Consider the following 114,153-nt stretch of genomic DNA (forward strand, 5'->3'; position numbering starts at 1 on the left):
TAAGTGAGAGCGTGGCAGTGAGACTGCGGGGGATAAGCTCCGTGGTCGAGAGGGAAACAGCCCAGACCACCGACTAAGGCCCCTAAGGGTGTGCTAAGTGGGAAAGGATGTGGAGTCGCAGTGACAACCAGGAGGTTGGCTTAGAAGCAGCCACCCTTGAAAGAGTGCGTAATAGCTCACTGGTCAAGTGATTCCGCGCCGACAATGTAGCGGGGCTCAAGTACGCCGCCGAAGTCGTGGCACTCACACGTGTAGCCCGGTGCGTTTTGCGCATCCAGGTGTGTGGGTGGGTAGGGGAGCGTCGTGTGGAGGGTGAAGCGGCCGTGTGAACGAGTCGTGGACTCCACGCGAGTGAGAATGCAGGCATGAGTAGCGAATCAGAAGTGAGAAACTTCTGCGCCGGATGACCAAGGGTTCCTGGGCTAGGTTAATCCGCCCAGGGTAAGTCGGGACCTAAGGCGAGGCCGACAGGCGTAGTCGATGGACAACGGGTTGATATTCCCGTACCCGCGGGCACGCGCCCATATCGAATCCAGTGATACTAAGGGTCCTTAACCCCCTGGTTCCTTCGGGAGCCGGGTGAGGGTGAACGCCTGGCCTGATCTGGTAGTAGGTAAGCGATGGGGTGACGCAGGAGGGTAGCCCATCCCAGGCGATGGTTGTTCCTGGGGTAAGCATGTAGGGAGGAGCGTAGGCAAATCCGCGCTCTATTATCCTGAGATGTGATGCCGAGCCGATTGTGGTGAAGTGGGTGATCCCATGCTGCCGAGAAAAGCCTCTAGTGAGTGTGCCGGCGGCCCGTACCCTAAACCGACTCAGGTGGTCAGGTAGAGAATACCGAGGCGATCGGGTGAACTGTGGTTAAGGAACTCGGCAAATTGCCCCCGTAACTTCGGGAGAAGGGGGGCCTTCGCTGGTGATGGACCGTGCGTCCGGAGCTGGTGGGGGTCGCAGTGGCCAGGGGGAAGCGACTGTTTACTAAAAACACAGGTCCGTGCGAAGTCGTAAGACGATGTATACGGACTGACGCCTGCCCGGTGCCGGAACGTTAAGGGGACCGCTTAGCTTGTGGTAACGCAGGCGAAGGTGAGAACTTAAGCGCCGGTAAACGGCGGTGGTAACTATAACCATCCTAAGGTAGCGAAATTCCTTGTCGGGTAAGTTCCGACCTGCACGAATGGCGTAACGACTTCCCCGCTGTCTCAACCGCAGACCCGGCGAAATTGCACTACGAGTAAAGATGCTCGTTACGCGCAGCAGGACGGAAAGACCCCGGGACCTTCACTACAGCTTGACATTGGTGTTTGGGACGGCTTGTGTAGGATAGGTGGGAGACGGTGAAGCTCGGACGCTAGTTCGGGTGGAGTCATTGGTGAAATACCACTCTGGTCGTTTTGGATGTCTAACCCGCGCCCGTGGATCCGGGTGGGGGACAGTGTCTGGTGGGTAGTTTAACTGGGGCGGTTGCCTCCTAAAGGGTAACGGAGGCGCCCAAAGGTTCCCTCAGCCTGGTTGGCAATCAGGTGGCGAGTGTAAGTGCACAAGGGAGCTTGACTGTGAGACCGACGGGTCGAGCAGGAGCGAAAGCTGGGACTAGTGATCCGGCGGTGGCTTGTGGAAGCGCCGTCGCTCAACGGCTAAAAGGTACCCCGGGGATAACAGGCTGATCTTCCCCAAGAGTCCATATCGACGGGATGGTTTGGCACCTCGATGTCGGCTCGTCGCATCCTGGGGCTGGAGTAGGTCCCAAGGGTTGGGCTGTTCGCCCATTAAAGCGGTACGCGAGCTGGGTTTAGAACGTCGCGAGACAGTTCGGTCCCTATCCGCTGCGCGCGCAGGAGACTTGAAGGGGGCTGTCCCTAGTACGAGAGGACCGGGACGGACGAACCTCTGGTGTGCCAGTTGTTCTGCCAAGGGCATGGCTGGTTGGCTACGTTCGGGAGGGATAACCGCTGAAGGCATCTAAGCGGGAAGCCTGCCTTGAGATGAGGTCTCCCACCCCTGTGAGGGGGGTAAGGCTCCCAGGTGACGACTGGGTTGATAGGCCGGGTGTGGAAGCATCGTAAGGTGTGGAGCTGACCGGTACTAATAGGCCGAGGACTTGACCACAAAGCAACAACACCCGCTGCGCGGGTGGTGCTCGCGTCCACTGTGTGATCTCAGAGACATCAAACCTGAGACCCACACCGATACCAATGTCCTATCGCGAGGTGGGTGTGTTGGTGGGTGGTGTGCTCGGTTGGTTGTTTCACGGGGTTACGGCGGTTTTAGCGGAAGGGAAACACCCGGTTACATTCCGAACCCGGAAGTTAAGCTTTCCAGCGCCGATGGTACTGCACCGGGGACGGTGTGGGAGAGTAGGACACCGCCGGACAATTTTTCGAATAGCAGGAAGGGCCACCCCGGAGCCGCAGGGCTCCGGGGTGGCCCTTCCTGCATTTCCAGGACTCTATTCCCCCGCCGGCTTCCGTAGCGGCACGGCCATGCCGAGACGGCGCCCAGTGCCGGGCCCCGCGGAGAAAACGACCGCGGAGCTGCGCCGGGGATGCGGGGCTGCGCCAGGATATGGGCCTCGCCTCCGGCTCGGGCTGTGTTCTCTGGGCGCTACCGCGCACCCTGATCGACCCGTGACGCCTGACAACAACTCCAGGGGACCTTCGCGCATCCCTGCCACGACCTCCGGAACCTCTCGCTCCGCCACGATGAGACCCATCAAGGGCGCCGCGACGGCGGGACGCAGGTCGGTATATCCCGGCGCCTATCACGGCGGCCCACCCCTCCCTGCTGGCGTAGGAAGCCGACCGCCGCGAAGGCGAGAACGCTGAAGCGCGTCACGGAAATGGGCCTCGCCTTCGGCTCGGGCTGTGTTCCCGGCGCTGACGCGTATTTCTCTCGCACCGCGTACGACAGGAGACCGGACGGCTGGCCGCCGTTGTGGGCGCCGGGCTCCGCCGACCTGCGTCCCGCCGACGCGGCGCCAAGAAGAGCGCGCACCAGGAACGGGAGAGACCAACGGGAGAGCCATGCGAGGGCTGGGGAAGCGTGCCAGGGGTGGGTGATCAGGGCGCGGGGTGGAATGAGCGTGGACCATGAAGCGGTAGTGGACGCGAAGCTTCAGGAGAGATGCGTCGAGCTGCGCCGGGGAAGGCAGGAGGCGGACCTTCAAGAGGCGCGGGGGCTGTGCCCGGGAGCGCGGCTGTCCGGGAGCGCGGCTGTGCCCGGGAGCGCGGCTGTGCCGGGGTATGGGCCTCGCCTTCGGCTCGGGCTGTGTTTCCCCATGCGCTGACGCGCATTCCATGCCCGGCGCGTACTGCGGAAGACCGGTCGGCTGGCCGCCGTTGTGGGGCGCCGGGCTCTGCCTATCTGCATCCCTGCGACGCGGTGCCAAGAAGCGCGCGCACCAGGAATAGGGAAGGGCGCGTCAGAGCCGGGGCAGCGTGAGCGCGGACCATGAACGGGAAGAGCGCGTCAGAGCCGGGGCAGGGTGAGCGCGGGGGCCGTGAAGGGAAAGGCGCGTCAGTGCTGGGGCAGGGTGAGCGCGGACCATGAACGGGAAGGCGCGTCAGTGCTGGGGCAGGGGGAGGGCGGACTGTGAGGCGGTGGGGGGTACGGGGCTTCTGGGGAGATGTGCCCCGGGGTGCGGTGGTGATCCTTGGGGAGGGGCATGTGCGGGTCTGCGTTATACGAGTTACAACGAAGATCGTGCTGGTAGTGGCGCTTGTGTGGGCTTGTGGTTGGGGACGCTGGCGGGCGGGGATGGCCCGCTGGCGTCGTCCGGGGGGTGGGTACTGAAGGGGTGCAAGGGGCGAGTGGTCGGGGGGTTGAGGGGTGGGCGCCTGTTTGGGCGGTGGGGGGGTTAGGGGACGATTAGGAGGGAGTCGCCTACGGGGCGTTCTACGCCGTCGCTGGGGTGGTTTACCAGTTTGTTGTTGACGATCATGGCGGTGGAGCCGCCGCCGTCCAGGTTGATGGCCTGGCGGGCGCCTAGCCAGAGCATCAGGCGGGCGGCTTCGATCATGGAGGCGCCGACGGTGACGCCGGGCTTGCGGCCGTCGACGACGGCGAGGATCAGGGTGCCGGACTTGGTGACGCCGGCGAGCGTGCGCGGGTGGCGGCGGAGGATCATGTTGACGTTGGCGTGGCCGTCGGCCTGGGCGGTGACGTGTTCGCGGCCGTTGCGGACCAGGCCGACGCCTCCGCCGATGATGCTGGTCTGCGGGGTGAGGGGGACGGACTTGCCGGAGCGCAGGTCCTTGACCTTGGTGGTGACGGTCAGTTTCCACTGCTCGGGGGTGTGGGAGGAGATCCAGTCGGCCATGGTGCCGGTGCCGTGCAGCACGCGGGTTCCGGCCTTGACGGCTCCGCCGGCGGGGCGCACCTCCAGGACCTGGCCGGTCGCGTCGAGGACGGCGTCGGTGCCGTCGTCGGCGGGGGTCTTGGCGCCGAACTGCTCGGTGTACAGGATGAGCTCGTCGGCGCCGGCCGCGCGGTTGACGCCGTTCACGACGGTGCGCTCGCCGTCGGCGGAGACGGCGGTGACGGTGGTGCTGAGCTCGGTGATCCGGGCCGTGCGGTTCTTGAGGATGAGGGCGCTGCGGCCGGGGACGGCCTCGCTGAGCAGAGTGCCGTCGACCACGGAGATTCCGACGGGCTCGCCGCGCAGCTCCTTGGCGGTGTGGATGTTGAAGAACCCGCCGTTCACGGCGGCGAGCGCCTTGGCGTGCTTGGCCATCGCGGACGTCTTCTCGCGCTTGGCGACGCTGACGCCCAGGCTGGAGTGGTAGCTGCCGCGGAAGACGCCGGGGTTGACGGTGAGGACGCGGAGCTGCCACGGCCCGGTGGTCTGCATCCCGTCATCGCCCAGGAAATCGGCCTTTGCCGGGATGTCTACCTCTTTGAGCTGCTTTACAACTTTGTCCGCCTCTTTGCGGTCTTTCAGGGACCACGAACCCAGACGCACCATGTAGCCGGCGCCCTCCGGGTAGTCGGCGACCGCCGGCCGGATGACCTCCTGGATCGTCGCCGGGAAGCCCGCGGCCTCACACGCGGCCGCCGCCGCTTCGGCGTCGGCGCGCTTGCCGACGTCCTTGCCGTTCATCAAGACCGACACCGTGTAGCCGTCCGTGGCGCTGCCATGGGTGAGCGTGAACAGGTCGACTCCGGGGGCGACGGCCTTGCTCGTCTGCTTGGCGGCCGCGCGGGGACCCAGCGGGAACGCCGTCGTCGGCAGCCCGGCCTGGGAGGAGGGAGCCGCCGCGGCGGCCGACGACTCCGCGGACGCGGCCACGGGCGCGCCTGTCGCTAGAAGGGACAGGGCGGCGAGGCCGGTGGTGAGGCGGCGCGGCGTCGGCATTCGAAGGCTCCCGGGGGTGATCACATCTTTGCCGCACCATGGTCTTGGCTACGGCGGCCCGGGCGCCGGGGAACACGCCAACGTCTATGAGAATGTAACCCGGCGTCATCCGTAATCAGGGAAATATCGCCTCAGTGTCCTATCTCGCCGCTATATGCGTACCGTTATGTCACGCCCGGTAAGCGCGTCGTACGGCCGAAAAGGGGAAAGCGAACGGGGCCGAACCGGTTTTGGCCCGATGACGTGCGGCGGCGCGTTCCGCAACATCCCGGAATGGCGGACCCGGCGCGTTGTCCGAATACCGCTACACGTCCGCCCGGCCGGCTCCCCGGCGGCGGTCAGGCCAGGAGGGCGGCGAGGCGCCGGGGGTCCAGGCCGTGCGCGGTGACGCCGTCGGCGCCGGTCATGGTGTCGGCGGCGACCAGGACGTTGACGATGGCCTCCTCGACGGCCTCGATGGTCGCCCAGAACAGCGGGTCGATGTACTCGTCGGCGAGGACCGTGACCGGGAACGTGCGCGGCGGGTGGCTGTCGATGGCGTTGGAGGGCAGGTTGCGGTTGTGCGTGGCGAAGCACAGGAAGCCGTCGCCGCTGCCGTTCTCCCCGGCCCCGCCGGTGCGGGCGACGCCGAGCGCGGCCCGCCGGGCGAGCCTGCGGCACTGGTGGGGGAGCAGCGGGGCGTCGGTGGCGACGATGCCGATGATGGAACCCGCCCCCTCGTGCGTGAGGGGGCGGGGCCGGGGAACGTCGGCCATGGCGCGTCCGACGGGCACGCCGTTGACGGTGAGGCGGTCGCGCATGCCGTGGTTGGCCTGGACCAGCACGCCGACGGTGTAGCCGCCGTCCGCCTCGGGCAGGACGCGCGAGGCGGTGCCGATGCCGCCCTTGAAGCCGTGGCAGATCATGCCGGTGCCGCCGCCGACCGCGCCCTCGGCGACCGGGCCGCCGCTCGCCGCGGCGTAGGCGGCCCTGACGTGCTCAGGCCTGACGTGCTGCCCGTCGATGTCGTTGAGCCTGCCGTCCCAGGTCTCGCCCACGACGGGCAGGGACCACGCCTGGCGTCCCCTGCCGAGGGAGGAGACCTCGAGTTCGACGATGGTGTCGCGGACGACGCCCACGGACGCGGTGTTGGTGAGCCCGATCGGCGAGCCGAGCAGGCCGAACTCGTCGAGGTAGGCCATGCCGGTGATCTCGCCGTTGCCGTTCAGCCAGTGGTAGCCCGCGTACACGGGCTCGTCGAAGGCCGACCCCCCGTGCGGAAGGATCATCGTGACGCCGGTGCGCACCGGGCCCTGGCCGCGCACGCGCGGCCCGTCGCCGTGGATGAGGGTGGTGTGGCCGACCCTGACGTCCGCGACGTCGGTGATCGCGTTGTACGGGCCGGGAGTGCCGGCGCCGATGACGATTCCGTGGTCACGTGCCCGCGTGGCGGTGGCGCTCACCGGGTCTCCCTTCTGAATGATTCCAGCGCCAGCAGGGCGACATGGAGCGACAAGCAGGAGTCGACGTCGTCGAGGTCGGTGTCGAGGATGCGTTCGAGGCGGCGGAGCCGGTCGTAGAAGGCCGGGCGCGACAGGTGGGCGCGCTGGGCGGCGACGGCCTTGTTGCGTCCGGCGTCGAGGTAGGTGCGCAGGATGCCGGTGAGGTCGCCGCCGCGGTGGGCGTCGTGGGCGAGCAGGGGGCCGAGCTCGCGCTCGGCGAAGGTCTGCAGCCGGGCGTCGTCGCGCAGGAGGTGGAGCAGGCCGCGCAGCCGCAGGTCGGGCAGGCGGTAGAAGGGGCGGCGGTCGGGCTGGCGCGCGGCGGCCTCGGCGACCTGCTCGGCCTCCAGGAAGCTGCGGCGGACGTCCCTGATCGACTCGACGACCGAGCCGGCGGCGAGGACGAAGGGCGTGGCGAACGCCGTGCGTAACCGCTCGGCCAGCGAGGTGAGCGCGGCCTCGGCGGGGGTGCGGGGCGGCAGGGGGAGCAGGACGCCGACGCGGTTCTGGTCCAGGGCGCCGACCAGGGCGGGCAGGCGGGCGTCTCTGCAGGCGGCGGCCGCCGCCTCGGCCAGCTCGCCGAGCTGGGCCTGGAGGTTGAGCGCGGTGTCGGCGGCGTCGGTGAGCCGCAGCACGACGCTGATGAGCTTCCTGCCGGTGAGCGGGACGCCCACCGCGCGGGCGCGGGCGGCGGCCTCGTCGGGGTCGGCGTAGGCGTGCGTGAGGATGCCGGTGATGATCGTGCCGTGCGCCTGGCGCTCCAGGCTTTCCTGGTGGCGTTCCAGCAGGCGGCCGAGGGCGAGGGTGGTGGCGGCGCGCTCGGCGAGGACGACGTCGCGGGGGCCGGGCGGCTCCTCGCAGATGATGATGAGCCGCCCCCAGTCGTGGCCGCGCGCCCCGACCATGGTGACCAGCCAGCCGGAGGAGGGGTCGTAGGCGGTGCGCTCGTGGGGGCTGACGGCGCGGGAGCGGGCCTCCCAGTTGGCGAGCAGGACGCCGGTGTCGCGGCCGGCGGTCTCGCAGGCGAGCACCTGGTGGGCGAGGTTCTCCAGCAAGGCGGGCCGCGCGGACAGGCGCGAGACCTGGGCGAGGACCTCGGCCGGCGAGGCGCCCTCGACCGACAGCTCGGTGAACACCTCGTGCAGTTGCTCGGAGGCGCGCAGCTCCTCGAGCTGGATGTCGATGATGCGGGCGTGCACCGACTCGGTGATCTGGACGAACGGGGTCTCGCGGGTGAGCGTGACGAGCGGGAGGCCGTGCAGCTCGGCCGACTCGACGACCGCGCGGGGCAGCTCGCGGATGAACCTGCGGCCGAGTTCGACGATGAGGCCGGAGGCGCCGACGGCGGCGAGGTCGGCGATGTAGTCGGCCAGCTTGTCGGGCTCCTCGGGCAGCGCGACCCCTGTGGTGAGGATCAGCTCCCCGCCGCGCAGGAGGTGGGCGATGTCGCTGACCTCGCCGACGTGCACCCAGCGGACGCGGGTGTCCAACCGGTCGGCGCCGGCGACGACGCGCGGGCTGCCTCGGCGGACGGCGTCCAGCGCGAGAACGTCGGCCAGGGTCGGTAGCATATGTCCGAGCGTAGCCGATCAGGATGTAAGACTGACGGTGCACTACCTGACACAATGCCCTCCACCTGGTATGTCAGAGGGCGTTCCGCCGGTGACGGTGCGTGGGGAGGGCCCCGCGGAGGCTCGTGACGGTCACGCGGAGTGATCGGCCGGGGTCGCCGTTCCGTTCCCGGCGGCCTTCTCGCCGATCTCCCGGCCGTCCTCGTCGCGGCGCAGCCGGACCTCCAGGCCGTCGAGCATGGACGTCAGCCCGAAATCGAAGTTGAACGCCCTGGTGGCCGCCACCTCGCTGGCGGCGTAGCCGGCGTAACGGCACCGCAGCTCGGGAAAGTCGGCCGCCGCCACCTGGACCTGCTCCTGCATGGCGTCGTACCACTCCCGTTCGGCGGCCTCGGTGCCGCCCACCTTGGTGAGCAGGCCGACCTCGGGCGTGGTGGCGCCCAGCGTGTAGGCGACCACGGCGCTGACGGCGTAGTCCAGGGTTCTGCCGGTGAAGCCGCCCTTGCCGAAGGCGCTCATCAGGTTGTCCATGGCCTTCAGGGCGTTCGGCCCGATGCTCGGCATCGCGGGGACGAGCTGGGCCGCCCAGGGGTGCTGGAACAGCGCCTGGCGCAGGCCGTAGGCGAACCTCGTGGCCGCCTCGCGCCAGGTCGGGCACGCGACCGCCTGGGGAAAGCCGTCTTCGGCGTAGACCTCGTCGAGGACCAGCTCCAGCAGGTCGTCCTTGGTGGCGACGTGCCAGTAGATGCTGGTCGCGCCCGCGCCGAGCCGGGCGCCGAGCCTGCGCATGCTGAGCGCGTCCAGGCCCTCGGCGTCGAGCAGTTCGACCGCCGCGCGGACGATCTGGGCGCGGCTGAGCGCGGGCTGCTCGCGGCCTCGCCTGGGCGCGGTGTCGCGTGCCCAGACCGACCTGTAGGGCTTGGCCGCCACGTGACCTCCTTCGTTCCCTCCAGGATAAAACGGCTCGCACACCGTTCGAGTCTTATCGTACGCTGTGCGAGTGACATCGAACACTGTACGAGACCTCGGGTCCGGGGACGTGCCCGAGAAGAACCCGCGCCGCTGGTGGATCCTCGGCGTGCTGTGCGTCAGCCTGCTGGTGCTCGTCGTCGACAACACCGTGCTCAACCTGGCGATCCCGTCCCTCATCCGCGACCTCGGCGCGACCCCCGCGGACGTTCAGTGGATCATCGACGCCTACATCCTGGTGTTCGCCGGCCTGTTGCTGACCGCGGGGAGCCTGTCGGACCGGTTCGGACGGCGGCGCTTCCTCATCATCGGGCTCGCCGTCTTCGGCGGCGCCTCGCTGGTGGCGACGCTGGCGCAGGAGCCGTGGCAGCTCATCGGCGCGCGGGCCCTGATGGGCGTCGGCGGCTGTCTCCTCATGCCGAGCACCCTGTCGATCATGATCACGGTCTTCGACGACAGCGAGCGGCGCAAGGCGTTCGCCGCGTGGAGCGCCGTCGCCATGGTCGGCGTGATCGCCGGGCCCACCCTCGGCGGCTTCCTGCTCGAACACTACTGGTGGGGCTCGGTGTTCCTGCTCAACGTGCCGATCGCGATCGTCGCCATCGTCGCCGCGCTGCTGCTGATGCCCGAGTCCCGCGCCCCCGCGCGCCCCACGGACCCGGTCGGCGCGCTGCTGTCGATCGTCGGGATGACCGGTGTGATCTACGCGGTGATCGCCGCGCCCCGGTCGGGATGGACCTCGGCCGGCACCCTCGCCGGGTTCGCGGTCGGCGTGGTCGCCCTGGCGGTCTTCGTGCTCTGGGAACGGCGCTCGGCGCATCCCATGATCCCGCTCGACCTGTTCCGCAACCCCGCCTTCCGCGGCTCCTCGTTCTCCGTCGTGCTGCTGTCCTTCGGCACCGGGGCGCTGCTGCTGATGCTCACCCAGTACCTGCAGTTCGTCCTCGGCTACGGGCCCATGCGGGCCGGTCTGGCGCTGCTGCCCTACGCGGTCGCGGCGGCGGTGTTCAACGCGGTCGGCGCGGGGCTCGGGCAGCGGGTCAGCAACCGCGCGCTGATCGCGGCCGGCATGGTGGTCATGGCGGGCGGGTTCGTGGTCCTCGGCCTCATGGGGCCGTCCGACGGGTACGGCAAGCTGATCACGGGGCTGCTCATCATGGGGGTCGGCGGCGGCCTCGCCGGGCCGGCCGCGTACGCGACCCTGCTCGGCGCGGTGCCGCCCGAGCACGCGGGGGTCGGCTCCGCGCTCAACGACACCGTCCAGCAGGTCGGCATGGCGCTCAGCGTGGCCGTCCTCGGCAGTGTGCTCGCCGGCGTCTACACCGCCCGGATGCCCGAGGACGCCCCGGCCGCGGCCAGGCACTCGATCGACGGCGCGCTGGCGACGGGCGTCCCCGACCTCGTGCGCATGGGCAAGGAGGCCTTCGTGGCCGCGATGTCCTTCGGCGCGTGGGTGGGCGCCGCGCTCGGCGTCGCCGCGGGCGTGCTCGCCTACGTGATGCTCCGCCCCCGCACGGCGGGTGACGCCGCCGCGCGCGAGCCCGAGCCCGTCGCCTGACGGGCCGCCGTCCGGAGCCCTCGCGGCTCGCCGCGCCGCGGGACGGGCGCGGCGGGGGCGCGGGCCGCGAGGATGTCCGGAACGGCTTGACGGATATGTCAGGACATCTTGCCGTCATGGAAAGAGGACATCAGAAGTTGGGGGTTGCCACCATGTAAGGTGTTTTCGCGGTACGCCGACACCTTGGGGGTAGGGCTGATGACCGTGAATCGACATAATCAGGTTATGTCCGACCTTTTCGCCCGGCACCGGGCGGTCATGCCCAACTGGTTGTCCATCTACTATGACGAGCCCATCGAGATCGTGCGGGGGAAGGGCAACCGCGTCGTCGACGCAGAGGGCCATACCTACCTGGACTTCTTCGCGGGCATCCTCACCAACATGATCGGGTACGACGTGCCCGAGGTGCGCGAGGCCGTGGAGCGCCAGCTCGCCACCGGCGTGGTCCACACCAGCACCGTCTACCTGCTGCGCGGCCAGATCGAGCTGGCCGAGAAGATCGCCAGGCTGTCGGGCATCGAGAACGCCAAGGTCTTCTTCACCAACTCCGGCACCGAGGCCAACGAGACGGCCCTGCTGCTCGCCACCTACGCCCGCGGGTCCGACCAGGTGCTCGCCATGCGGCAGAGCTACCACGGCCGCAGCTTCGGCGCGCTGTCGGTCACCAGCAACCGGAGCTGGAAGAACAATTCGCTCTCGCCGCTGAACGTCCACTTCCTGCACGGCGCCGACCGCCACCTGCCGCAGTTCCGCGGCCTGTCCGACGCCGAGTACATCGACGTCTGCGTCGCCGACCTGCGCCACGTGCTCGCCACCGCCGTGTCCAACGACGTGGCCGCGCTGATCGCCGAGCCGATCCAGGGCGTGGGCGGCTTCACGATGGCCCCCGACGGCCTGTTCAAGGCGTACAAGGAGGTCCTGGACGAGGAGGGCGTCCTCTTCATCTCCGACGAGGTGCAGACCGGATGGGGCCGCACCGGCTCGGCCTTCTTCGGCATCCAGAACCACGGCATGACGCCCGACATGATGACCTTCGCCAAGGGCCTCGGCAACGGCTTCGCGGTCGGCGGCGTGGTGGCCCGCGGCGACCTCATGGACGGCCCGCACGCCGTCGGCCTGGCGACCTTCGGCGGCAACCCGATCTCGATGGCCGCCGCCAACGCCACCCTCGACTACGTCCTCGACCACGACCTGCAGTCCCGCGCCGCCGTCACCGGCGAGATCCTCCTCGGCGGGCTGCGCGAGGCCAAGGACCGGCTGCCGATCCTCGGCGACGTCCGGGGCAAGGGGCTGATGTTCGCCCTCGAACTCGTGGACCCCGCCACCGGCGCCCCCGCGCCCGCGCTGGCCGGCCGGTTCATGGAGGAGACCAAGAAGCTCGGCCTGCTCGCCGGCAAGGGCGGCCTGTACGGCAACGTGCTGCGCATGGCGCCCCCGCTGACGCTCACCGACGACGAGGCGCGCGAGGGCCTCGGCATCATCGTCACCGCGCTGGAGACGATCGACGAGGAGGTCGGCAGGTGACCGGGCTCAAGCGGGCCGGCCACTGGATCGGCGGCGGCGAGGCGCCGGGCGGCTCCGGCAGGCGGTCGGAGATCTTCGACCCGGCGACGGGCGAGGTCGCCGGGCACGTCGACCTGGCCTCGGCCGAGGAGGTGGACGCGGCCGTCGCCGCGGCGGCGGCGGCGTTCCCCGCCTGGCGGGACGCCTCGCTGACCAAGCGCACGCAGGTGCTGTTCCGGTTCCGCGAGCTGATGCACGCCCACCGGGGCGAGGTGGCCGAGCTGATCAGCTCCGAGCACGGCAAGGTGCGCTCGGACGCGCTCGGCGAGGTCGCGCGCGGCCTCGAGGTCGTGGAGTTCGCCTGCGGCATCCCGCACCTGCTCAAGGGCGGCTTCTCGGAGAACGTCTCGACCGGCGTCGACTCCTTCTCGATCCGCCAGCCGCTGGGGGTCGTGGCCGGGATCACACCGTTCAACTTCCCGGCCATGGTCCCGATGTGGATGTACCCGGTCGCGATCGCCTGCGGCAACGCGTTCGTCCTCAAGCCCTCCGAGCGCGACCCGTCGGCGTCGCTGCTGATGGCCCGGCTGTGGAAGGAGGCGGGGCTGCCCGACGGCGTGTTCAACGTCGTGCAGGGCGACAAGGTGGCCGTGGACCGGCTGCTGGAGCACCCGGACGTGCGGGCGGTGTCGTTCGTCGGCTCCACCCCGATCGCCCGGTACGTCTACGAGACCGGCACCCGGCACGGCAAGCGGGTGCAGGCGCTCGGCGGCGCCAAGAACCACATGCTCGTGCTGCCCGACGCCGACCTGGACCTGGTGGCCGACGCCGCCGTCAACGCCGGCTTCGGGTCGGCGGGCGAGCGGTGCATGGCGATCTCCGTCGTGCTCGCGGTGGACCCGGTCGGCGACGAGCTGGTCGGCAAGATCGTCGAACGGGTCGGCGCGCTGACCGTCGGTCCGGGGGACGACCCCGAGTCGCAGATGGGGCCGCTGGTCACCGGCGTCCACCGCGACAAGGTGGCGTCCTACCTGGACACGGCCGTCACCGAGGGCGCCAAGCTCGTGGTGGACGGGCGCGACACCCCGGTCAAGGGCGGGGCGACGGCGGCCGAGACCCCCGGCTTCTGGCTCGGCCCCACGGTGATCGACCACGTGCGCCCGGGGTCGGCCGTCCACCGGGACGAGATCTTCGGCCCGGTGCTGTCGATCGTGCGCGTCTCCTCCTACGACGAGGGGCTGGAGATCATCAACGAGGTCGAGTACGGCAACGGCACCGCGGTGTTCACCAACGACGGCGGGGCGGCCCGGCGGTTCCAGAACGAGGTCGAGGTCGGCATGGTGGGCGTCAACGTGCCGATCCCCGTGCCGATGGCGTTCTACAGCTTCGGCGGGTGGAAGTCCTCGCTGTTCGGCGACACCCACGTCCACGGCACCGAGGGCGTCCACTTCTACACGCGCGGCAAGGTCGTCACCTCGCGCTGGCCGGATCCGAGCCACGGCGGCGTGAACCTCGGGTTCCCCACCAACAAGTAGCCCCCGCGCGGTCCTCCGTCCTCCGCGGAGGGCCGCGCCACGGGACCCGCCCGGCGGCGGGCGGCTAGGCTGCTCGCAAGGTGACGACGAGGGGGCCCGGGTGTCGAAGGTGAGACGACGTCGCAGCGCCGGCGCGGCGTCGCTGGCGGCGGCCGCGGCGCTGCTCGCCGCGTGCGGCGCCGGGACCGGGGCCCACGAGCAGCGCGCCCAGGTGGTCGCCGCGCGCGCCACGCCACGCCCGCCCTCCGCCACCCCGCCGGTCACCCCGTCGGCCTCCGTGTCGGGTACGGCCTCGCCGTCGCCGTCCCGCACGGCGCCCGGGCGCGGCGAGGGCACGGTGACCGTGGTCGCCTATCGGGGGTACGCCGAGTACGGCGGCAGCGACTCGGCGGTCAACTGGGTGGGGGAGTTCGAGAGGAACACCGGCTGCCGGGTGAACCTGCGTTACGCGCAGAACGCCGACGAGCTGGACAAGCTGGTCTCCGGGGGCGACTACGACGCGGTCGCGGCGCCGCCGCAGGTGGCGGGCCGGCTGATCGCGGAGAAGAAGGCCGCCGCCCTCACCACCTCCCTCATCCCGCGCTACCAGCAGATCCCCGAGTGGCTGCGCACCCAGCCCGCGATCACCGCCGAAGGCCGGGTGTACGGCGTGCCGTACCTGTGGGGGTACTACCGGACCTTCTACGACGACAGCCGGTCGCCGCGCCCGAAGGCGGACGCGCTCTACTCCGGCGCCGTCCCGGCCGTGCTCAGGGACGGCCCGCTGAGCATCGCCGACGCCGCGCTGCGGCTGAAGGAGAGCAAGCCCTCGCTGGGCGTGAAGAACCCCTTCAAGCTCACCCGGCAGCAGTTCGACGCCGCGCTCGCGCTGCTCGGCGCGCATGCCGCCGGCGGGCGGTCGTACTGGACGAACCCGGTCGAGGCGGTGCAGGCCCTCTCCGGCGGCGAGGCGCGCGTCGTGCGCGCCCTGCCCTACACCGGGTACGTGGCGCGCGCGGCCGGGCGTCCGGTCAAGGCGCTGGACGAGCGGGGGCCGACCACCGGCTGGGTGGACTCCTGGATGATCTCCGCGCAGGCGGCGGCGCCCAACTGCGCCTACCGCTGGATCGACTGGGCCGTCTCCGCCAAGCCCGAGCAGCAGGCGGCCGTCTGGAACGGGCTCGCGCCCGCCAACCCGCGCGGCTGCACCTGGGATCCCGGCGACGACGCCGCCAAGGCGGCGCGGGCCGCCCTGGCCGCACGGGTCTGCGACGCCTACCAGGTGGACGGCGAGCGTCCCCGTGACGTCGCCTTTGCCGTCCGCCCATCGAAGGATTGCGGCGGCCGGGACGGGGAATGCACCGACTATGCCGAGTGGGCCGCCGCGTGGCAGCGGCTCGTCCGGCCCACGGGGTGATCGTGACCATCGCGTGAGAGGGCCGCGGGCTCGCCTGTTCCCCCGCCGGGCGAGGTCCGCCCAGGGCGCTCCGGAACATTCCCCCGACTCCGGAGCGCCTTCTCGCGGCGCGGGCCGCCGCCCGGCGCCGGCGTGGCCCAAGAGGTCCTAGACCGTCCTTTCCGGCGGTGTGAAGCGGGCGAGGCGCTGGAATCCGCAGGCTTTCCGGCACTTCCCCACGCCCTCATATTGAATGGTCGACCAGTCAGTTGGTACCGTCTTCGGCATGCGCATTCTGCTGGTAGGCGCGGGGGGAGTCGGGTCCGCCGTGGTCCCGATCGCCGCGCGCCGGGACTTCTTCGACCACATCGTCGTCGCCGACTACGACCGCGCACGCGCCGAGGCCGTCGCCGGGAGATCGGCTTCAGGACAAGGCGCGGCACAGATCCATGAACAGACCTCCGGGCCGGGGGATCCGCGCTTCAGCGCCATCGGCCTGGACGCCTCCGACCAGGCCGCGGTGGAGGCCGCGCTGCGCGAGCACCGCTGCGACGTGCTCGTCAACGCCGTGGACCCGCGGTTCGACATGCCGTTGTTCCGGGCCGCGCTGAACGCGGGGGCCCACTACCTGGACATGGCGATGTCCCTGTCCCGGCCGCACCCGAGCCGGCCGTACGAGCTGCCCGGCGTCAAGCTCGGCGACGAGCAGTTCGCGATGTCGGCGGAATGGGAGGCCAAGGGACTGCTCGCCCTGGTCGGCATGGGCGTCGAGCCCGGCCTGGCCGACGTCTTCGCCCGCTACGCCGCCGACCACCTGTTCGAGAGCATCGACGAGATCGGCATCCGCGACGGCGCGAACCTCGTCGTCAGGGGCGAGGACGGGCAGGAGGCCTTCGCGCCCACCTTCTCCATCTGGACCACGATCGAGGAGTGCCTCAACCCGCCGGTGATCTGGGAGGACGGCGGCTGGCACACCACCGAGCCGTTCAGCGAGCCCGAGGTCTTCGACTTCCCCGAGGGCATCGGCCCCGTCGAGTGCGTGAACGTGGAGCACGAGGAGGTGCTGCTGATCCCGCGCTGGGTGAAGGCCCGCAAGGTGACGTTCAAGTACGGCCTCGGGGACGAGTTCATCGACGTGCTACGGACGCTGCACAAGCTCGGGCTGGACTCCACCGAGCCGGTGCGGGTGCGCGGCCACGAGGTGTCGCCCCGGGACGTGGTCGCCGCGTCGCTGCCCGACCCGGCGACGCTCGGCGAGCGGATGCGCGGCAAGACCTGCGCCGGGACCTGGATCAAGGGCGTCGGCAAGGACGGCGCGCCGCGCGAGGTCTACCTGTACCACGTCGTGGACAACGCGTGGTCGATGCGCGAGTACGGCGCGCAGGCCGTGGTGTGGCAGACGGCGGTGCATCCCGTCGTCGCGCTGGAGCTGCTGGCGCGCGGGGCGTGGAAGGGCCAAGGGGTGCTCGGGCCGGAGGCGTTCGAGCCGGAGCCGTTCCTCGCCCTGCTGAACGAGTACGGCTCGCCGTGGGGGATGCGCGAGAGCTGACGTCCCCGCTCAGGGCAGCGCGGCCCTCTTGTGGGGGGAGGGCTTGTGGCGTCGCGGGGCGGGCGTCGCGGGGAGCAGGACCTTGGCGCACTCCTCGCAGGCCATCACCGGCGTGCCCGAGGGCAGCCTGCCGACGCGGACCCGGGGACGCGGCCACTTCTTGTGGCACACCACGCAGGCGTCGCCGTCGCGCTGCGGTCCGGTCAGGTCGCCGGGGTCGAACGTCAAGGAACGCCGTGATGCTCCGGCCGGATCCCAGCTACTCATCCCGCTCCTGCTGATCGAATGTCTTGTACCCGAACCGTTATAACTCCATTACCCTCAGTGATCGACTAGTGCGATGTCAAGGATGGGTTAAATCACGCGCATCGCACGCGCCGGACAACAACAAAAGGGGCACCCGGCAGCAAGCCGGGTGCCCCTTCGGTGGTCCTCCTAAACGGCGGACACGGCCTTCTCCAGGATGGACAGCCCCTCGTCCAGCAGCGCGTCGGAGATGGCCAGCGGCGGCAGGAAACGCAGCACGTTGCCGTAGGTGCCGGCGGTGAGCACCACCAGTCCCTCGGCGTGGCAGCGCTGGGCGATCTCGCCGGTCAGGGCCGGGTCCGGCTCCTTGGTGCCCGGCTTGACCAGCTCGATCGCGATCATCGCGCCGCGCCCGCGCACGTCGCCCACGACCGGGCAGCGCTCGGCCAGCGCGGCGAGCCGGGGCAGCATCAGGTCGCCGATCTGGCGCGCCCGCGCCACGAGGCCGTCCGCCTCGATCGTCTCCAGCACGGCCAGCGCCGCCTCACAGGCCAGCGGGTTGCCGCCGTAGGTGCCGCCGAGGCCGCCGACGTGGACGGCGTCCAGCAGCTCGGCCCTGCCGGTGACCGCGGCGAGCGGCAGGCCGCCGGCGATGCCCTTGGCCGTGCAGATGATGTCGGGGACGATGCCCTCGTCCTCACAGGCGAACAGGTGGCCGGTGCGGGCGAAGCCGGTCTGCACCTCGTCGGCGACGAACACGATGCCGTTGGCCTTGGCGAACTCGGCCAGCCTGGGCAGGAAGCCGCGGGCCGGCACGACGAAGCCGCCCTCGCCCTGGATCGGCTCGATCACGATCGCGGCGACGTTCGACGCGCCGATCTGCTTCTCGATCGCGTCGATCGCCTGGGCCGCGGCCTCCTCGGCGCAGTCGTCCGGGCCGGTGGGCCAGCGGAACGGGTACGCCATCGGCATCCGGTACACCTCAGGGGCGTACGGGCCGAACCGGTGCTTGTAGGGCATGTTCTTGGCGGTCAGCGTCATCGTCAGCAGCGTGCGGCCGTGGTAGCCGTGGTCGAACACCACGACGGCCTGGCGGCCGGTCGCGTGCCGGGCCACCTTCACCGCGTTCTCCACGGCCTCGGCGCCGGAGTTGACGAGGAACGTGCGCTTCTCGTGGTCACCGGGCGTGAGGTGGTTGAGCTTCTCGCACACCTCCACGTACGACTCGTACGGCGTGACCATGAAGCAGGTGTGGGTGAAGTCGGCGACCTGGCGCTGGACCCGCTCGACCACGCGCGGAGCGGCGTTGCCGACGGTGGTCACCGCGATGCCGGAGCCGAAGTCGATCAGGGAGTTGCCGTCCGCGTCCACCAGCACGCCGCCGCCCGCGTGGGTGACGAAGACCGGCAGCGTGGTGCCGATGCCCGGCGGCACGGCGGACTGCTTGCGGGCGAACATCTCCCGCGACCGCGGTCCGGGGATCTCGGTGAGGAGGCGGCGCTCCTGCGGGAGCGTGGGGCCGCCGTGTGCGATGGGCCCGTCCGGCCGGTGTGCGTCACGCTCGGTGCTCATGCCTTCGACCGTACGGCCACCGGGCCGCGCTGCCGACCTGGCGACATGGCACAATAAGGCCGAGCCGCTTGTCCATCTTGTACAAGCGCGTACGGTTTTCGAGGGTCCTTCTGGGGGCGGGATGGCTCCGAGCCTGCGGCGCGTGGCGGCGATGCCACCGCTGCGCCTTCGCGTCCGCGCGGGAGCCGGCGTGCTGGACCGGCCGGTGCGGTGGGTCGCCGTGAGCGAGCTGGAGGATCCGACGCCGTTCCTGGAAGGGGACGAGCTCGTGCTGACCACCGGCATGCGGCTCGGCCCCGGCGACGCGGCGGCCTACGTCGCCAGGCTGGTCGCCCGCGGGGTGGCCGGGCTCGGTTTCGGCGTGGGCCTCGGCCACGAGGACGTGCCGCCCGCGTTCGTCGAGGCGGCGGAGCGGGCCGCGCTGCCGCTGGTCGAGGTGCCCAGGGAGACGCCGTTCATCGCGATCGGCAAGGCGGTCAGCGAACTGCTCGCCGCCGAGCGGTACGAGGAGCTCAGCGCCGCCTTCACGGCGCAGGGCCGTCTCACCCGGGCCGCGCTGCGGGAGGAGGGCACCGCCGCGGTGGTGGAGCGCCTCGCCCTGGAGATCCACGGCTGGGCCGCCCTGTTCGACGACACGGGCACGCTGCTCAGCGCCGCCGGGGCGGGCGCGGACGAGGGCGCCGCGATGGCCGGGCACGAGATCGGACGGCTGCGGGCCCCGGGCGCGCCCGCCAGCCTGGCCGTCTCCGGGCCGTCCTGGCACGTCGTCGTGCAGCCCCTCGGCGACCAGCCGCGGGTGCGCGGGTTCCTCGCCGTCGGCGCCGCGCGCCCGTTCTCGCCGGTCGGCCACACCGTCGTCAACACCGCGGGCTCGCTGCTCACGCTGGCGCTCGAACAGGGACGGGCGCGGCTGGCCGTCCAGCGCCGCGTGCGCACCGCCGCGCTGCGGCTGCTGCTGGCCGGGGACGCCGCCTCCGCCGGCGAGGTCCTGGAGGCCGCCGGGCCACAAGGAGCCGTCCGGGTCTCCGAGGCGGACGAGATCCCGGCCGGGCCCGTGGTCGTGCTGGCCTGCGAGCCCCGGGACGCCGAGGCGCTGCTGGACGCGCTCCCGGTGTTCGCCGCGCCCTGGGGGCCGCTGGTGGTGGCGCTGGCCCCTGAGGGCGACGCCGAGCGGGTGATCGGCCTGGCCGCCGCGCACGGCCGGGTCGGCGTGGGCGGCCCCGCAGGGCCCCGGGAGCTCGCCACGGGGCTCGACCAGGGCCGGCGCGCGCTGGCCTCCGCCGCGCCCGTGATGCGCTTCGCCGACCTCGCCGGGCAGGGGCTGCTGTCGCTGGTGGACCCCGGCCTGCTGGAGGGCTTCGCCTCCTCGCTGCTGGCGCCGCTGCGCGAGTACGGCTCCCGCGCCGACCTGGTGGAGTCGCTGCGGGCCTACCTGGAGTGCAACGGCCACTGGGACGCGGCGGCGCAGCGGCTCGGCGTCCACCGGCACACCCTTCGCTACCGCATGCGCCGCGTCGGCGAACTGCTCGGGCGCGACCCGGACGACCCCGCCGCCCGCGCCGAGCTGTGGATCGCCCTGTCCGCGCCGGAGCGCGCCTCGGGGAGCCCGAGAGGCCGGTGAGCGCGGCCGTCAGAGCGGGACGGGCAGGCTGTCCTTGTGGACCAGGTAGCGGCTGATCGCGGCCAGGGTCACCGAGGCGTACACCCGGTCGTCGCGCAGGTGGCCCGCCCGCTCCAGGCTGACGGCGCCCTGCGCCGCCGCCCACAGGCAGTCGGCGATCTTGCGCGGCTGGGTGGGGACGAGGTAGCCCGCCGAGATGCAGTCGGCGATGGCCCGGTCCAGGACGTTCACCGCCGCCCTGGCCAGCGTGCGCGCCCGCTCGCTCGGCTCGAACCCCGGGATCGCCTTCTCGAACATCACGCTGTAGTAGCCGGGCTCGGCCAGGCACGCCTCGCGGTAGGCCGGGCCGAGCGAGGTGAGGTACTCGAGCGGGTCGGGGTGGCGCGGCACCGCGGCGAGCCGGCGGCGGAACCGCTCGAAACCCTCCAGGTACAGCGCCTCGGCCAGGCCCTCCTTGTTACCGAACATCGTGTACACGACGGTGGTGGAGCACCCGGCCTCGCTGGCGATGCGCCGCACGGTGAGGCTCTCGGGCCCGTGGCTGAGCAGAAGGTCGCCCGCGACCTGGATGAGACGTTTTCGTAGCTCGTCGTGGGACGTCTGGTTGCCCAGCGCGTACGCCCCTTGGAGACCGAGCGGCGCCGGCGAAACCATGAGCGACCCAGACCCTTCTCAGCAAGGACCCCCGCACGGGCCCGCATCTGGACTTAACCACGTGCCAGAGGCTTCAAACCGACATGCAGTAGAAAACATTCTTAAATTGCGGCATGTCCGTTACGGAAAGGGGAAGTACCGTTTCTTATGCGGATTGTAGCGCTCGATGGCGCCTCTTGTCCGCAGTGGAGTAGGCATCGCGCCACCTTCGTGACATACCGTCGTCACATGGACGTACGCCCCTTCTGGCTCGCCGGTTCGCCCGCCCGGGGCGAGGCGGAGCTCACGGTGACCAACCCTCACGACGGCCGAGTCGTCGGCATCGCATCCGTGCCCGACCCCGACCAGGCCGAACAGGCCGTCGCCGCCGCGCACGCGGTGCGCAAGGAGGCCGCGGCCCTGCCCATCCACGTGCGCGCCGAGGCCCTGGCCCACGTCTCGCGGCGCCTGTCGGAGCGCGCCGAGGAGATCGCCCGGCTGATCAGCGCCGAGAACGGCAAGCCCATCTTCTGGGCCCGCGGCGAGGTCGGCCGCGCCATCTCCACCTTCCGCTTCGCCGCCGAGGAGACCCGGCGCTTCAGCGGGGAGGTCCAGCGCCTGGACACCGAGCCCGCCGCGGCCGGCCGCCTGGCCTACGTCTCGCGCCAGCCGCACGGCCCGGTGCTCGCGATCACGCCGTTCAACTTCCCGCTGAACCTCGTCGCCCACAAGGTCGCCCCCGCCATCGCGGTCGGCGCGCCGGTGGTCGTCAAGCCCGCGCCCGCCACCCCGCTGTCGTCGCTGCTGCTCGGCGAGCTGCTCGCCGAGACCGACCTGCCCGCGGGCATGTTCTCGGTGCTGCCCGTGCCCAACGACCGCGCCGCCGCCCTGGTCGAGGACCCCCGCCTGCCCGTGGTCTCCTTCACCGGCTCCGGGCCCGTCGGGTACGCCATCAAGGAGCAGGTGCCGCAGAAGCACGTGACGCTGGAGCTCGGCGGCAACGCCGCGGCCGTGGTGCTCGCCGACGCCGACCTGGACTGGGCCGCCGGGCGCATCGCCCTGTTCTCCAACTACCAGGCCGGGCAGAGCTGCATCGCCGTCCAGCGGGTCATCGTCGACGAGTCCGTGCTGGACGCCTTCACGCCGAAGCTGCTCGCCGCCGTGGACGCCCTGGTCGTCGGCGACCCCGCGGACGACAAGACGCAGGTCGGGCCGCTGGTCTCCGAGCAGGCCGCCGAGCGGGTCGAGCAGTGGATCGCCGAGGCCGTCGAGGCGGGCGCCCGCGTGCTCGCCGGCGGCGACAGGGACGGCGCCACCGTCGCCCCCACCGTGCTCGCCGGCGTCCCGGCTAGCGCCAAGGTGATCTGCGAGGAGATCTTCGGTCCCGTGCTGGTGATCCAGCCGGTGGCCTCGGCGGACGAGGCGTTCGCCGCCGTCAACGACTCCAAGTACGGCCTGCAGGCGGGGGTGTTCACCCGCGACCTCGGCCTGGCGTTCCGCGCCGGCAAGGAGCTGGAGGTCGGCGGCGTGATCATCGGCGACGTGCCGTCCTACCGCGCCGACCAGATGCCCTACGGCGGCATCAAGGAGTCCGGCGTGGGCCGGGAGGGCCTGCGCTCGGCCATGGAGGACTTCACCTACGAGAAGGTGATGGTGCTCACCGGGCTCACGCTCTAGCCCGGACCAGTGCCTGAGGGCCGCTCCCGAGCCGGGGCGGCCCTCAGGCGCGCTCCGCGGTCTCGAACAGGCGCCTGGCCTCGTCGCCGAAGTAGGGGCCGTACATCGTGCCGGGGTCGTCGCTGTACTTGAAGCTGCTCACCGAGGTGATCACCCCCTGTCCGGTGGCGGGGTCGAACGCGCTCAGCCACGGGCCGCCACTGGAGCCCGCCGTCAGATCGCAGCGCATTCCCTGGTCGGAGGTCTGGTCGTGCGGGTCGCCGTGCGGGGCGCCCGCGCAGTACACCAGGTGCTCGCCGTCGTAGGGCGGGTCGGCCGGGAAGCCGAACCCGTACGCGCGCAGGCCGCGCGGCCGGTTGAACCCGATGTCCTGGCCGCCGACCACCTCGGTCAGGTGGCCGCGCGCCGAGGGGTTCACCACCACCATGGCCAGGTCGTGGCTGTCGTCGCCGCGCCGTGACCAGCGCTCGGGCACCAGCACGCGCCGGGCCGTGAACGCCCCGTACGGCCGCCGCCCCGCGTCGTAGCCCGGCACGAACGTCCAGTTCTCCGCCCAGGCGCCCGCGCCGTCCTTCGCGCAGTGCCCGGCCGTGACCACCACGTCCATGTTGTGGCTGCGCACCGCGCCCGCCGAGCAGACGAAGTCGACGCCGCGCATGGTCAGGAAGACCCGGCCGACGGTGCGCGTCACCGCGCCGCCCGCCGCCCAGCGCGCCCCGGTGGTGCCCACCCGCGCCCCGCTCGCGCGGCGCCGGGCGGGAGGCCCTGCCGCGCCCGGCCAGGGCGGGACGGGCAGCCGGACGGGCGTGGCGGACGCCGGCGGCGGGACCGCGCCGGAGGCCAGGGCGCCGAGCGCGGACATCTGGCCGAGCAGGTCGGCGGGCAGGGCGCGCGCCATGCGCCGGTGGGTCCAGTAGCCGAGCACGCGCCGCCGCTCGCTCCGGGTGCGCGCGGCGGCGTGGGCGATGACGCCCGCGGGCCCGGGCCGGGTCACCGGGGCGGAGGCGGGGAGGGGACGGGCCGGGCCGCGGGACGGGGCGCCCAGGAGCCCGGCCAGCAGGGAGAGGGCGGCGACCAGGGGGAGGATCGGCGTCATGGCTCCCGAGTGTGAACGACGCTGCGTGCCCTCGCGGATACTTTCGGTAAATCAGGTGGCGTTCTCGTTCTGGGCCGCCGTGTAGACCGCCTGGGCCTCCTGGCCGAAGTACGGCCCGAACATCCAGTACGGGGCGAAGTTGTACTTGAAGCTGTTCACCGAGTTCAGCGAGCCCGTCCCGGTGCGCGCGTCGAAGCCGGTGAACCAGCCGCCGCCGCTGGAGCCCCCGGTCATGTCGCAGGACAGTCCCTGGTCGGTGGAGACCAGGTAGTCGTCGAACACCCGGCCGGAGCAGTAGATCAGCCGGGACCCGTTGTACGGGCTCGCGGCCGGGTAGCCGAAGGCGTGCATCTGGCGGCCCCGCGGCTGGTTGAACGCCACCGCGGCCCCGCCGACCACGTCGGTGAGGCGCTGCCCGTTCAGGGGCGCGACGACGGCGGCGGCCACGTCGAAGTTCATGTCCTCGCCGGAGCTCCACTGCGGGGTGGTGAGCAGGTCGGTGGCCACCCACGTCCCGTACGGGCGGGCGCCGTTGTCGTAGCCGGGGACGAACACCCAGTTGGTGTGGAAGGCGCCGCCGAGCTTCACGCAGTGCCCCGCGGTGATGACGACGCTCTTGTTCGCGCTGCTGACGGCGGTGCCCGAGCAGGAGGCGCCGCGGCCCTGGTAGGTGAAGAAGACCCTGCCCTCGGCCTTGGTGATCGCGCCGCCCCACGTCCACGGCAGGCCGGAGGAGCGGAAGGGCGGGGGCGTGACCGGCGTGGGGGAGGGGGACCCCGAGGGCGACGGCGTCGCGGAGGAAGAGGGAGAGGGAGTGGGGGTGGGCGCGTCGGACGGCTCGGCCGCCGCGCGGCTCACCCCGGTCGGGCCGCCGGGCGCGACGGTCGTCCTGCCGCCACGGGTGCGGACCAGGTCCAGCGGCCTGGCCGCGGCCATCTTCGCCGGGGTCCAGTACCGCTTGACGCCGCGCTGCTCGCCGGAGGTGTCCGCCGCGTCGTGGACGATGGGCCGGGGAGCGCGCGCCGGCGCGGGCGGCTTGGCGGCGTCCGCGGCGGGGGCGGTGAGCACGATGCCCGCGGCGGCGAGGGGCGCCAGGGCGAGTACGGGGACGAGACGTCGTGCGGTGCGGTGCATGCGGGGGTCCTCCTGAGGGGCGTGCGCCGGGCGGAGGGCGCGCCCGCGGGGGGAACGCGCGGCGCGTCCCGCCGTGCCCGGCTCGTGCTGTCGGTGCCGTGTCTGACGCGCGACCGTAGTGCGACAGATCGCCGCATTTCTCGTGATTCGCCGAGACGGGTATGGCGGGATTCGGGCATTGAGCTGCTGCTTTCCCACCCGTCGCTGTGGTGTCACGCGGGTCGGCCGTGGGCGGGGACCGGCCCCGCGATAATGGAGGGCATGCAGACGTCACTCGCCGTCCCCGCCGGCATCGGGGCGGCCGCGCCAGAGCCGCGCGAGCCCCGGTCGATCGTCGTGCTCGGCTCGACGGGCTCGGTGGGCACCCAGGCGCTGGACGTCATCGCCCGCGAGCCCGGCCGTTTCCGCGTCGCCGGGCTGGTCGCGGGCGGCGGCCAGGCCGACCTGCTCGCGCGCCAGGTCGAGCGGTTCGCGCCCGAGGTCGTCGCGGTCGCCGACGAACGCGCCGTCCCCGCCCTGCGCGAGGCGGTGGGGAACGTCCCGGTGCTCGCCGGTCCCGAGGGCGTCGCCGAGGTCGCCGCCTGGCCGTGCGACATCGTGCTGAACGGCATCACCGGCGCGGTGGGGCTCACCTCCACGCTGGCGGCGCTGTCGGCGGGGCGGGTGCTCGCGCTGGCCAACAAGGAGTCGCTGATCATCGGAGGGCCGCTGGTCAAGCGCGCCGCCGGGCCGGGACGCATCCTGCCCGTGGACTCCGAGCACTCGGCGATCGCCCAGTGCCTGTGGGCCGCCGGGCCGGAGGGCCACGACCCCGCGGCGGTGCGGCGGCTGGTCGTCACGGCCAGCGGCGGCCCGTTCCGGGGCCGGTCCCGCGCCGACCTGCGGGACGTCACGCCCGAGCAGGCCCTCAAGCACCCCACCTGGGACATGGGCCCCGTCATCACGCTGAACTCCGCCACGCTGGTCAACAAGGGGCTGGAGGTCATCGAGGCGAACCTGCTGTTCGACATCCCCTTCGACCGCATCACCGTCGTGGTCCACCCGCAGTCCGTGATCCACTCGATGGTGGAGTTCGTCGACGGCTCGACGATCGCGCAGGCCAGCCCGCCCGACATGCGGCTGCCCATCTCCCTCACGCTCGGCTGGCCCGCCCGCGTCCCCGGTGCCGCGCGACCCGTCGACTGGACCAAGGCCCACACCTGGACCTTCGAGCCGCTGGACGACGAGGCGTTCCCCGCCGTGGCGCTGGCCCGGCACGTCGGCGTCCTCGGGGGCACGGCGCCGGCCGTCTACAACGCGGCCAACGAGGTCTGCGTGGACGCCTTCCTGGCCGGACGGCTGCCGTTCCCGGGCATCGTCGACACGATCGAGGCGGTCGTCGGCGCGCACACCGTGTCCCCGGCCGGCTCGGTCGAGGAGGTCCTGGCCGCCGACTCCTGGGCCCGCGCGCGGGCGCGCGAGCTGACGGGGGTTTAGGCCCGCCCGGGTGTGAGATCGGCCATAGGGCCGTGGCGCCCGCGGCGGGCGCGCCAAGGTGGGACGCCGCACGTGTATGCCGACCAAGGCCGCTTAATGGGTATCTCTGTGTCCGTAACCCTGAGGTGCGCGGGGTTACCTAGACTGGATCCGTCTGAGCGCGCTGCCGAACCGACCAAGGTGCTGGAACATATGACATCTGTTGATCTGGGCATTCCCTCCGTGCGGAGCAAGCCGATCGCCGAGCGGCGGGTGTCTCGGCGGATCATGGTGGGGTCCGTGCCGGTCGGCGGCGACGCCCCGGTTTCGGTGCAGTCCATGACCACCACGCTGACCGCCGACATCAACGCCACGCTGCAGCAGATCGCCGAGCTCACCGCCGCGGGCTGCCAGATCGTCCGCGTGGCCGTGCCCTCGCAGGACGACGCCGACGCGCTGCCCGCCATCGCGCGCAAGTCGCAGATCCCCGTGATCGCCGACATCCACTTCCAGCCCAAGTACGTCTTCGCCGCGATCGACGCCGGCTGCGCGGCCGTCCGCGTGAACCCCGGCAACATCAAGAAGTTCGACGACAAGGTCGGCGAGATCGCCAAGGCCGCCGCCGACGCCGGCGTCTCCATCCGCATCGGCGTGAACGCCGGCTCGCTCGACCCGCGCCTGCTGGCCAAGTACGGCAAGGCGACGCCCGAGGCGCTGGTGGAGTCCGCGCTGTGGGAGTGCTCGCTGTTCGAGGAGCACGGGTTCCGCGACCTGAAGATCTCCGTCAAGCACCACGACCCGGTCGTGATGATCCAGGCATACCGCCTGCTCGCCGCCAAGTGCGACTACCCCCTGCACCTCGGCGTCACCGAGGCGGGCCCCGCCTTCCAGGGCACGATCAAGTCGGCCGTGGCGTTCGGCGCGCTGCTCGCCGAGGGCATCGGCGACACCATCCGCGTCTCCCTGTCGGCCCCTCCCGTCGAGGAGGTCAAGGTCGGCATCGGCATCCTCGAGTCGCTCAACCTGCGCGAGCGCGGACTCGAGATCGTCTCCTGCCCCTCCTGCGGGCGCGCCCAGGTCGACGTGTACACCCTGGCCGAGCAGGTCCACGCCGGGCTCGACGGGCTGAAGGTCCCGCTGCGGGTCGCGGTCATGGGCTGCGTCGTCAACGGCCCCGGCGAGGCCCGCGAGGCCGACCTCGGGGTGGCCTCCGGCAACGGCAAGGGCCAGATCTTCGTCAAGGGCGAGGTCGTCAAGACCGTGCCGGAGTCCCAGATCGTCGAGACCCTCATCGAGGAGGCTCTGCGCCTGGCGGAGGAGATGGGCGTCGAGGTCGACCTGGAGGACGAGGACGCCCCGGGCCCGCAGGTCGTCGTGGGCTGACCCGCGCCCGTTCGTGGCCCCGCCGCAGGTCGGCGGGGCCAGACCCTTCCTGGCCCCCGCTCGGTGGGTGTATCCAGGAAGGGTGCGGCTCCGCAGGCGGGAGACGGGCGCCCGCCGGGTCTGGCAGTCCGGTCAGGCCGTGGTGGCGGTCTCGCTCGCGCTGATCGCGATGATCACGATCGCCGACCTCATCACCCCGGCGACCATCCAGTTCAGCCCTTTTCTGATCGTCGCGCCCGCGGTCGCCGCCTCCGCCGCCGGCCCCGGGCGCACCGCGCTGATCGCCGCCGTCGCCGTCGCCGACCTGATCCTGCTCGACGTCCGCTCCTCCCTCCTCGGCATGCCGGCCGCGCGGGCGCAGTTCGCGGCGCTCGTGCTGGTCTCGACGTTCCTCGTGGTGTTCGCCGCCGTGCGCGAGCGACACAAGGAGGAACTGGTGCGCGTCCGCTCGATCGCCGAGGCCGCGCAGCAGGCGCTGCTCCGCCCGCTCCCCGCGCGGCTCGGGCCGCTGCGGGTCGCCTCGGCGTACCTGGCCGCCGAGCGGGAGGCGCAGATCGGCGGCGACCTGTACGCCGCCGCGCCCGCGAACGCCGGGGCGCGGCTGCTGATCGGCGACGTCCGGGGCAAGGGGTTGCCCTCGGTGTCGGACGCGGCGCTGCTGCTCGGCGCGTTCCGCGAGGCGGCCCGCCGCCACGCGGCCCTGCCGGAGGTGGCCCGCCACCTGGACGAGAGCGTCCGCGTCGACCTGGAGGAGAACTCCGAGCACTCCGGGGAGGTCTCGGAGAACTTCATCACCGCGGCCGTCCTGGAGGTGCCGGGGGACCGGCAGGTGCTCCACCTGATCGACTGCGGGCATCCTCCGCCCCTGCTGGTCCGCGACGGCCGGGTCTCCACCCTGCACGTGGCCGCCCCCTCGCCGCCGCTCGGCCTCGGGGAGCTGGGGGACGGCGCCTACCGGGTCGCGACGTTCGACTTCCGGCCGGGCGACACCCTCCTGCTCTACACCGACGGCGTCGTGGAGGCCCGATGCCCGTCGGGAAGTTTCTATCCGCTGGAGGAACGCCTCGGCTCCTGGCCCGGCGACGGCCCCGAGGCCCTGATCGCGCACGTGCGCGCCGACCTGCTCGCCCACGTCGGCGGACGGCTGGAGGACGACGCCGCCATGGTCGCCATCCGCCGCCTGTGAACCGGCGCCCGCGCCGGGAACCCGTCGATAGTGACTGCCGAAGGTAATCACATGACTACGGAATGGTAAACATTGCTCGTCCGGGCGCTTGCCCGACCGCACCATCCGGCAGCATCGCCTCTGGTCCCAGCAGGCGGAGGAGAGTGACGGGTGAGACGGGTTCTCGGAGTGGTCGCGAGCGCGGCGGTGCCGATCGCGCTGGTCGCCGGCCTCACGACCGGGGCACGGGACGCGGCCGCCGCGCCCCGCGACACGGTGCAGTGGGGGGCGTGCCCCGGGCCGAAGACGGCCGCGAAGGTCGAGTGCGGCACCGTCAGGGTCCCTCTCGACCACGCCAAGCCCGACGGCCCGGCCATCTCCCTGGCCCTCAACCGCGTCAGGGGCTCGGCCTCGCACGACCAGAACGGCGAAGGGGTGCTGCTGGTCAACCCGGGCGGCCCCGGAGCCTCCGGCATCACGCTCGCCCGGTACGTCGCGGCCGCGCTGCCCAGGGACGTCGCCGCCCGCTACGACGTGATCGGCTTCGACCCGCGCGGCGTCGGGGCCAGCGAGCCCGCCCTGAGCTGCGTGGACCCGAGGAAGCACTTCGCCGCCCCGCGCCTCGACCAGGTGCCGGGCGACCGCGCCGCCGAGGCGGCCCTGCTGGCCAAGGCGCAGGAGTACGCGCAGGCGTGCGCCACGCGCTGGCCGTTGGTGCTGCCGCACATGGCCACCGAGAACTCGGCCCGCGACATGGACGCGATCCGCCAGGCGCTCGGCGAGCAGAAGATCAGCTACCTCGGCTACTCCTACGGCACCTACCTCGGCGCGGTCTACGCCACCCTGTTCCCGAGCCGGGTCAGGCGGCTCGTACTGGACAGCGTGGTCGACCCCGAGGGGGTGTGGTACGACGCGAACATCGCCCAGGACTACGCCTTCGACCGGCGCCACCACGACTTCCTCGCCTGGGTGGCCCGCCACCACGACGTCTACCGCCTCGGCCGCACCGAGTCCGACGTCGCCGCCGCCTACGCCGGCATGCGCCGTGGCCTCGCCGCGAGGCCGTCCGGCCCGATCGGCCCGAGCGAGCTGGACGACATCTTCACCGTCGGCGGTTACACCGACCTCGTGTGGCCGCAGCTCGCCGGCGCGTTCGCCGCCTACGTCCGCAAGGGGCAGGGCGACCTGCTGGTCAGCGCCTACCGCCAGCACGTCGACCACGACGCCGCCGCGGAGAACAACTACGCCGTGTACCTGGCGGTGCAGTGCCGCGACGCCGACTGGCCGCGCGACTGGGGCCGCTGGGTGGCGGACACCGTCAAGGTCAACGCCAAGGCGCCGTTCATGGCCTGGCAGAACGCCTGGTACAACGCGCCGTGCGCCTTCTGGCCGGTGAAGGGCGGGCCGCCGCTCCGCGTCGGCGGGTCCGCCGGCCTGCCGCCGATCCTGCTGGTGCAGTCCCGCTACGACGCCGCCACCCCGTACGCGGGGGCGCTGCGGGTGCGCGCCCGGTTCCCGAGCGCCCGGCTGCTGCGGGAGGGCGGCGGCAACCACGGGGTGTCCTTCGGCGGCAACCCCTGCGTCGACCGCCACCTGGCCGCCTACCTGCGCGACGGCAGCCTCCCCGGCGGCGCGGACCGGCACGCGGGGCGCCGCCCCGACGCCACGTGCGCCGCGGGACCCGAGCCGAAACCGCTCCCGCCGCCGACCCGCGGGCACGGACACCTGCGGCTCAGAAAGGTGATCGCGGCTCCGTAGGGCCGGTTCGTTCCAAAATCGGCCCGGTCGCGTAGGCTAAGCCCGTGATGCTGCGAACATCGGCGTCGCGCGTGCTCGACGACCAGGACCGCGACGAGGTGCTCACGATCCTCGACGCCGATCCGGTGGCCAACGTCTTCGTCGCCTCCCGGGTACGGTCCGTCGGGCTCAGCCCGGCGCGCCTCGGCGGGCAGATGTGGGGCTTCGGCCCCCGTGGCGGGATGACCGCCCTCTGCTACTCGGGGGCCAACCTGGTCCCGGTCAACGCCGGTCCCGAAGCCGTCCAGGCGTTCGCCGACCGCGCGCGCAGGCAGGGCCGCCGGTGCTCGTCGATCGTGGGTCCCGCGGACGCCGTCGAGAAGATCTGGGAGCGCCTGGAGCCGTACTGGGGGCCCGCGCGGGCGATCCGCTGGGCCCAGCCGGTCATGGCCACCTCCGCGCCGTCGCCGGTGCCGCCCGATCCGCTCGTCCGCCAGGTGCGCCCCGAGGAGTTCGCCACGCTGCTTCCCGCGTGCGTGGCGATGTTCACCGAGGAGGTCGGCATCTCACCCGACCTCGGGGACGGCGGCGCGCTGTACCGCTCGCGGGTGGCCGAGCTGATCCGCATCGGCCGCTCCTTCGCCCGCATCGAGGACGGTCTCGTCGTCTTCAAGGCCGAGGTGGGGGCGGTGACGCCGCAGGTCTGCCAGATCCAGGGCGTGTGGGTCCACCCGGACCGGCGCGGCCGGGGGCACGCCGTGGCGGGCATGGCCGCGGTCGTGGAGCAGACGCTGCGGCACTTCGCGCCCGTGGTGTCGCTGTACGTCAACGACTTCAACGTGGCCGCGCGGGCCGCGTACCGCAGGGTGGGCTTCAAAGAGGTGGACACCTTCATGTCCGTCCTCTTCTGACCTCTGCTGGCTGGTTCTGCCGGGGGTTCGCCGCCACCGCGCGGGTTCCGCGGCGCCGGTACTCTTGGCGGGTGCTCGAACTGGTGACCGCGACGCGGTACGTGACCCCGCTGCGGGAGGGCGGGTCGCTGCCGGGCGTCGTCGAGGCGGACGATCTCGGCACCTACGTCGTGAAGTTCCGCGGCGCCGGCCAGGGGCGGCGGGTGCTCGTCGCCGAGATCATCTGCGCGGAGCTGGCGCGGCGGTTCGGCCTGCGCACCCCCGACCTCCGGATCGTGGACCTGGACCCGCGGATCGGCGCGCGTGAGCCCGACCCGGAGATCCAGGAACTGCTCAAGGCCAGCGAGGGCCACAACCTCGGCGTCGACTTCCTGCCCGGCGCGCTCGGCTTCGACCCCCTGGCCTGGTCGCCCGACCGTGCCTTCGCCTCCCGGCTGCTGTGGTTCGACGCGCTGATCCACAACGTGGACCGGAGCTGGCGTAACCCCAACCTGCTGGTCTGGCACGGTGACACCTGGCTGATCGACCACGGCGCGGCGCTGTGGTTCCACCACAACTGGCGCACCGCCGACCCGCAGCGTCCCTTCGACGCCCGCGACCACATCATGGCGCCGTACGCCGAGCGCATCGAGGAGGCCGACGCCGAGCTGCCGGGCCTGGTCACCGAGGACGTGCTGCGCGAGGTGACCGCGCTCGTCCCCGACGAGTGGCTGGAGGACGAGCCCGGCTTCGCCGGCCCCGCGGCCGTGCGTGACGCCTACATCGAGCACCTTCTCGCCCGTGCCCACGGCCCGCGCGCCTGGCTGCCGGAGGTCGCGCGATGAGCGGCGCGCCCGAGGTCTACGAGTACGCGGTGATCCGGGTGGTGCCCTGCCTGGTGCGCGGCGAGCTGATCAACGCCGGGGTGATCCTGTACTGCCAGCCCCGCGACTACCTGTGCGCGCGCACCGAGCTGGACGAGCCGCGGCTGCGCGCCATCGACGAGGACGCCGACGCCGCGCAGGTCCGCCTGGCGCTGCTGGCCTACGAGCGGGCCTGCGCGGGGGAGTCCGAGTCGTTGCGCGCCCAGTCCCTGGGCAGCAGGTTCCGGTGGCTGACCGCGCCGCGCAGCACGATCGTGCAGGCCGGCCCCGTGCACGCCGGGCTCACCCGCGACCCCGCCGCCGCGCTGGAGGGCCTGATGGACCGTCTGGTGCGCAGGCCCTAAGCTGGCCGAAGATCCGTCCCCGGCCCATCGCCTGGCCCGGCGCGGCGCGCCACGGCCCGTGAAGGAGAGGAACGGCCTCATGCGGCTCGGCGTCACCATGTTCGCCACCGACAGGTCCATGCCGATCACCGATCTGGCCCGCGCGGCCGAGGAACGCGGCCTCGTCTCGCTGTGGGTTCCCGAGCACACCCATATCCCCGTCTCGCGCCGGACGCCGCACCCCTCGGGGCAGCCGCTGCCCGAGATGTACAAGCGCACCCTCGACCCGCTGGTCGCCCTGTCCTACGCCGCCGCCGTGACCGAGCGCCTCACCGTCGGCACCGGCATCATGCTCCTCGCCCAGCGCGACCCCATCGCCACGGCCAAGGCCGTGGCCACGCTCGACCTGCTGTCCGGCGGCCGGTTCGCGCTCGGCGTCGGCTTCGGGTGGAACGCCGAGGAGATGGAGACCCACCACGTGCCCTACGACCGGCGCCGCGAGGTCGTCCGCGAGCACGTCCTGGCGATGAAGGGGCTGTGGACCGAGGAGGCCGCGGGGTTCGCGGGCGAGCACGTCGCGTTCGAGCCGTCGTGGTCGTGGCCCAAGCCCGCGCGCGTGCCCCCGGTGTACCTCGGCGGCGGCGCGGGGCCGAAGATGTTCGCGCACATCGCCGAGTACGCCGACGGGTGGCTGCCCCTGGGCGGCGGCGGGCTCAGGGACGCGCTGCCCGCGCTGCGCGAGGCGGCGGAGAGGGCCGGGCGCGACCCGGCGACGATCGAGGTCATCCCCTTCGGCGTGGACCCCGACCGGGGCAAGCTGGAGCACCTCGCCGGGCTCGGCGTCGGCCACGTCGTGTGCTCCGTGCCGAGCGGTCCCGCCGACGCCGTGCTGCCCGTCCTGGACGCCTACGCGTCGCTGCTCTGAGCCCGGTTCCGGTCCGGCACCCACCACACCCGGCCCCCGGCGATCTCCTGGTACACGTCCAGCAGGTCCTCGCCGGAGGTCACGCTGCGCGACTCGGCGGCGGCCCAGGTGTAGACGCCGCGCGCCATGATCGAGGTCTCCTGCCGCGCGCGCAGCGTGTAGACCCGGGCCCTGATCTCGTGCAGCTTGTGGTCGCCGGGGCCGGCCTGCACGGCCAGCTCGGCGAGCTGGCAGGCGAGCCGCGGGTCCCCTTCCGCCGCGGCGGTCGCCGCGCGGGCCGCGAGCGCGGGCGCGCCGCCGGCCAGGTCCGCCAGCGCGCGGGCCAGCACCTCGTCGGGCGCGGGCTTGAGGTGGGCGGGGTTGCCGTCGTGCCAGCCGCCGTACAGCCGCCAGACGTTGCGCACGACGAACTCCGGCTCGTCGTGGTAGGGCCGCAGGAACGGCCTGCGGGCCAGCGCCTCGGGAGGCCGCACGGCGTGGACGATCTCGTCCAGGCGCGCCCCGGCGTTCATGAGCTCCAGGGTGCGCTCGACCAGGTGGTCCAGGTAGTCGGCCGTCTCGGTGAGCGCCTGGCGCACCCGCGCGGCCCCGGCGACGGGCAGGCCGTGGCCGGGCAGCAGCACCTCCGCGCCCAGGGCCGCCATCGCGCGCAGCGCGACCGCCCACTCGTCCGGGTAGCGCTGGGCCTTCTGCGGGTTGCCCGCGTTCGGCGTCACCCAGGCGAACAGGTCGCCGGTCAGCAGCACGCCGCGCTCGGGCAGGAACGCCCAGGTCGCGTCGTCGGTCTCGCCGCGCGCGTGCCGCATCTCGAAGGTCACCTCGCCCAGCGAGACGTTGATCTCGTCGCGGTAGGTGAGGTCGGGCTGCCGGTAGGAGGCCGGCCAGGTCAGCCGGGAGAAGCCGTACTGCCGCTGGTTGACCATCGTGTTGTAGCCGGCGGTCCTGGCGTAGCGGGCGAACCGGCGGGTGACGGCCTCGTGCGCGATCACGACCGGCCGGGGGCCGTCCTCCGCCTCGAACGGGCCGAGGCCCGCGACGTGGTCGAGGTGACCGTGGGAGAAGACCGCGTAGCGGACCGGCTCGTCCGACCAGGCCCGCATGGCCGCGTGCATGGCCGGCGCGTCCACGTCGTTGCCGGTGTCGAACAGAGCCAGGCCGCCATCGCCCCTGATGCCGTAGACGTTGCCGAAGGCGGGCCACATCACCACGCCCTCGGCGACCTCCTGCGCCCCCCTCGAGCGCAGGTCCCCCAGCGGCACCTCTCCGGGCGTCACCGCCCCTCGCCAGACGCTGTCGGCGTGGTCGAGGATCGGTGACGTCATGCGCCCAGCCTCGCCCGGAGCCCCGCGCCGTCGCAGTAGGGAGTTCCCTACACCTCCCGCCCTCGTCTGACACGGGCGCACGCGCGCCGCGCGGGACGCGTGTCAGATGTCGCCGCGCTCGTAGGCGAGCGCCAGCTCGACGCGGGAGCGCAGCCCCGTCTTGGCGTACACGCGCGACAGGTAGACCTCCACGGTCTTGCGGCTGTAGTGCAGCTCCTCGGCGATCCGCGGGTTGGACAGCCCGCCCGCGACCAGCTCCGCCACGCGGCGCTCCGCGGTGGTGAGCACGGCCGAGGGCGCGGGGGCCAGGCCCGCCTCGCGCAGGCGGTGGGCGGCGCGGTCGCGCCAGGGCGCGGCGCCGAGCTCGCCGAAGACGGCGTGCGCGCGGACGAGCTGGCGGGCGTCCCCGAGGACGCCGAGGACCAGCCGGGCGTGCGCCTCCTCGAACTTCAGCCCGTCGGCCCGCGCGGTCTCCAGCGCGGCCCCGGCCCGTTCGGCGTCCTGGAAGGCGGCCGCGGTGGCGAGCAGCGCCGTCAGCCGGGCCCGCGGCGTGCCGCCGTGCGCCATCTCGTCCAGCGCGAGCGCGGCGGCGCGGGCGCCGTCGGCGTCGCCTGTGATGATGAGCATGGCGGTGCGGAAGCCGAGCGCCCGGTGGGCGACGTCGGTAGGGCCGGTGCGCACGGCCTCGTCCACCAGCCGCAGCGCCGACGCGCGGTCGCCCACGCCGAACGCCCGCCTGGCGGCGAACAGGGCGCGCAGCGACACCTGGAGGACGCAGGTGAGCGGCGGGCCGGCGAGCAGCGGCTCGGCCTCGTCGTAACGCCCCTGGTCGAGCAGGATGTCCAGCTCGATGTTGCGCAGCAGCGCCGCGTTCTCGCGCAGCCCGGCCTCGGTCAGCGCGACGGCGTCGGAGCGCAGGTCGCGCAGCGCCCGCTCCCACTCGCCGCCGAGCCTGCGCACCACGGCCAGCGTGCGCACGTGCTGTCCGGCGATGTCGTGCCAGCCGAGCCCCCGGTAGATCTGCTCCGCCTCGGCGAGCAGGCCGAGCGTGCGGGTGCGGAGCCCGGCGCTGGCCATGATGTGCGCCGCGGACTCCAGCGCGGCCAGCCGGGCTCCGGGCGGCAGCGCCGCGGACGCGGACAGCAGGGCGCCCAGCGCGCGCTCGGCCTCGGCCCAGTCGCCCTTGATCAGAGAGTCGCCCGCCAGGGCGCTGAGCGTGATGACCAGGTCCTCGGGCGGGCAGGTGGGCAGCGCCGCCCACGCCTCGCGGACCAGCGCGCCGCAGTCCTCGCCGAGCTGGGTGCGCACCACCGCCTGCTGGGCGAGCAGCGCGGCCCGGTGGTCGGCGTGCGGCAGGTGCTCGGCCGCGATCGACACCGCCAGCTCGTACCGGCCCATGGAGTGCGCGGCGTTCACCATCGTCTGGGCGGTCCGGGTGTGGCGGCGTCCCGGCTCCAGCACCGCGAGCGCCTGGCGGCCGGCCCGCAGCGCGTCGACCGGGCGCGACCCCTTCCAGTACGACAGCGCCTCGCGGGCCAGCAGGACGCCGCGCTCGTGCGCCGGGGCCAGCTCGGCCGCCCGGCCGTACCAGTGTCCGGCCGAGAGCGGCGCCGTCCAGCGGGTCGCCTCGGCGGCGCGCAGCATGGCGGGCAGGGCCTCGGCGCTCGTGCCGCCCTCGGCGAGGTGGGAGGCCCATTCCAGGACGCTGCGCGCGCCGGCCAGGCCCTGGCGGTGCAGCAGGCCGGCGATGCGGGCGTGCACCCGGCGGCGCTCGGCCGGGCCGAGGTCGGCGTACAGGGCCTCGGCGACCAGCGGGTGGGCGAACTCGTAGGCGTCGTCGTCGGCGGGCACGAGCAGGCCGTCCCCGACCAGCCCGTCGAAGGCGCGCTCCGCCTCGGCCGCGTCCAGGCCGGCGATCTCCGCCAGGGCGGGCAGGTCGGCCGTGCGGGCGGGCCGGGTGCGGCGCAGCGCGGCCAGCACGCGGGCCAGCCCGCGCCCGCCGCGGTCGCGCTGGAAGAGGCGGCCGAGGATCGCGCCCCGGCGCGGGCCCGGGTAGGCCGACTGCACCGCGCCGCCCTGCACGAGCGTCAGCACGGCCTCGCGGACGAACCACGGGTTGCCGCGGCTCTCCTCGTGGACGTGCCGCACGAGCGAGGCGCTCGGGGCGCGGCCGAGCAGGCCGGTCACCACCTCGGCGACCTCCTCCGGCGCCAGGGGGCGCAGCCCGGCGACGACGTCGGCGTCCATCGCGGGCAGCCGCCGGGCGGTGCCGGCCACCACGAGGCCGGGGACGCGCCGGGGGAGCACCGACAGCACGCCGATGGTGTCGGCGTCGGCCAGGTGCAGGTCGTCGATGGCGAGCAGCGTGCGGCCCGGCAGGCGGCGCAGCAGGTTGGCGGTGTGCACGGCGGGCGCGGCGCCGAGGACGCCGAGCGCGGCCTGGTCGATGGCCTCCATGAGCCTGGCCAGCGGCTCGCGCGCGACCGGGTCGTCCTGGAGCGGGCCGAGGGCCTCGGTGAGGGCGGCGTAGGCGAGGCCGCTGCCGAAGTCGCGGGCCTGCCCGTGCAGCACCCGCAGCCCGATGGACCTGGCCATCTCGCGGGTCTCCGCCAGCAGGTGCGTCTTGCCGATGCCGGCCTCGCCGTGGACGAGCAGCGTCACGGGCGGGACGCGCAGCGCGGCCTCGAAGCGGCGCAGGATCTCGCTCCTGCCGGCGAGGTGTTCGGTCACCTCTCACCGCGGGGCGGGGCGTGGGGGCGGGCGCCGGGGGGCTGCCGGGTGGGTATGGTCATCGTCACCATTTTCGCGCGATCGGCTCGTGAAGCCATTCGCGCGGGAGACGGCCGTGGATGACGCGGGCCGCCCCGAAGTCTCACCCGGCGGTCGGCCGCTCCGCGCGGGGGCGCCGTACGGAGTGCCGGACGGTGCCGAGCAGGGCGGCGAGGACGAGGACGGCCAGCAGTACGGGGAGCAGTACTCCGGCCAGGCCGGCGGAGGTCGTCGCGGTGAGGGGGGTCTCGGCCGCGGCGAGCGTCACCGAGGCGGTGCCGGTGAGGGAGGTCGGCGATGTCTTGGCGCTCGCGTCCATGGCGAGCTTGACCTTCTCGGGGTAGCCGTAGCCGACGACGTAGGTCTGCTCGCGGGTCTTCTCGCGGACGTGCCCGCCGTCGACGTTGCCCTCGATGGTGCGGATGGTGCCGCCGTCCACGGCGACGACCATGCCCACGTGGTCGATGCCGTCCACGGTGCCCGAGCCGCTCCAGTCGTAGAACACCACGGCGCCGACCTCGGGGGTGTCGCCCCAGGCGTCGTGGTCGACGAACCACTGGGCGTGGTTCGGGGTGTAGGCGAACTGGCCGAACCACTTGTCGTAGCCGAGCCGGTGCGCCGCCCAGGACAGGAGCATGTCGCACCAGGGCTGGGCCGAGTAGTCGGAGTCGAACTCGACGGTCTTGCCGTACCAGTCTCCGTACTTGGTGTAGCCGCCGCCCTGCTCGCCGTAGCCCAGCTGGGACTTGAGCAGGCTGATCATGTTCTTCAGTTCCGAGGACAGCTCGGAGGACGGTTCGGACGTCATGGAAGCGAGGGACCTTCCTGTGCCTACCGGCGCCGGGGCACGCCGGACTGGGTGTGAGGCAGGACGTTAGCCAGGAAAAGCGCAGGTCAAAAGACGGCCAAGTCCTGGTGTCCACCGGTCAGGAAGATCGTTTTCTGGGCCGGGAGGCTCGGTGGCGCAGGGGTTTCCGGCTCCGTGCCGGTCTCGCGCGGGTCATGCATGGAATGGGATTTCTTTACCCAAAGCTTACTAAACCGGTCAAAGTAGAACGGTGTTCGGGAGGCTCGTCGCCCATCGGCGGCATGATCCCCGATCTCGCCACGTCCCAGGGCTCCAGGCGCTCGGCCCGCGCCTCACGACGACGGGCTCGGCGCGGGCTCGATGGGGACGTCCTGGGCCGGCGTGCGGAGCTGCCGCGCCAGCCAGGGGAGGGCCTGCGGCACCTCGCGGCTCCAGGTGTTGAAGTTGTGGCCCCCGCTCGGCAGGATCAGCGACGAGGCCCGCATCGGCGGCCGGACGGCGGCGAGGAAGTCCAGCGTCATCTTGTAGTTGGACTCGCCCTTCTGGCTGCTGGTGAGCAGCACCGAGATCGGCGGGTGCGGCAGGTGGATCAGGCGCCACATCATGTCGTTCTCGCGCATGAGCCTGCGGCTGCCGCCGAACAGGTCGCCCGTGGTGGCGTCGATCGGCGGCCTCAGGTAGCCCGACAGCGAGACGGCCGCGGAGTACGCCTCGGGGTGGCGCATGCTGATCTTGAGCGCGCAGTAACCCCCCGTGGAGGCGCCGAGGATGCCCCAGCTCGCGGCGTCGGTGCCCACGCGGAAGCCGCTCGCCATCGCGTCCTTCAGATCCTTGGTGAAGTACGTCTCGGCCTGGGGGCCGCGCGGCACGTCCACGCACTCGGTGTCGCGGGGCGGCGCGACGGTCGGGCGCATCAGCACCATGATCGAGGGGGCCATCTCGTTCCCCGCGATGGCCTTGGCGGCCACGAACGGCATGTTCATGCGGGTCACCAGGTTGCGCGCGTCACCGGGGTAGCCGGTCAGCGCGACGATCACCGGGAAGCGCGTGTTCGCGTACCTCTCCTCGAAGTACTGCGGCGGCAGGTACACGAACGCCGGCGAGCTGAGCCGGGACGTCGCGCCCGAGATGACGACCTCCTGGAGCCGGCCCCCGGCGTCGCTCCTGCCGCCGGAGGCCAGGGGGACGTGGGTGGTGCCGATCACCTGGACGCCGCCGGCCGGTCGCAGGGCGGGGGCCTGGGCGCCGGGTGCCGCCGGGTCGGCCACGATCGGGGCGGAGGTCTGCCCGCCGCCGGTACCGAGCAGATCCTCCCAAGTGCCATAAAAGCCGAAATAGTTATTCAGCACGAGCCCGAGCGTGGCCAAGGTCAGCATCTGGTTTCCCACCAGGACGACCAGCCGCCCGGCGACCGCCGGCCAGGTGCGCGCGCTCAGCCGCGGCCATATCCACCACACCGAGGCCACGAGCCCCACCACGGCGAGCAGGCCCACCAGAAGCTCCAGCTTTATCGAGGTGAGTCCCAATGTAACGTCTCCCGGTCTTGGTCTCACTCCACGGCGTATTTTATGGTAGTGCCAGCAAAAGTGGCTGAGGCGATATAGGGCCAGGTTAAGGATGTATCACTTCTCGGACGCCCGAAGCACGGACCGCACCCTCTAGTGTGTCCTGATGTGAAGGGCCGGACACGCCTTCCGCGATTTATGGTGTCTCGTACGTGGATGCCGTCCGCGGCTGGATATGCGGTGCTGTTCGTCGGGATAATCGACATCATTCGCGGCGTGTTCCCGCATTTCCGGCGCAGCCGGGTCGGCGTCATCGCGGCCGTGCTGCCCGGCACGGTCACCACCCTGGCCGCCGCCGCGTCCCTGCTGGTCGGCGTTCTGCTCGTGATGCTCGCCCACGCGCTGCGCCGCCGCAAGGCGCGCGCCTGGCGCGCCGTGGTCGTGCTGCTGCCCCTCGGCGCGATGGTCGAGGCGCTGCGCTGGAGGCACTCCGCCACGGCGGTGATCGGCCTGGTCCTGTTCGTCGTGCTCCTGGTCGACCGGCGGGAGTTCCACGCCCTGTCCGACCCCAGGTCACGCTGGCGGGCGCTCGGCGCCTTCCTGGCCCTCGGCTCCCTCGACCTGGCCGTCGGCTGGGTGATCGTCAACGTGCACCCCTCCACCCTCGTCGGCGACCCGTCCCCGGGGGAGCGGCTCCGGCACGTCCTGCTCGGCCTGGTCGGCATGGAGGGCTCGGTGCGCTACTCGCTGGACCGCACGGCCGACCTGGTCTACTTCTCGCTGGCCGGGCTCGGCGCGCTGACCGCCGTCACCACGCTCTACCTGGCCCTGCGCCCGGAACGCCCGGTGTCCGCGCTGAGCGGCGAGGACGAACGCCGCCTGCGCGCGCTGCTCGACCGGCACGGCGCGCAGGACTCCCTCGGGTACTTCGCGCTGCGGCGCGACAAGAGCGCGATCTTCTCCCCGAGCGGCAAGGCGGTCGTCGCCTACCGCGTGGTCGCGGGCGTCGCGCTGGCCAGCGGCGATCCCATCGGCGACGTGGAGGCGTGGCCGGGGGCCATCAGGCGCTTCATGGAGGAGGTCGGACGGCACGCCTGGGTGCCCGCGGTCATCGGCTGCAGCGAGACCGGCGGCGAGGTCTGGACGCGCGAGGCGGGCCTGTCGGCGCTGGAGATCGGCGACGAGGCCGTCGTCGAGGCCGCCCGCTTCACGCTGGAGGGCCGCGCCATGCGCAACGTCCGCCAGATGGTCAACCGCACCGAGCGCGCGGGCTACACCTGCCGGGTGCGGCGGGCCCGCGACCTGTGCGCGCACGACGCGCGGCGCGTCCGCGCGGCGGCCGAGTCCTGGCGGGGCGCCGAGACCGAGCGCGGCTTCTCCATGGCCCTCGGCCGTCTCGGCGACCCGTCGGACGGCGACTGCGTCATCGTCACCGCGCACAAGGCGGGCCGGGCCGGTCCGCACGGCGACGCGATCCGGGCGATGCTGCACTTCGTGCCCTGGGGCGCGGGTGGCATCTCGCTCGACCTCATGCGCCGCGACCGGGACGCCGACCCCGGGCTCAACGAGTTCCTCATCGCGAAGACGTTGCAGGCCGCCCCGCTCCTCGGCGTCACCCGCGTCTCGCTGAACTTCGCCATGTTCCGCTCTGCGCTGGCGCGGGGGGAACGGCTCGGCGCCGGGCCGGTGCTGCGCGCCTGGCGCGGCATTCTGCTGTTCCTGTCGCGCTGGTTCCAGATCGAGTCGCTGTACCGGTTCAACGCCAAGTTCCAGCCGTCCTGGGAGCCGAGATTCCTTTTGTACCCGACGGCGCGCGACCTGCCCCGGATCGGGCTCGCGGCGTTGCAGGCCGAGGCGTTTCTCACGGTCGGCAGGCCCGTGCCGCCATGGCGTCGCGGCACGGGATCCACGCCGCCGGGAAAGACATCCCATCGGGGTTACTGGCCCATAGGTCCGTTAACGGATGAAGGGCGGGAAATGACGTGATCAACGGCTATTTCGGAGTTGCCGTCGGCCCATTCCGGCGTTTCCGTGCATTATCCCGGAAGATAGCGAACCATCCGTCTCGGAAATCTGGCGGATTCAGGCGATGAGCCGCGCGGCGTGCAGGCGTTCGTCCAGCGCCGCGACGCTGCGCGTGCGCTGCCATGGGCCGAGCTTCTCGCGGGTCTCCACGACCGACCGCGCCAGCCGGGGTGAGGTGTTGCGCCGCGCCAGCCCCGCGGCCTGGCCGAGCTCCTCGCACGCCTGCTCGATGTCGCGCAGGTCGAGGTGCGCCTGCGCGGTCTTCAGGCGGATGTAGGCGACGTTGCGGACGAAGGTCGGGTCGATGCCGGCCGCCGCGCCCGCCGCGACCTCCAGCGCCTTGACGGGGTCGCCGGTGTCCAGCAGGCAGCCGGTCTTGGTGGACAGGTACTGGCCCTGGCCGTAGAAGGGGACCAGACGCGCCCCCGGATCTCCGGCGTCGGCGCCGTGCAGCTCGCGCTCGGCCTGGTCCACCGAGCGGAAGCAGCGGGTGTGGTCCTTGCGGCGCTCGGCCTTGGCCGACCGCCTGACCACCGCCGCGTACGCCCGCGCCCCGACGTCGCAGGCGTAGGCGGTGAGCAGCTTGCTGCCCGCGCGCCGCCCCCAGGCGAGGGCGCCGAGCGCGTGCTCGACGCCGAGGCGCGGGTCGCCCCGCCAGGTGGCGAGCTGGCTCCAGTTGGCCAGCACCATGCCGCACATGGCGTCGTCGTCGGCCTGGTGCGCCGCGTCGCGGGCCTGCGCGTAGTAGTGGTCGGCGCCGCGGAAGTCGTTGAGGTTGAACAGCATCCAGCCCGTGCAGCGGCGGACGTCGGCCAGCAGGGACAGGACCTTGGCGCGCATGTGGTCGGCCACCCCCGCCGACAGCAGGGACATCACCAGGGTCTGCTGGGCGAGGACCGTGGCCACGGTGGCCTGCGGGCCGAGCAGGTCCTCCTGGCGCATGCACCGCCGCAGCACGGCCTCGATGTGCTCGACCGTGGCGTCGTCCACGCGGCTCGGATCGGTGACCGCCATCGTGACGCGCCGCGCCTCCTCGATGTCGAGCCGGTCGAACAGAGGCGAGGCGTAGGCGGAGGTCGCCGCGGCCCCGATGAGGGCGAGAACGTCACGTCGATTCATCTGCGTTGCCCAATCCGTGAAGGCGTGGACGAGCTGCTCGAACTCCCGGTCACGCGGCTCACCCGGCGAGGCGGGTCCGGGGAAGGATTGCGTCGGCAGGATGTCCGCTATGTCGCTGAAAGTGAGGGTAAATATGGGCGATACCGCAGGGATATCCCGCCTGCGGGGCACATTCGCGTTCGGGTCGGAGCCCGTGTGGTCCTCGCCGTCCACCAGATCGCAGGCCCGGCACCCGTAGATGCGGGCGAGGCGGTTGAGCCCGGCCACCGGAGGCTCGTTGCCCGTGACCGCGGGCCACGCCTCCCACGAGCCCAGCTTGCGGACGCTGAACGGCTCGGAGGGCCAGAGGGACTTCCACTGCTCCACCACGCGCTCCTGGGTGAGCCGATGGGCCTCGCGGAACGCCTGCCGCGCGTTGAGCCGGTAGCGGCGCCGGTACTCCTGGGCGATCTCCACCCACGTCGCCCCACGTTCCCGTAAATCGGTGGTCAGGCGGTCCATCTCTTCTTTGAGACTGCGTGGCTTACGTGGCATCGCGAACCCCCCGGCCCCCGTGGATGCGTATCGCCGACACCGAGAGTAGCCAAAGCCTGCTTTCCGTTACGCACGGTTGTCAGGAATCGGCGGCCACAGCGCCGGTTTCCGCCACCGGAAACGGCCCACGCCCGCGTTTCCGGGCTCCCGGCTACAGACGCACCCCGTCTGAACGCCTGTTGACGCGGACACCGCCCACCGGAAGGTGAAGGTCCGCCCCGTTACCCGGTTCCGCCTGACCCGCGGGCGGTGCCGTCACGAAGACGACGCCCCTGAACGCGAAAGGCGAGGGAGATTCGTGATGACCCGCATCCCAACCCGCCCCCGTGAGGCCCGCTGGGAGCTGCCCGCCGACCCCCGCGCCACGGCCGCGTGCCGCGCGCTGGTCCGCGTGACGCTCGCCGAGTGGGGCCTGCGCGACCTGACCGACGACATGGTGGTCGTGGTCACCGAATTACTGGCGAACGCCCTCATCCACGGCGAGCCCCCGATCCACCTGACGCTCCGGCGCGCGCACGGCGCGCTCGTCGGCGCCGTCACCGACCTCGGCCCGGGACGGCCCCGGCTGCTGGCCGCCGCCGCCGACCTGGAGCACGGGCGCGGCCTGCGCATCGTGGACGCCCTCACCGACAGCTGGGGCGTCGATCCGCTGCCCGGCGGGGCCGGCAAGACGATCTGGTTCGCCCGCGCCGCGCCGGACCCGGTCGCGCCGCGCCCGCAGAGGGACCGTCAGAGGGAGGAGTACAGCACGAACACGTTGCCCGACGGGTCGCGCAGCACGGCCCTGACCTCGTGCGGCCCGGTCTCCGGCCCCGAGACCAGCTCCGCGCCCGCCGCCGTCAGGTCGCGCACCGCCTCCGGCACGTCGCCGACCTTGTACGAGGGCGCCGTCACCGCGCCCGCGACCTGCTCGCCGCCCGCGGCGAGCGCGACGGTCACCCCGCCGCCGTCCAGCGCGGCGAAGCGGTCGCCGTCGCGGAACTTCACCGCCAGGCCCAGCGTCCGCGAGTAGAACGCCACCGCCTCGTCCAGGTCGGTGACCGGGATCAGGACGTTGCCGAGCTTCTGGGCGTGCGCGCTCACGCTGGCCTCCACGGGGGTAGATCGTCTTCTCGACCGTACCCGCGCGACGGCCCGGCGCGCACCCGCTTCAGGGGGGCGTCTAGGGGATCCGCCCGGCGGGCGGACCCCCACGACACGGGGCCGGCCACCGGCCCCCCGGTTCACCTGGCGTCGTGCGGACGCCGGTCGTGCCCGGGTGAGGGCGCCGCGCGTTCCTGCTCGCCCGGCCGCTCGCCGGTCGGCCGGCTCGCGGGCGTGTGCTTCTGCTTGCCCGGCCGCTCGCCGGTGGGCCGGGCCGAGGGTGTGTGCTTCTGCTTGCTGGGCTGCTCGCCGGTCGGCTGGGCCGAGGGCGCGCGTCCCGGCTCGTTCGGGCGCTCGCCGCTCGGCTCGTCGGAGGGCTCGTCGCTGGGCTCGTCGTCCGGCTCCGGGCTCGGCTGCTCGCACGGCTCGCCCCGGTCCGACCACCGCGCGCTGTCGCTCGCCGAGCCGAGGTCGGAGCTGACGGTCACCGTGACCTTGCGGGTGTCCAGGTAGCCGCACTCGGGGGTGGAGAACCGAGCGGTGTAGGTGCGCTCGTAGGCGGTGTCGCCGCTCAGCGTCGCCTGGCGCGTGACCGTGTGGCTGTCCCCGCCCTCGCCGCCGCTCAGCGTCTGGGTGAACGTCGCCGACAGCGCGACCGAGTCAGGGGTCGAGCTCTTGACCCTGACCGTCACCGCGCGCCCGTCGAAGCCGAGGATCGACACGGCCGGCGGCGCGCACTTGGACCCGGCGACCCTGACCTCCTTGGTCTGGGCGCCGTTGGCGGCGGCCGGCCGCGTGGCGACCCGCACGCCGAAGTAGGCGACCTTGCCGCACGCGACCTCGCCGAGGCTCCCGCGCAGCGAGGCGCGGTAGGAGGTGTCGCCGGAGAACGTGCGCGAGGCCCGGTCGACCACCTTGGCCGCGCCCTCGCCCTCCCTGCGGGTGAACTCGGCCGCGAGGCTCACGGCTCCGGGCCCGCTCGTGCGCAGCGACACCTCGGCGGTGCCGCCGTTCCACTCCAAGGCCAGGTCGTCGACCGTCGGCGGCGGGCACGGCTCGCCCTTCACGGTGACCGTCCTGGTCTCGGTCCCGCCCGCGGCCTTGGGCGCGGTGGAGACCGTGACGCGGCGCACGACGGTGGTGCCGCAGGCCGGGGTCTCGAAGCCGCCGTCCAGCGTCCGGCTGTAGGAGGTGGCGCCGGAGAGGGTGACCGTGCGGGTGACGGCGGGGGCGGCGAGGGTGAGCGCGCGGGTGCCGGCGCGGCCGAGGCCGGCGGCCGAGGTCCCCTCGGTGAACCGCGCGGTCAGGGTGACGTTCTCCGTGGTGGTGGTGCGCACCCGCACGGTGGCCGCCAGCCCGTCGAAGGAGACGCCGAGGTCGCTCACCGACAGCCGGGTGGGCGTGGGGGTCGGGGTGGGCGTTGGGGTGGGCGTCGCCGGGGGCTTGGGGGTGGGTGTCGGGGTGGGGGTCGGCTTGTGCGTCGGGGACGGCTTGGTGCTCGTGCCGGGCGTGGGGGAGGACTTGCCCGTCGGAGGGGGCGGCGGGGTGTCCGGGGCGGAGGTGTGCGGCGGGATGGCGGAGGAGGACTTCGGCGTCCCCGTGACCGCGGGATCGGCGCCGGAGTCCGAGGGGGTGGGCGTGGCCGCCGCCGGAGGGCTGCCCGGCTGCTCCGCCCCGGCGGTCGGCTCGATCAGCGAGACGCCCCGCACGGGAGTGTCGTGGCGGTTGGCGGCCAGCACCGCGATCACGACGCCGACCGCGAGGATGCCCGCGCCGATCAGCACGCGCGGCAGGTGCCGCACCCGCGCGCGGCCGCGTGGACGTCCCAGCGAGGAGGCGGCGTTGCTGGACCCGGCCTGCGCGCCCGGCTCCGCCAGCGGGAAGAACAGCGCCAGCAGCGCGGCCAGCTCCGCCAGGTGGCGGCGGCCCCGCTCCTCCCAGTCCTGCCCGTACGCGGCGACCGCCGCGCTCTCCAGCTCGCCGACGAACGCGCGCGCGGTGGTGGGCCGGTCGGCCGGGTTCTTGGCCATGCCGCGGGCGACCAGCGAGCGCACCGAGCTCGGCACGGCGTCGGCGGGGATGGGCGCCGACTGGTGCTGGTGGCGCAGGGCGGCCGGGTGGTCGGCGCGGTAGGGCCGCCTGCCGGTGAGGCACTCGAAGAACACGCAGGTGGCGGCGTAGACGTCGGTCGCGGGGCTCGAGGGCGCGCCGTTCCACTGCTCGGGGGCCATGTACGACGGCGTGCCGGACGGGGTGCCGGGCTGCCCGGCCGGGGTGGCGATGCCGAAGTCGGCGAGCTTGCTGAACCCGTCGGCCTGGACCAGGACGTTCTCGGGCTTGTAGTCACGATGGACGATGCCCTGGGCGTGCGCCGCCGCGAGCCCGGCGAGGGAGCCCTTGAGCACGACCAGCGCGGCCTCCGGGCTCGTGGATCCGTGGTCGTGGAGGATCCTGCGCAGCGCCACGCCGTCCACGAGCTCCATCACGATCGCCGCGCCGAGGGGGCTCTCGACGTACTCGTAGAAGCGCACGATGTTGCGGTCGTCGATCTCGACCATCGTGCGGGCCTCTTCGCGGAACGCGGCGAGGAACCGCGGGTCCGACCTCAGCTCGTCGCTCAGATATTTGATCGCCACATGGGCGCCGGTCTCGTCGTAGGTGGCCAGAACGACCCGGCCGCTCCCGCCGGAGCCCAGAACGCGTTCTTCCCGATAACCGGGAACGGACCAGGCGTTCATCGATTCCCCTCAGAGGTGGTGATGCTCCCGTCTCCCCAGACGAAGGTCTCACCCGATACGGCAAATGTCACGAGATTGGTAGATCATTGCGGTGACGATTTGATTACGCTAGGTATGCCGGTTAAGCATACGTCAAGGTCAGAGCCATGTTCGGGTGGGTGGCGCGGCCCCGGCCACCCCGGGAGCGCGGTAGACCACTCCCCCCGCCGGGGGTGCGGACGGGGTCAGGAGAGGCAGTCGTAGACGGCCGAGGCCAGGCGGTACGCGCGCAGCGCGCCCGGGCCGGTGGTCATCATCCGGTTCATCGTGTACGCCATCGCGAGCCCGCGCCGGGGGTCGCCGAGGCCGAGGGCCCCGCCGAGCCCGGTGTGGCCGAACGCCGTCTCCGCCCCCTTGCGCGGGGTGAGGAAGTACATCGACGGGCGCATGAAGCCCAGGCCGTAGGCGCTGTCGACGAGCATGACGCGGTCGGGCCCCGACACGCGGACCCGCGTCCCGTACTCCAGGGTCTCGCGTGCGACGATCTCGCCCGCGACCAGGTCGCGGTAGAACCCGGCGAGGCCGCGGGCCGTGGCGACCATGCCCATGGCGGGCCACCCGGCCCGCATGATGACCGGGTGGTTGCCGCCGCCCTTGAGCTTGTTGGGGTTGGGGTTGCCGAGGGCCCGGGTCATCAGGCCGTCCTTGGAGTGGCCGGGGAAGCCGGCCGAAGCGCCGATTCCGCCCGCCGGCTCGCCCGCCGACATGCGCGCCGCGCGGGCGGCGACGTCGTCCGGCGCGCCGAGCCACAGGTCCAGCCCGCGCGGCCCGGCGATCTCGCGGGCCACGATCTCGCCGGCGGTCGCGCCCGCGACGCGGCGGATCACCTCGCCGGTCAGGAAGCCGAAGGTGAGCGCGTGGTATCCGTGCGCGGCGCCCGGCGTCCACAGCGGGGACTGGCCGGCCAGGCGGGCGGCGATGGCGGGCTGGTCCTCGAACTCCGCGACGGGCACGTCCTGCTCGACGACGGGCAGACCGGCCTCGTGGGTGAGCAGCCACTCCACCGTGATCCCGTCCTTGCCGTGGGCGGCGAACTCCGGCCAGACCTTCGCCACCGGCGCGCGCAGGTCGACCAGCCCGCGTTCGGCGAGCCACAGCAGCACGGTGGCCGTGACGGCCTTGGTGCAGGAGTAGGTGAGCACCGGCGTCTCGCGCTCCCAGGGCCGTCCGGTGTGCCGGTCGGCGACGCCGTCCCACAGGTCGACCACCGGCTCCCCGTGCAGGTGGACCGCGAAGGCGGCGCCGAGCTCCTCGCCACGGGCGAAGTTGTCGTCGAAGACCCGGCGCACCCGGTCGAACCGGGGGTCGCAGTGGCCCTGAGCCGTCATGCGCGCACCTCTGTTCCAGGACGCTCCGGGAAGTGATCGTCGCCGCCCCAGCCTAACAAGCGCGGCCCGGCCCGGCGGCGGCCGAGCGGCGCCGCGGAGGGGTCAGCGGACGCGGCGCCGTCCGATGACGAGCAGGACCTCGCGCAGCGCGTCGGCCGCCCGGCGCACGGTCTCCTCCGGGACGGCGGCCATGACGTCGGAGTGCGCGCGGCCGGAGGCGTCGAGCGCGGTGGCGGCCACGCGGCGGCCCTCCTCGGTGAGGCGGACCCAGCGGCTGCGGCCGTCGCCGGCGTCGGCCTCGCGGTCGACGTATCCGGCGCGCGCCAGCCGCTGCAGGACGTTGCTGGTGCCGCCGGAGGTCAGGAACAGCGAGCGCGTCAGGTCGCTGGGCTTGAGGCGGTACGGCGGGCCGGCGCGGTGCAGCGCCGCGAGCACGTCGAACTCGGCGTAGGTCAGGCCGAGCTCCGCCATCTCGGCGCGCGTGGCCTGCTCCAGGAGCCCGCCGATGCGCGAGACGCGCTTGCTCAGCTCCAGGACGGTCACCAGCGAGGCGGGCAGCTCGGCCGCCCAGCCGGGCACCAGGGCGTCGACCTCGTCCTGGCGCGGGGCGCCGGCCTCGTCCCGGGCGTCGTGTCCTTCATGCCGCACCCGAGAAGAGTACCTTCACCCATATTGCTTTTCTAAAAGCTTTTGAGCTAACTTTCCTGCTATGGCTACGTCGCTTTTGATCCGTAATGGGCTCCTCATCGATCCAGACCCCGTCCCCGTGGTGCGCAGTGGTGACGTCCTCGTCGAGGACGGCGTGATCGCGGCCGTGGAGACCTCGCTCCCGGACGTACCCGGCGCCGAGGTGATCGACGCGATGGACCGCATCGTGATGCCCGGGTTCGTCGACACCCATCGGCACACCTGGCAGGCGGGCATCCGCTCGGTGGCCCCCGACGTCACCTTCGCCAAGTACCTGGGCCGCGTGCTCGGCGAGCTGGCGCCCCGCTACCGGCCCGAGGACGCCTACATCGGCAACCTCGCCGGCGCGCTGGAGTGCCTGGACGGCGGCGTGACCACGCTCCTGGACTGGTCGCACGTGCAGCTCACGCCCGGGCACACCGACGCCGTCGTGGACGCGCTGCGGCGGTCGGGGATCCGCGCGGTGTTCGGGTACTGCTACGGCGGGGACGGCGGCCCGCAGGGGCTCGCGGCCGAGGGGCGCCGCGTCCGCGAGCGGTACTTCGACCGCTCCGGCGGCCTGCTGTCGATGGCGGTGGCCGCGCTCGGCCCCGAGATCGCCGGCGAGGAGCTCGCCCTGCACGAATGGCGGCTGGCCCGCGACCTGGACCTGCCGCTGTCGGTGCACATGGGCGGGCACGGCGCCGAGAGCGCCGAGCGTGGCCTGGCCTTCCTGGTGAAGAACGACCTGCTCGGCCCGCGCACGACCTTCGTGCACCCGAACTTCTACACCGACGACGCGCTCCGGCGCATCGGCGACAGCGGGGGCACGGCCTCGGTGTCGCCGTTCGTGGAGGCCGGGCTCGGCATCGGCCACCCCGCGACCGGCCGCGCCCGCGCCAACGGCGTGCCCACCGGGCTCGGCGCCGACACCGTGGCGAGCGCGCCCGGCGACATGTTCTCGGTGATGCGGGCGGCCTACGCGCTGGAGCGGGCGCGGCCCGAGGGGGCCGGCATGGGCCTCACCACCGGGGACGTGCTGCGCATGGCGACGATCGAGGGGGCGCGCGTGGCCGGGCTCGGCGAGGTGACCGGGTCGCTGACGCCGGGCAAGCAGGCCGACCTGGTGCTGCTGCGCGCCGACACGCTCGGCATGGCCCCGGTCCACGACCCGATCGGCGCGGTGGTGCTGTCCGCCGACCGTAGCGCGGTCGACACCGTGATCGTGGGCGGGCGGGTGGTCAAGCGCGACGGCGTGCTGTGCCACCACGACGTGCCGGCGCTGCTGGCGGCCCTCACCGAGTCGGCGGGGTACCTCGTCGCCGGGGGCTGAGCGGCGGGGCCGCGGGCCGTGCGGCGCGGGCGCGTCACGCGGCTCAGGTGCTCAGGATGCGCGCCGACTCCGACTCGTGCGCCAGCCTTCGCAGCACGTCGAACGCCTTGCCGTACAGGACCGTGCCGACGACCAGGGACTCGACCGCCGTCTCCCGGGCGCCGTGGAAGGGGATCTTGCCCATCTCGTGCTCGGCCACCAGCCGCATCGTCAGGGCGGCGTACTCGCGCAGCCCCTCGTCGGAGGTGGGCATGCCGAGCTGGTCGAGCCGGACGAGCACCTGCGCCAGCTCCTCGCGGGTGGGCGCCTCGGGGTGCACGGTCCAGCCGAGGGCGTCGATGAGCCGGTCCACGCGCTCGCGGGCCCGGACGTGCTCGGGGTCGCCCGGCGCGTGCTCGGCGGGGGAGGCCAGCGCGTAGTGGGCGGTGCCGAGCATCGTGTGGAGGGGCATGTCCTCGTCCTCGACGGCCGCGATGATCTCGCTGATCGTGGCGACGGGCAGGCGCCCGACCTCCAGCAGCGCCCGGATGAGCCGGAGCCTGCGCAGGTGCCGGTCGCCGTACTCCGCCCGGGTGGCGGACGTCTGCTCGCCCTGGGGGAGCAGGCCCTCGCGCAGGTAGTACTTGATCGTGGGGATGGGCACTCCCGACACCGCGCTGAGCTGGGAAATCCGCATGCCCCCGATGATACCCCCTCTAGATAGCCTCGCTATCCAATGGAGGGCGCATGTCACCGCCGCGGGCCGGGCGCGGGGCTCAGCCGTCCTGCCGGGGGACGAGCCCGACGCCGCCGAGGGCGCCCGGGGCGGCGGGGTCGAGCTCCTCCTCCTCGTCCGCCCACTCGCGCAGGTGGGTGAGGCCGGGAGCCACCATGTCGAGCCCGGTGAAGTACGCGTCGATCGTCTCGCGGTCGCGGAGCCTGAGCGTCCCGCGGGTGCGGGTGTAGATCTCACGCGCCCGGGCGACGGCGTCGGCGTTCACCACCCCCTTGTAGCCGTGCGACAGCACGAGCCCGCCGCCGGGGGGCAGCGAGCCGCGCAGGTACGACACGATGCTCGCGGCCTCGTCGTCATCGTCGACGAAGTGGACGATCGCGCAGAGGATCACCGCGAAGGGCCGGTCCAGGTCGAGGTGCCCGCGGACCCGCGGGTCGTCCAGGATGGCCTTGGGGTGGCGCAGGTCGCCCTCGACGACGCAGGTGCGCGGGCTGTCCGCGAGCAGCGCGCGGGCGTGCACCAGCACGATGGGGTCGTTGTCGACGTAGACGACGCGCGCCCCGGGCGCGGCACGCTCGGCGACCTGGTGGACGTTCTCCTGCGTGGGCAGGCCGGTGCCGATGTCGATGAACTGGGTGATCCCGGCCGCGGTGAGCAGGCGCACGGCCCGCTTGAGGAAGGCCCGGTTGTCGCGGGCGAACTGCCGCGCGTTGGGGAACAGCTTGATGATGTTCTCGGCGGCCTCGCGGTCGGAGGCGAAGTTGTCCTTGCCGCCCAGGTAGTAGTCGTACATGCGGGCGACGCTGGGAGTCTTGGGGTCGATCCCGGGAGGTGCCTTGTCGGTTCCGCTCATCCGCGCCCTCGCCCTCGCAGTCAGAGACGTCACGCCGGGTGACCAGCGTCATATCGCCGAATATAGACGACAATCCAGATCACGGTGATCATGTGACCAGTCTTCGTCTCGATGTCACTTGACGGTCACAGGCGCCGGCCACGCGCTGTGCCCGGGCGCTGTCCGGACGGTGTCCGGGCCGGGGTCGTCCCGCCGTCCGTTCCGCCGCGCGCGCGGCGGACGGCGGGCACGGCGGGTTCAGCGTTCGGGGAGGTTCTTGAGCGCCTCGCGGCGGCTCAGGCCGTTCAGTCCCTTGAGCCTGACGTACCGGAGCACCTCGCGCGGGTCGGTCTTGGCGTACTCGCGCAGGGCCCAGCCGATGGCCTTGCGGGCGAAGAAATCGGTGTCCGAGAGGCTCGGCTCGATGCAGGCGTATAAGAGGCCGAGGTCGGTGCGGTCCTTGAAGGCGTTCTGGCAGAGGATCGCCGTGCGGCGCTTCCACAGGTCGGGGCCGCCCGCCCACTCCAGCATCAGCGGGCGCATCGTGTCGGGGTAGGCGCGCAGCAGCCCGCCGACCCTGTGGACGGCCAGCTCGTCCACGTAGTCCCACCAGGCGCCCGTGACGATCATCTCCTCGTACATGGGCACCGTGTAGAGCGTCTGGAAGGGCTTGTAGTAGCGGTAGGCGCACAGCTCGATCGCGGCGTAGCGCTCCTCGCGGTACTCGGCGTCGCGCCACAGCGCGAGCACGGCCCTGCGCCACTCGGGGGCGGTGTCGATGCGGTGCTCGGCGAAGACGCGCTTCACCGCGGCCCGCCTCGGCGCGGCCTGCGCGCCGAGGAAGGGCATTGCCGACTTCATGTACGCCTGCATGGCGGGGGCCTTGGCCGGGTCGGCGGCCTCCGTCAGGGCCAGCCGCACGGCCTTGTGCAGCGGCGTCATGCGGGGTGGCTGGTCCGTTCGCCCGTGGCCAGGCCGTCGAACAGCACCGTGATGTAGTGCTCGGCGAGGGCCGCGGTGTTGAGGCGCCCGCCGGGGCGGAACCAGCGGACGGCCACCCAGATCGCGTCGCGGATCATGCGGTAGGTCAGCTTGGGATCGACGTCCGGCCGGAGCGCGCCCTCGGCCTGGCCGCGCTTGATCTGGCCCACCCACATGCGCTCGACCTCGTCCTCGGCCCTGATCAGGTAGTCGAAGCGGTCGCCGGGGAGGGAGCGCAGGTAGTTCCAGTCGTTCTGCATCACCGTGATCGCGGCGCGGTGCGGCTCCAGGGTGCCGAAGCCGATGCGCACCATCTCCGACAGCACCGCGCGGGCGTCGCCGCCGCCGTCCAGGGCCGAGCGGTAGCGCGCGATAAGGTCGTGGAGGAACGTCGACAGGACCTCGTCGACGATCGTCTCCTTGGAGTCGAAGTGGTGGTACAGGCTTCCCGAGAGGATGCCCGCCTCGTCGGCGATCTGGCGCACGGTGGTGGCCTGGAAGCCCTTGCGGGCGAAGAGCTCGGCGGCGAGCTTCACCAGATGGTCGCGGCGCTCGGAGGCGGAGCCCGAAGAGGCCGCGCGGCGGGCGGTGCCCTGGCGCCCGGTCGTCGCGCCGCCGGCCGCGCCCGCGGGTGTCGTCGCGACCGTGGAGGCGCCGCCGGAGTTCTTTCGGGTGTTCACGTCCTCCATTATGGGGGTCCGTGCAATCGCTTGCTCGCCTAACGCGGAGGGCGAGTCACCTGCTCATGCGGCGTTCCCCGCGTCGAACAAGCGCTTGTCGCGAACCGCGCGCGCGGCGGGCGCGGACGACCGGAAGGGCGGTTCCCCCAATGACCGAGGCCTACATCATCGGCGCCGTGCGCACCCCCGCGGGCCGCAGGGACGGGGGCCTGGCCAAGGCGCATCCCGCGGACCTCGGCGCGCTGGTCGTCCGTGCGCTGATCGATCGTACCGGGGCGGACCCGTCCGCCGTGGACGAGATCGTCCTCGGGTGCGACGACGCCGCGGGGCCGCAGGGCGGCAACCTCGCGCGGACGTGCTGGCTGGCGGCCGGGATGCCGCCCGAGGTGCCCGGCGTGACGCTGGACCGCCGGGGCGGGTCGTCCCAGCAGGCCGTGCACGCCGCCGCGCGCGCCGTGTGGAGCGGGAGCGCGGGGCTGGTCGTGGCGGGCGGGGTGCGCAGCACGAGCATGGTCCCGCCCTCGGAGGCCGATCCCGTCGCGGGCTCGCGCGGGTGGCGGGCGCGGTACGGCGGGCGGGCGTTCCCGCAGCTGCGGACCGCCGAGACGATCGCCGGGAAGTGGGACGTCTCGCGGCGTGAGATGGAGGAGTTCGCGGTGCGGTCGCACCGGCGCGCGGCCCGGGCCCTCGCCGAGTGGCGCTTCGAGCGGGAGGTCGTCCCGGCCGCCGGCCTGCTCACCGACGAGGGCCCCCGGCCTGACCTCGGCCTCGCCGAGCTGGCCGCGCTGGAGCCGTGCGCCGAGGGCGGCAGGCTGACCGCCGCGCTGACCGCCGAGCCCTGCGACGGCGCCGCGGCCGTGCTGATCGCCTCGGCGGACGCGGTGCGGGCGCACCGGCTGAGCCCGCGCGCCCGCGTCCACCACGCCTCCGCCCGGGCCTGCGACCCCGCCGCCCCGCCCGCCTTCGCCGCCGCGACCGCCCGCGCGCTAGACCGAACGGGTATGGCGGCGGACCGGCTGGACGTCGTGGAGGCGGACGAGGCGTACGCCTGCCTGCCGCTCGCCTGGGCGCGCGAGACCGGCGTGGACCCGGAGCGGATCAACCCCAACGGCGGCGCGCTCGCGCTCGGCGACGCCCTGGGCGCCTCGGGGGCGCGGGCGCTGACCTCGCTGCTCCACGAGCTGGAACGCGCCGGCGGGCGCTACGGACTCCAGGTGGCCGAGGACGGATTCCAGGCGGAGATCACGATCATCGAACGTCTCTGAGCCCTGTGCGCCGTGCGCCGCGGGGGCACTCCTCGGGAGGTTCTCCGAGGCCCGCCCCAATTTTGGGAGCGTTCTCACTCACAGAAATCCCATGGTCGTGGGTATGGAAAACAGGAAAGTTTCCTATTAGATTGTCGAAATGTCCGAGACGGCGCCCCGGGAGGCGATGACTTTCCGCGGACGCCTCGCCCCGTAACGGTCCTGCGAGCCTCCGGCGCGAGCCGCCGATGCCACCAGGCGAGGAGAGTGCATGAAGCGCAGCCCTGAGCTACTGCGTCTGGCCGATTCGGTCCTCCTCCCCGGGTTCGAAGGACGAACACCCCCGGACTGGCTGCGGCGCCGACTCGGCGAAGGGCTGTCGGGCGTGGTGCTGTTCTCCAGGAACATCGGGACGCCGTCCGAACTCGCCGAGCTGACCGCGGCCCTGCGCGCGGAGCGCCCCGAGGCCGTCATCGGCATCGACGAGGAGGCCGGGGACGTCACCCGGCTGGAGGCCAGCACCGGCAGTTCGCGCCCGGGCAACTACGCCCTCGGCGTGGTCGACGACGTCGCCCTCACCGAGAAGGTCGCCTACGGCGTCGGCCTGGACCTCGCCGCCTCCGGCGTCAACGTCAACTTCGCCCCCGCGGCCGACGTGAACTCCAACCCGCGCAACCCCGTCATCGGCCTGCGCTCCTTCGGCGCCGATCCCGAACTCGTGGCGCGGCACACCGCCGCCTGGGTACGGGGGCTCCAGGCGGCGGGCGTCGCCGCCTGCGCCAAGCACTTCCCCGGACACGGGGACACCGCCGTCGACTCCCACCACGGCCTGCCGTCGGTCGGGGCGTCGCTCGAGCAGCTTCACAAGGTGGAGCTGCTCCCGTTCCGCGCCGCCATCGCCGAAGGCGTCCAGATGATCATGACGGGCCACCTGCTCGTCGACGCCTACGACCCCGGCCTCCCCGCCACGCTCAGCCCGCGCATCCTCACCGGACTGCTCAGGGACGAGATGGGGTTCCAGGGCGTGACCATCACCGACGCCGTGGAGATGGCGGCGATCGTCGAGCGGTACGGCATCGGCGGCGGCAGCGTGCGCGCGGTCGCCGCGGGAGCCGACCTGATCTGTATCGGTGGCGAGCACGCGGACGACGAGGTCGTCGTGACGATCCGCGAGGCGATCGCCGACGCCGTCGCCGAGGGCGCGCTGCCCGAGGAGAGGCTCGCCGAGGCCGCGCGCCGCGTCGAGGCCCTCACCACCTGGACCGGCTCCTTCCCCGGCCCGCGGCCGTCCGCCGCCCGGGAGACCCTGACGCTCGGCGCGCACCTGGACGGCCACGCGGCCGCCGCGATGGCGCTGGACGGGCACGGGGCCCCCGCTCCGGACCTGGACGGGCACGTGGGTCTGGACGGGCACGCCAGCGCCACGGCGCTGCTCGACGGGTCGTCCTCGGACGGGTACGACGACGGGCCCGGGCACGTGCCGCCGGGGCTGGACGCCGCGCGGCGGGCCATCCGCGTCGCCGGCGACCCCGGGTCCGCGCTGCCGCTTCCCGCCGCGCCGCACGTGGTGGAGCTGACGCCCCTCATGAGCATGGCGATCGACAAGCACATGCCGTGGGGCGTCGGCGAGCCGCTGGGCAAGCTGCTGCCCGGCACGACGGTGACCCGCGCCGGCGAGGAGGAGGCCGGGAGCCTGGACGAGGCCGTCCTGCGCTCGGCCGAGGACCGGCCGCTGGTGCTGGTGGTCCGCGACGCCCACCGCCACGCCTGGCAGATCGACGCGCTGACCCGGCTCCTGGCCGCGCGGCCGGACGCGATCGTGGTCGAGATGGGCCTGCCGGGGCGCACCGACCTCGGCGCCGTCCACATCGCCACGCACGGCGCGGCCCGCGTCTGCGGCCAGGCCGCCGCCGAGGTGCTCACCGGCCTCCTGCCCGTCCCGTCCTGACCCCGGACGAGCCCGTCCGGCGCACCGCCCACTGAGCGCGCCTTAGCGTGGCCACCGGCCCGTCTCCCGTTCCTCGGGAGGCGGGCCGGTGGCATCTCGTGGGTACGGCCGCGTCGCGGGAAACGCACCCAGCCTGACGCCCTGATCCGCCTCCGCGGTCCGGGGGCAGTCAGCGCTCTGTGATCACCGCATCGACAGGGGCGTCGTCCTGCATGAGCGCCAGTGCCGTATGGTGTACGGTACGCCATACGATATAGCGGGAGGACGGCATGTACCAGCCGAGCGCCGAGGAACTGAAGAGCATTGAGGAATGGTTCGCCGACTACGATGCGCTGGCCGAGCAGGGCGCCATCGAGCAACTGGCCGACCTGGCGGTCTTCCCGATGAACGTGGCCACCGACGTGCCGGGCGGCCACGCGAGCGTCCGCCAGTGGACGCGGGCCGAGTACGTCGAGGCGATGAAGGAGTCCATGGGGGGCGGCACCGCCGGGCTCGGCCTGCGCTCGACGCGCGTCCCGCGCTTTCTCAGCCCGAACCTGGTGGTCGTGGAGACCGAGGCGACGATGACGATGGAGGGCCAGGAGCACCACATGCACTACGCCGACCTGCTGGTGCGCACCGAGGATGGGTGGGCGTTCCAGACCATGGTGCAGGGCGGCTGGGGTCACGGCTGGCCACCCGCCAACCGCGGCTGACCGCGCCGTTCCCGGTCGGGGCACGCCTGGGCGCCGAGGCGGCGGCACTTGCTCGGTCTTGTGACTGTCGGGTCGTCGTCCGCGAGGCGCTCCGTCGTGGAGCGCCTCGCCGCCGTGCCGTGTCCTCGGGTTGCTTGAGGTTTGCCCACATATATCGCCATTTCCAGGGAAAACTTCGATGGTTGCTCCGGAAAAGGAATCGGTGAATGAGCGGTATCTGTGCGGGACGCGTCGTCGTGGTGACCGGTGCCGGGCGCGGCATCGGCAGGGAGCACGCCCTGGAGTTCGCCCGCCAGGGCGCCAAGGTCGTCGTGAACGACCTCGGGACCGACACCAGAGGCGGAGGACGCTCCAGCGCCCCGGCGCTCGCGGTGGTCGAGGAGATCCGCGACCACGGCGGGGACGCGGTCGCCAACTGCGACGACGTGGCGGACTGGGAGGGCTCGGCGCGGCTCGTGAAGACGGCGGTCAGCGCCTTCGGCGGGCTGGACGTGCTGGTCGGCAACGCCGGCTACCTGCGGGACCGCATGATCGTCTCGATGACCGAGCACGACTGGGACGACGTGATCCGCGTCCACCTGAAGGGGCACTTCCTGCCGCTGCGGCACGCCGCCGCGTACTGGCGGGAGCGTGCCAAGGCGGGGGAGGCGCGGGACGCCCGGGTCGTCACGACCACCTCCGGCGCCGGGCTGCTCGGCAGCGTCGGCCAGGCCAACTACGCCGCCGCCAAGGCCGGGATCGTCGCGCTGACGCACACGGCCGCCGCCGAGCTCGCCCGCTACGGCGTCACGGTCAACGCCGTCACGCCCTCGGCGCGAACCCGCCTCACCGAGGAGGCGTTCGCCTCCATGGTGGCCCCGCCGGAGTCCGGCTTCGACGTCATGGACCCGGCCAACGTGGCGCCCCTGGTGGTCTGGCTGGGCTCGGCCGAGTCCTCCGGCGTCACCGGGCGCGTCTTCGAGGTCGAGGGCGGCATGATCTCCATCGCCACGGGCTGGACCCACGGCCCGGGCGTCGACAAGGGCTCCCGCTGGGAGCTGCACGAGATCGGCGAGGCGGTCGGCAAGCTGCTCGCCGAGGCCCCGGTCCCCGACCCGGTGTACGGCGTGGCACAGATCTGAGGCCCGTCCGGCGACCTTGACCATACTTCGCGAGGCGATGTATGGTCGCCGGCATGCCCGACGACCCTTCACGGCGCGCGGAACCGGCCGCGACCGGCCGCGAGGGCTGAGCGTCCGCCGATGTCGTTCGCCTCCCCGCTGTTCCTCTGGTTCTTCATGCCCGTCACCCTCGTGACGTACTGGGCCACGCCCCGGCGTCTGCGCAACCATGTCGTGGCCGTGGCCAGCCTGGTCTTCTACGCCTGGGGCGCCGGGCCGTACGTGGCGCTGCTGGCGTCGGCGATCCTGGTGAACTTCGCGGCGGGCATCGCGATCGACTCTCCGCGGGTCTCGGCGCGGGGCCGGACGGCCGTGCTCGTGGGGGCGGTCGCCTGGGACCTCGGCATCCTCGCCGTGTGGAAGTACGCGGGGTTCGCCGCCCGCCAGATCGACGCGTTGTCGACCGCGCTCGGCCTCGGGCACGGCCCGGTCGTGGACCTCGCCCTGCCGATCGGCATCTCCTTCTTCACCTTCCACCACATCTCCTACGTGGTGGACGTCCACCGGCGCAGCAGGCCCGCGCAGCGGGGCCTCGTCGGCTTCGTCACCTACATCACGATGTTCCCGCAGCTCGTCGCGGGCCCGGTCGTCCGCTACCACGAGATCTCCGCCCAGCTCGCCGACACCGCGCGCGACCGGTACGCCGACTTCGCCGCGGGCTTCCCCCGCTTCGCGCTCGGCCTGGCCAAGAAGGTGATCGTGGCGGACACCGTCGCCCCGATCGCCGACGCCGCGTTCGCCGTCCCCAGCGGGGAGATCGGCGCCGCGACCGCCTGGGTGGGGGCCCTGGCCTACACCGTGCAGATCTACTTCGACTTCTCCGGGTACTCCGACATGGCGGTCGGCCTGGGCATGATGTTCGGGTTCCGCCTGCCGGAGAACTTCGCCCGGCCGTACTCGGCCTGCTCCGTCACCGACTTCTGGAGGCGCTGGCACATCTCGCTGTCGCGCTGGTTCCGCGACTACGTCTACATCCCGCTCGGCGGCAACCGCCGCGGCACGGCGGTCACGTACCGCAACCTGCTGGTCATCTTCGTGCTGTGCGGCTTCTGGCACGGCGCCGGCTGGACGTTCCTGTGCTGGGGCCTGTACCACGGCGGCCTGCTCGTCGCCGAGCGGGCGCTCGGCTGGGACAGGCCGCCCGGCGGCGTCCCGGCCCTGGTCCTGCGCCGCGCCGCGACCTTCCTGCTGGTCGTCGCCGGATGGGTCCTGTTCAGGTCCGCCGACCTGTCACAGGCGGCCGGCATGCTCGGGGCCATGGCCGGGGCGCGCGGCGGCGGGCTCGACGAGTTCGTGCTGTTCTCCCTCGACCACCGGCGGACGGCCGTCCTCGTCCTCGCGCTCACCGTGGTGCTGCTGCCCGCCTCCCAGAGCCTCGGACGGCTGCTGGAGCGGGGACGCGACGGCGCGGCGCGGTGGGCCGTCACGGCGGCGCGCGTGGCGGTGACCTGGGTCGCGGCCCCGTACGCGGGCGTGCTCGTCGCCGCGGGCACCTTCAGCCCGTTCCTCTACTACCAGTTCTGACCATGGATACCGCCACTCTCACGAGGACCCCAGAAAAGGCTTCCCGACGGCGCCGCCGCGTCGCCGCCCTCGCCGCGTTCGTCTTCTTCTTCGGCCCCGCGGTGGCGTTCGCCGCAGGGGACAGGGCCGGCGAGATCGAGAACCGCCAGCTGGCCGCCTTCCCGGCGCTGTCGCGGCGGTTCGCGGCAGGCTTCGAGGCATGGGCCGTGGACCACCTGCCCTTGCGCGGAGAGGCCGTGCGGGCCCACGCCCTGCTGTCGGAAGGGCTCTTCGGCGAGCAGCCCTCGTACGCGACCGCCGGGCCGCGCGCCTACCCCCGGGTCATCGAGGGACGCGACGGCTGGCTGTACTTCGGCGACGACGTGGCCGAGGCGTGCCGGCCCGCCGGGACGACGGCCGGGATCCTGGACCGCGTCCGCAGGCTGGGCGAGATCGTGCGAAGGTCCGGCCGGAGGTTCGTGTTCACCGTCGCGCCGGACAAGACCACCGTCTCGCCGGACAAGCTGCCGGACCGGTTCCTCGGCGAGGGCTGCCTGCGCGGGCGCAAGAAGGAGTTCTGGGCCGCGCTGGACGCCGCCCGCCCGCCCGGGTACCTCGACCTGCGCGCCCCGCTGCTGCGGCTGCAGCGCGACACGGGCGAGCCGGCCTACTTCCGCACCGACAGCCACTGGAGCGAGCGCTCCGCCGCCCTGTACGGCGAGGAACTGGCGCGCGTCCTGCGGCCCGGCCTGAGCGAGGACACGCGGCTCACCTTCCTCGGCCGTTCGCCGCGCGAGGGCGACCTCGGCAGGCTGCTCGGCGCCCCCCGCCAGGAGGACGCCGCCCGCTGGCGGCTGGACCGGGACGGGGTGCGCCGCGTCGCGCAGGACGACCGGGACGCGCCGCTCGCCTTCCGCGTGACCAACGCCTCCGCCCGCGCCGCGCTGTTCCGGCCGCGGACCCTGCTCATCGGCGACTCCTTCACCCGGGAGTCCACGCCGTGGATCACCCCGTACTTCGCGGACCTCACCGTGCTGCGCAGCGACGCCCCGGCCAGAGCCGGTCCCGAGCGGGTCGCCGGGTACGTGAGGGACGCCGAGGTGGTGGTGTTCGAGATGGTCGAGCGCTACTGGGCGGGCGGCCACGGGGAGACGCTGACCGACGAGACGCTCGCCGCGGTGGAGAAGGCCCTGGAGGCGGCACCGCGGCGCGCGGGCGATCCTGGTTGACCATACTTCTGACCTCGAAGTATGGTCTCGGCCATGGCCACCGGATCCTCATCGGTGAGCGAGCCGACGTACTTCATCCTCGCCGCCCTCCTCGACGGTCCCCTGCACGGCCACGGCATCATCAAGCGCGTCCTGGACCTGTCCGAGGGCCGCATCAGGCTTCCCGTCGGCACCCTCTACGGCGCCCTCGACCGGCTGGCCACGCACGGCCTGATCGTCCTGGACCACGAGGAGGTCGTGGACGGCCGCCCCCGGCGCTACTACCGCCTCACCGAGCACGGCGACGGCGTGGTCACCGCCGAGGCCCGCCGCATGCAGAAGGCCGCCGCGATCGTCACCGGCCGGGCCCCCGGGACGGCGCCGGCGTGACGCCCGCCGACGACGCCCGCCCGGGCGGGGCGGGCAACGCCGTGACCCCTCTGGAGCGCCGGTACCGCCGGCTGCTGCGCGCCTATCCGCCGGGGCACCGGGCCGGCCACGGCGAGGAGATGATCGCGACGCTGCTCGTCGCCGAGGCCGGCCGTCGCGTGCCCTCGTGGCGCGAGGCGCGGGCCCTGGTCGCGGGGGGCCTCCGGGCGCGCGCCCTCGACGCGGGGCGCGTTCCCGCCCTGGGGGACGGCGCGCACCTCGGGGTCACGGCGCTGGCGGCGGTGAACCTGGGCGTCCTGCTGCCGTACGCGGGATCGGTCCCGGTGTGGACGGCGCTGGCGGCGGCGGCGCTGCTGGCCGTGACCCGGGGCCGGATCGGCGCGGCGCTCCTTCTGGTGGCGCTGGTCGGCGGCAAGGTGGCCGCCGTGGCGCTCGGCCGTCCCTGGCTGGACGAGACGCTGCTGCCGGTCTTCCCCGACGCGCCGTGGCGTCTGCCCGCGCTGTACTCCACCGGAGGGCCGGTCGCGCCCGTCGCCGCCTACGCGCTCGCCTTCCTCGGGCTCCTGGCGCTGGCCGCGCGGCGCGTCCCGGTCCGGACGAGGACGTGGCGATGGTGGCTCGTGGCGCCGCTGGTGGCGGGCGCGGACCCCTCCTCGTGGCTCTCCGTGCAGCCGGGATCGGCGCGCGAGATGGGCCGGGTCGCCTTGGAGGTCGCGCTCCTGTGCCTGGCGGTGTGGGCGGGCCGCGTCGCGGCCGATCCGCGCTGGGCCGTCGCCGGCGCGCTCGCCGTGACGCCGGTCATCGTCGCCTGCGTGGAGAACACCCTGGCGGGCGGGTACGGGTACGTCCTCTACGGCCGTCAGGAGCTGTCCCACCTGGGCGTGCTCGTGCTGCTGGTCGTCGCCGCGGGCGCGGCGCCGCTGCGCGCCCGGCGGCGCGTGCTGCTGTGACGCGCCTCCCGGGCCGGGCGGCCCGATGGACGACCGCGCGCGCGGCCCTGCGCCGGGCAGGGCGCCTCGTGCCGGCGATGCTGGTCGTCCTGGCGGTGTGCGGCGCCCCCGGCGTCCGCGACGCGGGCGCCGCCCGGTACGGAGGCGGGCGGGACGCGCTCACGTGGCGGGAGGAGCTGCGCGCGGACTGCATGAGGCGGCACGGGTTCCGGTACGTGCCCTCGCCGGGCAGGCACGTCAACCCCGTCCGCCGGGACACCCCGGAGGCGCGGGCCCGCGACATGGGGGAGTACCCGGCGATGCGCCGGTTCCGGGAGAAGTACGGATTCGGGATCTTCGCGCTCTACGCCTATCCCCGCGAGTTCGGGAACCCCATGGTCCCGGTCGGGGGGCCGCTGGAGCCGAACGTGAGGATCCGAATGGCGCTCTCGCCGACCCAGCGCCACGCCTACCAGGACGCCGACGACGCCTGTTACGCGGAGGCGGTCAAGGCGGTCACGGGCAAGGAGGTGACCTCGTCCTACGACCACATGACGCAGGCGGACGCGCGGATCAGGGACCTCGTCGCCACCGAGCTGGACACCGACCCGCGGCTCGCCCGGCTCGGCGCGCGGATGGCCGCGTGCCTGTGGCGCGAGGGCTACGCCGTGCCCTCCCCGACGCCCTCGGCGCTGGCCGCCCGGGGGCCGGACGCCTTCCACGCGGAGGAGGTGCGGCTCGGACGCCGGATGGTGGAGCCCGACGAGCGCGTCCCGGAGGCGGCCTACTACGCGCCGCCGCTGACCCCGCAGGACGCGCGGCCCTACCTCGCCCGTGAGATCGCCGCCGCGCTGGCCGACCTGGAATGCGGCAGGGACTTCTACGCGGCCTACGAGCCGCGCCGCGCGCGGATCGAGCGCCGGGTACAGGCCGAGTTCGGCCTGGAGGAGTGGTGACGGGCGCGCTCAGGCGAACGCGTAGCACTCCACCTCCGCGCGGCGGAACGCCAGGCCCTGCGTCACCGAGCGCTCGACGCACTGCTGCTCCTTCGGGCCCAGGGTGAGGGGGCCGCAGACCGTCACGCCGGAGTAGGTGCGGCAGTCGAGGTCGGGGGCCGCCGCGCCGATCACGTACCTCGCGGTGACCTCTTTCCGGCAGACGCGGCGGGCCTCGGCCGTGTCGGCGTACCGGCACTGGGACGTCAGGACCCGGTACTGCTCCGCGCTGACGGACTTCTTCTCCTCCGGGCCGGGAGGTCCTCCGGCGACCGGGATCGCGGCGGTGACGGCGGCGAGGGCCGTCGCGGCCGGGATCGTGACCATGGTGAACAGGGCTGTTGTCGCAAGGGCGACGACCTTCGCGATCTTCGTCATGACCATTCCCCCTGTCATGACGTTCGTACCCGCCGCGCGCCCGCCCGAAGAACCCGGGGGGTAAAGCACGGTCCTGCCCGGGGCCTCGGACCGGTACCGGACGGACGCCGGACGCGCCGGGGAACACGCGGCGACATGACCGTACGATGCTCACGGTACTGACATGTCAGCTCATGGGATGGAGTGTCGTGAAGATCGCCTACGTCACCTACGACGGTCCCGACGACGACAGGGACGTCATGCTCGCCCACTGGCGGGAGTCCGGCGTCGACGGGACCGCGGTGCGCTGGGACGACCCCGGCGCGGCCTGGGACGCCTTCGACGCCGCCGTGGTGCGATCGACGTGGGACTACGTGGAGCGGCGCGGCGAGTTCCTCGCCTGGGCGCGCCGGGCGTCGGCCGTCACGAGGCTGCTGAACCCGGCCTCGGTGATCGAGCGCAACACCGACAAGACCTACCTGCGGGACCTGGCGGCCGTCGGCGTCCCCACCGTGCCCACGAGCTGGGTCGGCCCCGGATACGAGCCCCGGCTGCCGTCCTTCGAGGAGTACGTCGTGAAGCCGGCGGTGTCGGCGGGGGCGCGCGACACCGTCCGCACGAGCGTGGCGTCGGAGGCCGCGCGGCACGCCGGGCGCATCGCCGCCAAGGGCGGGACGGCCATGGTGCAGCCCTACCTGCGCATGGTGGAGGAGGAGGGCGAGCTCTCCCTGCTGTACTTCGGCGGCCGGTTCAGCCACGCCGTGCGCCGTCCCGCCATGCTGGCCCGCGACGACGGGCGGCCCCGCGCCAACCACGTCGGCGCGGAGCTCCGCGCGCCCGCTCCCGACCAGGTCGCCCTCGCCGAGAAGGTCCTCGGCGAGATCGCCGAACCGCTGCTGTACGCCCGCGTGGACCTGGTCCGCCTGCCGGACGGGACTCCCGCCCTCATCGAGCTGGAGCTGACCGAGCCGTACCTCTACCTCTCCGGCGCCCCGGGGGCCGTAGGCCGCTTCACCGACGCCCTGCGCGAGATCCTGAGGGACGACGACGCCTAGCCGTCGAACCGGCCGTAGGAGCCGCGGAAGAACAGCAGGGGGCCGCGGTCGGCGTGCGTGCCGAGGTCGTGGACGCGGGCGACGACGATGAGGTGGTCCCCGGCCGGGTGCTCGGCCTCGATCGAGCAGTCGATCCAGGCCAGCGCCTCGTCGATGAGGGGATGCCCGCCGGGCGAGGACGTCCAGGCCAGGCCGGCGAACTTGTCCGTGCCCTTGGCGGCGAGCTGCCTGCTCACGTCCTCGTGGTGGTCGGCCAGGACGTTGACGCACACCCGGCCCGCCTGCCTGAGCCGCGGCCAGGTGGAGCTGGTGTGGGCCACGCAGAACGCGACCAGCGGGGGGTCGAGGGACACCGAGGTGAAGGAGTTGACCGCGATGCCGGCGGGCTCGCCGGTGGCCGGGTCCATGGCCGTGATCGCGACGACGCCGGTGGCGAACCGGCCGAGCACGTTCCTGAAGTGACGGGGGTCGACGACGGCCTGCGCCGCCTCCGGGCCGTGCCGGTCGCTCGCGATGGACGGCAGGGGGACGGGAGGAGCGGGCGTGTCCTCGCGCACGGGGTGTCCGTGGGCCGTGACCGCACCGTGCGGCGTGGCCAGCCGCGCCGCTGGGGTGCTCATCGTCGTCCTCGCCTCCCTCGGTGGCGCGGCCCCGCCCGCCTCCGCGCCGTGGACCGCCGGAACTTGACCAGCATGCAACCTCAACGCTGGTTCAGGTCAAGCGCGGGATGACGAAGTGGAGAGCGGTGAGGTGTCCGGTTCCGGGCGCGAACCGGCCGTCCTCGGCCAAGCGGTTGCTAGGGATGTCTGGCCGTGCGGCCACGTGATCAGCGCCTTTACGGGGAGGGCGATCCGCGGGGACGTCGCGAGCGGGGCCGGACGCGCGCCGTCAAGAGGGGGAGCGGTGTTGGATATACCGCATTTTCCGAGAACTCCGGCCGGGGACTCCGCGGCGGTGCGGGAGGCGCCGGAGCGCCGGCCCATGGGTGTCCGATTCGGGGATATCGGGGGCGCCGATGCCGGTGGGGCGCGGTCGCGCGACACGCCCGGGGCCGTCATTCGGAAATGACGGAAATTTCGTTACCTGGAGGACCGATTCCCCATCGCCGGGGTTGACGGGCGTCGCCGCGCCGGATGACCGTGGAGCCTGACGGCGGACGCGCCGTGCCGTGGAGCCGTGACGGCCGGGAACGGTCGCATGGGTGCGCAGGGACGCATACGGAAGACGTGTCCTGGCGGGCGTGGGGGACCCGCCAGGACACGTTCCGCCCCGGCGCGACGTCCAGGACCCCGGCGAGGGTTGGGGTCCTGGACGCCGTTCATCGCACGGAGTCTGTGGGAGGCGACTCGCCGCGCGCCCGCGTCTCATCGGGGCGCTCGTCGGCGGGCCTTCGCAGATGGCGCGTGACGAGCCGGGCCGCGCCGACCGGGTCGGCCGCCGGATGCGTGACGGTGAGGCCGTCCTCGTTCCAGACGAACGAGCCCTTCCTGCACCAGACGGTGAGCTCGCTCGTCACCGACAGCACCGACATGCCGTTTCCGCTGCTCTGGTACGTGTGCGTGAACCCTTCGCGGTGCAACGCGTAACGCAGTAGACGCGTCGCCTCGCGCGGATCGTGCCACGGCAGGTACGGCTTGCCCGCTCGGACCGCCAGCACAGGCCCTCACCCCCTCGCCGGCCCTTTGATGGATTTGTACCAACGTTTGGATAATGCGGGGTGGAGACGCTTGGGTCAAGGGGTTGTTTGCTGTCAGATCGAGATCGTCTAGATTCGTAGGTACAAAAGGACGGAACCGTAGGTGAGATTTGGCACGGTCGACGCTGTATCAGCAGGTGGCCGGCGAGCTGCGCAGGGCCATCTATTCCGGTGAGCTCGGGCCGGGAGCCCAGCTGCCCACCGAGTTGGACCTCATGGACAGCCATGAGGTCAGCCGCAACACGGTTCGCCTGGCGCTGGCGGAGCTTGAGAACGAGGGTCTCATCACGCGGATGCGCCGACGGGGCAGCTTCGTGCGCGATCGCCGCGCGCTGCTCATGCGCCCGCAGGACGAGCTGAGCGCCTCACCGGGAGTGCTGCGCAGGGAGGCCTTCGCCGAGGCCGTGACCAAGGAAGGACGCAAGCCGGGCCAGGAGATCGAGGTCTCCATCGTGCGGCCGCCCGAGGAGATCGCCGCCCGCCTGGAGCTCGAGGAGCACGCCCTCGCCGTGGTGCGCCGCCGCCTGCGTTACGTCGACGACCAGCCCTACAACACCAACGACTCCTACTTCCCGCACGCGCTCGTCCGGGACTCCGAGATCGCGCGCCCCGCGGACATCACCCGCGGCGCCAACCGCGTCCTGGAGGAGCTGGGCCACCGGCAGGTCCGCGTCGTGGACGACATTTCCGCACGTATGCCGACTCCCGAGGAATCATCGCGCCTGCAGCTCGAACCTGGTACCCCTGTTGTCGTATATGTCCGAGTTGGATATGACCGTGACGACACCCCGGTCCGGGTCGCCGTGTCGGTGCTGCCCGCCGACAAGCATCTGGTCAGGTACGAGCTCGAACTGAGCTGATCTCGCGCGCGCCGCCGCTCCACGCGGTGACGCGGCCGCGCGGGCCCGCCGTGGGGGCGGGCAGGGGCCGCATTCCGGCTGACGCGCCGGCCGGGCACACCGGGCCCACAGGGCCCAGGAGACCCGCCCGGCTCGCCGGCTCTGCGGCGAACGCCGTTCGCACCGGCCTTCACTGAGAAAGCCGCACGCCCCCCATCGGACACGCTACGTGGCCGAGGCGTCACCCACGGCGACGAAAGGATGAACCGTGTACTCCGAGTCCTCCAACACCCTCCAGCGGGCCGACCTCAGCTCCCTCACCCTCCGCACGGCCACCCTCGACGATCTCCCCGGCGTCCTCGCGCTCCTCGCGGAGGCGGCGGGCTGGCTCAACGGCCGCGGCATCCGCCAGTGGCCGGCCGGCGGCTTCCCCGCCGCCCGGATCGAGCCCCTGATCGCCGAGCGGACCCTGTACGTGCTGGACGGCGCCGAGGACGCCGGCGAGGGCGGGATGCCGGCGGCCACCGTGGCCCTGGACGGGCACGCCGACCCCGAGTTCTGGCGCCGCTCCGACCATCCGGAGACCGGCCTGTACGTGCACAAGCTCGCCGTCAACCGGGCGTTCTCCGGCCGGGGGCTCGGGGAGACGCTGCTCGACTGGGCGGCGCTGCGCGTGGCCGCCACCGGGCGGCGGTGGCTGCGGCTGGACTGCTCCAAGGACAATCCGGCGCTGCAGGGCTACTACCGCGGGCTGGGCTTCCGTCACGTCCGCACGGTGGACCTGCCGCACCGGGCCTCCGGCGCGCTGTTCCAGCGGGCCGGCGACCCGACGGCGCACGCCGTGCCGCGTGCCCGCCGCCGCCTGCCGGCGCACGTGCTCGCCCGCTGAACCCGATCCCGTTCGGTGCGACCGTGCGAGATCCGGGCATATCAAAATGTGATCCCCCACCTGGGAAAGATCCTCTTTAGCCGTCCAATCCCGGACAGGTGACGGCCTGTGGGCGGTAGCGGTCCAACTCCGGACATGAGGGTCCGATACTCTCAGGACCCATGACCGGATCGCTGCTTGAGGTGATCGCGCTGGACGTGCGCGACGCCGTGGCCGCAGAGGAGGGCGGCGCGGACCGCTTGGAGATCGTTGCCGACATGTCCGTCGGCGGGCTGACCCCCGCGGCGGAGACCGTCGCGGCGATCGCCAAGGAGTCCGCGCTGCCCCAGATGGTGATGCTCCGGTGCAACGCGGGCTTCACCGTCGGCCCAGAGGAGCTGGAAGGTCTGGAGGCCGAGGTGCGCGCCCTGGCCGAGGCCGGGGCGGCAGGGTTCGTCTTCGGCTTCCTCGACGCGGAGGGCGCCGTCGACCTCGCGGCCACCGAGGCCCTCATCCAGGCGGTGACGCCGCTGCCCTGGACGTTCCACCGGGCCGTGGACAACGCCGCCGACGTGCAGGCGAGCTGGCGCGCCGTCCGCCTGCTGCCGAACCTCGCGACCGTGCTGACCTCGGGCGCGCCGTCGGGCATCGCCGCCGGGCTGCCCGTCCTGCGGGCGCGCGCCGAGGCCGGGGACGCCCCGCTGATCCTCGCGGGCGGCGGCCTGCAGCCCCACCTGGTGCCCCCGCTGCTGGACTACGGCGTGCGGGCCTTCCACGTCGGCAGCGCCGTGCGGGAGTCCTGGTCCCACCCCGTGGACGCCGCGCTGGTGCGCCGGTGGCGCCACCTCGTGGACACGATCTGAGGTGCGCCTCACGCTCGGCGAGCCTCGGGTCCCGGCGGGGTTCGCCGCGGCCTTCGCCGGGCAGCGGGAGCGCTTCCCCGGCCTCTCGGACGACTGGCGGCCCGTGCACACGGTGTACGTGCCCGCGGGCCGCGTCGACCGGCACACCGTGCGCTCCTGGGGCGAGCGTGCCCTCGCCCTGCTGGAGACCCACCTCCCCGACGCCCGCGCCCTGGCGGCCGTCTTCGGCCCCATGGGCGGGGACCTCGCGGCGGACGTGCGGGGCCGCGTCGCGGCCAAGCTGGCCGCCGAGCCCGTCGAGGACCTGAGGATCGACTTCGAGGACGGGTACGGCGTCCCGCCCGGCGCGCGCGAGGACGCCGACGCCGTGGCGGCGGCCGAGGCGGTCGCCGCGATGCGCGCCGACGGCACGCTGCCCCGCCGCTGGGGCCTGCGGGTCAAGTCCTTCGCCGACGGCGACCCCGCGCGCTCGCTCCGCACGCTGGACGCCTTCCTGACCGCCGTGCTCGCCCGCGCGGGCGGCCTGCCGGACGGCTTCACCGTGACCTTCCCCAAGGTGCTCATGGAGGAGTACCTGGGCCAGTTCGCCGCGTGCCTGGGCGAGCTGGAGGCGGGTCTCGGCCTGCCCGCGGGGACGCTGCGGTTCGAGATGCAGGTCGAGGCGCCGCAGACCGTCATGTTCCTGGCACGCTCACCCGGCCTCGTGCCGTCCCTCGGCGGGCGGCTGGCGGCGGCGCACTTCGGGGTGTTCGACTACACCGCCGCCTGCGGCCTGCCGCCGCACGAGCAGCGCCTGGACCACCCGGTGTGCGACCACGCCCGCGAGGTGATGCGCGTGGCGCTCGCGGGGACCGGCGTGGAGCTGTCGGACGGCTCGCTGGCCGCCTCGCCGGCCTCCGACGCCGCGCCGGACGTCCACGCGCTGTGGCGGACGCACGCCGCGCTGGTGCGCCACTCGCTGCGCCACGGCTTCCACCAGGGCTGGGACATGCACCCCTCGCACCTGGTGAGCAGGTACGCCACCGTGTACGCCTTCCATCTGGAGCACCGCGACGCCTTCGCCGCCCGGGTGCGCGCCTGGGAGGAGCGGCGGGACGGGGGCGAGGCGGGCGTCATGGACGAGCCCGCGACGATCAAGACGCTGTCGGCCGCGCTGCGCCGGGCGGACGTGGCGCTGGGCGAGGCGTGAGCCGCGGGTGACGGGCCCGCCTCAGGTGATCGGCACGGCCGGGGGCGTGCGCCCGCAGGCCGCCAGCATGGCCGGGCGCCCGACCAGCTTGACGTGCTCCCCGCGCCCGAGCGACGCCGCGAGCGCGGCCTCGGCGCGCTCGATGGCCAGCCAGTCGGCGTAGGTGATCGGCGACACCCCGCGCGCCGCCAGCACCTCGTCCAGCCGGGGGCCGGGGGCGGGCCGGTCGGGGCGCGCGGCCAGGTCGGCCAGCAGCGTGCGCACGGTCTCGGCGGCGTCGGACTTGTTGGTGCCGATGACGCCGGTCGGGCCGCGCTTGAGCCACCCGGCGACGTACTGCCCCTCGGCCACCCGCCCCGCGACGTTCGGCACGGTCATGGTCGCGGTGTCGAACGGCACGCCGGGCAGCGCGACGCTCTGGTATCCCACCGAGCGCAGCACCATGCCCACCCGGATCGTCTCGTACTCGCCGGTGCCGACCACCCGGCCGTCCACGAGCCGGGTGCGCTCCAGCCGCAGGGCCTCCACGCGCGAGGTCCCGAGTATCTCCACCGGGCGCAGCCAGAACCGGACCTCCAGGCGGCGGGGACGGCCCGCGGCGGCCCGCGCCGACCAGGAGCGCAGGACCTCCACGTTGCCGCGGATCTGCCGCGGCAGGCCGCCGGTCTCACCGCCGCCCGCCTCGTCCGGGCGGACCAGCACGTCGCAGTTGGCCAGCTCGCCGAGCTCGCGCAGCTCCTTCAGCGTGAACTTGGCGTGCTCGGGCCCGCGCCTGCCGATCATGTGGATGCCCGTGACCTGGCTCTTGGCCAGCCGGGCCAGCACCTCCTGCGGGACGTCGGTGGCGCGCAGCTCGTCGGCGGACTTGGCGAGGACGCGGACGACGTCCACGGCGACGTTGCCGACGCCGATCACCGCGACGTCGGGATCGTCGAGGCCGTCCAGCGCGAAGGTGTCCGGCGGCACGTCGGGGTGGCCGCAGTACCAGTTGACGAAGTCGGTGGCGGCCACGCTGCCGGGCAGGTCCTCGCCGGGGATGCCGAGGTGGCGGTCCACCATGGCGCCGGTGCAGTACACCACGGCGTCGTAGGCGGCGGTCAGGTCCGCCACCGAGACGTCCGACCCGAGCTCGACCCCGCCGAGGAAGCGGACCGACGGCAGCTCCAGCACCCTGCGCAGGTAGCCGGCGATCGACTTGATCGAGGTGTGGTCGGGCGCGACGCCGTACCGGACGAGGCCGTACGGGGTCGGGAGGCGGTCCAGCACGTCGATCTCGACGGGCTCGACCGCTTGCTTCGTCAACGCCTCGGCCGTGTAGATGCCGGCGGGACCGGATCCCACGATCGCCACGCGGAGCGACATGCGGCCTCCCTATGCGGGGCTCGACGCCCCGCGTCGTCTTGGAGCAGATTGTCGCGGAACACGGTGGCCCCGGCCAGACTCGCGGCGCAGGTCATCGAGACACGCGGTTCGGTCACCTCGCGCGGGCCGGGCGGGGAGGGCGCCCGCCTGCTCTCCGTGCCCAGCCTAGGGACGTAACGCGGCGGCGGTGGCGGCGGCGCGCCGGGAGGGGGCGGCCGCCGGAGGCGATGGCGCACGCCCGGACTCGATAACCTGTATACCTGCCGACCCCCGTGACCGAGGAGTAGCCGTGCTGCTGCGTATGTCCACCCTGTTCCTGCGCACCCTGCGTGAGGATCCGGCGGACGCGGAGGTGCCGAGCCACAAGCTGCTCGTCCGCGCCGGCTACGTCCGCCGCGTCGCGCCGGGCGTCTACTCCTGGCTGCCCCTCGGCAAGATCGTCCTTGAGAACGTCACCCGCGTCGTGCGCGAAGAGATGAACGCCATGGGCGGGCAGGAGGTCCTGTTCCCCGCGCTGCTGCCCCGCGAGTACTACGAGGCCACCGGCCGCTGGACCGAGTACGGCGACACGTTGTTCCGCCTGAAGGACCGCAAGGGCGCCGACTACCTCCTGGGGCCCACCCACGAGGAGCTGTTCACCGACATGGTCAAGGGGGAGTACTCCTCCTATAAGGACTATCCGGTCATCCTTTATCAAATTCAGACGAAGTACCGCGACGAGGCCCGGCCCCGGGCCGGCATCCTGCGCGGGCGCGAGTTCGTCATGAAGGACAGCTACTCCTTCGACCTCGACGACGACGGCCTCAAGCGGTCCTACGAGCAGCACCGCGAGGCGTACATCAAGCTGTTCGACCGCCTCGGCATGTCCTACAAGATCGTCTTCGCGATGTCCGGCGCCATGGGCGGCTCGGCGTCGGAGGAGTTCCTCGCCCCCTGCGCCACCGGCGAGGACACCTTCGTGGCCTGCCACGCCTGCGGGTACGCCGCCAACGCCGAGGCCGTCGTCACGCGGGCCCCCGGCGCCGTCACCACCGAGCACCCGCCGCTCGACGTGCTCGACACCCCCGACACCCCGACCATCGACTCGCTGGTCGCCCTGGTCAACGAGCGGTACGGCCTCGGCGTCACCGCCGCGGACACGCTCAAGAACGTCGTGGTCAAGGTGCGCACGCCGGGCTCCGGCGAGGTCGAGACCCTGATCGTCGGCGTGCCCGGCGACCGCGAGGTCGACTTCAAGCGCCTGGAGGCGGCGCTCTCCCCGGGCGTCCCCGAGATCTTCGATGCCGCCGACTTCGCCGCCAACCCCGGGCTCGTGCGCGGTTACATCGGCCCGCAGGTCCTCAAGGACCTGGGCATCCGCTACCTGGTGGATCCCCGTGTCGTGGCCGGGTCCTCCTGGGTCACCGGCGCCAACGAGCCGGGCAGGCACGCGGCCAACGTGGTGGCCGGGCGCGACTTCGAGCCCGACGGCACCATCGAGGCCGCCGAGGTCCGCGCCGGCGACGCCTGCCCCCGGTGCGGCGAGCCGCTGTCCATCGACCGCGGCATCGAGATCGGCCACATCTTCCAGCTCGGCCGCAAGTACGCCGACGCCGCCGGCCTGGACGCGCTCGGTCCCGACGGCAAGCCCATCCGCGTCACCATGGGCTCCTACGGCGTGGGCGTCTCGCGCGCCGTGGCCGTCCTCGCCGAGCAGCTGCACGACGAGCTCGGCCTGGTCTGGCCGCGCGAGGTCGCGCCCGCCGACGTCCACATCGTCGGCACCGGCAAGGAGAACCAGGTCGAGGTCGCGCTGCGGCTGGCCGAGGAGCTGGAGGCCAAGGGCCTGCGCGTGCTCGTCGACGACCGCCCGGGCGTCTCGCCCGGCGTGAAGTTCAAGGACGCCGAGCTGCTGGGCGTCCCCACCATCCTGATCATCGGCAGGGGCCTCTCCCAGGGGGTCGCCGAGCTGCGCGACCGCGCGACCGGCGTCAAGGAGGAGATCCCGCTGTCCGAGGCCGCCGGCCGCGTGCTGGCCGCCGCCGGCGGCTGATCGGCGGTCGTAGGGTCAGCCGCGGCTTCCGCCCAGCGTCTTGCGCCAGTGGAAGCCGCCGGGCAGGTTCACGGTGATGGTGCGGCGGCCGTCGGCGCTCTTGGTGACGCGGAAGCCGCGCCCGCCATAGCTGTGCCCGACGCCGCTGCGCGAGAGGTTGAGCCTGAACGGTCCCATCTTTATGGATTTACGGTAACTCCAGCCCATGTGTCCCTCCGTGCTGTCCGATAGATCCGCATCTACCCGGGACGTGAGCTGCAAACGTGGAGCTATTCCCGCGGCACGTCAGCCCAGGGATACCGGCGGAGGCATCAGCGGCTGCGTGGGCGCGGGGGTGGGCACAGGGGTGGCCGCCGCGGGCGCGGGCCAGCCGGGCAGGTCGGCGATCAGCGGGCTCCAGCCGTACCCGCGTACGGCGCACTCCTGCATCGCCAGGGCCGCCAGCTTGCGCAGCGCGGTGTCCTCGACGGCGGCCAGTTCGAGGTAGGCCGCGGTCACGCGCTCCTCGACGAACGCGGCCAGGCGCACGGCGTCGGCGGCGGCGTTCACCGGGAACGGCAGCGCGTAGGCCGCGCCCGACTCCGACGGCGTGCCGCCCCGTGCCGTGATCAGCCCGCGGAGCTGGTCGCGCCGCGCGCGATGGGCGTTGAAGCCGTCCCTGGCCGAGGAGCGCTGCCCGCCGGACAGGCGCGCGCCGGCGACCCCGTAGGCGTACACCGCCGCGTGCTCGGCGTCGAGCGCCTTGTTCAGGGCGTGCAGGGCCGCGGGCCCCTGTGGCGCGATCACGGCACCCTCGCCAGCGCCACCACGTGCGCGGCCTCGCAGGCGCCGATGCAGGCCAGCAACTGCGCCAGGGCCGGGGATACGCCGCCGATCTGGCGCGGGCGCGCGGCGGCCGACCTGCGCTCGGCCTCGCGCAGCCTGCCGATCGAGACCTTCTCGCCCGGCTCCGAGGAGGAGGACGAGGGCGAGGGGACCGGCGGCGAGCCGGACGGCGACGGGGCCGGAGTGGAAGGCGCGGCCGGCCGCGGCAGGCGGCGGCGCAGCTCGGCCAGATGCGCCTCGTGGCGCCGCTGGAAGCCGAGCAGCACGGCCGCGTTCCGCGACCCCGGCTCCGCGGCCCGGCGGTACAGGGCGACGATGCGCTCCTTGTCGGCGATGACCTCGGTCAGCAGGACGGTCTCGGGGTCGGGCGGGAGGGGACGGGGAGGCGTCGCGGCCCGCTGCCCCGTGGAGCAGCCCGCGACGGCGGCGGCGGCCGCGCCCGCGGCGGTGCCGCGCAGCACCGCTCGCCGGGACACGGCTACGGCACGCTGGCGCACGGAGCCTCCCGTGGATGACGGCTTTCGCTGGATCGGCACATAGCATCGTACGGCGCGTCACCGGGTGGGTGTCCGAGTGGCGCTCTTTCCGCGTCCCGGTGTCGATAGGCTGGTGAACCGTTGGGGCGAGGTACATCTTCGGCCGCCGCTTCGGGCGGCCGATATTCAATGGGAGGTCAGCATGGGCGCCGACGCTCGACGTGACCGCCTGATCAAGCTTCTCGAACCCGTCGCCGCCATGGAGGGTCTCGACCTGGAGGGCGTGACGATCACGCCCGCGGGCAAGCGGCGGGTGCTGCGCGTCATCGTGGACGGTGACGGCGGCGTGAGCCTCGACCAGCTCGCCGACGTCAGCAAGCTGGCGTCCAAGGCGCTCGACGAGAGCGACGTCATGGGTGGCGGCCCGTACGTCCTGGAGGTCACCTCGCCAGGGGTGGACCGCCCGCTCACCGAGCCGCGCCACTGGCGCCGCGCGCGGGGGCGGCTCGTGAAGGCCGACCTGCGCGACGGCACCACGGTCGAGGGCCGCGTGCTGTCGGCCCTCGACGCGGGGGTGAAGCTGTCCGTGGACGGCGCGACGCGCCTGCTCGCCTGGGACGAGCTCGCCAAGGGGCGGGTCCAGGTCGAGTTCCGCCGGATCGACGAGGCCGAGCTGGAACTGCTGGACGACGACCCGGAGGACCCGGATGGCGGGCCGGGCCTGGAAGACGACGAACACGACGCCGGCGGCGACGGCGGCAGGGGCTAGGGGGGAGCCTTGTGGACATTGACATGAGCGTCCTGCGCAGCCTGGAGCGCGAGAAGGACATCTCCTTCGACCTGGTCGTGAAGGCGATCGAGGACGCCCTGCTCATCGCGTACCACCGGACCGAGGGGGCGGCGGGCAAGGCGCGTGCCGAGCTGGACCGCCAGTCCGGGCACGTCAGCATCTGGGCGGCCGAGCTGGACGAGGACGGCCAGGTCATCCGGGAGTACGACGACACTCCCGGCAACTTCAGCCGTATCGCCGCGACCACGGCCAAGCAGGTCATCCTGCAGCAGCTGCGGAACGCCGAGGACGAGATCAACTTCGGTGAGTTCGCGAGCCGCGAGGGCGAGCTGGTCGCGGGCGTGATCCAGCAGGGCAAGGACCCGCGGGTGGTCCTGGTCGACCTGGGCAAGATCGAGGCGATCCTGCCGCACGCCGAGCAGGTCCCCGGCGAGGAGTACGTCCACGGCGAGCGGCTGCGCTGCTACGTCGTGCAGGTGAAGAAGGGGCACAAGGGCCCCTCGGTCACGCTGTCGCGCACGCACCCGAACCTGGTGAAGAAGCTGTTCGCCCTGGAGGTCCCCGAGATCGCCGACGGCACCGTCGAGATCGCGGCGATCGCCCGCGAGGCCGGCCACCGCACCAAGATCGCGGTCCGTTCGCGCCGGGGCGGGGTCAACGCCAAGGGCGCCTGCATCGGCCCCATGGGCTCCCGGGTCCGCAACGTGATGACCGAACTGCACGGCGAGAAGATCGACATCATCGACTGGTCGGAGGATCCCGCGGATTTCGTGGGGAATGCCCTGTCACCGGCCCGGGTTTCACATGTGGAAGTGGTCGACCTCGATGGTCGCGTCGCCCGGGTGACGGTGCCCGACTACCAGCTCTCCCTCGCGATCGGCAAGGAGGGGCAGAACGCCCGTCTGGCCGCCCGCCTCACGGGCTGGCGGATCGACATCCGGCCCGACACTCAGGCGGCACCGCCGGGGGATGCGAGGGATACGGGCAATGCCGTCGGTCCCGCCGATGCCTCCACAAGGTAAGCTTGAATACGGTGGCCGGGCGGCCCCTCTCAGAACATGTGTGGGTTGCCGGGTTCGCACGGTAAAGTCCGAGCTGCTCCGCCTGGTGGTGGTCGAGAACGTGATCGTTCCCGACCAGCGAGGGCGGTCGCGCGGCCGGGGTGCCTACGTGCATCCGGCTCCGCGCTGCCTGGAGCTCGCCGAACGACGCCGGGCGCTCCCGCGTGCTTTCCGCACGACGGGGCCGCTCGACGCGTCGTGCGTGCGGGCTTGTATTGCGGGGCTTGACGCCGAGTAGGACCGGGTGAATGGTTACCAACTGTCATGTAGGACGCCGAGTCGATAGGCGGGTCAGATAGCGATGAGCGCCTGATGAGCATGCGGCGATGAGTACGTACAAGTAGCGACGGTCCGGCGGCACAGCCTCCCGGGCCGAGTTAGGGAGTGCAGTGGCGAAGGTCCGAGTCTACGAGCTCGCCAAGGAGTTCGGAGTCGAGAGCAAGGTCGTGATGGCCAAGCTCCAAGAAATGGGCGAGTTCGTGCGATCGGCGTCTTCGACTATCGAGGCGCCGGTGGTCCGCAAGCTTACGGAGGCGTTTTCCCGAGGCGGCGACAGGTCGTCCAGGGGTTCGCAGAAGCCGTCCCCCCGTCCCGGTCCGGCGCAGGCCGGCAACGGCGCGGGGTCCGGCCAGGCGGTTCCGCGTCCCGGCCCGCGTCCCGGTCCGGGGCCGCGTCCCGGGCCCGGCAACGTCGCGCCGCGTCCGCCCGTCCCCATGCCCCATGTCAACCAGCAGCCTCCGCAGGAGGCTCCGCGTCCCGGTCCCGGGCCGCGCCCCGAGGCTCCGCGCCCGCGTCAGGACGCCCCGCGCACCGAGAGCCCTCGGTTCGAGGCGCCGCGCACCGACGCGCCGCGTCCCGAGGCCGCCCGTTCCGAGGCGCCCCGTTCCGACGCGCCTCGGTCCGAGGCGCCCCGCCCGGCGGTCCCGGGCGCGCGTCCCGGCCCGAAGCCCGGCCCTCGGCCCGGCCCCGGCCAGCAGCGTCCCGCCGCCGGCCCCGGTGGCGGTCCCGGCGGTCCCCGCTCCGGCGCGCCCGCGCCCGGCGCCCCGCGCCCGTCGGCTCCCAAGCCGGGCCCGCGCGGCCCGCGCCCGGGCAACAACCCCTTCTCCTCGAACGCGAGCGGCATGGGCCAGCGTCCGCCGCGTCCGGGCCGCGAGGGCGGTCCCGGCCGTGACGGCGGTCCCCGTGAGGGCGGTCCCCGCGAGCGCCGTGACGGCCCGCCGCGCGAGCCGCGCCGCGACGGCGCTCCTCGCGACGGCGCGATGCCGCGTCCGCCCGGCGCGCGTTCCGGCGCTCCCGGCGCGGCAGGTCCGCGTCCGGGCCCGGCGGCCGGGCCGCGTCCCGGCGCGCCCGGCGCGGGCGGTCCCCGTCCCGGCGGTCCCCGGCCCAACCCGATGATGATGCCCTCCCGTCCGCTCGGCCCTGGTGGCGGCGGCGGTGGCGCGGGCCGTCCCGGCGGTGGCGGCGGTGGCCGTCCCGGCGGCGGACGTCCCGGTGGCGGCGGTGGCGGCGCGGGCCGTCCCGGTGGCGGCGGCGGCTTCGCCGGTCCGCGCACGGGCGCCGGTGGCCGCCCGGGTGGCGCCGGCACCGGTGGCGGTGGCGGCGGCGGTGGTTTCGCCGGCCGTCCCGGCGGTGGCGGCGGCCGTGGCCGCGGTGGCACGGCGGGAGCCTTCGGGCGTCCCGGCGGCCGTCCGACCCGTGGCCGCAAGTCCAAGCGCCAGAGGCGTCAAGAGTTCGACAACATGCAGGCGCCGTCGATCGGCGGCGTGCAGGTCCCGCGTGGCACCGGCCAGACCCTGCGTCTTCCGCGTGGCGCCTCGCTGTCCGACTTCGCCGACAAGATCGGCGCGAACCCGGCGTCGCTGGTGCAGATCATGCTGCACCTCGGCGAGATGGTGACCGCCACCCAGTCGGTGAACGAGGAGACCCTGCAGCTCCTGGGTGCCGAGCTCAACTACAACATCCAGGTCGTCAGCCCGGAGGAGGAGGACCGCGAGCTTCTCGAGTCCTTCGACATCGAGTTCGGCGAGGACGAGGGCGACGAGTCCGACCTGGAGGCGCGCCCGCCGGTCGTGACCGTCATGGGTCACGTCGACCACGGTAAGACCAAGCTGCTCGACGCCATCCGCAACACCAACGTGGTGGCCCGCGAGGCCGGTGGCATCACCCAGCACATCGGCGCCTACCAGGTCGGTACCACGCACGAGGGCGCCGACCGGAAGATCACCTTCATCGACACCCCGGGTCACGAGGCGTTCACCGCCATGCGTGCCCGCGGTGCCCAGGCGACCGACATCGCCGTGCTGGTGGTCGCCGCGGACGACGGTGTGAAGCCGCAGACCATCGAGGCGCTGAACCACGCCCAGGCGGCCGACGTGCCGGTCGTGGTCGCGGTCAACAAGATCGACAAGGAGGGCGCGGACCCGAACAAGGTGCGGGCCCAGCTCACCGAGTACGGTCTGGTGGCCGAGGAGTACGGCGGCTCCACGTTGTTCGTGGACATCTCCGCCAAGCAGGGCCTCGGCATCGACGACCTGCTGGAGGCGATCCTGCTCACGGCGGACGCCGAGCTCGACCTGCGCGCCAACCCGACGATGGACGCCCAGGGCCTCGCCATCGAGGCGCACCTGGACAAGGGCCGCGGCCCCGTGGCCACGGTGCTCGTCCAGCGCGGCACGCTGCGGGTCGGCGACTCGATCGTCTGTGGCGAGGCGTTCGGCCGCGTCCGCGCCCTGCTCGACGACAACATGCAGCCGGTCACCGAGGCCGACCCGTCGCGCCCGGTCCTGGTGCTGGGCCTGACGGCCGTCCCGAGCGCGGGCGACAACTTCATCGTCGTCAGCGACGACCGGATGGCGCGTCAGATCGCCCAGCAGCGCGTGGCGCGGCAGCGCATCGCCGACATGGCGAAGTCCAGCCGCCGCCGCACCCTCGAAGAGCTCTTCAAGGACATGGAGAAGGGCACCGCCGATGAGCTCAAGCTCATCATCAAGGGTGACGTCTCCGGTTCCGTGGAGGCCCTCGAGGACGCACTGCTCAAGATCGACGTCGGCGAGGAGGTCCGCCTGCGGGTGCTCCACCGCGCGGTCGGCGCCATCACCGAGTACGACGTCAACCTGGCGATCGCCGACGACAACGCCGTCATCATCGGCTTCAACGTTCGCCCGGAGGTCCGGGCGCGCGATCTGGCCGAGCGCGAGGGCGTGGACATCCGGTACTACTCGGTCATCTACCAGGCGATCGAGGAGATCGAGGCGGCCCTGAAGGGCATGCTGAAGCCGGAGTTCGAGGAGGTCCAGACCGGCACGGCCGAGGTTCGCGAGGTCTTCAAGGTCCCGCGGATCGGCAACGTGGCGGGCTGTCTCGTCCGCTCGGGCACGATCACCCGCAACAGCAAGGCCCGGATCATCCGCGACGGTGTCGTCGTGGCCGACAACCTCACGGTGTCGTCCCTGCGCAGGTTCAAGGACGACGCGACCGAGGTCCGCGAGGGCTTCGAGTGCGGTATCGGCGTCGGATACAACGACATCAAGATCGACGACGTCATCGAGACGTTTGAGATGCGGGAGAAGCCGCGCGTCTGACGGTGTGCGACGGCACGGCGGCGGGCGTCCGCGCGGGGTCCCTACGGGGCCTCCGCGAACGCCCGCGCCGTGCCCCCACCCCGGGACACGCGGCGCCGGCCATGTACATAGGTGCTCTGACATTGGACATCCTGCTCGGCGACGTTCATTCGCTGAAGCAGAAGCGCTCCGTGGTGCGTCCGCTCATCGCCGAGGTGCGCCGCAGGTTCCCCGCGGTCGCGGTGGCCGAGACCGGTCATCTCGACCTGCACCGCCGCAGTGAGATCGGCGTGGCCGTGGTCTCGGCCACCGCGGGAAACTGCGATGAGGTGCTGCAGGCGTGCGAGCGGCTGGTGGCCTTCCACCCGGAGATCGAGTTGCTGTCCGCCAGACATCGGCTCTTCAACGAGGACGAAGATTAGGGCCCGCGGGAAGTCCCTGTTCCCGCGGGCCGTTAAGCGAGTAAGCGAGCAAAGAGGGGGAGCGCGATCGTGGACGCAGCACGCGCCCGCAAAGTTGCGGACCGCATTCAGCAGGTCGTCGCCGAGATGCTGGAGCGGCGGATCAAGGATCCCCGCCTGGGCTTCGTGACGGTCACCGACACCCGCATCACCCCCGACCTCCGCGACGCGACGGTCTACTACACCGTCTTCGGCTCGGAGGCCGAGCGGGCCGACACCGCCGCCGCCCTCGAGAGCGCCAAGGGCATCATCCGCTCGGAGGTCGGCCGCCAGACCGGCGTGCGGCACACTCCGACGCTGACCTTCAGCCACGACCCCCTGCCCGACAGCGCCCGCCACCTCGACGAGCTGCTCGCCGAGGCACGGGCCCGCGACGAGGAGATCGCCAAGAAGGCCGAGGGCGCGGTGCACGCCGGCGAGGCCGATCCGTACCGCAGGCCCGACGAGGACCTGGAGGACGGCGACGACCTCGGCGGCGCGGAGGAGTCGTCCGAGAGGGCGAGGCGTTCCGCGCTGTGACCACCGGCACTGCACCTGGGACGCCCGCCGTGCGGGAGGCGGACTGGCGGCGGGCCTGCGAGCTGATCCGGGGGGCCGAGGAGGTCGCGCTGGCCTGCCACGTCTGCCCGGACGGCGACGCGCTCGGCTCGATGCTCGGCCTCGGCCTCGCCCTGCGGGGCGCGGGCACGCGGGTGTCGGCCTCGTTCGGCGACCGCCGCTTCGAGGTCCCGCGCCTGCTGCGCTACCTGCCCGGCCAGGAGCTCCTGACCGAGCCGGGGGACTGTCCCGCCGAACCCGACCTCATGATCACCTTCGACACCCCCTCCGTGGACCGCCTGGGCCTGCTCGCGCCGAACGCCGGCAAGGCCCAGGAGCTGATCGTGATCGACCACCATCCCTCCAACACCGGCTTCGGCACCGTCCCGCTGGTCGACCCCGCGGCGGCGTCCACCTCCATGCTGGTGGAGGAGCTGCTCGGCAGGCTCGGCTGCGCGCTCGACCGCGACATCGCCACCTGCCTCTACACCGGCCTGGTCACCGACACCGGCTCCTTCCGGCACTCCTCCACCACCCCGGCCGCGCACCGCATGGCGGCCAGGCTCGTGGAGGCGGGCCTGCGCACCGACGAGATCGCCCGCGAGCTGTGGGACCGTTCCCCGTTCTCCTACCTCAAGGTGCTCGCCGCCGCCCTGGAGCGGGCCACGCTGGACCGGGAGGCCGCGGGCGGGCACGGCATGGTGTGGACGTACGTGCGCCGCGACGACCGGGCCGCGCACTGCCTGCCGTACGCCGAGTGCGAGGGGATCATCGACGTGATCCGCCGCACCGACGAGCCGGACGTCGCGGTCGTGCTCAAGGAGGACGACGAGGGGGCCTGGCAGGTCTCCACCCGCTCCAAGGGCATGGTGGACGTCGGCCGCGCCTGCACGTTGCTCGGCGGTGGCGGCCACGTCCGGGCGGCCGGGTTCACCTCGCACGACTCCCCGGAGCGGACCATCGCGCGGCTGCGCGCCGTGCTCGGGCCCACGACGTGAGCCGGCCGAGGCCCCCCGCGCCGCCGAGCGGGCTGATCATCGTGGACAAGCCGGCCGGGTGGACGTCGCACGACGTCGTGGGCAAGCTGCGCCGTCTGGCGGGCACGCGCCGGGTCGGCCACGCGGGCACGCTGGACCCGATGGCCACCGGCGTGCTGGTCGTCGGCGTCGAGAAGGCGACCCGCCTGCTCGGCCACCTCGCGCTCACCGAGAAGGGGTACGACGCGACGATCCGCCTCGGGGTCACCACGAACACCGACGACGCCGAGGGCGAGGTCCTGTCCGAGACCTCGGCGGCGCAGGTGCCCGACGAGGCGCTGCACGCGGGGGTGGCCGCGCTCACCGGCCCCATCATGCAGGTTCCGCCGCAGGTCAGCGCCATCAAGGTGAACGGTGAGCGGGCCTACAAGCGCGTCAGGGACGGCGAGGAGGTCGAGCTGGCCGCCCGCCCGGTGACCGTCCACGCCTTCGAGGTCACCGCCGTGCGCCGCGAAGGGACGGCCGTCGAGGTGGACGCCTCGGTGCGCTGCTCCAGCGGCACCTACATCCGTTCGCTGGCCCGCGACCTCGGGCGCGCGCTCGGCGTCGGCGGTCACCTGACCCGGCTGCGCCGCACCCGCGTCGGCCCCTACGACCTGTCGATGGCCCGCACCATCGAGGAGCTCGCGCGGGACTGCGCGATCCTGCCCATGGCCGAGGCGGTGGCGGCGGCCTTCCCGCGGATGGACGTCTCGGCGGACCAGGCCCGGCTGATCGGCCACGGCGGGCGCCTGCCCGCGGCGGGTCTCGGCGGCGGCCCGATCGGCGTGTTCGGCCCGGACGGCGACCTGCTGGCCCTGGTGGAGGAGCACGGCAGGACGGTCAAGCCGCTGGCCGTCTTCGTCGCGTGACCTGATCCCCCTGCGCATGGAGCCGGGCCGGACCATGAAGGTCCGGCCCGGCGATCCCCCGCCTCGGGCGGCGCGGAACGACGCGGGGGAGGAGCGGATCAGTACTCGACGCGGATCGTGGCCCCGGAGAAGCCCTGGGTCGCGTACAGGCTGATGTAGTTGTATCCGGCGGGCGGGTTGGCGATGGTCAGCGTCTCGGCGTTGCCCGTGCCCGCGGAGCGCTGGCTGTAGGCCGTGGTGGTGGCCCAGGACGAGCGGCTGTAGTACAGGTCGGCGTTGCCGGTGCCGCCCGAGGAGGTGATGACCAGCCTCTGCGTGCCCGCCGGGACGTTCAGGTAGAAGTACTTGTAGTTCCCGGTCGTGGCCGACAGGCCGCTCCGCTGGCAGTTACGGCCGAGCTCGTCGGTCCGCGCGGCCGTGCACTCGGGGAACTGGGAGCCCCCGGAGGTCACGGTGACCTGCTGGCTGGTGGTGGCGGAGGCCCCGCCGTTGTCGGTGACGGTGAGCTGGACGGTGTAGGTGCCGGCCGCGGCGTAGGTCCGTGTGGGGTTGGCCGCGGTGGAGGTGCCGCCGTCCCCGAAGTTCCACCGGCGCGCGGCGATGGTGCCGTCGGAGTCGGTGGAGGCGTCGGTGAAGGCGGCCGCCAGCCCGTTGGTGGTGTAGGTGAACCGGGCGACCGGGGCCTGGTTTCCGGTGCCGCCGCCCGCGCAGGCGCCGGCCGCGCAGGCCGCGAGCCAGGTCCACCAGTCGCTGTCGTAGCGGCTGCCGATGGTGGAGGTCAGGTAGGACCGCGCGGCGCTCCAGTTGCCCGTCCGGTAGTAGCCGAGGACGGTGGACAGCTCGGAGGGGTGCCGTTCGAACATGTAGCGGACGGCCAGGTAGCCCCAGCGGTAGATGCGCGTGGTGTCGTGCGAGTAGGTGGTGTCCCACAGCGCGCTGAGCGCGTACGTGCGCTTCGCGGCCTCGGTGATGGCCGCGTCGTAGGTCACCTTGCGGTAGGAGTACGACACGTACTCGGCGAAGCCCTCGATCCACCAGATGGTCGGGGTGGTGATGCCGGCGTTGAAGTCGCCGTACATGTCGAACCGGCCGTCGAGGTAGTGGGTGTACTCGTGGTTGAGGTTCCAGATCTCGAAGGTGGGGCGCACCCATTCGGCCTCGTAGGCGATGAAGCGCGGCTGGTTGCCCGTGGCCGCGGGGTCGCCTTCCAGGTACATGCCGCCGTTGTTGGTGTCGATGCCGAACATCGCCCCGGCGTAGGTCTGGTAGTCGGTGCTGGAGTCGAAGATGCAGACCTCGATCGTGGTGTTGCCGTCACCCGCGACCGCGCGTCCGCCGTCGTTGACCAGGCCGTGGAAGTAGGCGTCCTGGCTGGTCAGGCTCTTGCAACTGTCGGCGAGCTGCGTGGCGGTCATGTCCTGGGCGCGGAACTTGATGCTGGAGCTGCAGGTGTAGGTGGTCTTCAGCACGGCCGCCGCGAGCCTGTTCTGCAGGTCGCAGACGTCGTAGTAGGCGCAGTTGGCCTTGTCGAAGGCGTCGGCCATCTCGGCCACGCCCACCCACAGCGCGGCGTAGGGCCCGGTGATGGCGCTGCGGCCGAGCAGGTCCTTGGCCATCGGGCGCACGGTGGCCTGCATCGCGGTGTGCTGGAGGAACCGGCCGAGCTCGCGCCCGGCGTTGGAGGTGAGGTAGGCGTTGTCGGTGCCGAGCAGGTCCAGGTGGTTGACTGCGAAGGAGCGCAGCGTGTTCAGCACCGTCGGGTCGGACTGCACCTTGGTCACGAACGCGGGCACGTAGTGGCCGCGGAACAGCACCGTGTAGACGTTGTTGACCGCGTTGAGCATCCACCAGTACGCGTTGTAGGAGCTGTTGTAGCCGTTCAGCATGCGGATGACGACGTTCAGGTAGCGGTCGTTCTCCTGGGCGCTGTCGATGAGCGTGATCGCCTCGGCGAGCACCTCGCCGTTGGCGTCGCTGACCGTGAAGGCCCGGGAGGCGGCGAAGAAGGTGTCCAGGCCGGACTGGATCGCGGTCTTCAGCCCCTGCCCGTAGGTGCCGACCGTGGCGGGGTCGTACCACTGGACGTAGTACCCGGCCCGCAGGTACAGCACGAGCTGCGCCAGGCCGGTGCTGTTGTCGCCGGGGTGGTTGACCGCGCCGTCGCGCAGCGCGTAGGCGACCGTGGTCATCTGCGTCTCGCGGAACGCGTAGTAGGCGTCGGTGCCGCTGAGGGAGAACAGGGTGTTGACGCAGTCGGTCGTCGAGGACTTGATCTGCTGGACCAGCGCGCTGCCGGAGCGGCTGGTGAAGTCGCTCGCCGAGCACGCCGCGGCGGCCGCGGCGGCGCTCTTGCGGGCCGAGGACGGCCGGGGGTGCTCGGGCGCGGTGGCGGGCTCGTCGGGGTCGCGGCGCAGGGCGTCCTTGGCGGCGCCGACCGGCGGCCGGTCCTTGACCGCGAGGGGGGCCTTCCTGACGTGGCCGGCGTCCTTGCCCGCCACGGCGGCGGGCGACGGCCTGGCCGCCGCGGACGCCGGGGTGGCGGGCTGGACGGCGAGGCCAAGGGCCAGGACGAGGGGGACGGTCAGCAGCCTGGGCAGGCGCCAGGCATGGGTGAGCGTCACGTACAACCTCCGGGGGGTGTTCGGCGATCAGGCGCGAGGTTGCGCAGAAAACGGGGGTGGGCTCGTGCCGCCCGTGCGACGGGCGGGGGAACCGGGCGGTCCCGGGGGCTCAGGCCCGGAGACCGGATGTCGTGCAGTGCCCGGAGTCTGGCCGCAAAACCGGGCGAGGCGTCATAGAAGGGCTCATAGATTCCGGCTATGGCCGCGTCCGGTCCGAGGCGAAGGCGTTGCCGGTCCGTGTCCAACAAAGGTCCCCAAAAACCCAAATAATTCGCCCATAATCAGGATTTGTGGACCTTGAGATCCGGCACCTCCGCATGATCTGCGCCCTCGCGGAGACGGGCAGCGTGACCCGGGCCGCCGCCCGGCTCGGGCTGTCCCAGCCGGCCATCACCAGCCGTCTGCACCACCTGGAAACACTCGTCGGCGCCACGCTGTTCGTGCGCAGCCGCTCCGGCGTCGAGCCGACGGCCCTCGGCAGCCAGGTGGTGGCCCGCGCCAGGATCGTCCTGGCCGAGGTGGACGCGCTGCTCGGCGACCTGCGCGTGCCCCGCGGCCCCGACGGCGTGCTGCGCCTCGGCTCGGTGCACGTGGCGTGCGTGGCGAGCATCGTCGGGCGGGTGTCGGAGGCGCTGCCCGGGCGCGAGGTGTCCCTGCGCATCGAGCCGTCGGCCGCGATGCTGGCCGAGGCGCTGTCGCGCGGTCACCTGGACGCGGCGCTGATCGGCGTCATCGAAGGGTTCGACGTCACGCTGGTGGCGCCGGTGGTGAGCCGCACGCTGGTGCCCCGGTATCCCATCTTCGTCGCGCTGTCGGCCGCGCACCCGCTGGCCGCCCAGGAGGAGATCAGCCTCGCCGACCTCAAGGAAGAGGCGTGGATCAGCCCGCCCGGCGCCGACGACGGGTCGCTCGCCGCGCTGCGGGCCTCCTGCCGGGCCGCCGGGTACGAGCCCCGCGTGCTCTACGACGCCCCGAGCGGCGCGGCGCGCCCGCTGGTCGCCGAGGGGCACGGCGTCCGGCTGGTCGACCCCTCCTGGCCGGTCCCGCCCGGCGTTTCGGTGCGCCCCCTGGCCGGGGAGCCACAGGTCGCCCGGCTCGTGGTGGCCTGGCGGCGCGACCGCCTGAGCGCCGCGTGCGCGAGCGCCCTCTACCGCGGCCTGTCCGACGCCTACGGCGACCACGTGGACGGCAACCCCGCCTTCAGCCGATGGTGGCGCACCCACCCGGAGGTGCACCCGCTCACCTGACGCGCGCAGAACCCTCGGTCGGAGCGGGGTCGTGCTCGCCAGGGCGCCCCGCTGGGCTACTCTCGACCCCGTGGAGAAAACCACCCCGCACGGCAGGCGTGGTGAACGGGCACGATCATCGGCACAGGAACGAGGTCTGAGGTGCAGGGCTGGCACGGACTCCAAGACGTGCCCGGAGACTGGGGCAGGTCTGTCGTCACGATCGGGGTGTTCGACGGTGTGCATCGGGGGCATCAGCGCATGGTCCGGCGCGCCGTGGCCCTCGCGGAGCACCTGGGGCTCCCCTCCGTGGTCATCACGTTCGACCCCCATCCGGACGAGGTGGTGAGACCGGGCAGCCATCCGCCCCGGCTCACGACGGCGCGTCACCGCACGGAACTGCTCGGCGATCTCGGCGTGGACGCCGTGTGCGTCTTGCCGTTCACGCTGGAGTTCTCGCACATGACCCCCGACGAGTTCGTCCAGGCGGTCCTGGTGGACCGGCTGCACGCCGCGGGCGTGGTCGTGGGGGAGAACTTCCGGTTCGGCCACAAGGCCGTCGGCGACGTCGAGACGCTGCGCCAGCTCGGCGAGAAGTACGACTTCGTCGCCGAGGGCGTCCCCCTGGTGAGCAACGGCGAGGCGATCTCCTCCAGCCTGATCCGGCGGTGGCTCGCCGACGGCGAGGTCGGCGCCGCCGCCGAGGCCCTCGGCCGTCCGCACCGCGTGGAGGGCGTGGTCGTGCGCGGGCACCAGCGGGGCAGGGCCCTGCTCGGGTTCCCGACCGCCAACGTCGAGTCGCCCTCGTTCACCGCGATCCCGGCCGACGGCGTCTACGCGGGCTGGCTGGAGTGCACCCAGTCGCCGTCGCCGTACGAGGGGCAGCGCTGGCCGGCGGCGATCTCCATCGGCACCAACCCGACCTTCGAGGGCGTCGAGCGCACCGTCGAGGCCTACGCCCTCGACCGCGACGACCTCGACCTGTACGGGGTCCACGTCGTGGTCGACTTCGCCGTGCGGCTGCGCGACACCGTGAAGTTCGACTCCATCGAGGCGCTGATCGAACAGATGCGCCGGGACGTGGACGAGGCGCGCCGCCTGCTCTCGGAATGATCCCGGCGCGCGCCGAGCGCGGCGGTGCCGTGGCGGTGGTAGCCTGACGTGTCGGCTCGGTTTCGGCGCGATGCGCGCTGCCCGCCGGCCGCTCACGGCGACTGTAGGCGCACACGGTCGTTCGTTCGCATTCCGATTGTCGCGTGCGCCCGTAGAAGATCTAAGGAGAGCTTTGTCGCTCGACACCGCCGCCAAGAAGACGATCATCGCCGAGTACGGTACCGGCGATGGTGACACCGGGTCGCCCGAGGTCCAGATCGCGCTGCTGAGCAAGCGCATCAGCGAGCTCACCGAGCACCTCAAGACCCACAAGCACGACCACCACAGCCGCCGCGGGCTGCTGCTGCTCGTCGGCCGCCGCCGCCGTCTGCTGAAGTACCTCGCGAGCAAGGACATCACGCGGTACCGCACCCTGATCGAGCGGCTCGGCCTGCGCCGATAGTGTGGTAGGGAGCGGCTCCGCGCCGCTCCCTCTCTCATACCAGGGCAAAGGCCACCCTGATAGAGGGAACGCGGGGGGCGCGGTCGTAGCGCGACCGCGCCTGACTCCGCACACTGGCCTGATGTGATAGACAACTGAACAGCCGACAAAGTGCCCCGCGTCCGCACAGCACTGCACACGCGCGTCCCCGTGACGCCTGCGGGCCGGTCCTCGGTAGTGGCTTCCGGATGCCACGCGGCGTGACGCCGCGCGACCCGGGTGCTTCGATCGAAGACCGGCGCTGCACATGACGGGGAGCGGGCAGTACCGAAATCACGGAGAGACCCGGGCAGGAGCGAGCCGACCGCGAAGACGCCCGGTCGGCCGGCGAATGCCCTTGAGCGCGCGACACAGCACGGACGCGGGCGGCCGACCAAGAGGAGGTCCCCCGTGGAGGGTGTCCACAGCACGGAAGCCGTGATCGACAACGGCTCGTTCGGCACGCGTACCGTCCGGTTCGAGACCGGGCGTCTCGCGCGCCAGGCGGCGGGAAGCGCCGTCGTGTACCTCGATGACGACACGATGGTCCTGTCCGCCACCACCGCGTCCAAGAATCCCAAGGAAGGCTTGGACTTCTTCCCGCTCACCGTCGACGTCGAGGAGCGGATGTACGCCGCGGGCCGCATCCCCGGCTCGTTCTTCCGGCGCGAGGGCCGTCCCTCCGAGGACGCCATCCTCACCTGCCGCCTGATCGACCGTCCGCTGCGCCCGTCCTTCGTCAAGGGCCTGCGCAACGAGGTCCAGGTCGTGGCCACGGTGATGGCGCTCAACCCCGAGCACCTGTACGACGTGGTCGCGATCAACGCGGCCAGCCTGTCCACGCAGCTCGCGGGCCTGCCCTTCTCCGGCCCGATCGGCGGCGTCCGCGTCGCGCTGATCAACGGCCAGTGGGTGGGGTTCCCGACGCACGCCGAGCTGGAGGGCGCCACCTTCGACATGGTCGTCGCCGGCCGTGTGCTGGAGGACGGCGACGTCGCGATCATGATGGTCGAGGCGGAGTCCACCCGTGACACGCTGCGGCTCGTCGCCGAGGGCTCGGTCGCGCCGACCGAGGAGACCGTCGCCGAGGGCCTCGAGGCGGCCAAGCCGTTCATCAAGGTGCTGGTCGAGGCGCAGTCCCGCGTCGCCGAGGTCGCCGCCAAGGAGACCGCCCAGTACCCGATCTTCCTGGACTACCAGGAGGACGCCTACGAGGCCGTCTCCGGCGCGGTGAAGAGCGAGCTCGCCTCGGCGCTGACCATCGCCGGCAAGAAGGAGCGCGAGACCGAGCTCGACCGCGTCAAGGCCCTGGCGCTGGAGAAGCTCGGCGCGGACTTCGAGGGCCGCGAGAAGGAGATCTCCGCCGCGTTCCGCACGCTGACCAAGAAGCTCATGCGCGAGCGCGTGATCAACGAGGGCGTGCGCATCGACGGCCGCGGCACCAAGGACATCCGCCAGCTCAGCGCCGAGGTCCACGTGGTCCCGAGGGTCCACGGCTCGGCCCTGTTCGAGCGCGGCGAGACCCAGATCCTGGGCATCACCACGCTGAACATGCTGCGCATGGAGCAGATGATCGACACGCTCAACCCCGAGCGCACCAAGCGGTACATGCACAACTACAACTTCCCGCCCTACTCCACCGGTGAGACCGGCCGGGTGGGCTCGCCCAAGCGCCGCGAGATCGGCCACGGCGCGCTCGCCGAGCGGGCGCTGCTGCCGGTGCTGCCGAGCCGCGAGGAGTTCCCCTACGCCATCCGCCAGGTGTCGGAGGCCCTCGGCTCCAACGGCTCGACCAGCATGGGTTCGGTCTGCGCCTCCACGATGGCGCTGCTGGACGCGGGCGTCCCGCTCAAGGACATGGTGGCGGGCATCGCGATGGGCCTCATCGGCGAGAACGGCGCCTACGTGACGCTCACCGACATCCTCGGCGCCGAGGACGCCATGGGCGACATGGACTTCAAGGTCGCCGGCACCCGTGACCTGATCACCGCGCTCCAGCTCGACACCAAGCTGGACGGCATCCCGGCGGAGGTGCTGGCCGGGGCGCTCAAGCAGGCCAGGGCCGCGCGCCTGGCGATCCTCTCGGTCATGCAGGAGGCCATCGACTCCCCGGCCGAGATGAACCCGACCGCGCCGCGCATCATCACGATCAAGGTCCCGGTCGACAAGATCGGCGAGGTCATCGGCCCCAAGGGCAAGATGATCAACCAGATCCAGGACGACACCGGCGCCGAGATCACGATCGAGGACGACGGCACGATCTACATCGGCGCCACCGACGGCCCGTCGGCGGAGGCCGCGCGCAGCACGATCAACTCGATCGCCAACCCGCACATGCCGGAGGTCGGCGAGCGCTACCTGGGCACGGTCGTCAAGATCGCCGCGTTCGGCGCGTTCGTCAGCCTGCTGCCCGGCAAGGACGGCCTGCTGCACGTCTCGCAGATCCGCAAGCTGCACGGCGGCAAGCGCATCGAGAACGTCGAGGACGTCATGAACGTCGGCGACAAGATCCAGGTGGAGATCGCCGAGATCGACTCGCGCGGCAAGCTGTCCCTGGTGCCCGTCGAGGTCATCGAGAAGGAGGCCGCGGCCAAGGCCGAGGGCGGCGCCTCCGGTGACGGTGACGGCGCGGGCCGCTCCGAGCCCGAGTTCCGTGAGCCGTCCGCGCCCCGCGAGGAGCGGGCCGAGCGGCCGCGGCGCACCCGCACCCGGGGCGGACGGGACGACCGCAACTCGTGACGACCACGACTCTGCACCCCGGCAGGGACGGCGCCGGGGTGGTACGGCGCACCGTACTCCCCGGCGGTCTCCGGGTGGTGACCGAGACCATGCCGACCGTCCGCTCCGTGGCGGTCGGCATGTGGGTCGGCATCGGATCCCGCGACGAGGCCCCCGAGCACACGGGGGCCACCCACTTCCTCGAACACCTGCTGTTCAAGGGCACTCCGGCCCGTGACGCCCTGGAGATCTCCGCGGCGATCGAGGGCATCGGCGGCGAGATCAACGCCTTCACCGCCAAGGAGTACACCTGCTACTACGCGCGGGTGCTCGACGAGGACCTCCCCCTGGCCATCGACGTCCTCGCCGACGTCGTGACCTCCTCCCTGATCACCGAGGACGACGTCGAGTCCGAGCGCGGGGTGATCCTGGAAGAGATCGCCATGCACGACGACGACCCGTCGGACGCCGTGCACGAGGCGTTCTCCGCCGAGCTGTACGGCGACGTCCCGCTCGGACGGCCGATCCTCGGCTCGGTCGACTCGATCAACGCGCTCTCGCGCGAGCGCATCGCCGAGTACTACCGGCGCTACTACCTGCCCCCGCACACCGTGGTGTCGGTGTGCGGGAACGTCTCCCACGAGCGGGTGGTGGAGCTGGTGGCCGCGGCCTACGAGCGCGCGGGCGCGCTCGGCGGCGCGGCCGAGCCGGTCCTGCCGCGCCTGGCGGGCCCGGGGGCCGCGCCGCGCGCGGGGGTGCGGCTGGTCGACCGGTCCACCGAGCAGGCCAACCTGGTCCTCGGCACCACCGCGCTCTCGCGCACCGACGACCGGCGCTTCGCGCTCGGCGTGCTCAACGCCGCCCTCGGCGGCGGCATGTCCTCGCGCCTGTTCCAGGAGATCCGCGAGAAGCGCGGCCTGGCCTACTCGGCGTACAGCTACACCACCCAGTACTCCGACACCGGCCAGTTCGGCGTGTACGTGGGCTGCCTGCCCGGCAAGATCGACGACGTGCTGAAGATCTGCCGTGAGGAGATCTCCCGGGTGGTCGCCGACAGCATCACCGAGGAGGAGATCGCCCGCGGCAAGGGCCAGATGCGCGGCGGGCTCGTCCTCGGCCTGGAGGACACCGGCTCGCGCATGTCGCGCATCGGCAAGAGCGAGCTCGTCTACGACACCCTCATGTCGGTGGACGAGGTGCTGGCCCGCATCGAGGCCGTCACCCCCGAGGAGATCGCGGCCGTCGGGCGCGAGATCCTCTCCCAGCCGCTCACACTCGCCGTGATCGGCCCCTACGGCGACAAGGACTTCGGCGCCTTCATCGCCTGACACCTCGTGCGGCGGCCCGGGCGCTCTCCGGAGAGCCCGGGCTTGCCGCTACGCTTGGGCGTCGTGATCAGGGTTGGAGTTCTCGGCGCCCGCGGGCGCGTCGGTGTCGAAGTCTGCAAGGCCGTCCACGCGGCCGAGGACATGGAGCTCGTCGCGGCGGTGGACGCCGGCGACCCCGTCGAGTCGCTGGCCGCGGCCGAGGTGGTGGTCGACTTCACCCACCCCGACGTGGTCATGGACAACCTGAAGTGGTGCATCGAGCACGGCGTGCACCCCGTGGTGGGCACGACCGGCTTCGACGCGGGCCGCCTGCAGACCGTGCGCGGCTGGCTGGCCGCCAACCCCGGCGTCAACGCCCTCATCGCCCCCAACTTCGGCATCGCCGCCGTGCTGATGATGCACTTCGCTCAGCAGGCGGCGCGCTACTTCGAATCGGTCGAGATCGTCGAGCTGCACCACCCCGGCAAGGCGGACGCCCCCTCGGGCACGGCGCGCCGCACCGCCGAGCTGGTCGCCGAGGCGCGGCGCAAGGCGGGCCTCGGCGCGATGCCGGACGCCACCAGCTCCGAGCTGCCCGGCGCGCGCGGCGCCGACGTCGAGGGGGTCCACGTGCACGGGGTGCGCCTGGCGGGCCTGATCGCCCACCAGGAGGTCCTGCTCGGCGGCGACGGCGAGATCCTCACGATCCGCCACGACACGATGAACCGCTCGTCGTTCACGCCCGGTGTGCTGCTCGGCGTGCGCCGCGTGCGCGAGCTGCCCGGCCTCACCGTCGGCCTGGAGCACCTGCTGGACCTGTGACCGGCCCCGGCCGTCAGAGGGTGAGGGCCAGGCCGAGCGTGAACAGCGCGCCGAAGGCCAGCTGAAGGCGGCCGGTCCGCTGCAACGTGTCGATCAGCGCGCGGCCCTGGCCGCCGTCCTTGACCGTCCTCGCGGGCACCAGCGCCAGCGGCAGCGCGAGGACGGTGAGCGCCGCGAACGGCCGCGCCCACGCCAGGGCCAGCGCGACCAGGAACGGCGCCAGCACGCAGACGACGTAGAGCACGCGGGTGCGGGCGTCGCCGAGCACGACCGCCAGCGTGCGCTTGCCCGCGGGCGTGTCGGTGACGATGTCGCGCAGGTTGTTCACCACCAGCAGCGCGCAGGCCAGCAGCCCGACCGGCACGGCCGCCGCCACCGCGAGCCACGGAAGCCGCTCCATCTGCACGTAGGTCGTGCCGGCCACGGCCACCAGGCCGAAGAACACGAACACCGAGATCTCGCCGAGCGCCCGGTAGCCGTAGGGGCGCGAGCCCCCGGTGTAGAACCAGGCGGCGGCGATCGCCAGCGCGCCGACGGCCAGCAGCCACCAGGCCCGGGTGGCCACCACCAGGACCAGGCCCGCGACGGCCGCCGCCAGGAAGCAGCCGAGCGCGGCCAGCAGCACCGACCGCGGCGAGGCGACCCGTGACCCGACGAGCCTGAGCGGGCCCACGCGCGCCTCGTCGGTGCCGCGCACGCCGTCGCTGTAGTCGTTGGCGTAGTTCACGCCGATCTGGAGGATCAGCGAGACCAGCAGGGCCAGCAGGGCGCGCCACCAGACCGCCGCGCCGTACGACGCCGCCACGCCCGTACCCACGACGACGGGGACCACCGCCGCGGGAAGGGTGCGGGGCCGTGCCCCGGCGAGCCACTGTGCGGGTGTCGCCACCGTCGTCCCTCCGATCGGATCCGTGTCCGGGCACGGGACGCCCGGCGCGCGGCGGGAATTCGCCTGTGCAGGGTATTTCATGGCCGTCCCGTGACCCGCCGCCGGGGGCCGCCCCGCCGGGGTCAGCTGATGTCGGTGGCCAGGCGGAGCATGCGCACCGGGCGGCCCATGTCGAGCACGCGCTCGGCCTCGTCCGGCGCCCACCCCGCCGAGGACAGGAAGCCGAGCCGGGCCTGGTCGTCGGCGAACACCCAGGTGACGACGGAGGCGAAGCCGTCCTCGCGCAGGTGGTCGACGGTGGCGTTCAGCAGGCGGCTGCCGTGTCCGAGGCGGGTGTGGTCGGGGTCGACGAGCAGGGTGAGCAGCTCGGCCGTGACGGCCGGGTCGAGGTCGGGGTCCTCGGCCGGGGCGTGCGAGGCCAGCCCGACCACGCGCGGGGCTCCGCCGCCCTCGGCCAGGGCGGTGAGAGGATCGTCGGCCTCGACGGCGACCAGGACGCGGTGGCGCGGCGTGGGCGGCGCCACGACGGCCTCCTCCCACTGGCGGCTCCACAGCTCCTCGGCCGCGGGCCCGGTCATCTGCTCCAAGGGCTCGTCGGGCAGGACCCCGCGGTACCCCGACCTCCACGCCCTGATCTGGGTGGCCGTCACCGCCGGGACGTCCTCACGCCGCGCGGCCCGCACCCCCACGTCCGCCATACCGGCAGCCCCCTTTCGCTCTGCCCCACACCGTATCCGGGGCGGGGCCGCGGCGGGGAACCGCCTCGATCTACCGGGAGCCCGCCGGGGACGGGGAGTCCTGGCGGCGGCGGGCGCGGTAGGCGCGGGTCTTGGTGCGGTTGCCGCACACGCGCATCGAGCACCACGAGCGGGAGCGGTTCTTGGAGGAGTCGAGGAACGCCCACTGGCAGGTGGCGTCGGCGCACACCTTCAGGCGGGGCCAGGAGCCGTCGGCGTGCGCGCGCAGGACGGCCGCCGCGACGAGCCCGAGCCCTCGCGCGGCGCCCTCGCCGACCGGTTCGGGCGTGGGGACGCCGCCGGGCAGGGCGACCCGCAGGGGGAAGGCGGCGAGCGCGGACTCCAGCCGCGCGAGGGCGGGCGCGGCCTCCGCGCCGGGGCGCAGCGCGGCGCGCAGGCCCTCGCGCAGGCCGACGGCCACGGCGAGGTCGTCGTCCACGGCGCGGTCGGCCTCGGTGATCAGCGCGCGTTCGCGCAGCCAGAGGGCGAGCTCGGCCGGGGAGGCCAGCTCGTCGGTGTCGCTCTCGACGTCGTAGGTGTTGACGAAGTCGCGGAGCAGTTCCGCCGGCGCGTCCATGACACCACTGTACGGCAGTAGAGGGTTTCGCTCGGTGGTCATCCGCGCCCCCCGCCCGTCAGGGAGTCCAGGGCGGCGCCGAGACGGCGCACCCCTTCGGTCAGCTCGGCGACGTGCGCCGCCGCGATGTGCGTGACCCGGACGAAGGGGCCCGGGGGGTCGGCGGGGTGGTAGATCGCGCCCGGGCTCACCAGCACCCCGGCGCGCTGCGCGCTCTCGACCAGCGCGGTCTCGTCGGTCTCGTCCGGGAGCCGCACCCACAGGTGCAGGCCGCCCTGCGGCGCGGGGCGGACGCCGGCCGCGGGCAGGTGGCGGGCCAGGGCCGCCGACAGCGCCGCGCCGCGCGCCTCGATCTGCGCCGACACGTTCGCCAGGTGACGGCGCCAGCCGGGCGAGCCCAGGAACTCCAGCGCGGTCTCCTGCAAGGGGCGGGCCACGAAGAACGACTCGACGAGCTGGGAGGCCCGCAGCCGCCGCGCCGCCGGGCCCCGGGCGATCACCGCGGCCACGCGCAGGCTCGGCGCGGTGACCTTGGTGAGCGAGTTGACGTGGACCACGGTGCCGTGCGCGTCCAGCGTCACCAGCGAGGGCGGGACGGGCGAGGTGGCGAGGTAGCGGGCGTAGTCGTCCTCGACGACGAACGCGCCCGCGGCACGGGCGACCGCGAGGATCTGCTCCCTGCGCGCCGCCGGCAGCACGGCGCCGGTCGGGTTGTGCAGGGTGGGCTGGCAGTAGAAGACCCGCGCGCCGGTGACGGCGAACGCCTCGGCCAGCAGTTCGGGGCGCACCCCCTCGTGGTCCATGGGGACGGCCACCGCGCGCAGCCCGGCGGCGCGCGCCGCGGCCAGCGCGCCCGGGTAGGTCGGCGTCTCCACGAGCAGCGCGCCGCCCGGGGCCGCGAGCGCGCGGAAGGCGTGGGTCAGCGCGGCCTGGCCGCCGCTGGTGATCAGGACGTCCGCCTGGGTGACCCCGCCGCCGACCTCGGTGGCGAACCAGCGGCGCAGCTCGGCCACGCCGTTCAGCGGCGGGAGCGACCAGGCGTCGGGGCGGCGCACCGCGCGCGAGGCCGCCGCGGCGAGCGCGGCCGACGGGCGCAGGCCCGGGTGCAGGTAGCCGCCGGTGAGCGGGATGATCCCCTCGGGCGGCGGTGTGAGCAGGCCGCTGACCGCCGTGTCGTCCACGGACCTGTCGCCCAGGGACACGGTCTGCCAGGACAGGTCGGCGGCGTCGCCGGCCGTGACGGAGGGGCGCGGCGCGACGAACGCACCGACGCCGGGCCGGGTGACCACCCGTCCCTCGGCGGCGAGCGAGGCCAGCGCCCGCGAGACGGTGACCGGGCTGACGCCGTGCCGCCGGGTCAGCTCCCGGCTGGAGGGCAGCCGCGCGCCGGGCCCGAGATGGTCGGCCTCCCGCCGCAGCTCGGCCGCCAGTCGGGCGATACTGCTATCGTCTGACATGAGAAGCAAGGATAGCGCTATCGCTCCGTCGGCAGTATCGCCCACCGGCTCCGGGACGCCGCGCGGCGTGCCGGAGCGCGCCGGAGCCGCCTGGCGGGGGACCGTGCTGGCGGGGCTCGGGGTGCTCGCCTTCTCCGGCAGCCTGCCGGCCACCCAGTTCGCGATGCGCGGCTTCGACCCCTACCTCGTCGCGATCGGCAGGGCCGCCGTCGCCGCGCTGATCGCGGGCGTGTGCCTGGTGGCGGCCGGAGCGCCGCTGCTGCCTTCCCGGGCGCGGCTCGGGTCGCACGCGGTCATCGCCGCCGGGGTGGTGTTCGGGTTCCCGCTGTTCAGCGGGCTCGCGCTGGACGCGGGGGCGAGCGTGTCGCACGCCGCCGTGGTGGTCGGCCTGCTGCCCGCGGCGACCGCGGCGTTCGCCGTGCTGCGGGCGGGGGAGCGGCCGCGTGCCCTGTTCTGGGTGGCCTGCGCGGGCGGCGCGGTGTCGGTGACGGTCTTCACGCTGAGCCGGGGCGGCGGGCGCCTGGCCGGCGCCGACCTGCTGATGGTGGCGGCCCTGCTGTGCGCGGCGGCCGGGTACACCGAGGGCGGCAGGCTGGCCCGGCAGGCCCCCGGCTGGCAGGTGATCTCGCACGCGCTCGTGCTGGCCGCGCCCGTCACGGTGCCGGTCACGGCGGTGCTCGCGGCGGTCACGCCCGTGAACCCGTCGGGCGAGGCGGTCGCCGGGTTCGCCTACGTGGCGCTGGTGTCGATGTTCCTCGGGTTCATCCCCTGGTACGCCGGGCTCGCCAGGGGCGGCATCGCCCGCGCGGGGCAGACCCAGTTGCTGCAGCCGCTGATGTCCGTGCTGTGGGCGTGGCTGCTGCTGGGGGAGCCCCTGGAGGTCGCCACGGTGGCCGGGGCCCTCGCCGTGCTGGTGTGCGTCGCCGTGACACAGCGTGCGCGGTCCTGAGCGCCACGCTGAGCGCCTCAGGGTTTCCGGCCATGCCCGAATGTACGGGAACCCCTGCGGGCCGGTCAGGGCCGATCAGGGCGCGCCGCCAACAGGTCAGGCGCCGAGGGGGACGGAGTAGACGAGGCGGAAACGGTCGCCGGGGACGACGACGTCACTGGTCTCGACCGGGCGGTCGCCCGACCAATGGGTGCGCTCGACGTGCAGGACGTGCACCCCGGTGGGAAGGTCGAGCAGGTCGCTCTCGGTGGGCTGGGGCACGCGGGTGTGGACGCTCTCGCGGATGTCGGTGATCTTGACACCGGCGGCGGACATGCGCGCCAGCAGGCCCTTGCGGCCGTTGGAGCCCTCTTCCGCGACGGCCTGCCCCTTGCCCAGCTCGGCGGGCTCGTAGGAGGTGGCGAGCTGCATGGGCCTGCCCTCGGCGCGGAAGACGTAGCGCGTGCGGACGACGGGGGCGGCGGGCTGCAGGCGCAGGCGCCGGGCGATCTCGCGGTCGGCCTTGACCGGCTCGCTGCGCCAGTCCCAGGTCGCGCGGTGTCCGCCGAGCTGCATGTCCGCCGCGAACGGGGCGTCGTGGTCGATGTGGCGGGAACGCTGCAGGGGATACAGCACGGACTTCTCGCGGACGTAGTGGCCGGAGCCGACCCTGCCGATGATCAGACCCTCGGCCGCGAGCACCCGCAGCGCGTGCCTGGCGGCGGTCTCGCCGACGCGGAAACGCTGGGTGAGCTGCGCGCGCGAAGGGATCGGCGCCCCGGGCGGCAGGGTGCCGTCGACTATCTGGGCCCGCAACTCTTCCACAACACGGAGGTACACCGGATCGTTGCCAGTCATCCGACCATCCCTGGGGCGTTCGAGATCGTTTTCTTATCTTGCCGTAATCATGAGACAACGGGGAGTAACGGGCTGGATTTGGAGCGCCAACTTTACCAAATGTGGTTCTGTGGTGACAGTGAGTCGTGGCGCCGTGGGCGGACGCGGCCCCGGCCGGAGGGAACAGGGGGTGACCTGCGCAGCCGTGTGCCCTGATGGGCGCGCTGATCGCCGAAGCGCCGGGGACGCCGGCGAGCGGGCGGCCGGAGCGATCGGAAAATTCTCCGCAGAGGCGTGTAACACCCCCGTAAGCCCCGTCGATAACACGACAGAGGTCGTCGATGTGTGTACCCCCGAGCACATATCGGCGGCCTCTATCCATGTCCCGGCAACCTTTGGCAAAGCCCTACACATCCCACCGAACACTCCTGGCATGGAGAACCGGGGTGGCGGGGTCCACCGTCCCCTCGGATCCGGGTACCGTTCCCTCTATGGCATCGCCAACAGGAACCTCCGACGCGCCCTTCGGCCGCATGCTGACCGCCATGGTCACCCCCTTCACCCCCGACGGCGCACTCGACGCCGAAGGCGTCCAGCGGCTGGCGACCTACCTCGTCGACGAGCAGCACAATGACGGCCTCGTCGTGAGCGGCACGACCGGAGAGTCCCCGACCACCACCGACGCGGAGAAAGAGCAGATCGTCCGCCTCGTCGTGGAGGCCGTCGGCGACCGCGCGACGGTCGTGGCCGGTGCCGGCAGCAACGACACGCACCACTCGGTCGAGCTGGCGAAGGCCGCCGAGCGCGCGGGCGCGCACGCCCTGCTCGCGGTGACGCCGTACTACAACAAGCCGCCGCAGGAGGGGCTGTACCGGCATTTCACCGCCATCGCCGACGCGACCGGCCTCCCGGTGATGCTGTACGACATCCCCGGCCGCACGGGCACGCCCATCTCCAGCCAGACGCTGACGCGCCTCGCGGTCCACCCCCGCGTCGTCGCCGTCAAGGACGCCAAGGGCGACCTGTTCGCCGGCGCCCAGGTCATGGCCGCCACGGGCCTGACGTTCTACTCGGGCGACGACGCCCTGAACCTGCCCTGGCTGTCGCTCGGCGCGGCCGGCTTCGTCAGCGTGGTGGGGCACGTCGTGGGCACGGAGCTCGCCGAGATGATCCGCCGGTACCGTTCCGGGGACGTCGACGGCGCGCGCGACATCAACCGGCGCCTTCTGCCGGTCGTGGCGGGCGTCATGACCCGCACCCAGGGCGTGATCACGGCGAAGGCGGCGCTCGCCCTGCTCGGCAGGGACGCGGGGCCCGTGCGGCTCCCGCTGGTGGACGCCACCGCCGACGAGATCGCGGCCCTCAGAGAGGACCTCGTCGCGGGCGGCGTCAAGCTCCCCGGCTGACGCCCGGCGCCCTCGGGCCGCACATCGCGACCGCCCGCGCGGGCGGAGCAAGACCGCAACAGGCCGCGCACCGGCGCGGTGGGAGGAACAAAGGGTTTGAGACACGGATATAACGAATACGGTCCGCAGAGCGCCGGACGGCTCGGCGAGGGAGCCGTGCGCGGGCGGCGGGCCGGCACGGACGGGGGTAGAGCATGAGTCATCCGCATCCCGAGCTTGGACCGCCTCCGCCGCTTCCGGCGGGCGGTCTGCGCATCGTCGCGCTGGGCGGGCTCGGTGAGATCGGCCGCAACATGGCGGTCTTCGAGTTCGACGGCCGCCTGCTGGTGGTCGACTGCGGCGTGCTGTTCCCCGAGCCCGACCAGCCGGGCGTGGACCTCATCCTGCCCGACTTCGACTACATCAGGGACCGGCTCGACGACATCGAGGCCGTCGTGCTGACCCACGCCCACGAGGACCACATCGGCGCCGTGCCGTACCTGCTGCGGGAGCGCGCCGACATCCCGCTGGTCGGCTCGCGCCTCACCCTGGGCCTGATCGAGAGCAAGCTCACCGAGCACCGCATCCAGCCGGTCAAGGTGGAGGTCGCCGAGGGGACGCGACGGCCGTTCGGGCCGTTCGAGTGCGAGTTCTTCGCGGTCAACCACTCCATCCCCGACGCCCTGGCCGTCGCCATCCGCAGCCCCGCCGGCATCGTGCTGCACACCGGCGACTTCAAGATGGACCAGCTTCCGCTGGACGGCAGGCTGACCGACCTCGGCGGCTTCGCACGGCTCGGCGCCGAGGGCGTCGACCTGCTGATGTCGGACTCCACCAACTCCGAGGTCCCCGGGTTCGTGCCGAGCGAGCGCACCATCGGCCCGGTGATCGACGAGGTGTTCCGCAGCGCGACCAAGCGCATCATCGTCGCCTGCTTCGCCTCGCACGTCCACCGCGTGCAGCAGATCTTCGACGCCGCCGAGGAGAACGGCCGCAAGGTCGCGCTGATCGGCCGTTCGATGGTCCGCAACATGGGCGTGGCCCGCGAGCTCGGCTATCTGCGGGTGCCGGCCGGCCTGCTGGTCGACTCGCGCGAGATCGAGGAGTGGCCGCCGGAGGACGTCGTGCTCATCTGCACGGGGTCGCAGGGCGAGCCGATGGCCGCGCTGTCGCGCATGGCCAACCGCGACCATCCGATCCGGGTGGCGGAGGGCGACACCGTCGTGCTGGCGTCCTCGCTGGTGCCCGGCAACGAGACCGCCGTCAACAAGGTCATCAACGGGCTCACCCGCTGGGGCGCCCGCGTGATCCACAAGGGCAACGCGACCGTGCACGTCTCCGGCCACGCGGCCGCGGGCGAGCTGCTGTACGTCCTCAACCTGACCAAGCCGTCCAACTTCATGCCGGTGCACGGCGAGTGGCGCCACATGCGCGCCCACGCCAAGCTCGCCGCGCTGACCGGCGTCCCCGACGACCACATCGTCATCGCCGAGGACGGCGTGGTGGTCGACCTGGTGGACGGCAGGGCGCGGGTCACCGGCGCGGTGCAGTGCGGCTACGTCTACGTCGACGGCTCCTCGGTCGGCGCCGTCACCGACGTCGCGCTGAAGGACCGCCGCATCCTCGGGGACGAGGGCTTCATCTCGGTGGTCGTGGTGGTCGACTCGACGACGGGCAAGGTCACCGGCGGGCCGGAGATCTACGCGCGCGGGTCGGGCATCGAGATCGAGGCGTTCGACTCGGTGATCCCGCTGATCGAGTCCGCGCTGGAGGACACGGCGGCCGACGGCGTCGCCGACCTGCAGCAGATGCGCCGCGTGACCCGCCGCATCGTGGGGCGCTGGGTCAGCGACACCTACCGCCGCCGGCCCATGATTATTCCGGTGGTCGTGGAGGTCTGACGCGGCGTAGGTTTCTCGTGCCCCCGAACCGCGCACGAGGAGCCGCCGCATGCCCGAGAACCTCCGGACCGCCGACACGCCCGACGGCGCGGGACATCCCGCCGACGCGCCGGTGCGCGCCTCCGCCTCCGCGGACGGCGTCACCGGCGTCACCGGCACCGCCGTGAAGGTCGTCTTCACCAAGTACGACGGCTCGCTCCACTGGCACCACGACGCGTGGCGGCTGGGGGAGGACGAGCACGGCGTGTGGCTCGGCTGCCCGCCGGGCACGCCCACCGCGCGGGGCTCGGAGCCCCCGGTCGTCTGGGAGCACGCGTTCGTCATGCTGTTCCCCCGGGACGCCTGGTGGACCGCGACGTTCAACTCCCGCGCCTGGAAGTGCGCGATTTACTGCGACATCACGACCGTCCCCCGCTGGGACGGCGACCGGGTGACCATGGCCGACCTCGACCTGGACGTCCTGCTCATGCAGGACGGCCGGCTGTTCGTCGACGACGAGGACGAGTTCCTGGAACACCGGGTGCGCTACGGGTACCCCGAGCACGTCGTGGCGGAGGCGCGGCGCTCGGCCGACCGGCTGATGGCCGCGATCGACCGGCGCGACCCTCCGTTCGGGGGCGCCCACGAGCGCTGGCTGGCCGAGGTGCTGTGACGGCCCGTACCCCTTAAGGGGGTGCCGGGAGCCGTCCGCGCGCGAAGATCGCGCTATAAATCTGGGCATGGCGAAAAGAGTTCTCGTTACCGGCGCGGCGGGTCGTATCGGCAGATGCCTGGCCGAGGGACTCCCGGCGTACGGGCACGCGCTGCGGCTTCTCGACAGGGTCCCGATCGAGGGCGGCCCGCACGAGGCGGTGGCGGGCGACGTCACCGACCCGGCGGTGCTGGCGCGGGCCATGGAGGGGGTCGGCGCCGTCGTCCACCTGGCCGGCATCCCCTCCACATCGGCGTCCCACGAGGACCTGCTCACCGCCAACATCGAGGGCACCTACCGCGTCTTCGAGGCCGCGCGGCTGGCCGGGGCCGAGCGGGTGGTGTACGCCAGCAGCAACCACGCGGTGGGCTTCACCCCGCGCGCGGACCTGCTCCCCGCCGACACCCCGGTCGCCCCGGACTCCCACTACGGCGTCAGCAAGGCGTACGGCGAGGCGCTCGGCCGCTACTACGCCGACCGGTACGGCATGCGCGTGGCCTCGCTGCGCATCGGCACGTTCGCGCCGCGCCCTCCGCTGCCGCGCGCCCTGTCCACCTGGCTCAGCCCGGCCGACGCGGTGCGCCTCGTGCACGCCTGCCTCACCGCGCCGGACCTGACCTACGCGGCGGTCTGGGGCGTGTCGGCCAACACCCGCAACTGGTGGGACCTGTCGGCGGGACGCGCGCTCGGCTACGAGCCGCGCGACGACGCCGAGGCGTACGCGGGGGAGCTGCCGGAGCTGGACCCCGGCGACCCGGAGTACGCCTGGGTCGGCGGCCGGGTCGTCGAGAGCTGACCGTGCGCGACGCGGCGTCCGCGGTGACAATGGACCGGAACGGCGCGGCGAGGAGGACCGGCATGATCGAGCGCGAGACCTCTGTGCCGCACGTCAAGTCCGCCGTGCGCACCGTCGAGATGCTCGACTTCTTCGCGCGCAACCCGGGCCTGCACGGCCTGCCGGACCTGCAGGCGCGGCTCGGCTACCCCAAGAGCAGCCTGCACGCGCTGCTGCGCACCCTCGCCGACCTGGGCTGGATCGAGACCGACGCCACCGGCACCCTGTACCGCGCGGGCCTGCGCACGCTGCTGGTCGGCGCCACCTACATCGACGGCGACCCGGTGGTCCAGCTCGCCCGCGACGCGCTCGACTGGCTGGCCGAGGCCACCGGCGAGACCGTCCACCTGGGCCGGCTGGACCGCTTCGACGTCGTCTACCTGGCCACCCGGGCCTCACGCCACTCCCTGCGGCCCGTCACCCGGGTCGGCGCCCGGCTGCCCGCCAGCACCACCTCGCTCGGCAAGGCGATCCTCGCCGCGCGCGAGGAGGGGGAGGTGGCGCGGCTGCTGCCCGCCGAGCTTCCCCGTCCGACCAGGCACGCCATCGCCGACCGGGACAGGCTCGCGGCCGACCTGCGGCGGATCCGCAGGCGGGGGTACGCGGTGGACCGGGAGGAGAGCGTCGACGGCCTGCGCTGCTTCGGCGTGGCCCTGGACGTCGCGCGGCCGCCCCGCGACGCGGTCAGCGTGTCGGTGCCCGTGCCCCGGCTGACCACGGGCAGGGACAAGGAGATCGCCGCCTGCCTGCTGGAGGCCCGCGACCGCATCGAGCTGGCCGCCCGCGGGGCCGTGCGCGCGCGCTGAGCGGGCAGCTCCCCGCAGCGGCCGCTGTTAGTAGGCTCAGCACGTGGTCAGGGAAGGCAGCTCCATCGACAAGGCGCTGGCGGTGCTGGAGGCGATCGCCGAGCACCACCGCGTCACCGACATCGCGGCGGCGACGGGGGTGTCCAAGTCGACCGTGCACCGCATCCTGCAGTCGCTGGTCGAGTGGGGGTTCGCCCGCCCGGACGGCAACGGCGGGTACGAGCCGGGGCCGCGCATCCTCACCCTGGCCGGCAAGGTGATGAGCCGGTTCGACCCCTCGCGGCAGGCGTCGGCCGCGCTGCGCGCGCTGCACGACCGCACCGGCTACACCACCCACTTCGGCATCCTCGGCGGCGACGAGGCCGTCTACGTCGAGAAGCTTGAGGGCCGCAGGCCCTACCAGATGCCCTCGCGGGTGGGCATGAGCCTGCGGCTGCACTCCACGGCGATCGGCAAGGCGGTCCTGGCGGAGCTGGGCGACGACGAGGTGCGCGCCCTGGCGGCGCGCACGGGCCTGGCCCGGTGCACGCCGGCCACGCTGACGGAGGTGGAGGAGCTGCTCGCCCACCTGGGCGAGGTCAGGAACCTCGGGTACGCGGTGGACGACGAGGAGAACGAGCCCGGCGTCCGCTGCGTCGGCGCGGCGGTGTTCGACCACACCGGCCGCGTGCTGGGCGGCATCTCGATCTCCACGCTGGCGATGGACATGGACCGCGGCGCGCTGGAACGGCTGGGCCCCGAGGTGGCCGCCGCGGCCCGCGAGGTCTCGACCGCCCTCGGCGCGCCCGCGGCGGCACGGGCCCGCTGACCCGCGAGAGGGTCAGGGCGCGACCGGGCCGGGCGTCCTTGCGTCCAGCAGGCGTTCGATCTCCCGGGGTGTCGCCACGCGTCCGGTGCCCCCCTGGCCCTCCAGGTTGACGGCGGCGGCGGCCGTGCCGGCGCGCACGGCGTCGCGCAGCGGGTCCCCGAGGGCGAGCCGGGCGGCGACCGTGCCCGCGAACGCGTCGCCGGCCCCCGTCTGGTCGACGATCGCGGCCGGGGGGACGGCGGGGATCCGTTCGGGCGCCGCGCCGCCGCCGGCGAGCAGCACCCCGTGGGCGCCGCGGGTGACGGCCACGGCGCGCGCCCCGCGCTCCAGGCAGGCGCGGGCCGTCTCCGCCGGGTCGCCGGTGCCGAGCAGGGGGAGGCTGTCGCCGGGACAGGAGGGGGTCATCAGCGCGGTCGCGGGGGCGATGGCCTCCAGCGCCGCCGCGGCCTCCTCGGCGCCGGTGAGCCGTGCCCGGTAGTTGGGGTCGTAGACGACCCTGCCCCCGGCGGCGTCCACGGCGCGCGCGGCGTGCAGCACGGCCGCGGCGCACGACTCCGACAGGGCCGCGGTGATGCCGCTGACCAGCAGGACGGCGGTCTCGGCGAGCGGCGCGCGCGCCACGTCGGCGGGTCCCATGCGGGAGGCGGCGCTGCCGGAGCGCATGTACGCGAACGCGCGCTCGCCGCTCGGGTCGGCCCCGACGGCGTAGGCGCCGGTGGAGCCGTCGCCCTTGAGCATCCACCGCGTGTCCACCCCGCGGGCGGCGGCGAAGGCGATGAGCCGTTCCCCGAACTCGTCGTTCCCCACCAGCGTCACCAGGGCGACGTGCGCGCCGGTCGCGGCGGCGGCGACGGCGGCGTTGAGCGCGTCGCCGGAGAACGACAGCCGGAAGGCGTCCGCCTCGGTCAGCGGAGCGGGCGCCGAGAACTCGGCGAGCGGCTCTCCGACCACCATCACATCCACGAACGGACTCCTCCTGGTTCCATGTAATGGAATTGGATTCTACGTTATGCAAACGATGCCGGGGTGCGGGGTGGTCGCCGGAGGCGGTGCGGCATCGCGCTCTACCATTCCGTTACATGGAATTGAGCGTCAATACATAGAACGTTGATGTGCGCGGCGCGCCTCCCCGGCCTGCCGCCGCCTCATGCGTACCCTCGGTAGCATGGCCACCCGTACGTCGAAAAGCACCCCAAAAGGGTCGGCGAAGCGGTCCACGTCGCCCCGCCCGGCCTCCGGCAAGCGGCCATCGGGCGCGCGGGCCACAGGGGGGCGCACGCAGGGCCGCCAGGCGCGCCGCCCCGCGTCCTCGCCGCCGGACCCGATCAGCTGGGTCTTCGTCGTCATCGGGAAGCTCTTCATCGGCGTGTGGCTGCTCGTCGCCAACGGCATCGGCACCGCCGCGCGCGCCTTCGGCGACCAGGCGCGCGAGCTCGACCCGGCCCACCGCCGCGACGGGCTCGGCCTCGCCGTCCTCGGCTCGGCCATCGCCCTGGCCGCGATGACCTGGCGCTCCACCCAGGGCACCTTCGCCTCCGTCGTGGACGCCGTGCTGCGCGGCGCCGTCGGCTCGCTGGCCTGGTCGGTGCCGATCCTGCTCGCGCTGGTGGCCTGGCGCCTGCTCAGGCACCCCGACCAGAACGCCGACACCAACCGCATGATCATCGGCTGGACGGCGCTGCTCGCCGGCCTGCTCGGCGTCATCCACGTCGCGCACGCCACCCCCTACCCCTCCGGGCCGGCCAAGACCGACGGCATGGACCAGGTGTCCGCGGCGGGCGGCATGATCGGGTTCATCGTCTCGGCGCCGCCCTCCAGCATCCTTCCCGCCTTCGTGACCATCCCGCTGCTGCTGTTGCTGTCCGGGTTCGGCGTCCTGGTGATCACGGCCACGCCGGTGCACCGCGTGCCCGAGCGGCTCGCCGAGATCCGGCACATGCTCTTCCAGAAGTCCCCGGACGGCGGCGCCAAGCCCGCGGGGGAGACCGGCAAGCCCGCCCGCCGCCCGCGCAAGGGGGCCAAGGGGAAGGAGGCCCAGGACGAGGCGGAGACGGGCGACCACGTCAGGCCCTACGACACCCCCGTGGTCGCCGACGCGCCCGGCGCCAGGCCCGGGCGCGAGGACCACTCCCCGGAGATCGTCCCCGGCCTCGTCGACGAGCCGGCCGGCGAGCCCGCCGACGAGGAGGCGCCGCCGCGGCCCGCCCCCGAGCCCCCGCACCCCTCGCCCGCGCCGCGCAAGGTCGAGCAGCTCGTGCTGTCCCCGCAGGCGGGCCCCTACGAGCTTCCCGACGTCGGCACGCTGCGCCCCGGCACCGCGCCCAAGCCGCAGACCAAGGCCAACACGATCGTCGTCAACGCGCTCACCAGCGTGCTCGAACAGTTCTCCATCGACGCCCAGGTGATCGGCTTCACCCGCGGCCCGACGGTCACCCGCTACGAGATCGAGCTCGGCCCCGCCGTCAAGGTCGAGAAGGTCACCGCGCTCACCAAGAACATCGCCTACGCCGTCAAGTCGGCCGACGTCCGCATCCTGTCCCCGATCCCGGGCAAGTCCGCGATCGGCGTCGAGATCCCGAACACCGACAAGGACCTGGTCAGCCTCGGTGACGTGCTGCGCTCCCAGGTCGCCCAGGCCGACCACCACCCGATGATCGTGGGCCTCGGCAAGGACGTCGAGGGCCGCACCATCGTGGCCAACCTCGCCAAGATGCCTCACCTGCTCATCGCGGGCGCCACCGGTGCGGGAAAGTCGGTCTGCGTCAACGGCCTGATCTCCTCGATCCTGATGCGGGCCACCCCCGACGAGGTGCGCATGGTCCTCGTCGACCCCAAGCGGGTCGAGCTGTCGTCCTACGAGGGCATCCCCCACCTGATCACCCCGATCATCACCAACCCCAAGAAGGCCGCCGAGGCCCTGGAGTGGGTCGTCGGCGAGATGGACCGCAGGTACGACGACCTGGCGGCCAGCGGCTTCCGGCACGTCGACGAGTTCAACAAGGCGGTCAAGGCCGGCAAGCTGGTGCCCCCGCCGGGCAGCGAGCGGGTCTACCAGCCCTACCCCTACCTGCTGGTCATCATCGACGAGCTCGCCGACCTCATGATGGTCGCCCCCCGCGACGTCGAGGACTCCATCGTCCGCATCACCCAGCTCGCCCGCGCCGCGGGCATCCACCTGGTCATCGCCACCCAGCGCCCCTCGGTGGACGTCGTCACCGGACTGATCAAGGCGAACGTGCCCTCGCGGCTCGCCTTCGCCACCTCCTCGCTGGCCGACTCGCGGGTCATCCTCGACCAGCCGGGCGCCGAGAAGCTCGTCGGCCAGGGCGACGCGCTGTTCCTGCCCATGGGCGCGAGCAAGCCGATGCGCCTGCAGAACGCCTTCGTCTCCGAGAAGGAGATCCACGAGGTCGTCGCGCACTGCAAGTCCCAGATGCAAGCGGAGTACCGCGACGACGTCGCCGCGGCGGCCACCGCCAAGCGCGAGATCGACGAGGAGATCGGCGACGACCTCGACCTGCTGGTCCAGGCCGCCGAGCTGATCGTCACCACCCAGTTCGGCTCCACCTCCATGCTCCAGCGCAAGCTGCGCGTGGGCTTCGCCAAGGCCGGGCGCCTGATGGACCTGCTGGAGAGCAGGAGCGTCGTCGGCCCGAGCGAGGGCTCCAAGGCCCGCGAAGTGCTCGTCAAGCCGGACGAACTGCCCGGGCTGCTCGCCGACTTGCGGGGAGAGTGACCCCTCCGCCACCGATCCCCTCGGTTACTGGTTGAATATGAATGACTACGCATCGTCGGAATACGGGCGCGTAGCGCAGTGCACGGCGAGGGGGACGTATGAGCATTGGAGTGACGCTGGCCGCGGCACGTCACGCGGCGGGCATGACGGTCGCTCAGCTGAGCGGCCGCACGCGTATCAGGGAGACGGTCATCTATGCCATCGAGCGGGACGACTTCTCGCTCTGCGGAGGCGACTTCTACGCCCGGGGTCACGTCCGCAACATCGCCAAGACCCTCGGGCTCGATCCCGACGCGATCGTGCACCAGTTCGACGAGGAACACGGCGGCGTTCCCCGGCCCGTGCGCGCGGCGGCGGTCTTCCAGGCCGAAAATTCGATCAAACTCCGGGAGCGCCGCAGCCCCAACTGGTCGACCGCGATGGCGATCGCCCTCGCCATCGTGGCGGTCTTCGGCGTCGCCCGCGTGATGAGCGGCACCGGCGAGCCCGTCGCCCCCGACCCCAAGGCCGGCGTCCCCAAGGCCCCCGCCCCCTCGTCCAAGCCCTCGGCGGCCGCCAAGGTCGCCGAGCGGGGGAGCGATCTGGTCACCCTGCAGGTCAAGGCCACCAAGCCGTCCTGGCTGGAGGTCAGCGACAGCAAGGGCAAGCAGATGTTCCGCGGCACCCTGCCCGCCGGGCGCACCTCCACCTGGAAGGCGCGCAAGGAGGTCCGGGTCACGATCGGCAACGCGGGCGGCGTCGACCTGGAGGTCAACGGCAAGCACATCGGCGTGCCCGGGAAGCTGGGCCAGCTCGTCCACAAGTCGTTCGGCCCCGAGGAGCCGGGCTCGCGCTGACCGGGGCCGCTCGCGCGCGGCCGGGGCGACCACGGCGGCCGCGCGGGGCCGCCGTGCCCGCGCGAGAGCGGGGTGAGTGCGCCGGAGGAGGCCAACTCCCGATACCGTAGAGCCCATCATGTCTTCCCGCCGAACCGCATCGCTGATCACACTGGGCTGCGCGCGCAACGACGTCGACTCCGAGGAGCTCGCCGCGCGCATGGAGGCCGCCGGGTGGAGCCTCGACGACGACGACCCCGACGTCATCGTCGTCAACACCTGTGGCTTCATCGACTCGGCGAAGCAGGACTCGATCAACACCCTGCTGGCCGCGGCCGACTCCGGGGCCAAGGTGGTCGCCGCCGGGTGCATGGCCGAGCGCTACGGCAAGGAACTGGCGGAGGCGCTGCCCGAGGCCTCCGCGGTCATCTCCTTCGACGACTACGCCGACATCGGCGCGCGTCTGGACGACGTCGTCGCGGGCCGTGCGCTCACGCCGCACACGCCCCAAGATCGCCGGCTGCTCCTGCCCATCACCCCCGTCGAACGCTCCTCGGGCGCCACGGCCGTCCCGGGCCACGGCGAGACCCTGCCCGAGGGCCTCGCACCCGCCAGCGGGCCGCGCGCGCTGCGCAAACGGCTCTCCGGCGGCCCGATGGCCCCGCTGAAGCTCGCCTCCGGGTGCGACCGGCGCTGCGCCTTCTGCGCGATCCCGGCCTTCCGCGGCGCCTACGTCTCGCGCCGGCCCGACGAACTGCTGGCCGAGGCCGAGTGGCTCGCCGCGCGCGGGGTCAAGGAGCTCGTGCTGGTCAGCGAGAACTCCACCTCCTACGGCAAGGACCTCGGCGACCTTCGCGCCCTGGAGAAGCTGCTGCCGCGGCTGGCGGCCACCGAGGGCGTCGAGCGGGTCAGGGTGAACTACCTGCAGCCCGCCGAGCTCCGTCCCGGCCTTCTGGAGGTCATCGCGGGCACCCCCGGCGTGGCCCCGTACTTCGACCTGTCGTTCCAGCACGCCAGCGGCACCGTCCTGCGCCGCATGCGCCGCTTCGGCGACCCGCGCCGCTTCCTGGACCTCCTGGAGACCATCCGGTCGCACGCCCCGGAGGCAGGGGTGCGCTCCAACTTCATCGTCGGGTTCCCCGGCGAGACCGAGGAGGAGTTCGCCGAGCTGACCGCCTTCCTCCAGGAGGCGCGGCTGGACGTCGCGGGCGTGTTCGGCTACTCCGACGAGCAGGGCACCGAGGCCGCCGGGTTCCCGGGCAAGCTCGACCAGGACGTCGTGGACGCCCGCGTCGCCACGTTGTCCGCCCTCACGGACGAGCTGGCCGCCCAGCGCGCGGAGGAGCGCATCGGCACCGAGGTCGAGGTCCTCGTCGAGGAGGATCTGGGCGACGGCGGCTACGAGGGCCGCGCCGCCCACCAGGGCCCCGAGGTGGACGGCTCGGTGACCGTCCAGGGCATCGGGCTGGTCCCCGGCCAGATCGTGCGCGCCACGGTCGTCGACGCCGAGGGGGTCGACCTGATCGCCCGCATCAAGGCCTCGCCATGACGCAACGGCCGGAGACCGGCGCCGAGCCGATCGTCGCCCCTGTGGCTCGGTACGTCAGCCCGTGGAACGTCGCCAACGTGCTGACCGTGCTCCGGCTCGTGGTCGTCCCCTTCTTCGTCGTCTGCATGTTCGTGGACGGCGCGGGCTGGCGGTGGACGGCGCTGGTGGTGTTCCTGCTGGCGTCGCTGACCGACCAGCTCGACGGCTGGCTGGCCCGGCGCTACGGGCTGATCACCGACTTCGGCAAGATCGCCGACCCGATCGCGGACAAGGCGCTGATCGGTGCCGCGCTGGTCACGCTGTCCTTGCTCGCCGAGGTGCCCTGGTGGGTCACCGCCGCGATCCTGGTCAGGGAGGCCGGGGTCACGGGGCTTCGGTTCGCGGTGATCCGGCACGGCATCATCCCGGCCAGCTACGGCGGCAAGGTCAAGACCGTCCTGCAGATCGCCGCCATCGCGCTCTACATCCTGCCCGGCGTGCCCGACGCGCTGCGGTGGGCGGTGATGGGCGCGGCCCTGGCCGTGACGGTGGTCACCGGCCTGGACTACGTGATCAGGGCCGTGCGGCTGCGGAAGGTGGCCCAGAAGGCGCGCGGCGGGTGAGCGCGACCCTGGCGGCCGAGGTGCTGGCCCTCCTGGTGCGCCGGGGGGCCACGGCGGCGGTCGCCGAGTCCCTGACCGGCGGGCTGATCGGCGCCGCGCTCACCACGCCGGCCGGCGCGTCGGCCGCGTTCCGGGGCGGGGTGATCGCCTACGCGACCGAGCTGAAGGCCCGGCTGCTGGAGGTCCCGGAAGATCTACTAGATCGGGAGGGTGCCGTGCACCCGGAGGTCGCGGCGGCCATGGCCGCCGGGGTCCGGCGGCTCGCCGGGGCGACCTACGGTCTGGCGGTGACCGGCGTGGCCGGCCCGGACCCTCAGGACGGCAGGCCGGTCGGCACCGTCCACATCGCCGTGGCCGGACCGGATAAGGGTTTTTGGCGGCGTGAGGTGCATCTTTCCGGATCTAGGGAAGAGATCCGTAAAGGTACCGTTCGGGAGGGTTTAGATCTCCTGAGAGGTGTGCTGGAGGCCGAAGTGGGGGAACATTCCGGATGATTACCGCGTTACGTCACCAGCGAACATGCTCTCCACGGTCTGCCGCCGCGTTGGCCGATGCGGGTACGGTGGAGCTGTGAGTGAGGTCCGCGACCCAACGGCGAGGAGCAGGTCCGGCGCGCGCCCGGCGAAGGCGCCGAGCGAACCAGTGATGACGGCGAGGAGCATGTACGAAGCGCATCCGAAGAACGGGCGATACGAACCGACCGCGCGGAGTGTCGTGAAGACCCCTGCGCCCGGGAGGGAGCGACAGATGGTCCTGCTGCGTCAGCTGCTCGGTGACGTGCTGCGGCGGCTGCGGGTGCGGCAGGCACGCACCCTGCGCGAGGTCTCCACGTTGGCACGTGTCTCACTGGGCTACCTGTCCGAGGTTGAGCGCGGCCAGAAGGAAGCGTCCTCGGAGCTGCTCGCGTCGATCTGCGGCGCCTTGGGCGTGCCTCTTTCGCAGGTGCTCCGCGAGGTGTCCGACCAGTTCGCGCTGGCCGAACTGCAACACGCGCCCGTGCTGGCCGACGTGCCCGAGCACGAGCGTCTTCCCATCTCCGAGACCGTCTCCACCACGATCTCGGGCCCCGAGTTCGAAGGCTTCCCCGAGGTCAAGGACATGGTCGCCGCGTAGGTCCGCGGCCTGCCCGTTCCGTGCCCGCGGGTCGTCCCGCGACGGCCCGTGTTCCGCGCGCCGCCCGCTCACCGCGGCTGGCAGACGGGACAGTAGAACACCAGTCTTTCGTACGGCTGTGCCCCGAGCTCTCCGCCCACGATCCGTCCTCCGCAGCGCGGGCACGTCCTGCCGGCCCTC

Annotated in this window: 96 protein-coding genes, 2 rRNA genes and 1 pseudogene (2 of these 99 only partly in view); 62 read left to right on the top strand and 37 right to left on the bottom strand. The window is 72.8% G+C overall.

Going from position 1 to position 114,153, the window contains the following annotated elements; all coding sequences use genetic code 11:
- Together BJ981_RS21390 and rrf are read left to right on the top strand one after the other, a co-directional pair.
- A 23S ribosomal RNA gene (locus BJ981_RS21390) occupies nt 1-2,109 on the top strand; it begins 1,028 nt to the left of the window's first position.
- A 148-nt stretch (nt 2,110-2,257) separates the two neighbouring features.
- Nucleotides 2,258-2,374, top strand: a 5S ribosomal RNA gene (gene rrf, locus BJ981_RS21395).
- A 1,482-nt stretch (nt 2,375-3,856) separates the two neighbouring features.
- Here rrf and BJ981_RS21400 read toward each other — a convergent pair.
- The 4 genes from BJ981_RS21400 to BJ981_RS21415 all read right to left on the bottom strand — a co-directional run bounded on the left by BJ981_RS21400 (nt 3,857) and on the right by BJ981_RS21415 (nt 9,332).
- Nucleotides 3,857-5,353, bottom strand: coding sequence for a phosphodiester glycosidase family protein (locus tag BJ981_RS21400; RefSeq protein ID WP_184613064.1), 1,497 nt, complete (start codon nt 5,351-5,353; stop codon nt 3,857-3,859).
- Nucleotides 5,354-5,691: 338 nt separating this feature from the next.
- On the bottom strand, nt 5,692-6,795 hold the full coding sequence (locus BJ981_RS21405; RefSeq protein WP_184613066.1) for a DmpA family aminopeptidase: 1,104 nt from the start codon (nt 6,793-6,795) through the stop codon (nt 5,692-5,694).
- The gene (locus BJ981_RS21410; RefSeq protein ID WP_184613068.1) at nt 6,792-8,402 is read right to left on the bottom strand and encodes a PucR family transcriptional regulator; all 1,611 of its coding nucleotides are present in this window, start codon (nt 8,400-8,402) and stop codon (nt 6,792-6,794) included. Before BJ981_RS21410 ends, BJ981_RS21405 begins: the two co-directional genes overlap by 4 nt.
- A gap of 132 nt (nt 8,403-8,534) precedes the next feature.
- Entirely contained in the window at nt 8,535-9,332 is a 798-nt protein-coding gene (locus BJ981_RS21415) for a TetR/AcrR family transcriptional regulator (RefSeq protein WP_184613070.1), read from the bottom strand.
- Nucleotides 9,333-9,402: 70 nt separating this feature from the next.
- Between BJ981_RS21415 and BJ981_RS21420 the strand changes: the two genes are divergently transcribed.
- The 5 genes from BJ981_RS21420 to BJ981_RS21440 all read left to right on the top strand — a co-directional run bounded on the left by BJ981_RS21420 (nt 9,403) and on the right by BJ981_RS21440 (nt 16,891).
- A complete protein-coding gene (locus BJ981_RS21420) occupies nt 9,403-10,929 on the top strand; it encodes an MFS transporter (RefSeq protein WP_239139036.1) in 1,527 nt (508 codons plus the stop codon).
- A gap of 225 nt (nt 10,930-11,154) precedes the next feature.
- The gene (locus BJ981_RS21425) at nt 11,155-12,453 is read left to right on the top strand and encodes an aspartate aminotransferase family protein (protein ID WP_184613072.1); all 1,299 of its coding nucleotides are present in this window, start codon (nt 11,155-11,157) and stop codon (nt 12,451-12,453) included.
- A complete protein-coding gene (locus tag BJ981_RS21430; protein WP_184613074.1) occupies nt 12,450-13,967 on the top strand; it encodes a CoA-acylating methylmalonate-semialdehyde dehydrogenase in 1,518 nt (505 codons plus the stop codon). The genes BJ981_RS21425 and BJ981_RS21430 overlap by 4 nt, the downstream gene beginning before the upstream one ends.
- 109 nt (nt 13,968-14,076) lie before the next feature.
- Nucleotides 14,077-15,363: an extracellular solute-binding protein gene (locus tag BJ981_RS21435; RefSeq protein ID WP_184613076.1), complete on the top strand. Its 1,287-nt coding sequence runs from the start codon at nt 14,077-14,079 to the stop codon at nt 15,361-15,363.
- A 265-nt stretch (nt 15,364-15,628) separates the two neighbouring features.
- Nucleotides 15,629-16,891 (top strand): saccharopine dehydrogenase family protein, encoded by a 1,263-nt coding sequence (locus tag BJ981_RS21440; protein WP_184613078.1) that lies wholly within the window; start codon nt 15,629-15,631, stop codon nt 16,889-16,891.
- 9 nt (nt 16,892-16,900) lie between these two features.
- Here BJ981_RS21440 and BJ981_RS21445 read toward each other — a convergent pair whose 3' ends face one another.
- Both BJ981_RS21445 and gabT read right to left on the bottom strand, forming a co-directional pair.
- Nucleotides 16,901-17,158 carry a hypothetical protein gene (locus tag BJ981_RS21445; RefSeq protein WP_184613080.1) on the bottom strand — a complete coding sequence of 86 codons (258 nt, stop codon included), beginning with the start codon at nt 17,156-17,158 and terminating at the stop codon, nt 16,901-16,903.
- 168 nt (nt 17,159-17,326) lie between these two features.
- Entirely contained in the window at nt 17,327-18,709 is a 1,383-nt protein-coding gene (gene gabT, locus BJ981_RS21450) for a 4-aminobutyrate--2-oxoglutarate transaminase (protein WP_184613082.1), read from the bottom strand.
- A gap of 151 nt (nt 18,710-18,860) precedes the next feature.
- Here gabT and BJ981_RS21455 point away from each other — a divergent pair, with 151 nt between their 5' ends.
- Complete coding sequence (locus BJ981_RS21455) at nt 18,861-20,330, top strand: PucR family transcriptional regulator (protein WP_239139038.1); 1,470 nt, start codon at nt 18,861-18,863, stop codon at nt 20,328-20,330.
- Nucleotides 20,331-20,339: 9 nt separating this feature from the next.
- Here BJ981_RS21455 and BJ981_RS21460 read toward each other — a convergent pair whose 3' ends face one another.
- A complete protein-coding gene (locus BJ981_RS21460) occupies nt 20,340-20,984 on the bottom strand; it encodes a TetR/AcrR family transcriptional regulator (RefSeq protein ID WP_184613086.1) in 645 nt (214 codons plus the stop codon).
- A 228-nt stretch (nt 20,985-21,212) separates the two neighbouring features.
- On the opposite strand from BJ981_RS21460, the gene BJ981_RS21465 reads away from it, so the two are divergent.
- On the top strand, nt 21,213-22,640 hold the full coding sequence (locus BJ981_RS21465) for an aldehyde dehydrogenase family protein (RefSeq protein WP_184613088.1): 1,428 nt from the start codon (nt 21,213-21,215) through the stop codon (nt 22,638-22,640).
- Between the two features lie 43 nt (nt 22,641-22,683).
- Here the strand turns inward: BJ981_RS21465 and BJ981_RS21470 are convergent, their stop codons facing one another.
- Entirely contained in the window at nt 22,684-23,736 is a 1,053-nt protein-coding gene (locus tag BJ981_RS21470) for a trypsin-like serine peptidase (RefSeq protein ID WP_184613090.1), read from the bottom strand.
- 51 nt (nt 23,737-23,787) lie between these two features.
- Nucleotides 23,788-24,870: a trypsin-like serine peptidase gene (locus tag BJ981_RS21475; RefSeq protein WP_184613092.1), complete on the bottom strand. Its 1,083-nt coding sequence runs from the start codon at nt 24,868-24,870 to the stop codon at nt 23,788-23,790.
- Between the two features lie 261 nt (nt 24,871-25,131).
- Here BJ981_RS21475 and dxr point away from each other — a divergent pair, with 261 nt between their 5' ends.
- The 8 genes from dxr (at nt 25,132) to BJ981_RS21515 (ending at nt 33,632) form a co-directional block, all read left to right on the top strand.
- Nucleotides 25,132-26,346, top strand: a complete 1,215-nt coding sequence (gene dxr / locus BJ981_RS21480) for a 1-deoxy-D-xylulose-5-phosphate reductoisomerase (protein ID WP_184613094.1) — start codon at nt 25,132-25,134, stop codon at nt 26,344-26,346.
- A gap of 192 nt (nt 26,347-26,538) precedes the next feature.
- Nucleotides 26,539-27,708 (top strand): flavodoxin-dependent (E)-4-hydroxy-3-methylbut-2-enyl-diphosphate synthase, encoded by a 1,170-nt coding sequence (ispG, locus tag BJ981_RS21485; protein ID WP_184613096.1) that lies wholly within the window; start codon nt 26,539-26,541, stop codon nt 27,706-27,708.
- A gap of 82 nt (nt 27,709-27,790) precedes the next feature.
- Entirely contained in the window at nt 27,791-28,894 is a 1,104-nt protein-coding gene (locus tag BJ981_RS21490; protein WP_204070039.1) for a PP2C family protein-serine/threonine phosphatase, read from the top strand.
- Between the two features lie 150 nt (nt 28,895-29,044).
- The gene (locus tag BJ981_RS21495) at nt 29,045-30,631 is read left to right on the top strand and encodes an alpha/beta hydrolase (protein WP_184613098.1); all 1,587 of its coding nucleotides are present in this window, start codon (nt 29,045-29,047) and stop codon (nt 30,629-30,631) included.
- 47 nt (nt 30,632-30,678) lie between these two features.
- On the top strand, nt 30,679-31,521 hold the full coding sequence (locus tag BJ981_RS21500) for a GNAT family N-acetyltransferase (protein ID WP_184616297.1): 843 nt from the start codon (nt 30,679-30,681) through the stop codon (nt 31,519-31,521).
- Between the two features lie 71 nt (nt 31,522-31,592).
- Nucleotides 31,593-32,345 (top strand): HipA family kinase, encoded by a 753-nt coding sequence (locus tag BJ981_RS21505; protein ID WP_184613101.1) that lies wholly within the window; start codon nt 31,593-31,595, stop codon nt 32,343-32,345.
- On the top strand, nt 32,342-32,728 hold the full coding sequence (locus BJ981_RS21510; protein ID WP_184613103.1) for a DUF3037 domain-containing protein: 387 nt from the start codon (nt 32,342-32,344) through the stop codon (nt 32,726-32,728). Before BJ981_RS21505 ends, BJ981_RS21510 begins: the two co-directional genes overlap by 4 nt.
- A 79-nt stretch (nt 32,729-32,807) precedes the next feature.
- Nucleotides 32,808-33,632: an LLM class F420-dependent oxidoreductase gene (locus BJ981_RS21515; protein ID WP_184613105.1), complete on the top strand. Its 825-nt coding sequence runs from the start codon at nt 32,808-32,810 to the stop codon at nt 33,630-33,632.
- On the opposite strand, the gene BJ981_RS21520 is transcribed toward BJ981_RS21515, so the two are convergent.
- The 4 genes from BJ981_RS21520 to BJ981_RS21535 form a co-directional block, all read right to left on the bottom strand.
- Entirely contained in the window at nt 33,614-34,954 is a 1,341-nt protein-coding gene (locus BJ981_RS21520) for an alkyl sulfatase dimerization domain-containing protein (protein WP_184613107.1), read from the bottom strand. The two genes, BJ981_RS21515 and BJ981_RS21520, sit on opposite strands and share 19 nt — an antisense overlap.
- 102 nt (nt 34,955-35,056) lie before the next feature.
- Nucleotides 35,057-37,684, bottom strand: a complete 2,628-nt coding sequence (locus tag BJ981_RS39275) for an ATP-binding protein (protein WP_184613109.1) — start codon at nt 37,682-37,684, stop codon at nt 35,057-35,059.
- 142 nt (nt 37,685-37,826) lie between these two features.
- Nucleotides 37,827-38,531 carry a CHAP domain-containing protein gene (locus BJ981_RS21530; RefSeq protein ID WP_184613111.1) on the bottom strand — a complete coding sequence of 235 codons (705 nt, stop codon included), beginning with the start codon at nt 38,529-38,531 and terminating at the stop codon, nt 37,827-37,829.
- Nucleotides 38,532-38,863: 332 nt separating this feature from the next.
- Nucleotides 38,864-40,057 (bottom strand): alpha/beta hydrolase, encoded by a 1,194-nt coding sequence (locus BJ981_RS21535; protein WP_184613113.1) that lies wholly within the window; start codon nt 40,055-40,057, stop codon nt 38,864-38,866.
- A 195-nt stretch (nt 40,058-40,252) separates the two neighbouring features.
- Between BJ981_RS21535 and BJ981_RS21540 the strand changes: the two genes are divergently transcribed.
- Nucleotides 40,253-42,022, top strand: coding sequence for a phosphatidylglycerol lysyltransferase domain-containing protein (locus tag BJ981_RS21540; protein ID WP_184613115.1), 1,770 nt, complete (start codon nt 40,253-40,255; stop codon nt 42,020-42,022).
- A gap of 96 nt (nt 42,023-42,118) precedes the next feature.
- On the opposite strand, the gene BJ981_RS21545 is transcribed toward BJ981_RS21540, so the two are convergent.
- Nucleotides 42,119-43,681 (bottom strand): NsdA family TPR-like regulatory protein, encoded by a 1,563-nt coding sequence (locus BJ981_RS21545; RefSeq protein ID WP_184613118.1) that lies wholly within the window; start codon nt 43,679-43,681, stop codon nt 42,119-42,121.
- A 334-nt stretch (nt 43,682-44,015) separates the two neighbouring features.
- Between BJ981_RS21545 and BJ981_RS38340 the strand changes: the two are divergent.
- Nucleotides 44,016-44,384: pseudogene (locus tag BJ981_RS38340) on the top strand (ATP-binding protein); the annotation flags it as partial.
- A 59-nt stretch (nt 44,385-44,443) separates the two neighbouring features.
- Here the strand turns inward: BJ981_RS38340 and BJ981_RS39280 are convergent.
- The 4 genes from BJ981_RS39280 to BJ981_RS21565 form a co-directional block, all read right to left on the bottom strand.
- The gene (locus BJ981_RS39280) at nt 44,444-44,941 is read right to left on the bottom strand and encodes a VOC family protein (protein ID WP_311745632.1); all 498 of its coding nucleotides are present in this window, start codon (nt 44,939-44,941) and stop codon (nt 44,444-44,446) included.
- Nucleotides 44,938-47,535 carry a protein kinase domain-containing protein gene (locus BJ981_RS21555; protein WP_184613120.1) on the bottom strand — a complete coding sequence of 866 codons (2,598 nt, stop codon included), beginning with the start codon at nt 47,533-47,535 and terminating at the stop codon, nt 44,938-44,940. Before BJ981_RS21555 ends, BJ981_RS39280 begins: the two co-directional genes overlap by 4 nt.
- 224 nt (nt 47,536-47,759) lie before the next feature.
- Entirely contained in the window at nt 47,760-48,902 is a 1,143-nt protein-coding gene (locus BJ981_RS21560; RefSeq protein WP_184613122.1) for a serine hydrolase domain-containing protein, read from the bottom strand.
- A gap of 102 nt (nt 48,903-49,004) precedes the next feature.
- Nucleotides 49,005-49,550, bottom strand: a complete 546-nt coding sequence (locus BJ981_RS21565; protein ID WP_204070038.1) for a MarR family winged helix-turn-helix transcriptional regulator — start codon at nt 49,548-49,550, stop codon at nt 49,005-49,007.
- 61 nt (nt 49,551-49,611) lie between these two features.
- On the opposite strand from BJ981_RS21565, the gene BJ981_RS21570 reads away from it, so the two are divergent.
- The gene (locus tag BJ981_RS21570; protein ID WP_184613123.1) at nt 49,612-50,901 is read left to right on the top strand and encodes an amidohydrolase family protein; all 1,290 of its coding nucleotides are present in this window, start codon (nt 49,612-49,614) and stop codon (nt 50,899-50,901) included.
- 43 nt (nt 50,902-50,944) lie between these two features.
- Here the strand turns inward: BJ981_RS21570 and BJ981_RS21575 are convergent, their stop codons facing one another.
- The 4 genes from BJ981_RS21575 to BJ981_RS21590 form a co-directional block, all read right to left on the bottom strand.
- On the bottom strand, nt 50,945-51,577 hold the full coding sequence (locus tag BJ981_RS21575; protein ID WP_184613125.1) for a MerR family transcriptional regulator: 633 nt from the start codon (nt 51,575-51,577) through the stop codon (nt 50,945-50,947).
- 79 nt (nt 51,578-51,656) lie between these two features.
- A complete protein-coding gene (locus BJ981_RS21580; protein WP_184613127.1) occupies nt 51,657-52,469 on the bottom strand; it encodes an SAM-dependent methyltransferase in 813 nt (270 codons plus the stop codon).
- A gap of 237 nt (nt 52,470-52,706) precedes the next feature.
- Nucleotides 52,707-53,390 (bottom strand): DNA alkylation repair protein, encoded by a 684-nt coding sequence (locus BJ981_RS21585; protein ID WP_184613130.1) that lies wholly within the window; start codon nt 53,388-53,390, stop codon nt 52,707-52,709.
- The gene (locus BJ981_RS21590) at nt 53,387-54,109 is read right to left on the bottom strand and encodes a TetR/AcrR family transcriptional regulator (protein WP_239139034.1); all 723 of its coding nucleotides are present in this window, start codon (nt 54,107-54,109) and stop codon (nt 53,387-53,389) included. Before BJ981_RS21590 ends, BJ981_RS21585 begins: the two co-directional genes overlap by 4 nt.
- A 149-nt stretch (nt 54,110-54,258) precedes the next feature.
- On the opposite strand from BJ981_RS21590, the gene BJ981_RS21595 reads away from it, so the two are divergent.
- The 9 genes from BJ981_RS21595 to BJ981_RS21635 all read left to right on the top strand — a co-directional run bounded on the left by BJ981_RS21595 (nt 54,259) and on the right by BJ981_RS21635 (nt 64,142).
- A complete protein-coding gene (locus BJ981_RS21595) occupies nt 54,259-55,374 on the top strand; it encodes an acetyl-CoA C-acyltransferase (protein ID WP_184613134.1) in 1,116 nt (371 codons plus the stop codon).
- A 250-nt stretch (nt 55,375-55,624) separates the two neighbouring features.
- A complete protein-coding gene (locus tag BJ981_RS21600; RefSeq protein ID WP_184613136.1) occupies nt 55,625-57,301 on the top strand; it encodes a glycoside hydrolase family 3 protein in 1,677 nt (558 codons plus the stop codon).
- A gap of 269 nt (nt 57,302-57,570) precedes the next feature.
- A complete protein-coding gene (locus BJ981_RS21605) occupies nt 57,571-57,996 on the top strand; it encodes a nuclear transport factor 2 family protein (protein ID WP_184613138.1) in 426 nt (141 codons plus the stop codon).
- A gap of 206 nt (nt 57,997-58,202) precedes the next feature.
- A complete protein-coding gene (locus BJ981_RS21610) occupies nt 58,203-59,117 on the top strand; it encodes an SDR family oxidoreductase (protein WP_184613140.1) in 915 nt (304 codons plus the stop codon).
- A 120-nt stretch (nt 59,118-59,237) separates the two neighbouring features.
- On the top strand, nt 59,238-60,680 hold the full coding sequence (locus BJ981_RS21615; protein ID WP_184613142.1) for an MBOAT family O-acyltransferase: 1,443 nt from the start codon (nt 59,238-59,240) through the stop codon (nt 60,678-60,680).
- 2 nt (nt 60,681-60,682) lie between these two features.
- Nucleotides 60,683-61,888: an alginate O-acetyltransferase AlgX-related protein gene (locus tag BJ981_RS21620; protein ID WP_184613144.1), complete on the top strand. Its 1,206-nt coding sequence runs from the start codon at nt 60,683-60,685 to the stop codon at nt 61,886-61,888.
- A 33-nt stretch (nt 61,889-61,921) separates the two neighbouring features.
- Nucleotides 61,922-62,257 carry a PadR family transcriptional regulator gene (locus tag BJ981_RS21625; protein WP_184613146.1) on the top strand — a complete coding sequence of 112 codons (336 nt, stop codon included), beginning with the start codon at nt 61,922-61,924 and terminating at the stop codon, nt 62,255-62,257.
- Nucleotides 62,254-63,207, top strand: coding sequence for a hypothetical protein (locus BJ981_RS21630; protein WP_184613148.1), 954 nt, complete (start codon nt 62,254-62,256; stop codon nt 63,205-63,207). The genes BJ981_RS21625 and BJ981_RS21630 overlap by 4 nt, the downstream gene beginning before the upstream one ends.
- 77 nt (nt 63,208-63,284) lie before the next feature.
- A complete protein-coding gene (locus BJ981_RS21635; RefSeq protein ID WP_204070036.1) occupies nt 63,285-64,142 on the top strand; it encodes a hypothetical protein in 858 nt (285 codons plus the stop codon).
- A 9-nt stretch (nt 64,143-64,151) separates the two neighbouring features.
- On the opposite strand, the gene BJ981_RS21640 is transcribed toward BJ981_RS21635, so the two are convergent.
- Nucleotides 64,152-64,559, bottom strand: a complete 408-nt coding sequence (locus BJ981_RS21640; RefSeq protein ID WP_221314743.1) for a hypothetical protein — start codon at nt 64,557-64,559, stop codon at nt 64,152-64,154.
- Between the two features lie 188 nt (nt 64,560-64,747).
- On the opposite strand from BJ981_RS21640, the gene BJ981_RS21645 reads away from it, so the two are divergent.
- Nucleotides 64,748-65,593 (top strand): ATP-grasp domain-containing protein, encoded by an 846-nt coding sequence (locus tag BJ981_RS21645; RefSeq protein ID WP_239139033.1) that lies wholly within the window; start codon nt 64,748-64,750, stop codon nt 65,591-65,593.
- On the opposite strand, the gene BJ981_RS21650 is transcribed toward BJ981_RS21645, so the two are convergent.
- Entirely contained in the window at nt 65,590-66,213 is a 624-nt protein-coding gene (locus tag BJ981_RS21650; protein ID WP_184613153.1) for a flavin reductase family protein, read from the bottom strand. The genes BJ981_RS21645 and BJ981_RS21650 overlap by 4 nt on opposite strands.
- 698 nt (nt 66,214-66,911) lie before the next feature.
- Nucleotides 66,912-67,250 carry a hypothetical protein gene (locus tag BJ981_RS21655; protein ID WP_184613155.1) on the bottom strand — a complete coding sequence of 113 codons (339 nt, stop codon included), beginning with the start codon at nt 67,248-67,250 and terminating at the stop codon, nt 66,912-66,914.
- Between the two features lie 149 nt (nt 67,251-67,399).
- Between BJ981_RS21655 and BJ981_RS21660 the strand changes: the two genes are divergently transcribed.
- The 4 genes from BJ981_RS21660 (at nt 67,400) to BJ981_RS21675 (ending at nt 71,048) form a co-directional block, all read left to right on the top strand.
- A complete protein-coding gene (locus BJ981_RS21660) occupies nt 67,400-68,149 on the top strand; it encodes a GntR family transcriptional regulator (RefSeq protein ID WP_184613157.1) in 750 nt (249 codons plus the stop codon).
- 247 nt (nt 68,150-68,396) lie between these two features.
- On the top strand, nt 68,397-69,017 hold the full coding sequence (locus BJ981_RS39285) for a GNAT family N-acetyltransferase (protein ID WP_184613159.1): 621 nt from the start codon (nt 68,397-68,399) through the stop codon (nt 69,015-69,017).
- Between the two features lie 161 nt (nt 69,018-69,178).
- On the top strand, nt 69,179-69,859 hold the full coding sequence (locus tag BJ981_RS21670; RefSeq protein WP_184613160.1) for a copper homeostasis protein CutC: 681 nt from the start codon (nt 69,179-69,181) through the stop codon (nt 69,857-69,859).
- Nucleotide 69,860: 1 nt separating this feature from the next.
- A complete protein-coding gene (locus tag BJ981_RS21675) occupies nt 69,861-71,048 on the top strand; it encodes a DUF6986 family protein (RefSeq protein ID WP_184613162.1) in 1,188 nt (395 codons plus the stop codon).
- A gap of 21 nt (nt 71,049-71,069) precedes the next feature.
- Here BJ981_RS21675 and BJ981_RS21680 read toward each other — a convergent pair whose 3' ends face one another.
- On the bottom strand, nt 71,070-72,410 hold the full coding sequence (locus BJ981_RS21680) for an FAD-dependent oxidoreductase (protein WP_184613164.1): 1,341 nt from the start codon (nt 72,408-72,410) through the stop codon (nt 71,070-71,072).
- 289 nt (nt 72,411-72,699) lie between these two features.
- Between BJ981_RS21680 and BJ981_RS21685 the strand changes: the two genes are divergently transcribed.
- Nucleotides 72,700-74,442 (top strand): proline--tRNA ligase, encoded by a 1,743-nt coding sequence (locus BJ981_RS21685; RefSeq protein ID WP_184613166.1) that lies wholly within the window; start codon nt 72,700-72,702, stop codon nt 74,440-74,442.
- A 15-nt stretch (nt 74,443-74,457) separates the two neighbouring features.
- Here the strand turns inward: BJ981_RS21685 and BJ981_RS21690 are convergent, their stop codons facing one another.
- From BJ981_RS21690 to BJ981_RS38350, 3 genes are all read right to left on the bottom strand, one after another.
- The gene (locus BJ981_RS21690) at nt 74,458-74,649 is read right to left on the bottom strand and encodes a DUF4236 domain-containing protein (protein ID WP_184613168.1); all 192 of its coding nucleotides are present in this window, start codon (nt 74,647-74,649) and stop codon (nt 74,458-74,460) included.
- 78 nt (nt 74,650-74,727) lie between these two features.
- Nucleotides 74,728-75,228 carry a ferritin-like domain-containing protein gene (locus tag BJ981_RS38345; RefSeq protein ID WP_184613170.1) on the bottom strand — a complete coding sequence of 167 codons (501 nt, stop codon included), beginning with the start codon at nt 75,226-75,228 and terminating at the stop codon, nt 74,728-74,730.
- On the bottom strand, nt 75,225-75,764 hold the full coding sequence (locus BJ981_RS38350; RefSeq protein WP_184613172.1) for a hypothetical protein: 540 nt from the start codon (nt 75,762-75,764) through the stop codon (nt 75,225-75,227). The genes BJ981_RS38345 and BJ981_RS38350 overlap by 4 nt, the downstream gene beginning before the upstream one ends.
- Nucleotides 75,765-75,945: 181 nt before the next feature.
- On the opposite strand from BJ981_RS38350, the gene rimP reads away from it, so the two are divergent.
- From rimP to truB, 8 genes are all read left to right on the top strand, one after another.
- Nucleotides 75,946-76,512 (top strand): ribosome maturation factor RimP, encoded by a 567-nt coding sequence (gene rimP / locus BJ981_RS21705; protein ID WP_184613174.1) that lies wholly within the window; start codon nt 75,946-75,948, stop codon nt 76,510-76,512.
- A 23-nt stretch (nt 76,513-76,535) separates the two neighbouring features.
- Nucleotides 76,536-77,555 (top strand): transcription termination factor NusA, encoded by a 1,020-nt coding sequence (gene nusA / locus BJ981_RS21710; protein ID WP_204070034.1) that lies wholly within the window; start codon nt 76,536-76,538, stop codon nt 77,553-77,555.
- Nucleotides 77,539-77,832: a YlxR family protein gene (locus BJ981_RS21715; RefSeq protein ID WP_184616301.1), complete on the top strand. Its 294-nt coding sequence runs from the start codon at nt 77,539-77,541 to the stop codon at nt 77,830-77,832. The genes nusA and BJ981_RS21715 overlap by 17 nt, the downstream gene beginning before the upstream one ends.
- A gap of 151 nt (nt 77,833-77,983) precedes the next feature.
- Nucleotides 77,984-81,175, top strand: coding sequence for a translation initiation factor IF-2 (infB, locus tag BJ981_RS21720; protein WP_184613178.1), 3,192 nt, complete (start codon nt 77,984-77,986; stop codon nt 81,173-81,175).
- A 101-nt stretch (nt 81,176-81,276) separates the two neighbouring features.
- Nucleotides 81,277-81,576, top strand: a complete 300-nt coding sequence (locus BJ981_RS21725) for a DUF503 domain-containing protein (RefSeq protein ID WP_184613180.1) — start codon at nt 81,277-81,279, stop codon at nt 81,574-81,576.
- Nucleotides 81,577-81,642: 66 nt separating this feature from the next.
- Nucleotides 81,643-82,134 carry a 30S ribosome-binding factor RbfA gene (gene rbfA, locus BJ981_RS21730; RefSeq protein ID WP_184616302.1) on the top strand — a complete coding sequence of 164 codons (492 nt, stop codon included), beginning with the start codon at nt 81,643-81,645 and terminating at the stop codon, nt 82,132-82,134.
- Entirely contained in the window at nt 82,131-83,150 is a 1,020-nt protein-coding gene (locus tag BJ981_RS21735) for a DHH family phosphoesterase (protein ID WP_184613182.1), read from the top strand. The genes rbfA and BJ981_RS21735 overlap by 4 nt, the downstream gene beginning before the upstream one ends.
- Nucleotides 83,147-84,040 carry a tRNA pseudouridine(55) synthase TruB gene (gene truB / locus BJ981_RS21740; RefSeq protein WP_184613184.1) on the top strand — a complete coding sequence of 298 codons (894 nt, stop codon included), beginning with the start codon at nt 83,147-83,149 and terminating at the stop codon, nt 84,038-84,040. Before BJ981_RS21735 ends, truB begins: the two co-directional genes overlap by 4 nt.
- A 98-nt stretch (nt 84,041-84,138) precedes the next feature.
- Here truB and BJ981_RS21745 read toward each other — a convergent pair whose 3' ends face one another.
- Nucleotides 84,139-86,661, bottom strand: coding sequence for a collagenase (locus BJ981_RS21745; protein ID WP_239139031.1), 2,523 nt, complete (start codon nt 86,659-86,661; stop codon nt 84,139-84,141).
- A 290-nt stretch (nt 86,662-86,951) separates the two neighbouring features.
- Between BJ981_RS21745 and BJ981_RS21750 the strand changes: the two genes are divergently transcribed.
- The 6 genes from BJ981_RS21750 to dapB all read left to right on the top strand — a co-directional run bounded on the left by BJ981_RS21750 (nt 86,952) and on the right by dapB (nt 94,307).
- Complete coding sequence (locus BJ981_RS21750; protein ID WP_184613186.1) at nt 86,952-87,908, top strand: LysR family transcriptional regulator; 957 nt, start codon at nt 86,952-86,954, stop codon at nt 87,906-87,908.
- Nucleotides 87,909-88,049: 141 nt separating this feature from the next.
- Nucleotides 88,050-89,000, top strand: a complete 951-nt coding sequence (locus BJ981_RS21755) for a bifunctional riboflavin kinase/FAD synthetase (protein WP_184613188.1) — start codon at nt 88,050-88,052, stop codon at nt 88,998-89,000.
- A gap of 172 nt (nt 89,001-89,172) precedes the next feature.
- On the top strand, nt 89,173-89,442 hold the full coding sequence (gene rpsO / locus BJ981_RS21760) for a 30S ribosomal protein S15 (protein WP_184613190.1): 270 nt from the start codon (nt 89,173-89,175) through the stop codon (nt 89,440-89,442).
- Nucleotides 89,443-89,871: 429 nt separating this feature from the next.
- Nucleotides 89,872-92,199: a polyribonucleotide nucleotidyltransferase gene (locus BJ981_RS21765; protein ID WP_184613192.1), complete on the top strand. Its 2,328-nt coding sequence runs from the start codon at nt 89,872-89,874 to the stop codon at nt 92,197-92,199.
- A complete protein-coding gene (locus tag BJ981_RS21770) occupies nt 92,196-93,506 on the top strand; it encodes a M16 family metallopeptidase (protein WP_184613194.1) in 1,311 nt (436 codons plus the stop codon). The genes BJ981_RS21765 and BJ981_RS21770 overlap by 4 nt, the downstream gene beginning before the upstream one ends.
- Before the next feature lie 63 nt (nt 93,507-93,569).
- A complete protein-coding gene (gene dapB, locus BJ981_RS21775; protein ID WP_184613196.1) occupies nt 93,570-94,307 on the top strand; it encodes a 4-hydroxy-tetrahydrodipicolinate reductase in 738 nt (245 codons plus the stop codon).
- Nucleotides 94,308-94,320: 13 nt separating this feature from the next.
- On the opposite strand, the gene BJ981_RS21780 is transcribed toward dapB, so the two are convergent.
- The 4 genes from BJ981_RS21780 to BJ981_RS21795 all read right to left on the bottom strand — a co-directional run bounded on the left by BJ981_RS21780 (nt 94,321) and on the right by BJ981_RS21795 (nt 97,967).
- Complete coding sequence (locus tag BJ981_RS21780; RefSeq protein ID WP_184613198.1) at nt 94,321-95,196, bottom strand: 1,4-dihydroxy-2-naphthoate polyprenyltransferase; 876 nt, start codon at nt 95,194-95,196, stop codon at nt 94,321-94,323.
- A gap of 122 nt (nt 95,197-95,318) precedes the next feature.
- A complete protein-coding gene (locus BJ981_RS21785; RefSeq protein WP_184613200.1) occupies nt 95,319-95,894 on the bottom strand; it encodes a GNAT family N-acetyltransferase in 576 nt (191 codons plus the stop codon).
- Nucleotides 95,895-95,964: 70 nt separating this feature from the next.
- Nucleotides 95,965-96,510, bottom strand: coding sequence for a CGNR zinc finger domain-containing protein (locus BJ981_RS21790; RefSeq protein WP_184613202.1), 546 nt, complete (start codon nt 96,508-96,510; stop codon nt 95,965-95,967).
- A gap of 38 nt (nt 96,511-96,548) precedes the next feature.
- Nucleotides 96,549-97,967, bottom strand: a complete 1,419-nt coding sequence (locus BJ981_RS21795; RefSeq protein WP_184613204.1) for an aminotransferase-like domain-containing protein — start codon at nt 97,965-97,967, stop codon at nt 96,549-96,551.
- 67 nt (nt 97,968-98,034) lie between these two features.
- On the opposite strand from BJ981_RS21795, the gene BJ981_RS21800 reads away from it, so the two are divergent.
- On the top strand, nt 98,035-98,916 hold the full coding sequence (locus BJ981_RS21800) for a DMT family transporter (protein ID WP_239139030.1): 882 nt from the start codon (nt 98,035-98,037) through the stop codon (nt 98,914-98,916).
- Nucleotides 98,917-99,012: 96 nt separating this feature from the next.
- Here BJ981_RS21800 and BJ981_RS21805 read toward each other — a convergent pair whose 3' ends face one another.
- Nucleotides 99,013-99,753: a GntR family transcriptional regulator gene (locus BJ981_RS21805; RefSeq protein WP_184613208.1), complete on the bottom strand. Its 741-nt coding sequence runs from the start codon at nt 99,751-99,753 to the stop codon at nt 99,013-99,015.
- Nucleotides 99,754-100,223: 470 nt separating this feature from the next.
- Here BJ981_RS21805 and dapA point away from each other — a divergent pair, with 470 nt between their 5' ends.
- The 6 genes from dapA (at nt 100,224) to BJ981_RS39290 (ending at nt 106,158) form a co-directional block, all read left to right on the top strand.
- The gene (dapA, locus tag BJ981_RS21810) at nt 100,224-101,138 is read left to right on the top strand and encodes a 4-hydroxy-tetrahydrodipicolinate synthase (protein WP_184613210.1); all 915 of its coding nucleotides are present in this window, start codon (nt 100,224-100,226) and stop codon (nt 101,136-101,138) included.
- Nucleotides 101,139-101,332: 194 nt separating this feature from the next.
- Nucleotides 101,333-103,018, top strand: coding sequence for a ribonuclease J (locus BJ981_RS21815; RefSeq protein WP_184613212.1), 1,686 nt, complete (start codon nt 101,333-101,335; stop codon nt 103,016-103,018).
- A gap of 49 nt (nt 103,019-103,067) precedes the next feature.
- Nucleotides 103,068-103,670 (top strand): DUF402 domain-containing protein, encoded by a 603-nt coding sequence (locus BJ981_RS21820; protein ID WP_184613215.1) that lies wholly within the window; start codon nt 103,068-103,070, stop codon nt 103,668-103,670.
- 67 nt (nt 103,671-103,737) lie between these two features.
- Nucleotides 103,738-104,505, top strand: coding sequence for an NAD-dependent epimerase/dehydratase family protein (locus BJ981_RS21825; protein WP_204070032.1), 768 nt, complete (start codon nt 103,738-103,740; stop codon nt 104,503-104,505).
- Nucleotides 104,506-104,567: 62 nt separating this feature from the next.
- Nucleotides 104,568-105,350, top strand: a complete 783-nt coding sequence (locus BJ981_RS21830) for an IclR family transcriptional regulator (protein ID WP_184613217.1) — start codon at nt 104,568-104,570, stop codon at nt 105,348-105,350.
- Between the two features lie 43 nt (nt 105,351-105,393).
- A complete protein-coding gene (locus BJ981_RS39290; protein ID WP_184613219.1) occupies nt 105,394-106,158 on the top strand; it encodes an IclR family transcriptional regulator in 765 nt (254 codons plus the stop codon).
- 12 nt (nt 106,159-106,170) lie between these two features.
- Here BJ981_RS39290 and BJ981_RS21840 read toward each other — a convergent pair whose 3' ends face one another.
- A complete protein-coding gene (locus tag BJ981_RS21840) occupies nt 106,171-107,112 on the bottom strand; it encodes a PfkB family carbohydrate kinase (RefSeq protein WP_184616305.1) in 942 nt (313 codons plus the stop codon).
- A gap of 211 nt (nt 107,113-107,323) precedes the next feature.
- Here BJ981_RS21840 and BJ981_RS21845 point away from each other — a divergent pair, with 211 nt between their 5' ends.
- The 6 genes from BJ981_RS21845 to BJ981_RS21870 all read left to right on the top strand — a co-directional run bounded on the left by BJ981_RS21845 (nt 107,324) and on the right by BJ981_RS21870 (nt 113,973).
- Complete coding sequence (locus BJ981_RS21845) at nt 107,324-109,894, top strand: FtsK/SpoIIIE family DNA translocase (RefSeq protein WP_184613221.1); 2,571 nt, start codon at nt 107,324-107,326, stop codon at nt 109,892-109,894.
- 98 nt (nt 109,895-109,992) lie between these two features.
- Nucleotides 109,993-110,730, top strand: coding sequence for a helix-turn-helix domain-containing protein (locus BJ981_RS21850; protein ID WP_184613222.1), 738 nt, complete (start codon nt 109,993-109,995; stop codon nt 110,728-110,730).
- A gap of 118 nt (nt 110,731-110,848) precedes the next feature.
- A complete protein-coding gene (rimO, locus tag BJ981_RS21855; RefSeq protein WP_184613224.1) occupies nt 110,849-112,258 on the top strand; it encodes a 30S ribosomal protein S12 methylthiotransferase RimO in 1,410 nt (469 codons plus the stop codon).
- Nucleotides 112,255-112,860: a CDP-diacylglycerol--glycerol-3-phosphate 3-phosphatidyltransferase gene (pgsA, locus tag BJ981_RS21860; RefSeq protein WP_184613226.1), complete on the top strand. Its 606-nt coding sequence runs from the start codon at nt 112,255-112,257 to the stop codon at nt 112,858-112,860. The genes rimO and pgsA overlap by 4 nt, the downstream gene beginning before the upstream one ends.
- The gene (locus BJ981_RS21865) at nt 112,857-113,354 is read left to right on the top strand and encodes a CinA family protein (RefSeq protein ID WP_184613234.1); all 498 of its coding nucleotides are present in this window, start codon (nt 112,857-112,859) and stop codon (nt 113,352-113,354) included. The genes pgsA and BJ981_RS21865 overlap by 4 nt, the downstream gene beginning before the upstream one ends.
- A gap of 253 nt (nt 113,355-113,607) precedes the next feature.
- A complete protein-coding gene (locus tag BJ981_RS21870) occupies nt 113,608-113,973 on the top strand; it encodes a helix-turn-helix domain-containing protein (RefSeq protein WP_184613236.1) in 366 nt (121 codons plus the stop codon).
- Nucleotides 113,974-114,041: 68 nt separating this feature from the next.
- Here the strand turns inward: BJ981_RS21870 and BJ981_RS21875 are convergent, their stop codons facing one another.
- Nucleotides 114,042-114,153, bottom strand: partial view of a DNA-formamidopyrimidine glycosylase family protein gene (locus tag BJ981_RS21875; RefSeq protein WP_184613238.1) — the 3' end only. It continues 680 nt past the right edge of the window; 112 of the gene's 792 nt are visible here — the last part of the coding sequence; its start codon lies beyond the right edge, outside the window; the stop codon is at nt 114,042-114,044.

It is taken from the genome of Sphaerisporangium krabiense (assembly GCF_014200435.1).
Lineage (GTDB): Bacteria > Actinomycetota > Actinomycetes > Streptosporangiales > Streptosporangiaceae > Sphaerisporangium > Sphaerisporangium krabiense.

Excerpts from the sequence above, each read along its gene's own strand:
- BJ981_RS21400 (WP_184613064.1), bottom strand. The coding sequence starts at position 5,353 with ATGCCGACGCCGCGCCGCCTCACCACCGGCCTCGCCGCCCTGTCCCTT.
- BJ981_RS21410 (WP_184613068.1), bottom strand. The coding sequence starts at position 8,402 with ATGCTACCGACCCTGGCCGACGTTCTCGCGCTGGACGCCGTCCGCCGA.
- BJ981_RS21425 (WP_184613072.1), top strand. The coding sequence starts at position 11,155 with ATGTCCGACCTTTTCGCCCGGCACCGGGCGGTCATGCCCAACTGGTTG.
- BJ981_RS21440 (WP_184613078.1), top strand. The coding sequence starts at position 15,629 with ATGCGCATTCTGCTGGTAGGCGCGGGGGGAGTCGGGTCCGCCGTGGTC.
- BJ981_RS21445 (WP_184613080.1), bottom strand. The coding sequence starts at position 17,158 with ATGAGTAGCTGGGATCCGGCCGGAGCATCACGGCGTTCCTTGACGTTC.
- gabT (WP_184613082.1), bottom strand. The coding sequence starts at position 18,709 with ATGAGCACCGAGCGTGACGCACACCGGCCGGACGGGCCCATCGCACAC.
- BJ981_RS21455 (WP_239139038.1), top strand. The coding sequence starts at position 18,861 with ATGCCACCGCTGCGCCTTCGCGTCCGCGCGGGAGCCGGCGTGCTGGAC.
- BJ981_RS21460 (WP_184613086.1), bottom strand. The coding sequence starts at position 20,984 with ATGGTTTCGCCGGCGCCGCTCGGTCTCCAAGGGGCGTACGCGCTGGGC.
- BJ981_RS21465 (WP_184613088.1), top strand. The coding sequence starts at position 21,213 with ATGGACGTACGCCCCTTCTGGCTCGCCGGTTCGCCCGCCCGGGGCGAG.
- BJ981_RS21470 (WP_184613090.1), bottom strand. The coding sequence starts at position 23,736 with ATGACGCCGATCCTCCCCCTGGTCGCCGCCCTCTCCCTGCTGGCCGGG.
- BJ981_RS21475 (WP_184613092.1), bottom strand. The coding sequence starts at position 24,870 with ATGCACCGCACCGCACGACGTCTCGTCCCCGTACTCGCCCTGGCGCCC.
- dxr (WP_184613094.1), top strand. The coding sequence starts at position 25,132 with ATGCAGACGTCACTCGCCGTCCCCGCCGGCATCGGGGCGGCCGCGCCA.
- ispG (WP_184613096.1), top strand. The coding sequence starts at position 26,539 with ATGACATCTGTTGATCTGGGCATTCCCTCCGTGCGGAGCAAGCCGATC.
- BJ981_RS21500 (WP_184616297.1), top strand. The coding sequence starts at position 30,679 with ATGCTGCGAACATCGGCGTCGCGCGTGCTCGACGACCAGGACCGCGAC.
- BJ981_RS21510 (WP_184613103.1), top strand. The coding sequence starts at position 32,342 with ATGAGCGGCGCGCCCGAGGTCTACGAGTACGCGGTGATCCGGGTGGTG.
- BJ981_RS21515 (WP_184613105.1), top strand. The coding sequence starts at position 32,808 with ATGCGGCTCGGCGTCACCATGTTCGCCACCGACAGGTCCATGCCGATC.
- BJ981_RS21520 (WP_184613107.1), bottom strand. The coding sequence starts at position 34,954 with ATGACGTCACCGATCCTCGACCACGCCGACAGCGTCTGGCGAGGGGCG.
- BJ981_RS21530 (WP_184613111.1), bottom strand. The coding sequence starts at position 38,531 with ATGACGTCCGAACCGTCCTCCGAGCTGTCCTCGGAACTGAAGAACATG.
- BJ981_RS21540 (WP_184613115.1), top strand. The coding sequence starts at position 40,253 with ATGCCGTCCGCGGCTGGATATGCGGTGCTGTTCGTCGGGATAATCGAC.
- BJ981_RS21545 (WP_184613118.1), bottom strand. The coding sequence starts at position 43,681 with ATGGACCGCCTGACCACCGATTTACGGGAACGTGGGGCGACGTGGGTG.
- BJ981_RS21555 (WP_184613120.1), bottom strand. The coding sequence starts at position 47,535 with ATGAACGCCTGGTCCGTTCCCGGTTATCGGGAAGAACGCGTTCTGGGC.
- BJ981_RS21560 (WP_184613122.1), bottom strand. The coding sequence starts at position 48,902 with ATGACGGCTCAGGGCCACTGCGACCCCCGGTTCGACCGGGTGCGCCGG.
- BJ981_RS21570 (WP_184613123.1), top strand. The coding sequence starts at position 49,612 with ATGGCTACGTCGCTTTTGATCCGTAATGGGCTCCTCATCGATCCAGAC.
- BJ981_RS21575 (WP_184613125.1), bottom strand. The coding sequence starts at position 51,577 with ATGCGGATTTCCCAGCTCAGCGCGGTGTCGGGAGTGCCCATCCCCACG.
- BJ981_RS21580 (WP_184613127.1), bottom strand. The coding sequence starts at position 52,469 with ATGAGCGGAACCGACAAGGCACCTCCCGGGATCGACCCCAAGACTCCC.
- BJ981_RS21585 (WP_184613130.1), bottom strand. The coding sequence starts at position 53,390 with ATGACGCCGCTGCACAAGGCCGTGCGGCTGGCCCTGACGGAGGCCGCC.
- BJ981_RS21595 (WP_184613134.1), top strand. The coding sequence starts at position 54,259 with ATGACCGAGGCCTACATCATCGGCGCCGTGCGCACCCCCGCGGGCCGC.
- BJ981_RS21600 (WP_184613136.1), top strand. The coding sequence starts at position 55,625 with ATGAAGCGCAGCCCTGAGCTACTGCGTCTGGCCGATTCGGTCCTCCTC.
- BJ981_RS21605 (WP_184613138.1), top strand. The coding sequence starts at position 57,571 with ATGTACCAGCCGAGCGCCGAGGAACTGAAGAGCATTGAGGAATGGTTC.
- BJ981_RS21610 (WP_184613140.1), top strand. The coding sequence starts at position 58,203 with ATGAGCGGTATCTGTGCGGGACGCGTCGTCGTGGTGACCGGTGCCGGG.
- BJ981_RS21615 (WP_184613142.1), top strand. The coding sequence starts at position 59,238 with ATGTCGTTCGCCTCCCCGCTGTTCCTCTGGTTCTTCATGCCCGTCACC.
- BJ981_RS21620 (WP_184613144.1), top strand. The coding sequence starts at position 60,683 with ATGGATACCGCCACTCTCACGAGGACCCCAGAAAAGGCTTCCCGACGG.
- BJ981_RS21625 (WP_184613146.1), top strand. The coding sequence starts at position 61,922 with ATGGCCACCGGATCCTCATCGGTGAGCGAGCCGACGTACTTCATCCTC.
- BJ981_RS21635 (WP_204070036.1), top strand. The coding sequence starts at position 63,285 with ATGCTGGTCGTCCTGGCGGTGTGCGGCGCCCCCGGCGTCCGCGACGCG.
- BJ981_RS21640 (WP_221314743.1), bottom strand. The coding sequence starts at position 64,559 with ATGACGAAGATCGCGAAGGTCGTCGCCCTTGCGACAACAGCCCTGTTC.
- BJ981_RS21650 (WP_184613153.1), bottom strand. The coding sequence starts at position 66,213 with ATGAGCACCCCAGCGGCGCGGCTGGCCACGCCGCACGGTGCGGTCACG.
- BJ981_RS21670 (WP_184613160.1), top strand. The coding sequence starts at position 69,179 with ATGACCGGATCGCTGCTTGAGGTGATCGCGCTGGACGTGCGCGACGCC.
- BJ981_RS21680 (WP_184613164.1), bottom strand. The coding sequence starts at position 72,410 with ATGTCGCTCCGCGTGGCGATCGTGGGATCCGGTCCCGCCGGCATCTAC.
- BJ981_RS21690 (WP_184613168.1), bottom strand. The coding sequence starts at position 74,649 with ATGGGCTGGAGTTACCGTAAATCCATAAAGATGGGACCGTTCAGGCTC.
- rimP (WP_184613174.1), top strand. The coding sequence starts at position 75,946 with ATGGGCGCCGACGCTCGACGTGACCGCCTGATCAAGCTTCTCGAACCC.
- nusA (WP_204070034.1), top strand. The coding sequence starts at position 76,536 with ATGAGCGTCCTGCGCAGCCTGGAGCGCGAGAAGGACATCTCCTTCGAC.
- BJ981_RS21715 (WP_184616301.1), top strand. The coding sequence starts at position 77,539 with ATGCCTCCACAAGGTAAGCTTGAATACGGTGGCCGGGCGGCCCCTCTC.
- BJ981_RS21725 (WP_184613180.1), top strand. The coding sequence starts at position 81,277 with ATGTACATAGGTGCTCTGACATTGGACATCCTGCTCGGCGACGTTCAT.
- BJ981_RS21785 (WP_184613200.1), bottom strand. The coding sequence starts at position 95,894 with ATGGCGGACGTGGGGGTGCGGGCCGCGCGGCGTGAGGACGTCCCGGCG.
- BJ981_RS21790 (WP_184613202.1), bottom strand. The coding sequence starts at position 96,510 with ATGGACGCGCCGGCGGAACTGCTCCGCGACTTCGTCAACACCTACGAC.
- BJ981_RS21795 (WP_184613204.1), bottom strand. The coding sequence starts at position 97,967 with ATGTCAGACGATAGCAGTATCGCCCGACTGGCGGCCGAGCTGCGGCGG.
- BJ981_RS21805 (WP_184613208.1), bottom strand. The coding sequence starts at position 99,753 with ATGACTGGCAACGATCCGGTGTACCTCCGTGTTGTGGAAGAGTTGCGG.
- dapA (WP_184613210.1), top strand. The coding sequence starts at position 100,224 with ATGGCATCGCCAACAGGAACCTCCGACGCGCCCTTCGGCCGCATGCTG.
- BJ981_RS21815 (WP_184613212.1), top strand. The coding sequence starts at position 101,333 with ATGAGTCATCCGCATCCCGAGCTTGGACCGCCTCCGCCGCTTCCGGCG.
- BJ981_RS21820 (WP_184613215.1), top strand. The coding sequence starts at position 103,068 with ATGCCCGAGAACCTCCGGACCGCCGACACGCCCGACGGCGCGGGACAT.
- BJ981_RS21825 (WP_204070032.1), top strand. The coding sequence starts at position 103,738 with ATGGCGAAAAGAGTTCTCGTTACCGGCGCGGCGGGTCGTATCGGCAGA.
- BJ981_RS21830 (WP_184613217.1), top strand. The coding sequence starts at position 104,568 with ATGATCGAGCGCGAGACCTCTGTGCCGCACGTCAAGTCCGCCGTGCGC.
- BJ981_RS21840 (WP_184616305.1), bottom strand. The coding sequence starts at position 107,112 with ATGGTGGTCGGAGAGCCGCTCGCCGAGTTCTCGGCGCCCGCTCCGCTG.
- BJ981_RS21845 (WP_184613221.1), top strand. The coding sequence starts at position 107,324 with ATGGCCACCCGTACGTCGAAAAGCACCCCAAAAGGGTCGGCGAAGCGG.
- BJ981_RS21850 (WP_184613222.1), top strand. The coding sequence starts at position 109,993 with ATGAGCATTGGAGTGACGCTGGCCGCGGCACGTCACGCGGCGGGCATG.
- rimO (WP_184613224.1), top strand. The coding sequence starts at position 110,849 with ATGTCTTCCCGCCGAACCGCATCGCTGATCACACTGGGCTGCGCGCGC.
- pgsA (WP_184613226.1), top strand. The coding sequence starts at position 112,255 with ATGACGCAACGGCCGGAGACCGGCGCCGAGCCGATCGTCGCCCCTGTG.
- BJ981_RS21870 (WP_184613236.1), top strand. The coding sequence starts at position 113,608 with ATGGTCCTGCTGCGTCAGCTGCTCGGTGACGTGCTGCGGCGGCTGCGG.